This window comes from Staphylococcus simulans (assembly GCF_002994445.1).
GTDB lineage: Bacteria > Bacillota > Bacilli > Staphylococcales > Staphylococcaceae > Staphylococcus > Staphylococcus simulans_B.
In genome coordinates, this window is record NZ_MRZJ01000002.1 from 57,672 (window position 1) to 173,014 (window position 115,343).

The 115,343-nt window shown below is 37.9% G+C and carries 111 protein-coding genes and 1 pseudogene (2 of these 112 cut by a window edge); 77 read left to right on the plus strand and 35 right to left on the minus strand.

Features of this window, described 5'->3' with window-relative positions:
• The 4 genes from gntK to C7N65_RS03615 all read left to right on the plus strand — a co-directional run.
• Positions 1-713: the final stretch of a gluconokinase gene (gene gntK / locus C7N65_RS03600; RefSeq protein ID WP_105993110.1), read on the plus strand. The gene continues 823 nt to the left of window position 1, outside the view; only the last 713 of its 1,536 coding nucleotides appear in the window; its start codon lies beyond the left edge, outside the window; the stop codon is at positions 711-713.
• A gap of 108 nt (positions 714-821) precedes the next feature.
• Positions 822-2,183: a gluconate:H+ symporter gene (locus C7N65_RS03605; protein ID WP_105993111.1), complete on the plus strand. Its 1,362-nt coding sequence runs from the start codon at positions 822-824 to the stop codon at positions 2,181-2,183.
• Between the two features lie 61 nt (positions 2,184-2,244).
• Positions 2,245-3,030, plus strand: a complete 786-nt coding sequence (locus C7N65_RS03610; protein ID WP_158698099.1) for a hypothetical protein — start codon at positions 2,245-2,247, stop codon at positions 3,028-3,030.
• A 41-nt stretch (positions 3,031-3,071) separates the two neighbouring features.
• Positions 3,072-4,307 carry an acetylornithine deacetylase gene (locus tag C7N65_RS03615; protein WP_105993113.1) on the plus strand — a complete coding sequence of 412 codons (1,236 nt, stop codon included), beginning with the start codon at positions 3,072-3,074 and terminating at the stop codon, positions 4,305-4,307.
• A 78-nt stretch (positions 4,308-4,385) separates the two neighbouring features.
• Here the strand turns inward: C7N65_RS03615 and C7N65_RS03620 are convergent, their stop codons facing one another.
• Both C7N65_RS03620 and ppx read right to left on the minus strand, forming a co-directional pair.
• Positions 4,386-6,557: an RNA degradosome polyphosphate kinase gene (locus C7N65_RS03620; RefSeq protein WP_105993114.1), complete on the minus strand. Its 2,172-nt coding sequence runs from the start codon at positions 6,555-6,557 to the stop codon at positions 4,386-4,388.
• Between the two features lie 193 nt (positions 6,558-6,750).
• Complete coding sequence (ppx, locus tag C7N65_RS03625) at positions 6,751-8,283, minus strand: exopolyphosphatase (RefSeq protein ID WP_199790654.1); 1,533 nt, start codon at positions 8,281-8,283, stop codon at positions 6,751-6,753.
• Positions 8,284-8,615: 332 nt separating this feature from the next.
• Here ppx and C7N65_RS03630 point away from each other — a divergent pair, with 332 nt between their 5' ends.
• From C7N65_RS03630 to C7N65_RS03650, 5 genes are all read left to right on the plus strand, one after another.
• Positions 8,616-9,080, plus strand: coding sequence for a DUF1307 domain-containing protein (locus tag C7N65_RS03630; protein WP_105993116.1), 465 nt, complete (start codon positions 8,616-8,618; stop codon positions 9,078-9,080).
• A gap of 151 nt (positions 9,081-9,231) precedes the next feature.
• Entirely contained in the window at positions 9,232-10,020 is a 789-nt protein-coding gene (locus C7N65_RS03635; RefSeq protein ID WP_105993117.1) for a CPBP family intramembrane glutamic endopeptidase, read from the plus strand.
• A 221-nt stretch (positions 10,021-10,241) separates the two neighbouring features.
• Positions 10,242-10,910, plus strand: coding sequence for an ATP-binding cassette domain-containing protein (locus C7N65_RS03640; protein WP_105993118.1), 669 nt, complete (start codon positions 10,242-10,244; stop codon positions 10,908-10,910).
• Positions 10,907-11,677 carry an ABC transporter permease gene (locus C7N65_RS03645; protein WP_105993119.1) on the plus strand — a complete coding sequence of 257 codons (771 nt, stop codon included), beginning with the start codon at positions 10,907-10,909 and terminating at the stop codon, positions 11,675-11,677. The genes C7N65_RS03640 and C7N65_RS03645 overlap by 4 nt, the downstream gene beginning before the upstream one ends.
• A gap of 168 nt (positions 11,678-11,845) precedes the next feature.
• Positions 11,846-13,021 (plus strand): MFS transporter, encoded by a 1,176-nt coding sequence (locus C7N65_RS03650; RefSeq protein ID WP_105993120.1) that lies wholly within the window; start codon positions 11,846-11,848, stop codon positions 13,019-13,021.
• Between the two features lie 29 nt (positions 13,022-13,050).
• Here C7N65_RS03650 and C7N65_RS03655 read toward each other — a convergent pair whose 3' ends face one another.
• Positions 13,051-14,430 carry a carboxylesterase family protein gene (locus C7N65_RS03655; RefSeq protein WP_105993121.1) on the minus strand — a complete coding sequence of 460 codons (1,380 nt, stop codon included), beginning with the start codon at positions 14,428-14,430 and terminating at the stop codon, positions 13,051-13,053.
• Between the two features lie 76 nt (positions 14,431-14,506).
• The gene (locus C7N65_RS03660) at positions 14,507-16,141 is read right to left on the minus strand and encodes an APC family permease (RefSeq protein ID WP_105993122.1); all 1,635 of its coding nucleotides are present in this window, start codon (positions 16,139-16,141) and stop codon (positions 14,507-14,509) included.
• Between the two features lie 489 nt (positions 16,142-16,630).
• Between C7N65_RS03660 and C7N65_RS03665 the strand changes: the two genes are divergently transcribed.
• From C7N65_RS03665 to C7N65_RS03690, 6 genes are all read left to right on the plus strand, one after another.
• Positions 16,631-17,227, plus strand: coding sequence for a YdeI/OmpD-associated family protein (locus C7N65_RS03665; RefSeq protein ID WP_105993123.1), 597 nt, complete (start codon positions 16,631-16,633; stop codon positions 17,225-17,227).
• A 447-nt stretch (positions 17,228-17,674) separates the two neighbouring features.
• Positions 17,675-18,910 carry a betaine/proline/choline family ABC transporter ATP-binding protein gene (locus C7N65_RS03670; RefSeq protein WP_105993124.1) on the plus strand — a complete coding sequence of 412 codons (1,236 nt, stop codon included), beginning with the start codon at positions 17,675-17,677 and terminating at the stop codon, positions 18,908-18,910.
• A complete protein-coding gene (locus C7N65_RS03675) occupies positions 18,910-19,539 on the plus strand; it encodes an ABC transporter permease (protein ID WP_105993125.1) in 630 nt (209 codons plus the stop codon). The genes C7N65_RS03670 and C7N65_RS03675 overlap by 1 nt, the downstream gene beginning before the upstream one ends.
• Before the next feature lie 33 nt (positions 19,540-19,572).
• Positions 19,573-20,517: an osmoprotectant ABC transporter substrate-binding protein gene (locus C7N65_RS03680; protein ID WP_105993126.1), complete on the plus strand. Its 945-nt coding sequence runs from the start codon at positions 19,573-19,575 to the stop codon at positions 20,515-20,517.
• Positions 20,517-21,206: an ABC transporter permease gene (locus C7N65_RS03685; protein ID WP_105993127.1), complete on the plus strand. Its 690-nt coding sequence runs from the start codon at positions 20,517-20,519 to the stop codon at positions 21,204-21,206. The genes C7N65_RS03680 and C7N65_RS03685 overlap by 1 nt, the downstream gene beginning before the upstream one ends.
• Before the next feature lie 75 nt (positions 21,207-21,281).
• Positions 21,282-22,049: an alpha/beta hydrolase gene (locus C7N65_RS03690; RefSeq protein ID WP_105993128.1), complete on the plus strand. Its 768-nt coding sequence runs from the start codon at positions 21,282-21,284 to the stop codon at positions 22,047-22,049.
• A gap of 94 nt (positions 22,050-22,143) precedes the next feature.
• Here C7N65_RS03690 and C7N65_RS03695 read toward each other — a convergent pair whose 3' ends face one another.
• From C7N65_RS03695 to C7N65_RS03725, 7 genes are all read right to left on the minus strand, one after another.
• Positions 22,144-22,692, minus strand: coding sequence for a TetR/AcrR family transcriptional regulator (locus C7N65_RS03695; protein ID WP_105993129.1), 549 nt, complete (start codon positions 22,690-22,692; stop codon positions 22,144-22,146).
• A 1-nt stretch (position 22,693) separates the two neighbouring features.
• A complete protein-coding gene (locus C7N65_RS03700; RefSeq protein WP_105993130.1) occupies positions 22,694-23,056 on the minus strand; it encodes a DUF3147 family protein in 363 nt (120 codons plus the stop codon).
• Positions 23,057-23,074: 18 nt separating this feature from the next.
• On the minus strand, positions 23,075-23,434 hold the full coding sequence (locus C7N65_RS03705; RefSeq protein ID WP_105993131.1) for a DUF3147 family protein: 360 nt from the start codon (positions 23,432-23,434) through the stop codon (positions 23,075-23,077).
• A gap of 326 nt (positions 23,435-23,760) precedes the next feature.
• Positions 23,761-24,462, minus strand: a complete 702-nt coding sequence (lrgB, locus tag C7N65_RS03710) for an antiholin-like protein LrgB (RefSeq protein ID WP_105993132.1) — start codon at positions 24,460-24,462, stop codon at positions 23,761-23,763.
• The gene (lrgA, locus tag C7N65_RS03715) at positions 24,459-24,920 is read right to left on the minus strand and encodes an antiholin-like murein hydrolase modulator LrgA (protein WP_105993133.1); all 462 of its coding nucleotides are present in this window, start codon (positions 24,918-24,920) and stop codon (positions 24,459-24,461) included. The genes lrgB and lrgA overlap by 4 nt, the downstream gene beginning before the upstream one ends.
• Positions 24,921-25,166: 246 nt before the next feature.
• Positions 25,167-25,934, minus strand: a complete 768-nt coding sequence (locus C7N65_RS03720) for a response regulator transcription factor LytR (protein ID WP_105993134.1) — start codon at positions 25,932-25,934, stop codon at positions 25,167-25,169.
• Positions 25,931-27,700: a LytS/YhcK type 5TM receptor domain-containing protein gene (locus C7N65_RS03725; RefSeq protein WP_105993135.1), complete on the minus strand. Its 1,770-nt coding sequence runs from the start codon at positions 27,698-27,700 to the stop codon at positions 25,931-25,933. Before C7N65_RS03725 ends, C7N65_RS03720 begins: the two co-directional genes overlap by 4 nt.
• Before the next feature lie 242 nt (positions 27,701-27,942).
• Here C7N65_RS03725 and C7N65_RS03730 point away from each other — a divergent pair, with 242 nt between their 5' ends.
• Entirely contained in the window at positions 27,943-29,337 is a 1,395-nt protein-coding gene (locus tag C7N65_RS03730; protein ID WP_105993136.1) for an MFS transporter, read from the plus strand.
• A 105-nt stretch (positions 29,338-29,442) separates the two neighbouring features.
• Here C7N65_RS03730 and C7N65_RS03735 read toward each other — a convergent pair whose 3' ends face one another.
• Entirely contained in the window at positions 29,443-30,951 is a 1,509-nt protein-coding gene (locus tag C7N65_RS03735; protein ID WP_105993137.1) for a serine hydrolase domain-containing protein, read from the minus strand.
• Between the two features lie 197 nt (positions 30,952-31,148).
• Here C7N65_RS03735 and C7N65_RS03740 point away from each other — a divergent pair.
• Positions 31,149-32,979 (plus strand): annotated as a pseudogene (locus C7N65_RS03740) (APC family permease).
• A gap of 48 nt (positions 32,980-33,027) precedes the next feature.
• Here C7N65_RS03740 and C7N65_RS03745 read toward each other — a convergent pair.
• The 3 genes from C7N65_RS03745 to C7N65_RS03755 all read right to left on the minus strand — a co-directional run bounded on the left by C7N65_RS03745 (position 33,028) and on the right by C7N65_RS03755 (position 36,584).
• Positions 33,028-34,428 carry an amino acid permease gene (locus C7N65_RS03745; RefSeq protein ID WP_105993138.1) on the minus strand — a complete coding sequence of 467 codons (1,401 nt, stop codon included), beginning with the start codon at positions 34,426-34,428 and terminating at the stop codon, positions 33,028-33,030.
• A 224-nt stretch (positions 34,429-34,652) separates the two neighbouring features.
• Positions 34,653-35,267 carry a C39 family peptidase gene (locus C7N65_RS03750; RefSeq protein ID WP_105993139.1) on the minus strand — a complete coding sequence of 205 codons (615 nt, stop codon included), beginning with the start codon at positions 35,265-35,267 and terminating at the stop codon, positions 34,653-34,655.
• Between the two features lie 123 nt (positions 35,268-35,390).
• Positions 35,391-36,584, minus strand: coding sequence for a multidrug effflux MFS transporter (locus tag C7N65_RS03755; RefSeq protein WP_105993140.1), 1,194 nt, complete (start codon positions 36,582-36,584; stop codon positions 35,391-35,393).
• 173 nt (positions 36,585-36,757) lie between these two features.
• Here C7N65_RS03755 and C7N65_RS03760 point away from each other — a divergent pair, with 173 nt between their 5' ends.
• Both C7N65_RS03760 and C7N65_RS03765 read left to right on the plus strand, forming a co-directional pair.
• A complete protein-coding gene (locus tag C7N65_RS03760) occupies positions 36,758-37,138 on the plus strand; it encodes a GtrA family protein (RefSeq protein ID WP_105993141.1) in 381 nt (126 codons plus the stop codon).
• Positions 37,139-37,334: 196 nt separating this feature from the next.
• Positions 37,335-38,249 carry a cation diffusion facilitator family transporter gene (locus tag C7N65_RS03765; protein WP_105993142.1) on the plus strand — a complete coding sequence of 305 codons (915 nt, stop codon included), beginning with the start codon at positions 37,335-37,337 and terminating at the stop codon, positions 38,247-38,249.
• 69 nt (positions 38,250-38,318) lie between these two features.
• Here the strand turns inward: C7N65_RS03765 and C7N65_RS03770 are convergent, their stop codons facing one another.
• Positions 38,319-38,681 carry a hypothetical protein gene (locus C7N65_RS03770; protein WP_105993143.1) on the minus strand — a complete coding sequence of 121 codons (363 nt, stop codon included), beginning with the start codon at positions 38,679-38,681 and terminating at the stop codon, positions 38,319-38,321.
• A 283-nt stretch (positions 38,682-38,964) separates the two neighbouring features.
• Between C7N65_RS03770 and C7N65_RS03775 the strand changes: the two genes are divergently transcribed.
• The gene (locus C7N65_RS03775; protein WP_105993144.1) at positions 38,965-39,651 is read left to right on the plus strand and encodes a 2,3-diphosphoglycerate-dependent phosphoglycerate mutase; all 687 of its coding nucleotides are present in this window, start codon (positions 38,965-38,967) and stop codon (positions 39,649-39,651) included.
• Between the two features lie 294 nt (positions 39,652-39,945).
• Here C7N65_RS03775 and C7N65_RS03780 read toward each other — a convergent pair whose 3' ends face one another.
• Positions 39,946-40,053 (minus strand): putative metal homeostasis protein, encoded by a 108-nt coding sequence (locus tag C7N65_RS03780; protein WP_105993145.1) that lies wholly within the window; start codon positions 40,051-40,053, stop codon positions 39,946-39,948.
• Positions 40,054-40,280: 227 nt separating this feature from the next.
• On the opposite strand from C7N65_RS03780, the gene C7N65_RS03785 reads away from it, so the two are divergent.
• The 16 genes from C7N65_RS03785 (at position 40,281) to cobA (ending at position 54,548) form a co-directional block, all read left to right on the plus strand.
• Positions 40,281-41,060: an amino acid ABC transporter substrate-binding protein gene (locus tag C7N65_RS03785; RefSeq protein WP_105993146.1), complete on the plus strand. Its 780-nt coding sequence runs from the start codon at positions 40,281-40,283 to the stop codon at positions 41,058-41,060.
• Positions 41,044-41,778, plus strand: a complete 735-nt coding sequence (locus tag C7N65_RS03790; RefSeq protein WP_105993147.1) for an amino acid ABC transporter permease — start codon at positions 41,044-41,046, stop codon at positions 41,776-41,778. Before C7N65_RS03785 ends, C7N65_RS03790 begins: the two co-directional genes overlap by 17 nt.
• Positions 41,775-42,506, plus strand: coding sequence for an amino acid ABC transporter ATP-binding protein (locus tag C7N65_RS03795; RefSeq protein ID WP_105993148.1), 732 nt, complete (start codon positions 41,775-41,777; stop codon positions 42,504-42,506). Before C7N65_RS03790 ends, C7N65_RS03795 begins: the two co-directional genes overlap by 4 nt.
• 188 nt (positions 42,507-42,694) lie before the next feature.
• Positions 42,695-43,297, plus strand: coding sequence for a DsbA family protein (locus tag C7N65_RS03800; protein ID WP_105993149.1), 603 nt, complete (start codon positions 42,695-42,697; stop codon positions 43,295-43,297).
• Between the two features lie 177 nt (positions 43,298-43,474).
• Positions 43,475-44,593, plus strand: a complete 1,119-nt coding sequence (locus C7N65_RS03805; protein WP_105993150.1) for an NAD(P)/FAD-dependent oxidoreductase — start codon at positions 43,475-43,477, stop codon at positions 44,591-44,593.
• Positions 44,587-45,918, plus strand: a complete 1,332-nt coding sequence (locus C7N65_RS03810; RefSeq protein ID WP_105993151.1) for a nucleoside recognition domain-containing protein — start codon at positions 44,587-44,589, stop codon at positions 45,916-45,918. Before C7N65_RS03805 ends, C7N65_RS03810 begins: the two co-directional genes overlap by 7 nt.
• Before the next feature lie 39 nt (positions 45,919-45,957).
• Entirely contained in the window at positions 45,958-46,866 is a 909-nt protein-coding gene (locus C7N65_RS03815; RefSeq protein WP_105993152.1) for a CobW family GTP-binding protein, read from the plus strand.
• Positions 46,867-47,036: 170 nt separating this feature from the next.
• Positions 47,037-47,522, plus strand: a complete 486-nt coding sequence (locus C7N65_RS03820) for a YceI family protein (protein ID WP_105993153.1) — start codon at positions 47,037-47,039, stop codon at positions 47,520-47,522.
• Positions 47,523-47,624: 102 nt separating this feature from the next.
• The gene (locus C7N65_RS03825; protein WP_105993375.1) at positions 47,625-48,167 is read left to right on the plus strand and encodes an SRPBCC family protein; all 543 of its coding nucleotides are present in this window, start codon (positions 47,625-47,627) and stop codon (positions 48,165-48,167) included.
• 89 nt (positions 48,168-48,256) lie between these two features.
• Positions 48,257-48,445, plus strand: a complete 189-nt coding sequence (locus C7N65_RS03830; protein WP_105993154.1) for a hypothetical protein — start codon at positions 48,257-48,259, stop codon at positions 48,443-48,445.
• 241 nt (positions 48,446-48,686) lie between these two features.
• Positions 48,687-49,517 (plus strand): formate/nitrite transporter family protein, encoded by an 831-nt coding sequence (locus tag C7N65_RS03835; RefSeq protein ID WP_105993155.1) that lies wholly within the window; start codon positions 48,687-48,689, stop codon positions 49,515-49,517.
• A 186-nt stretch (positions 49,518-49,703) separates the two neighbouring features.
• Positions 49,704-50,420 carry a sirohydrochlorin chelatase gene (locus C7N65_RS03840; RefSeq protein WP_105993156.1) on the plus strand — a complete coding sequence of 239 codons (717 nt, stop codon included), beginning with the start codon at positions 49,704-49,706 and terminating at the stop codon, positions 50,418-50,420.
• On the plus strand, positions 50,421-50,879 hold the full coding sequence (locus C7N65_RS03845) for a bifunctional precorrin-2 dehydrogenase/sirohydrochlorin ferrochelatase (protein WP_105993157.1): 459 nt from the start codon (positions 50,421-50,423) through the stop codon (positions 50,877-50,879).
• A 2-nt stretch (positions 50,880-50,881) separates the two neighbouring features.
• The gene (nirB, locus tag C7N65_RS03850; RefSeq protein ID WP_105993158.1) at positions 50,882-53,287 is read left to right on the plus strand and encodes a nitrite reductase large subunit NirB; all 2,406 of its coding nucleotides are present in this window, start codon (positions 50,882-50,884) and stop codon (positions 53,285-53,287) included.
• Between the two features lie 2 nt (positions 53,288-53,289).
• Complete coding sequence (gene nirD, locus C7N65_RS03855) at positions 53,290-53,604, plus strand: nitrite reductase small subunit NirD (protein WP_105993159.1); 315 nt, start codon at positions 53,290-53,292, stop codon at positions 53,602-53,604.
• Positions 53,595-54,548: a uroporphyrinogen-III C-methyltransferase gene (gene cobA, locus C7N65_RS03860; protein WP_105993160.1), complete on the plus strand. Its 954-nt coding sequence runs from the start codon at positions 53,595-53,597 to the stop codon at positions 54,546-54,548. Before nirD ends, cobA begins: the two co-directional genes overlap by 10 nt.
• Before the next feature lie 133 nt (positions 54,549-54,681).
• Here cobA and C7N65_RS03865 read toward each other — a convergent pair whose 3' ends face one another.
• Positions 54,682-55,047, minus strand: a complete 366-nt coding sequence (locus C7N65_RS03865; RefSeq protein WP_105993161.1) for a winged helix-turn-helix transcriptional regulator — start codon at positions 55,045-55,047, stop codon at positions 54,682-54,684.
• A gap of 269 nt (positions 55,048-55,316) precedes the next feature.
• On the opposite strand from C7N65_RS03865, the gene C7N65_RS03870 reads away from it, so the two are divergent.
• From C7N65_RS03870 to C7N65_RS03915, 10 genes are all read left to right on the plus strand, one after another.
• Positions 55,317-56,492 (plus strand): MFS transporter, encoded by a 1,176-nt coding sequence (locus tag C7N65_RS03870; RefSeq protein WP_105993162.1) that lies wholly within the window; start codon positions 55,317-55,319, stop codon positions 56,490-56,492.
• Between the two features lie 37 nt (positions 56,493-56,529).
• Positions 56,530-57,363, plus strand: a complete 834-nt coding sequence (locus C7N65_RS03875) for an aldo/keto reductase (RefSeq protein ID WP_105993163.1) — start codon at positions 56,530-56,532, stop codon at positions 57,361-57,363.
• A gap of 210 nt (positions 57,364-57,573) precedes the next feature.
• On the plus strand, positions 57,574-61,248 hold the full coding sequence (locus C7N65_RS03880) for a nitrate reductase subunit alpha (protein ID WP_105993164.1): 3,675 nt from the start codon (positions 57,574-57,576) through the stop codon (positions 61,246-61,248).
• Complete coding sequence (gene narH / locus C7N65_RS03885) at positions 61,238-62,809, plus strand: nitrate reductase subunit beta (RefSeq protein WP_105993165.1); 1,572 nt, start codon at positions 61,238-61,240, stop codon at positions 62,807-62,809. The genes C7N65_RS03880 and narH overlap by 11 nt, the downstream gene beginning before the upstream one ends.
• Positions 62,802-63,377 (plus strand): nitrate reductase molybdenum cofactor assembly chaperone, encoded by a 576-nt coding sequence (narJ, locus tag C7N65_RS03890; RefSeq protein WP_105993166.1) that lies wholly within the window; start codon positions 62,802-62,804, stop codon positions 63,375-63,377. The genes narH and narJ overlap by 8 nt, the downstream gene beginning before the upstream one ends.
• The gene (gene narI / locus C7N65_RS03895; RefSeq protein WP_105993167.1) at positions 63,370-64,053 is read left to right on the plus strand and encodes a respiratory nitrate reductase subunit gamma; all 684 of its coding nucleotides are present in this window, start codon (positions 63,370-63,372) and stop codon (positions 64,051-64,053) included. Before narJ ends, narI begins: the two co-directional genes overlap by 8 nt.
• Before the next feature lie 15 nt (positions 64,054-64,068).
• On the plus strand, positions 64,069-64,527 hold the full coding sequence (nreA, locus tag C7N65_RS03900) for a nitrate respiration regulation accessory nitrate sensor NreA (protein WP_105993168.1): 459 nt from the start codon (positions 64,069-64,071) through the stop codon (positions 64,525-64,527).
• A complete protein-coding gene (gene nreB / locus C7N65_RS03905; RefSeq protein ID WP_105993169.1) occupies positions 64,511-65,560 on the plus strand; it encodes a nitrate respiration regulation sensor histidine kinase NreB in 1,050 nt (349 codons plus the stop codon). Before nreA ends, nreB begins: the two co-directional genes overlap by 17 nt.
• 11 nt (positions 65,561-65,571) lie before the next feature.
• Positions 65,572-66,225 carry a nitrate respiration regulation response regulator NreC gene (gene nreC / locus C7N65_RS03910; RefSeq protein ID WP_105993376.1) on the plus strand — a complete coding sequence of 218 codons (654 nt, stop codon included), beginning with the start codon at positions 65,572-65,574 and terminating at the stop codon, positions 66,223-66,225.
• A gap of 304 nt (positions 66,226-66,529) precedes the next feature.
• Positions 66,530-67,690, plus strand: coding sequence for a nitrate/nitrite transporter (locus tag C7N65_RS03915; RefSeq protein WP_105993170.1), 1,161 nt, complete (start codon positions 66,530-66,532; stop codon positions 67,688-67,690).
• A gap of 133 nt (positions 67,691-67,823) precedes the next feature.
• Here C7N65_RS03915 and C7N65_RS03920 read toward each other — a convergent pair whose 3' ends face one another.
• Together C7N65_RS03920 and C7N65_RS03925 are read right to left on the minus strand one after the other, a co-directional pair.
• Complete coding sequence (locus C7N65_RS03920; protein ID WP_105993171.1) at positions 67,824-69,029, minus strand: FtsW/RodA/SpoVE family cell cycle protein; 1,206 nt, start codon at positions 69,027-69,029, stop codon at positions 67,824-67,826.
• 206 nt (positions 69,030-69,235) lie between these two features.
• A complete protein-coding gene (locus tag C7N65_RS03925) occupies positions 69,236-70,405 on the minus strand; it encodes a hydroxymethylglutaryl-CoA synthase (protein WP_105993172.1) in 1,170 nt (389 codons plus the stop codon).
• A 111-nt stretch (positions 70,406-70,516) separates the two neighbouring features.
• Between C7N65_RS03925 and C7N65_RS03930 the strand changes: the two genes are divergently transcribed.
• The gene (locus C7N65_RS03930; protein ID WP_105993173.1) at positions 70,517-71,668 is read left to right on the plus strand and encodes a thiolase family protein; all 1,152 of its coding nucleotides are present in this window, start codon (positions 70,517-70,519) and stop codon (positions 71,666-71,668) included.
• A 5-nt stretch (positions 71,669-71,673) separates the two neighbouring features.
• Positions 71,674-72,948, plus strand: a complete 1,275-nt coding sequence (locus C7N65_RS03935; protein WP_105993174.1) for a hydroxymethylglutaryl-CoA reductase, degradative — start codon at positions 71,674-71,676, stop codon at positions 72,946-72,948.
• 97 nt (positions 72,949-73,045) lie between these two features.
• On the opposite strand, the gene C7N65_RS03940 is transcribed toward C7N65_RS03935, so the two are convergent.
• Positions 73,046-73,450, minus strand: coding sequence for an Hsp20/alpha crystallin family protein (locus C7N65_RS03940; protein WP_105993175.1), 405 nt, complete (start codon positions 73,448-73,450; stop codon positions 73,046-73,048).
• A 149-nt stretch (positions 73,451-73,599) separates the two neighbouring features.
• On the minus strand, positions 73,600-74,037 hold the full coding sequence (locus tag C7N65_RS03945; protein ID WP_105993176.1) for a MarR family winged helix-turn-helix transcriptional regulator: 438 nt from the start codon (positions 74,035-74,037) through the stop codon (positions 73,600-73,602).
• A gap of 160 nt (positions 74,038-74,197) precedes the next feature.
• Here C7N65_RS03945 and C7N65_RS03950 point away from each other — a divergent pair, with 160 nt between their 5' ends.
• The 4 genes from C7N65_RS03950 (at position 74,198) to C7N65_RS03965 (ending at position 77,875) form a co-directional block, all read left to right on the plus strand.
• Positions 74,198-74,824 carry a nitroreductase family protein gene (locus C7N65_RS03950; RefSeq protein ID WP_105993177.1) on the plus strand — a complete coding sequence of 209 codons (627 nt, stop codon included), beginning with the start codon at positions 74,198-74,200 and terminating at the stop codon, positions 74,822-74,824.
• A 124-nt stretch (positions 74,825-74,948) separates the two neighbouring features.
• Positions 74,949-75,305 (plus strand): DUF3139 domain-containing protein, encoded by a 357-nt coding sequence (locus C7N65_RS03955; RefSeq protein ID WP_105993178.1) that lies wholly within the window; start codon positions 74,949-74,951, stop codon positions 75,303-75,305.
• Positions 75,306-75,521: 216 nt separating this feature from the next.
• Complete coding sequence (locus C7N65_RS03960) at positions 75,522-76,424, plus strand: EamA family transporter (RefSeq protein WP_105993179.1); 903 nt, start codon at positions 75,522-75,524, stop codon at positions 76,422-76,424.
• Positions 76,425-76,597: 173 nt separating this feature from the next.
• Positions 76,598-77,875, plus strand: coding sequence for a cation:dicarboxylate symporter family transporter (locus tag C7N65_RS03965; RefSeq protein WP_105993180.1), 1,278 nt, complete (start codon positions 76,598-76,600; stop codon positions 77,873-77,875).
• A 135-nt stretch (positions 77,876-78,010) separates the two neighbouring features.
• On the opposite strand, the gene C7N65_RS03970 is transcribed toward C7N65_RS03965, so the two are convergent.
• Positions 78,011-78,349, minus strand: a complete 339-nt coding sequence (locus tag C7N65_RS03970) for a DUF4889 domain-containing protein (RefSeq protein ID WP_105993181.1) — start codon at positions 78,347-78,349, stop codon at positions 78,011-78,013.
• Positions 78,350-78,472: 123 nt separating this feature from the next.
• Here C7N65_RS03970 and C7N65_RS03975 point away from each other — a divergent pair, with 123 nt between their 5' ends.
• Positions 78,473-79,036, plus strand: coding sequence for a TIGR00730 family Rossman fold protein (locus C7N65_RS03975; RefSeq protein WP_105993182.1), 564 nt, complete (start codon positions 78,473-78,475; stop codon positions 79,034-79,036).
• 72 nt (positions 79,037-79,108) lie between these two features.
• Here C7N65_RS03975 and C7N65_RS03980 read toward each other — a convergent pair whose 3' ends face one another.
• Complete coding sequence (locus tag C7N65_RS03980; RefSeq protein ID WP_105993183.1) at positions 79,109-80,044, minus strand: magnesium transporter CorA family protein; 936 nt, start codon at positions 80,042-80,044, stop codon at positions 79,109-79,111.
• Positions 80,045-80,206: 162 nt separating this feature from the next.
• Between C7N65_RS03980 and C7N65_RS03985 the strand changes: the two genes are divergently transcribed.
• From C7N65_RS03985 to C7N65_RS03995, 3 genes are all read left to right on the plus strand, one after another.
• Positions 80,207-80,653, plus strand: coding sequence for a MarR family winged helix-turn-helix transcriptional regulator (locus tag C7N65_RS03985; RefSeq protein WP_105993184.1), 447 nt, complete (start codon positions 80,207-80,209; stop codon positions 80,651-80,653).
• A 102-nt stretch (positions 80,654-80,755) separates the two neighbouring features.
• On the plus strand, positions 80,756-81,190 hold the full coding sequence (locus C7N65_RS03990; protein ID WP_105993185.1) for a DUF2871 domain-containing protein: 435 nt from the start codon (positions 80,756-80,758) through the stop codon (positions 81,188-81,190).
• Between the two features lie 162 nt (positions 81,191-81,352).
• Positions 81,353-82,390: an NAD(P)/FAD-dependent oxidoreductase gene (locus C7N65_RS03995; RefSeq protein WP_105993186.1), complete on the plus strand. Its 1,038-nt coding sequence runs from the start codon at positions 81,353-81,355 to the stop codon at positions 82,388-82,390.
• A 91-nt stretch (positions 82,391-82,481) separates the two neighbouring features.
• On the opposite strand, the gene C7N65_RS04000 is transcribed toward C7N65_RS03995, so the two are convergent.
• Both C7N65_RS04000 and C7N65_RS04005 read right to left on the minus strand, forming a co-directional pair.
• A complete protein-coding gene (locus C7N65_RS04000; RefSeq protein ID WP_105993187.1) occupies positions 82,482-83,843 on the minus strand; it encodes a sugar porter family MFS transporter in 1,362 nt (453 codons plus the stop codon).
• Between the two features lie 176 nt (positions 83,844-84,019).
• On the minus strand, positions 84,020-85,018 hold the full coding sequence (locus C7N65_RS04005) for an acryloyl-CoA reductase (RefSeq protein ID WP_105993188.1): 999 nt from the start codon (positions 85,016-85,018) through the stop codon (positions 84,020-84,022).
• Positions 85,019-85,234: 216 nt separating this feature from the next.
• Between C7N65_RS04005 and C7N65_RS04010 the strand changes: the two genes are divergently transcribed.
• Entirely contained in the window at positions 85,235-86,008 is a 774-nt protein-coding gene (locus C7N65_RS04010) for a hypothetical protein (RefSeq protein WP_105993189.1), read from the plus strand.
• 100 nt (positions 86,009-86,108) lie between these two features.
• Here C7N65_RS04010 and C7N65_RS04015 read toward each other — a convergent pair whose 3' ends face one another.
• Positions 86,109-87,836, minus strand: a complete 1,728-nt coding sequence (locus C7N65_RS04015) for a CDP-glycerol glycerophosphotransferase family protein (RefSeq protein WP_105993190.1) — start codon at positions 87,834-87,836, stop codon at positions 86,109-86,111.
• A gap of 345 nt (positions 87,837-88,181) precedes the next feature.
• Here C7N65_RS04015 and C7N65_RS04020 point away from each other — a divergent pair, with 345 nt between their 5' ends.
• A complete protein-coding gene (locus tag C7N65_RS04020; RefSeq protein ID WP_105993191.1) occupies positions 88,182-89,783 on the plus strand; it encodes an L-lactate permease in 1,602 nt (533 codons plus the stop codon).
• Positions 89,784-89,848: 65 nt separating this feature from the next.
• On the opposite strand, the gene C7N65_RS04025 is transcribed toward C7N65_RS04020, so the two are convergent.
• Entirely contained in the window at positions 89,849-91,027 is a 1,179-nt protein-coding gene (locus C7N65_RS04025; RefSeq protein WP_105993192.1) for a glycosyltransferase family 4 protein, read from the minus strand.
• Between the two features lie 326 nt (positions 91,028-91,353).
• Here C7N65_RS04025 and mqo point away from each other — a divergent pair, with 326 nt between their 5' ends.
• Complete coding sequence (gene mqo / locus C7N65_RS04030) at positions 91,354-92,832, plus strand: malate dehydrogenase (quinone) (protein WP_105993193.1); 1,479 nt, start codon at positions 91,354-91,356, stop codon at positions 92,830-92,832.
• A 124-nt stretch (positions 92,833-92,956) separates the two neighbouring features.
• Here the strand turns inward: mqo and C7N65_RS04035 are convergent, their stop codons facing one another.
• Together C7N65_RS04035 and C7N65_RS04040 are read right to left on the minus strand one after the other, a co-directional pair.
• Positions 92,957-94,354 (minus strand): ATP-binding protein, encoded by a 1,398-nt coding sequence (locus tag C7N65_RS04035; protein WP_105993194.1) that lies wholly within the window; start codon positions 94,352-94,354, stop codon positions 92,957-92,959.
• On the minus strand, positions 94,347-95,021 hold the full coding sequence (locus tag C7N65_RS04040) for a response regulator transcription factor (protein WP_105993195.1): 675 nt from the start codon (positions 95,019-95,021) through the stop codon (positions 94,347-94,349). The genes C7N65_RS04035 and C7N65_RS04040 overlap by 8 nt, the downstream gene beginning before the upstream one ends.
• A 156-nt stretch (positions 95,022-95,177) precedes the next feature.
• Here C7N65_RS04040 and C7N65_RS04045 point away from each other — a divergent pair, with 156 nt between their 5' ends.
• Both C7N65_RS04045 and C7N65_RS04050 read left to right on the plus strand, forming a co-directional pair.
• Positions 95,178-96,236 (plus strand): ABC transporter permease, encoded by a 1,059-nt coding sequence (locus C7N65_RS04045; RefSeq protein WP_105993196.1) that lies wholly within the window; start codon positions 95,178-95,180, stop codon positions 96,234-96,236.
• The gene (locus tag C7N65_RS04050; protein ID WP_105993197.1) at positions 96,236-96,925 is read left to right on the plus strand and encodes an ABC transporter ATP-binding protein; all 690 of its coding nucleotides are present in this window, start codon (positions 96,236-96,238) and stop codon (positions 96,923-96,925) included. Before C7N65_RS04045 ends, C7N65_RS04050 begins: the two co-directional genes overlap by 1 nt.
• A 97-nt stretch (positions 96,926-97,022) precedes the next feature.
• Here the strand turns inward: C7N65_RS04050 and C7N65_RS04055 are convergent, their stop codons facing one another.
• A complete protein-coding gene (locus tag C7N65_RS04055; RefSeq protein WP_234019048.1) occupies positions 97,023-97,931 on the minus strand; it encodes a YdcF family protein in 909 nt (302 codons plus the stop codon).
• A 243-nt stretch (positions 97,932-98,174) separates the two neighbouring features.
• Between C7N65_RS04055 and C7N65_RS04060 the strand changes: the two genes are divergently transcribed.
• The 3 genes from C7N65_RS04060 (at position 98,175) to C7N65_RS04070 (ending at position 101,635) form a co-directional block, all read left to right on the plus strand.
• Positions 98,175-98,633 (plus strand): MarR family winged helix-turn-helix transcriptional regulator, encoded by a 459-nt coding sequence (locus C7N65_RS04060; RefSeq protein ID WP_105993199.1) that lies wholly within the window; start codon positions 98,175-98,177, stop codon positions 98,631-98,633.
• A gap of 280 nt (positions 98,634-98,913) precedes the next feature.
• Positions 98,914-100,254 carry a TcaA second domain-containing protein gene (locus tag C7N65_RS04065; RefSeq protein WP_105993200.1) on the plus strand — a complete coding sequence of 447 codons (1,341 nt, stop codon included), beginning with the start codon at positions 98,914-98,916 and terminating at the stop codon, positions 100,252-100,254.
• Between the two features lie 166 nt (positions 100,255-100,420).
• Entirely contained in the window at positions 100,421-101,635 is a 1,215-nt protein-coding gene (locus C7N65_RS04070; protein ID WP_105993201.1) for a multidrug effflux MFS transporter, read from the plus strand.
• A 116-nt stretch (positions 101,636-101,751) separates the two neighbouring features.
• Here C7N65_RS04070 and C7N65_RS04075 read toward each other — a convergent pair whose 3' ends face one another.
• From C7N65_RS04075 to C7N65_RS04085, 3 genes are read right to left on the minus strand one after another with little or no spacing between them, the layout of a single operon-like run.
• Complete coding sequence (locus C7N65_RS04075) at positions 101,752-102,399, minus strand: hypothetical protein (RefSeq protein WP_105993202.1); 648 nt, start codon at positions 102,397-102,399, stop codon at positions 101,752-101,754.
• Between the two features lie 50 nt (positions 102,400-102,449).
• Positions 102,450-102,866: a hypothetical protein gene (locus C7N65_RS04080; protein ID WP_105993203.1), complete on the minus strand. Its 417-nt coding sequence runs from the start codon at positions 102,864-102,866 to the stop codon at positions 102,450-102,452.
• 2 nt (positions 102,867-102,868) lie between these two features.
• Positions 102,869-103,345, minus strand: coding sequence for a thioesterase family protein (locus tag C7N65_RS04085; protein ID WP_105993204.1), 477 nt, complete (start codon positions 103,343-103,345; stop codon positions 102,869-102,871).
• Positions 103,346-103,457: 112 nt separating this feature from the next.
• Between C7N65_RS04085 and corA the strand changes: the two genes are divergently transcribed.
• The 5 genes from corA (at position 103,458) to nrdG (ending at position 109,102) form a co-directional block, all read left to right on the plus strand.
• Positions 103,458-104,405, plus strand: coding sequence for a magnesium/cobalt transporter CorA (gene corA, locus C7N65_RS04090; protein WP_105993205.1), 948 nt, complete (start codon positions 103,458-103,460; stop codon positions 104,403-104,405).
• A gap of 93 nt (positions 104,406-104,498) precedes the next feature.
• Entirely contained in the window at positions 104,499-105,539 is a 1,041-nt protein-coding gene (gene fni / locus C7N65_RS04095; RefSeq protein ID WP_105993206.1) for a type 2 isopentenyl-diphosphate Delta-isomerase, read from the plus strand.
• A 358-nt stretch (positions 105,540-105,897) separates the two neighbouring features.
• The gene (locus C7N65_RS04100) at positions 105,898-106,395 is read left to right on the plus strand and encodes a hypothetical protein (protein ID WP_105993207.1); all 498 of its coding nucleotides are present in this window, start codon (positions 105,898-105,900) and stop codon (positions 106,393-106,395) included.
• A gap of 323 nt (positions 106,396-106,718) precedes the next feature.
• Positions 106,719-108,566 (plus strand): anaerobic ribonucleoside-triphosphate reductase, encoded by a 1,848-nt coding sequence (nrdD, locus tag C7N65_RS04110; protein WP_105993209.1) that lies wholly within the window; start codon positions 106,719-106,721, stop codon positions 108,564-108,566.
• A 2-nt stretch (positions 108,567-108,568) separates the two neighbouring features.
• Positions 108,569-109,102 carry an anaerobic ribonucleoside-triphosphate reductase activating protein gene (gene nrdG, locus C7N65_RS04115; protein ID WP_105993210.1) on the plus strand — a complete coding sequence of 178 codons (534 nt, stop codon included), beginning with the start codon at positions 108,569-108,571 and terminating at the stop codon, positions 109,100-109,102.
• 110 nt (positions 109,103-109,212) lie between these two features.
• On the opposite strand, the gene C7N65_RS04120 is transcribed toward nrdG, so the two are convergent.
• Positions 109,213-109,827 carry a DNA-3-methyladenine glycosylase gene (locus C7N65_RS04120; RefSeq protein ID WP_105993211.1) on the minus strand — a complete coding sequence of 205 codons (615 nt, stop codon included), beginning with the start codon at positions 109,825-109,827 and terminating at the stop codon, positions 109,213-109,215.
• 254 nt (positions 109,828-110,081) lie between these two features.
• Between C7N65_RS04120 and C7N65_RS04125 the strand changes: the two genes are divergently transcribed.
• The 8 genes from C7N65_RS04125 to C7N65_RS04160 form a co-directional block, all read left to right on the plus strand.
• Entirely contained in the window at positions 110,082-110,684 is a 603-nt protein-coding gene (locus C7N65_RS04125) for a DUF805 domain-containing protein (protein WP_105993212.1), read from the plus strand.
• 178 nt (positions 110,685-110,862) lie between these two features.
• Positions 110,863-111,372: a DUF805 domain-containing protein gene (locus C7N65_RS04130; RefSeq protein WP_105993213.1), complete on the plus strand. Its 510-nt coding sequence runs from the start codon at positions 110,863-110,865 to the stop codon at positions 111,370-111,372.
• Between the two features lie 150 nt (positions 111,373-111,522).
• Positions 111,523-111,729 carry a helix-turn-helix transcriptional regulator gene (locus tag C7N65_RS04135; RefSeq protein ID WP_105993214.1) on the plus strand — a complete coding sequence of 69 codons (207 nt, stop codon included), beginning with the start codon at positions 111,523-111,525 and terminating at the stop codon, positions 111,727-111,729.
• A complete protein-coding gene (locus tag C7N65_RS04140; RefSeq protein ID WP_158698100.1) occupies positions 111,722-112,444 on the plus strand; it encodes a DUF3169 family protein in 723 nt (240 codons plus the stop codon). The genes C7N65_RS04135 and C7N65_RS04140 overlap by 8 nt, the downstream gene beginning before the upstream one ends.
• 97 nt (positions 112,445-112,541) lie before the next feature.
• Positions 112,542-113,441 carry an ABC transporter ATP-binding protein gene (locus C7N65_RS04145; protein ID WP_105993216.1) on the plus strand — a complete coding sequence of 300 codons (900 nt, stop codon included), beginning with the start codon at positions 112,542-112,544 and terminating at the stop codon, positions 113,439-113,441.
• The gene (locus tag C7N65_RS04150) at positions 113,434-114,666 is read left to right on the plus strand and encodes an ABC transporter permease (protein ID WP_105993217.1); all 1,233 of its coding nucleotides are present in this window, start codon (positions 113,434-113,436) and stop codon (positions 114,664-114,666) included. The genes C7N65_RS04145 and C7N65_RS04150 overlap by 8 nt, the downstream gene beginning before the upstream one ends.
• 129 nt (positions 114,667-114,795) lie before the next feature.
• Positions 114,796-115,122: a YnfA family protein gene (locus C7N65_RS04155; protein WP_105993218.1), complete on the plus strand. Its 327-nt coding sequence runs from the start codon at positions 114,796-114,798 to the stop codon at positions 115,120-115,122.
• A gap of 38 nt (positions 115,123-115,160) precedes the next feature.
• Positions 115,161-115,343 carry the beginning of an aldose epimerase family protein gene (locus C7N65_RS04160; protein WP_105993377.1) on the plus strand. Its footprint extends 834 nt past the window's final position, so only the first 183 of its 1,017 coding nucleotides appear in the window; it begins with the start codon at positions 115,161-115,163; its stop codon lies beyond the right edge, outside the window.

The following is a 115,343-nucleotide window of genomic DNA, read 5'->3' on the forward strand; positions in this document are numbered from 1 at the left end:
CAGATGAAAAAGAACGTATCTTTTGTTATGTACTGGATGAAGGACAATATGTTATCGGCGGACCGGTAAATAACGGCGGAATTATTTTACGCTGGCTGCGCGATGAATTACTCGCAAGCGAAGTAGAAACAGCGAAACGTTTAGGTGTCGACCCTTATGATGTCCTCACTAAAATCGCAAGCCGTGTCGAACCTGGTGCGAAAGGATTAATCTTCCACCCTTATCTAGCAGGGGAACGTGCACCTTTATGGAATGCGGATGCACGCGGTTCGTATTTCGGATTGACACTTTCACATAAGAAAGAACATATGATTCGCGCTGCACTAGAAGGTGTGCTGTACAACCTTTATACCGTTTATCTCGCATTAATAGAGATGATGGGCGAAACACCGACCGCAATCAAAGCGACAGGCGGATTTGCGAAGAGTGAAATGTGGCGTCAGATGATGGCAGATATCTTTGATACAGATTTAGTTGTGCCGGAAAGTTATGAAAGCTCATCATTAGGCGCATGTGTTTTAGGACTAAAAGCACTGGGTGAAATTGATGACTTCTCTATTATTGAAGACATGGTCGGTACGACACATGCACATCAGCCTGAGCCAGAAGCGGTCGCAATCTATCAACAGTTAATCAGTATCTTTATAGATTTGAGCCGCAGTTTATCAACACAATACAGCAAGATTGCAGATTTTCAACGCAAGCATTTATAAAATTTAAAAGGAAACGTATGAGTCGCAAGAAAAAGCTTGATTACAGGCTTTTTCTTTCAAGGGAAATGAAAACGTTATCAAGACTCATAACGAAAGTGAGGGACAATTATGTTTGGAGAAATTTGGCCATTAATTACAGTTGTAATCGGGATTTTAATTTTATTAGCACTGATCATTGTATTAAAACTCAATACGTTTATCGCATTGATTATTACTTCAATGATTACAGCAGTCCTGTTAGGTATGCCGTTAGACAAAGTTGTAGAAACAGTTGAAAAAGGAATGGGCAGTACGCTTGGCCACATCGCCATTATCTTTGGTTTAGGTGCAATATTAGGTAAATTGCTTTCTGATGGGGGCGGTGCGACACGTATTGCGGATACTTTAATTGAAAAGTTCGGGGAGAAACATGTGCAATGGGCGATGGTAGTCGCATCCTTCGTCATCGGTATTGCATTGTTCTTTGAAGTGGGATTAGTATTATTAATTCCGCTCGTATTCACACTCGCAAAACGTACAAAAGTATCACCGCTTAAAATCGGCTTGCCGATGATTACGGCATTATCCGTTACACACGGCTTCTTGCCTCCGCATCCAGGTCCGGTTGTCATTGCGAAAGAACTTCATGCATCATTAGGGGAAGTTTTAATATATGGTTTCATTATTGCGATTCCTGTAACGATTATCGCAGGGCCTGTGTTCGGTAAATTTGCACAAAAATTAACACCGTCTGCTTATACAAGAGAAGGCGATATTTCTTCATTAGGTGCACAAAAAGAATTCAAACCTTCTGAACTGCCAGGCTTCGGTATCAGTGTATTAACAGCGACTTTGCCAGTCATTTTGATGCTTATCGCAACGATTGTACAGCTTGCGACTGGCAACGTCGACCACTCTAAAAACGTGTTTGCAGGTATTATCAACTTCATTGGTACTGCAGATACAGCAATGTTGATTGCGGTATTATTTGCGATGTTGACAATGGGTATTTTGCAAGGTCGTAAAAATAAAGCAATCATGACTTCTGTCACTGATGCGATTTATCCAATCGGCATGATGATTCTGATTATCGGCGGCGGCGGTACTTTCAAACAAGTATTAATTGACGGCGGTGTCGGTGATACAATCGCTAAAATGTTCGAAGGTTCTACGTTGTCTCCGATTTTACTTGCTTGGCTCGTCGCAGCGGTATTGCGTATTGCATTAGGATCTGCGACAGTGGCGGCGATTTCAACTACTGGTATTATCTTGCCGCTATTACAAGCAAGCGACGTCAATGTTGCTTTAGTTGTGTTAGCGATTGGTGCCGGAAGTGTGATTTTATCTCATGTGAATGACGCTGGTTTCTGGATGTTCAAAGAATACTTTGGATTGACGATTAAAGAAACGTTCTTAACATGGTCATTGCTTGAAACAATTATTTCAGTTTCAGGTCTCATCTTTATCTTATTCTTAAGTCTGTTTGTCTGATAGACAACAAGCACGGTGCCGCGGGGTGTCGTGCTTTTTTGTTATAGTAAAGAGGAGAGAGGTGGCAGTCATGACAAAAGTGGTAATGGTAGAAGGCGTTTCGTTATTTGCGCAATATTTGATTCAGCAATTAAGGCAAAGATCATGCGAAGTAATTGTGCTGTATGATCGCACGTCAACAATTCAGCGCGAACCTGAAGTAAAGTATCAAGCCATCGATTATATGGATTTGACGCACTGGAAACAAGTGATAGATGATGAAACAGTTGTAATTTTGAATGTCTTGCCTGAAATGTTCGGAGATGGGTTATGGCATGGGGATATCAAAGCCTTGAAAGCAGTGATTGCACATTTTGTACATCAAGTACAACCTGCACAAATCATAGAGGCAGAGGCATTAATACCGGATAGTTACAGTTATAGAAAGCGTGCTGCCTCATTACAAGCGATGCCTTTGTCGCAAGAATTATCGCCTTCAGTGTTACTGACAAGTTATGCCAGCTATTTAAAACAGCTTACGTTCAAAATGATTTATGTGCATGAGCAGTCAAAGGATTATGCGATTCATCTGCGCGGATTCAAAAAGCCTTTAATCGCAATGCATAAAGTTGAGATGGAAGGCATCGAAGGGATTAAACTGCGTTTATTGCCAGAGAGTATATTAGCTAAAACTGTTCAAGATGATGGTGCTTTTTACTTTTTGAAAGATAAGGATAAGCTGTATACCTTTTTACTGCACTTTACACCGACACTGCCTTGGCCTTTGTATCGTATCAGCCAAGCAGTTGTGCATGAGTGGGTAATGAAAGGGTTCAAACGCTATTTACATAAACGTTATAAAGGGTAACGCTTAGTGACAAAATAAATTACGGAAAGGGTGCAAGATGTATGGAAGAACGGCACTTTGAATTATTGAAATGGCTGGTTGAACATAATACAGAAAGTCCGCCGGCACGTAATACTGATCCTCTGCAAGATGAAATTCAAACTTATTTAGAAAATCTTGGTTTTGAAGTTGCGCGCAAACAAATGTATGACAATGACAGTATTGTCGTAGGTGTATTAAAAGGAACAGACCCAGATGCGCCGAAGTTGATTTTAAACGGTCATGTGGATGTGGCGAATGTAGAAGATCCTAAGCATTGGACATATCCTCCGTTTGAATTAACAAAGTCAGGTGACTTTGTATATGGTCGCGGTGTCAGTGATATGAAAGGCGGGGTGGCTTCATTATTTTATGTGCTGGAACAATTAAAAGCAAAAGGCCTCTCGCCTAAAGGTGATATTATCGTACAGTCAGTGGTTGGCGAAGAAGTCGGAGAAGCGGGTACGAAGTATGCATGCGAAATGAGTCCGAAAGCAGATTTAGCCATAGTACTGGATACCAGCGACAGCCAAGCATTAGGGCAAGGCGGTGTGGTCACAGGCTGGATTACCGTTCAAAGCAAAGAAACCATTCATGATGGCGCACGCAGTCAAATGGTGCATGCCGGCGGCGGTTTATACGGCGCAAGTGCGATTGAAAAGATGGCTAAAATCATTACGGCTTTAAAAGAATTAGAACAGCACTGGGCAGTGATGAAAAGTTATCCTGATATGCCTGTTGGTGCGAATACGATTAATCCGGCTGTGATTGAAGGCGGACGAAACCCAGCTTTTATCGCTGATGAATGCCGCTTATGGGTGACTGTCCATTTCTTGCCGGATGAAGATTATCATGAAGTGATTAAAGAAATCGAAACGTACTTAAATCGTGTTGCACAAGCAGATGTATGGCTTTGTCAAAATCCGCTGCAATTTGAATGGGGCGGTACGTCGATGATTGAAGATCGAGGTGAAATCTTCCCAAGCTTCACATTGCCTCAATCACACGAAGGCTTTAAACTGTTGGCTCAAGCACATGAAACAGTACATCACAGTCCTTTAAAAGCAGGGATGTCGACGACTGTAACCGATGGAGGATGGTTAGATGACTTCGGTATTCCTACGATTTTGTATGGACCGGGCGAACTGACAGAAGCGCATAGTGTCGATGAGAAAATCAGACAATCAGATTTAACCCAATATAGTGAAGTATTGTTCGAGTTTTTAAAAGCATGGTACCAAGATCCTAAGCAAGCATAAATTCATATAAGCATAATAAAAAGCCATGATGCCGGTATTTCTGACATCATGGCTGATTTAATATGAATTAAGACTGAATTATTTAAAAGAATTTTTTAAACGTGAAATCCAGTTGCGGCGCGGTTTAGATGTTCTTTGAGGACGATTCTCTGTTAATGGTGATTTATGTTTGATTGCTTTAGCAAGCTCAATTGCTTGATGCATCAAGTAAAGTTGAGAGTTCAAAGGTAATTGATTATTGTTAACGTAATGATATACGCCGTTTTGATCTTGATAACGTCCTTTTTGATTATCAGCAAGCTGCAAGTTTAAGAAGTTAAGCAAACGTTCTCTGATTTTTGCATCATGAACCGGGAAGAGAATTTCTACACGTTTAATCATGTTTCGTGTCATTGCATCTGCAGATGATAAATAGATTTTCTCATCGCCGTTATTATGGAAGTAATAAATACGAGAATGTTCTAAGAAACGTCCTACAATACTTACGACTTGGATATTTTCGCTGACACCTGGTACACCTGGTTTCAAGCAGCAGATACCGCGGATAATCAACTGAATTTTCACACCTGCTTGAGATGCTTCAAATAACTTTTTAATGATTGTTTTATCTGTTAATGAGTTCATTTTCATAATGATGTGGCCATTGCCGTGTTCTTTATGGTTTTTGATTTCAGTATCAATGCGTTCCACAAAGACATCGCGAATATCAAAAGGTGCCACAATCAATTCATTATAATTCGGTTTGATTGAATAACCGCTTAAGTAGTTGAAGAAGTTAATCGCATCTTCTGCAATACCTTTATCAGTTGTGATAATACCCATATCTGTATAGATTTCAGCGGTTTTATCGTTATAGTTGCCTGTACCTAAGTGTACGAATGGAACTAATTGGCCTTTTAAGCGTTTTACAACTAGAGTGATTTTACTGTGTGTTTTTAAATGTGTCATGCCGTAAATAACGTGGCAGCCGGCATCCTCTAACATACGTGCCCAATGTACGTTGTTTTCTTCATCAAAACGTGCTTTTAATTCAACCAGCACAGTGACTTGTTTTCCTTGTTCAGCCGCATGTTTCAAACTTTTGATGATTGGAGAGTCTTTACTTACACGATATAATGTTTGTTTAATCGCAATAGTATCCGGATCTTCAGCAGCTTCGCGAATAAAATCCACAATCGGTTCAAATGATTCGTAAGGGTGGTGGAAGAAAATATCGCGTTTTAATGCTAAATCATAAATGTTATTGTATCCTAGCGACTCAGGGATTTGCGGTGTATAACGGTCATAACGCAAGTTATTGAGTTGAGAAGACAGACGTCCGACTAAACCGAATACCATAGTTAAATCTAATGGTCCATCTACATAGTAAACATCGTTTTCTTGGATTTCTAATTGTTCTCTCAAACCTTCAATATCAAGTTCATTTGCATTACGTGCATCTACTTCTAAACGTACGGCAGAACCGCTTTTACGCATTTTCAAGAAACGCTCGATTTCGATAAGCAAGTCTTCAGCACCGTCTTCATGAATTGTTAAATCGGCATTACGTGTAATACGGAAAGTAAACGTTTTGCGGATGTCATAACCTTGGAAGAGGTATTCGATGAAATAATCGATGACATCTTCTACCATGACTACATATTGTTTTTCGCTGTCATCTTCTTTAAGAATGATAAAGCGGTCGATTAATGATGGAATCTGAACAATTGCAGTGTTTGTCGATTCATCTGTATCCAATTCCACAAAGATGTTTAAGCTTTTATTTACAAGTTTAGGGAATGGATGGTATGCGTCGATACCAAGCGGTGTCAGTGTCGGTAAGATATTGTATTTGAATTCTTGCTCTAACTTATCTTGTAAAGCTTCGCTTAAATGTTGCGGCTTTGTTGTAAATACATTGTATTCTTGCAGGTTTTTCGTTAATTCGTTGTAACGTTCATACTGTTTGTCGACAAGCGGTGTGTTTTTCTCTTTAATGGCATCTAATTGCTCTTTAGGTGTCATTTGAGATTTGTTTTCCGGCTTGTTGAAATTCATTTTAACTTGGTCTTGCAAACCGGCAACACGAACCATAAAGAACTCATCTAAGTTTGACGCAAAGATTGCAACGAAATTGAGTTGTTCTAATAAAGGATTAGTTTTGTCGCTTGCTTCTTGCAAAACACGATAGTTAAAATCGAGCCAGCTTAATTCTCGGTTATTATAATACTTTGGTTTGTTAAGATCTTTTTCAATGACTTGATTTTCCATAATGACCACCCCATGGTAAATAAATAGACTTTTTATGAATAAAAATTTAAATTACAAACTACATTGATTGCAACAAGTTTAATTCGATTAAAAGTGATGAATGTTTAAGCTCAATGAATTGAAAATTATAAACAATTGTATGCAAATACTTAAAATTCCATAAACATCCATATAATAACGTAACATATAAATGTTAAGCTTTTGTAAAGTTAATAGATACTTTGCCTTTTAATACTTTTTCAAGATGTTTCTTTTGACGATTGGCTTGATATTCTTCCGCAATCGGATTATCCGTATGATAAGCATACAAGGTATATTCATCTTTGCCGTCTTTCACAAGCTCGATACGTTTGACAGGATTCGTATGCGAAACATTTAAAGCGTCGATAAATTTCAAGATGCCGCCAAGCGACTGCAGATGGCTGAGTGCATCGTTGTCGAGCCATCCTGTTTCATCATTATAGAATTTTAATAAACTTTTGTTTTTGAAGCTGGCCATCAATGCAAGTTGTACACGGTCGTGGTGGTTGAAGCCATCTATCATTGAATTGGAAATGATATAGTACGTATGCTGCGAACCTGAGTCTGAATCGATAAAGCGGCCTAAGTAATAGATATAAGCAGCTTGTTTAAAGAGCTTTTGTTCTTTTTCTGATAACGTAATAATATCTTTGTCTATTAATTGTTCTAATAAAGCTTCAGCGAGTACTACACGTTGTTTCGCACCGACACCTTCGTGCTTATAAGTGTTCGATAACTGATACAGTGCACGGTTTCTCACGTTGAAGCGGTCGAACGCATCAGGAAACTTTTGGTTGAGCTGATGCATAACATAGCCTTCACGCAAACCTTTTCGAGAGAAAGTGAATTGTGTAGCTTCGACTTGTTTGAACAGAGATTTGAACACAGCAACCGCTGGTAAAATTATGTCGACACGGTCGCGGCTTAAACCATCAAGGTTCGTTAAATCATCTCTTGAACTGTCTTTAATCAATTCGAAGACTTGTTCTAAATCTTTGCCGGTCATTGTATAGCAGTGTACACCGCCGATAGGGTAAGAGACTTCAGATTGGTGGATACGAGCAACGTTACGTGCTGAACCGCCGACACCGACTAATGCCACTTCTTTATTATTGATCCAATCTAATGAGCTGAATTCTTTTTCTAAAAACTTCTGCATCTTTTTAATCGCATCTTTATCATTATGCGGTTTGTCCGCAAAGAACTTGCGTGATAAAGTTACGACACCGAATGGGAAGCTGTGCGAATGAATCAGTTCTTTATCTTTGAACAGCGTGACTTCAGTAGAGCCCCCGCCGATATCCACAGATAAACCATTGACGATATCTGTAGAATTGATAATGGCATAAAAGCCGTAGTAGGCCTCATCTAATTCTGGAACGACAGATAATTTCATTCCTATTTTTTTCTTTACGCGTTTTAAAATTTCGCTTTGGTTTTTCGATTGGCGGATCGCAGCTGTTGCGATAGGATGCAATTCATCTACGTGATAAGCATCTGCCACCTTTTTAAAACTTTCTAAGGAACTGATCAGTACTTCAATTCCTTCGTCATTCATTGTTAAGTCATCTTCCAAGTACTGACTTAAACGTGCTGGTGTTTTGATATTTTGAATTTCTGAAAGGCCTGTTTTGTTATCGTATTCAAACACGACAAGTCTGATTGTGTTGGAACCGATATCTATTAATCCGATGCGTTTCATAATAACCCCCTCTGATTGCTTGGAAGAAGCTAGGATACGACTTATTAATTTGCGTGCGGGCAGAATCATAGAACTAACTCCTTCTTTTAGAAAATGAGAACGCTTAATGCCTTGTCGGACATGAAGTGTTACACTTTATTCTTCACTTTAATTTTATCACAAAGCATCGCTTTCCACATTAACTGTATAGACGAAATCGCAATTAAAATTCATTGTATTTAAAAAGAAATAGGGGACACTTTAATAGATAAAGAATAATGGCAGTATACTATACATGATTTAATCAGAAGGGTGCTATAATAAGGTTATTAAATAGCACAGAGAGAAGGAATAATATGAAACGCGGGTTATTGTTATTAGGGGCATTATTCATGAGTATTTTCGTCTTAGCTGCTTGTGATAAAGCACAATCCAAAACGTATGAAGGCCATTTATCAGGTGCAGATGTGATTGACACACTTACCTATAAAGGCGATAAAATGGTCAAACAATCCATGATTATGACGATTCGTTATGATACCAATGGTCTTACTAAGAAAGATGCGAAAGCTATCTTAGATAAGCAAGAACAAGTCTATAAAGGTCAAAAAGGTATTCAATACAGCAAATCAATTAAAGATGACAAAGCTGTTCAAAAAGTCGACATTGATTATAAAAAAGCAGACTTAGATAAGTTGGCACATACGATGGGGGTTACAGGACCGAAATCCGGCAAAGATTATGTGGATGTCAAAGCAGTAGAACGTTCACTGAAGAAAGCCGGCTTTAAAGTGAAAAAGCCTTTGAATGATCAGGAATAATACAATATGTATTAAAATTTACAACATCTGATACAGCCATCAGGTGTTGTTTTCTATTTTGCTTTACATGATTATTACATTTGTTTGTGGCTGAATATGCTATAATTTTGATTTGAAACAGTCATTTCAAGAGAGAGGAAGAGGTGAAACTATGCATGACCAAACAAAAAATATACAAAAAGAACCGATGAATAATCCTTATCAATCTAAGCGTATTATGAAACGAGACTTTTGGCTCATTCCTTTATTCTTTATCGGAATGCCTATTATCATCGCATTAGTGATGATACCGCTGCGCATGATTTATGAATCCCAATTCGGGACCATCTCTAAATCGACGTTAGTATTCTTTAATGTCATCGGCAGTGTAATCGGACAAATCGTGACACTGGTGATTTTTTATTTCATGCATCGTACCTATATTAAGCCCCTTGCAATTAAAAGAATTAAAGAAGTTAAAAAGTATATTTGGGTACTGATTCTTACATATATAGCAATGACAGTGGTGCAAGGTATATATGGTGCTTTAATGTTATTGCTTCCAAAACACTTGCAGTTTGATAACACACAAAATCAATTAATTTTAATACAACTGTTTGATTTCCCGATTGCTTGGCCGGTGTTATTGATTGATATCGTTATTTTAACGCCGATTATCGAAGAACTAATATTTCGTCATTTAATCATTCATGAACTCGGCAAAAAGCTCGGTTATATTACCGGTGCTGTATTATCTGTTTTAGTCTTTGCCGGTGTTCATGTAACACAAGCAACATCACCGTTTGAATTCGGTGTGTATGCGATTATGGCTGGAGCATTGGTATTTGTCTATATGTATGCTAAACGCAATGTGGCAGTTTCTATTGCCTTTCATATGATGATCAATGGTATAGGATTCATTGGGATTGTCGGACAATATATGATGAATCACATGGGTTAAGCTGATACAAAAGTATCGGCTTTTTTTATATGTTATTTCCCAGGTAATAGCGTACATCTTGAAGTAAATGAATCAGCTGATGTCTTAGTTATAAGGTAATTGCCGTTGTTGAATTGTCATACATTTTAAAATACGGATATGTTAAATTAGAAGTTAAAGGGAATAGTAAAGTTATTAGCCCTATCAAAGTAGGGAGGATATTGAAGAAAAGGAGCAGTACTATGGCAATTTTAGAACTAAAAGATGTGTGCTATAAAGCAGATAAACGTCTGATTATCGACCATTTGAATTTAACGGTGCAAAAAGGCGAAAAAATAGCTGTTGTCGGTCCATCAGGCAGCGGTAAAAGTACGCTGTTTCATTTGTTGTGTGATTTAATCAGTCCGACAAGTGGGACAATGCTTTATAACAACAAAGCGTATTCTGAGTATGAACCAGAAACTTTGCGTGAACAAATCAGTTATCTGCCGCAACAAACAGATTTATTTGATCATACTATCGGTGAGAACTTAGAATTTCCATCTATAGCGAGAAATGACAAATTTGATAAAAAACGTGCATTGAAGCTGCTTTCTGAGTTTGGATTAGAGCGCTATGACTTAGATACGAATGTTGAGTTCTTATCAGGCGGTGAACGCCAGCGTATTTGTCTTGCACGCCAATTGATGTACATACCTGACGTTTTATTGTTAGATGAAGCAACGAGTGCTTTAGATGCAGATAATACTGAAAAAGCAGAAAACGTCATTTTTGGTTTGGCTGAAGAAGAAGGCGTCTCTATTTTATGGATTACGCATAGTTATGACCAAAGTATGAAACACTTTGATCGACGTGTCGATATTGTCGACGGCAAAGTGAACAAAGAGAAGAAGGGGGTTGTTGATGTATGAGTACAACAGCGTTGTGTTTGACCGCATTATTATTAATCATCCCCATTGCAATTTCTATTAAAGAAAAATTGAACATTGCCAAAGATTTAATTATCGCTTCGATTCGTGCAGTGATTCAATTAGTGATTTTAGGTTACATCCTTCATTTTATCTTCGATTTGGATGAACCATGGATTTTAATCTTATTCGTTTTAATTATTATAATTAACGCATCATGGAATACCATTAGCCGTGCCTCTAAAGTGATGCATCATGTCTTTTGGATTTCATTTGTTTCTATCTTTATCGGAACTGCACTGCCTTTAACGGTTATCGTACTGGTCGGTGCGATTGATTTTACAGGCAACGAATTGATTCCAATCGCAGGGATGCTTGCTAATAACGGACTGATTGCAATCAACCTTGCATATCAGAATTTAGACCGTGCATTTGTGAAAGAATACGGTACGATTGAATGCAAGCTGGCATTAGCCGCAACACCGAAACTTGCATCTAAATCAGCGGTAAGAGAAAGTATCAAGTTAGCGATTGTACCAACCATTGATTCAGTGAAAACCTATGGTCTGGTTTCGATTCCAGGTATGATGACTGGTATGATTATCAGCGGGGTAGATCCGCTTCAAGCCATCAAATTCCAGCTTTTAGTTGTCTTCATACATACAACGGCAACTATCATGACCGCACTCATCGCAACTTATTTAAGTTACAAACAATTCTTTAACAGTCGTCATCAGCTTATCGGCAGTATGCTGGATAATGAAGACTAATACATTCAAGACAGTTTTTTAGATGAAACCATCCGAAAGACTGTCTTCTTTTTTTCTGAAAAGAACAAATTAATTTTGTACACTTACAATATCTTTTCAATTCTACTATAATGGTAAGGTTGAAATAATTAGTAAAAAGAATGAAAGAGAGAGAAAGGAGGCATACATATGTCAGTCATGAGAATTTTTACTTTTATTATCAGTGTGTTTATCGTAGGTATGGTCGAAATGATGGTCGCAGGTATCATGAACTTAATGAGCAATGACTTGCATGTATCAGAAGCTTGGATTGGGCAGTTAGTCACATTATATGCGGTAACCTTTGCGGTATGCGGCCCTATTTTAGTAAAAGCTACGAACCGTTTTGACGCAAAAGCGGTACTGCTATGGACGATTGCGGTGTTTGTGGTCGGCAATGCATTGATTGCGGTGTCGCCGAATTTCACATTATTGATTATAGGCAGAATTATCTCTTCAGCAGCTGCTGCTTTGATTATCGTTAAAATTCTAGCACTGACTGCGATGCTGACGGCACCTGAAAACCGCGGGAAAATGATCGGTATTGTTTATTCTGGGTTCAGCGGTGCCAATGTTTTCGGTGTTCCAATCGGCACAATGCTCGGCGGGTGGCTTGGCTGGCGTGCAACATTTGTCTTTATCATTGCGGTAAGTATCATAGCCGCAGTGCTGATGATGAAATATTTACCGACACAAGATGAATTATTGCCAAAGCAAGCCCAACCTTCAGGACGCTCAGGAAATTATCACATATTAAATCGTGCGGAAGTCATTAAATATTTAGGCGTCACTTTTATTTTATTAACTGCGAACTCGATTACCTTTGTTTATATCAACCCGTTAATGCTGACAAATGGGTATGATATCGGATTTGTTTCTATGATTCTGCTTGTGAATGGTGTTGCTGGTACACTAGGAACATCGATGGGCGGTTTCTTGGCAGATAAATTAACCAGCAAGACGTGGCTCTTGATTGCGGCTATCTGTTTTACAGTCTCATTAGCAGCGGTCAATTGGTTTATTTCGCATTCTATTATTTTAGTGGCTATTATCTTTATCTGGAACATTATGGAATGGAGTACCAACCCGGCTGTACAAAGCGGTTTGATCGATCATGTCGAAGGCGATGCAAGCCAAGTACTAAGCTGGAATATGTCGAGCTTGAACGCAGGTATTGCAGCTGGCGGTATGATCGGCGGCTTAATTGTTTCTAATATCGGTGTGCATGCGGTTGCCTACAGTTCTAGTATTTTAGGTATTGCGATTATCTTAATCGTATTAAGTATCAAACAAACACAAAAGCCGAATACAAAAATCAACGCTTAACTAAAAATGGTTAAGCGTTTTTTTTGCGCTTATTTAAATAGGTAGGGCGTAGTACTTTGAGTATAAGGTTCAAACGCAGGATTATCCTCTCTGACAAATCTTCCTAAAGCAGTCATCATCGTATGCATAGTTTGTTTCACATCATCGGTGAGCGGTACATGATGTGCTTTTAAGATAGGTGTTTGTCCTAACCAAAAGATGACGTCTAATATATGATAAGGCGATTTGAATTGATTCTGGGATGCATCCAGCCAGTCAAACCGATACAGCCATTGATTAGGATTGTCGTAATGTTTGAGCCACTTTAATAAAGGCTGCTTGAAAATGTAGTGGGTGATAGCTTGTGCTTGTCCTTTGCCGGTTTCAATCGCAAATCGATTCGTATCCACAATGACATGATTGGTGCGCATTGCTTTTAGGAATTGTTCTGGTTTAAGTTTGCGTGCTTCGTTTCTGATATAGCAATCACCTTCGCACTTAGTATAACCAGCAAGTACCGGCCATTGATTTGGAATATGCTGTGTCATTGTAGCCGCATCAAAGAAAGGCTGATAGACCAGTTCTAAACCTTTAGAAGGTCCGCGTGCTGTTAAATCCTCTTCCATACAAGCCATGATTTGTGTTGTTGAAAGTGCAGACGGATGATTTGTTTGATAACGCTTGTGCATAATTTGGGCAAAATGTTGTGCTTTTATACGGCTGTCCTCAACACTGTCTAAACTTAATGTGCCGCTCATCATAACTGCTTTATGGAAGAGCGGTTGTGCTTTTGTTACATGCATTAAAGCTTGGATACTCATAGCTCCTGCAGATTGTCCGCATAAAGTAATGTTGTTCGGATCTCCGCCGAAAGCTTCAATAAAGCGATGTACCCATTGTAAAACAGCATATTGATCAGATAAGCCGCAATTACCGTCTAATTCAGGGTCTAATGTTTCCCAATTCAAATAACCGAGCGGACCTAAACGGTAATTGAAAGTAATGACAATCACGTTTTCTTGCTGAGCAAAGGTTTGAGGGTCATATAATTCAGCTGAACCATGCCCGTTGATATAACCGCCGCCATACAGCCAAATCATGACCGGCAGTTTAGATGACTGATGAGCGTGATGAGGCCGCCATAGATTCAAATACAGACAATCTTCGCTTTGGGATGACAAGCTCGGGACATTGGCTTGTTTTGGCTGTGTTGAGAAAAAGGCTTCGAGCTTATTGTATGGCTGAGGAGGAATACTTTTGAAATCTAAAGCGTACAGAACATCGTGCCATTGGGTCAGTAATTCTGCATGTTTGAAGCGGCGCTGCTGTATTGGCGGATAAGCATAAGGGATGCCGCGAAAGATTTCACATTGATTTTCTAAAAGTCCGACGATGGTGCCTGCTTGGGTCTGTCTTGTAATATGTATCATGAATTAGCCTCCTTTTGAATTAACATACCATAAAAAGAAACAGCCGACCTGAATTGAATCAGATCGGCTGTACATTTTATGCTTTTGTTTTCGTTTTTTCTTGGTTTGAAATGCCTTCTTCAAGTGTCTTATTAAGTTCAACAGCGTTTTTAAAGTACTTGCTTTCAAAGTAGCTGCCGATACCTATTTTATAGAAGACCAGTGCTGCTACAATTACTACAACAAAGTCGAAAGGATAATGGATTAAGTTGATGCCGTTAAAGTCTTCGCTTCCGATAAAGGAGAGTCCTGAAAGGACAAGCAAGTAAATAATCAGCCAGAGACTGCCGCGTAATTGATTGCGTGTATTTTCCCAATTGAGTTTATATTCATAATAGAAATACATTGGGAGACCTAGGATGATGATAAAAATAACTTTGGCAGTCGTCGGCCACATTGCCCAATAAATTGCGAGCGATGTCATCACAAAGGATAACGGCGCAGCAATTTTTAAGAAACGTGCTTTGAACGGACGATGCAATTTAGGTCCCATCTTTCTGAATGCGACAGCAGTCGTCGGTCCAGTCAGATAGGCAACCAATGTTGAAGTTGCGATAACAGTCGCAAGCGTACCCCAAGATCTGAAGAGGGTCACCATAATCATGGCTAAGACAGCGTTGACCGCAATGGCTACACGCGGAATATTATATTGCTTGTTGATACGTCCGAGTATTTTCGGAATATGACCGTTCTTTTCCATAGCGCTGAGTACACGACCTGTTGAAGCGACGAAAGAAACGCCTGTACCAAATGGTGATACGAATGCTTCAATGTATAACAAGATTGCTAACCAATTCAGATTTAACAAGATGGCTAAGTCAGCGAAAGGAGAATCGAATTGAATACCTTTCCAACCTTTATCAGCCAGCATACTTTCAGGCATAGATGTAATGAATACACTTTGCAGTACGACATAAAGCAATGCTGTTAAAGATAAGCAGATAACGATACCGCGTAAGATATTTTTCTCTGGCTTTTCAATTTCAGATCCCATATTAATGATGGTTTGGAAAGCATTAAATGAGAAGATAATACCTGAAACTGTAACTGCCGCAAATATAGGTGCAGTTCCGTACGGTAAGAATCCGCTTAATGATTGTCCGTAGTTTTCAGGATGAAAGCCTGAAAACAGTAATAAGATAACTGTTAATAAAGGTACACCAAGTTTGAAGAATGAAATCAAACTTGTAAAAGAAGTTAATAGTTTAACTGACCAGTAATTTAACAGTGAGAAGATAACAATTATCACGTAAACAGCGATTAAGCCGATATTACTGATTGTACCTTCTTTCATTAATACACTTGTGAACTTGGCCCACTCCCAAGGCCATGAACTCATGTATTGAACAGCAGATACTGCCTCAATCGGAATAATTGTGACTAATGCGACCCAGTTGGCCCATGAAGCAATAAAGCCGAGCAATGAACCATGAGTATATTGCGCATAGTTGCTCATCCCGCCGGATTGGGGCAGCATTGCTGAAACTTCAATATAGTTATAGGCCACTAAACTGATGATAATAAAACCAATGACCCAAGAAATCACTGCCGCTGGTCCTGCGACTGAAGATGCTTCCCAAGCACCAAAGAGCCATCCGGATCCGATTAATGAACCCAGCCCAAGCAAGACCAACTGCGAAAGACTTATTTTACCGCTTTGATTATGTTCCATAACAAAACTCCTATAGTTTAGAGAAGCTTGATGCATGCTTTGTTCTCTTTTTTTATCTTGCATTAAAGAAGATGCTCTGATTTAAATCAAGGCAAACTTCACTCATGGTAGAACATTATACTGATATTAGAAGTCACGTCAACATTTTTTTATTAAGTTGGAAATTATAAATAAATATGTATGAAAATACGTTATGTAATCATATTTTGTATATGGCGTTTGGGAAGATGTTGTAATAACGGTTTTTATAGAATTGTTAGTATGCATTTTTTGAAAACGATTAAGTAATGGTGAATACTTATTAGTGTTCTTAATATCTTAAATAATTCAGTCATATCAAGGGTTTGAGAAACCTTGATAAAAAAAGTGAAAAATTATTTCTGAGTCAGTTAAATGAAACGCAATGTGTAATTTTTATAAAGGATTAGATTTGTGCAGAAACGGTTATGGTATATTACACCTGTGATGGTATAAAAAAGGAGAACAGCTATGGAAAAAAATACAATAAACGAAAAAGCCGAAGCATTTTTTCAACGTGCGACAGATTGGAAGGATGAGTATAAAGCTTTAAGAAAAATTATTTTAAAGAATGAAGCGTTAACTGAGGACTATAAATGGATGCATCCTTGTTATACGTTAAATGGAAAGAATGTCGTATTGATTCATGGATTCAAAGATTATTGTGCATTGCTCTTTCATAAAGGAGCGCTATTAAAGGATAAAGACCAGAAGTTGATACAGCAGACGAAGAATGTTCAAGCAGCAAGACAATTGCGTTTTACATCTTTAGAAGCAATAAAACAAGAAGCAGATATGATTGAAGCGTATGTGAATGAAGCGGTCGAGATTGAACAAAGCGTTAAAAAAGTAACAATGAAGAAGACGGAAGAATATGATATGCCTGATGCTTTGCAAGCGGCTTTAGATGAAGATCCAAAACTTAAAGCAGCGTTCTCCGAGTTGACACCAGGAAGACAACGACAATATATGTATTTTATCGGTCAAGCCAAACGTGAAGCGACAAGACAAGCGCGTGTTGAAAAATACAAAGCACAAATCCTTGCAGGCAAGGGCATGAATGATTAGTGGAGTGAAATAGGGTAACCCTGCTATTTAATGATAAATAGAGAAGTTGTGTCATTATTTATCAAAAATGAAAATAATGTAAACATTTTTCAAAAAAAATCGCTTTAAATCCGTCCAAAAGGTATAGTTTATGATATACTTAAAAAGTACGCTATTAATCAAGTAAAACAAAAGTACAAATTATAATTATTTGTATGCACATAAAGAACTGACGCTTCTAAACAGCGCTGTATTATAACGTAGTCAAGGTGAAATACGACACCTGCTGCTTTCAACAAGTCATTTGCGACTTTGTTCCGGAACTTATCCGTAAGTTATTGAAACATTGGGCAAGTGATTTTTTTATTGGTAATTATTATTGATACACGCTGTTTGCTGTATGTTCTTTGATACAACTTAGAACTTACTTAGGGTTAAACAAATTCGATAAAGAAAGGAATTACTTTAATGCTTAGTATTAAAAATTTATCTAAGGTATATCCTGGGGGCAAGAAAGCAGTGAATGATATTTCGCTGGATGTCCAATCAGGTGAATTTGTAGCATTTATCGGTACCAGCGGTAGCGGTAAAACGACTGCATTACGTATGATCAATCGTATGATTGAAGCAACGAAAGGACAAATCACGATTGATGGAAAAGATGTCAGAAAGATGAACGCGGTAGAATTACGCCGCAGTATCGGCTATGTTATCCAACAAATCGGTTTAATGCCGCATATGACAATCAAAGAAAATATTGTCTTGGTTCCGAAGTTGTTGAAATGGCCGGAAGATAAAAAAGATAAGAAGGCGCGCGAACTGATTAAGCTCGTAGACTTGCCGGAAGAATACTTAGATCGTTATCCATCTGAATTATCAGGCGGTCAGCAACAGCGTATCGGTGTTGTTCGTGCATTAGCTGCAGAACAAGACATCATCTTAATGGACGAACCATTTGGTGCACTTGACCCGATTACACGTGATACATTACAAGATTTAGTTAAAGAACTTCAACAGAAATTAGGCAAAACATTTATCTTCGTTACACATGATATGGATGAGGCGATTAAATTGGCTGATAGAATTTGTATTATGTCTGAAGGTAAAATTGTTCAATATGATACACCGGATAATATTTTACGTCATCCAGCAAATGACTTCGTCAGAGATTTCATCGGTCAAAACCGCTTAATCCAAGATCGTCCGAATATGCGTACGGTTGAAGATGCGATGATTAAACCAATCACAGTAAAAGCGGACGATACGTTAGACCACACAGTAGATGTGATGCGTCGTCATCGTATCGATACGATTTTCGTGGTGACGAACCAAAACAAATTCTTGGGTTATTTAGATATCGAAGATATCAACCAAGGATTGCGTAAACGTCAAGAATTAATCGATACAATGCAGCGCGATATTTATCGTGTTCATGTCAACAGCAAGCTGCAAGATACAGTGCGTACAATCTTAAAACGTAACGTACGTAATGTACCTGTAGTAGATGATAATGACAGACTTGTCGGCTTAATCACACGTGCGAACTTAGTTGATATTGTGTATGACAGTATTTGGGGCGAAGGTGCTGAAAATGCGCAACAAGAAGCAGAAAGCAAAGAAAAAGACCCTGAAAGTGTAGGGATTAAAGATGCACCCGTTGAATTAGACCATAAGGATAAGTCGGATGCAGGAGTTGAGCGATAATGAAAGAATTCCTTCAAGAATACGGCGGTGAACTGCTTCAAAAAACCGGCGAACATTTCTATATTTCGATTGTTGCGCTTTTAATCGCCATTATTGTAGCAGTGCCGATTGGTATTTTATTAGCTAAAACTAAGAAGTTAGCAAGCATTATTTTAACAGTTGCCGGAGTCTTGCAAACGATTCCGACACTAGCAGTACTTGCAATCATGATTCCGATTTTCGGTGTAGGTAAAACACCAGCAATTATTGCATTATTTATTTATGTATTACTGCCTATTCTGAATAACACAGTTTTAGGTGTTCAAAACATCAACCCAGATGTACGCCAAGCAGGTATCAGTATGGGCATGACAAAATTACAATTGATGAAAGACGTTGAATTGCCTTTAGCACTGCCGTTGATTTTAAGCGGTATCCGCTTATCTAGTGTTTACGTTATCAGCTGGGCAACACTGGCAAGTTACGTAGGCGCAGGCGGTCTTGGCGACTTTGTCTTCAACGGTTTGAACTTATTCAACCCAGTCATGATTATTAGTGCAGCTGTATTAGTAACAGCATTAGCATTAATTGTCGACTACTTATTACGCGGAGTAGAAAAATGGGCAGTACCAAAAGGCTTGAAAGCTTAAAAATATCCAGATAGGGAGGACATTAGGAACTTTATGAAAAAGATTAAATATTACTTGATTCTGATGGTGACTTGTCTTGTTGTATTATCTGGATGCAGTCTGCCTGGTTTAGGCGGTGGTCGTGCAGATGATGATTCAGTACAAATCACTTCTCTCGCAACAAGTGAGTCGCAAATTATGTCGCATATGGTTCGATTAATGATTGAACATGATACGAAAGGCAAAATGAAACCTACGTTGATCAACAACATGGGTTCAAGTACGATTCAGCATAATGCGTTGATGAACGGCGATGCGAATGTATCAGGTACACGTTACACTGGTACAGACTTAGTAGGGGCATTAGGCGAAGATCCGATTAAAGACCCGAAAAAAGCATTGAAAGTCACGCAAGAAGGTTTCGATAAAAAGTTAAATCAAAAATTCTATGATTCTTACGGTTTCGATAATACGTATGCCTTTATGGTAACGAAAGAAACTGCAAAGAAATATGACTTAGATACAGTTTCTGATTTGAAGAAACATGAAAAAGAATTACGACTTGGTGTGGATAGTTCTTGGTTAAACCGTAAAGGTGACGGCTATCCAGGCTTTAAGCAAGAATACGGTATCGATTTTGATACTGTACGCCCGATGCAAATCGGTTTAGTATATGACGCATTGAAAAGCAAAAAATTAGATGTTGCATTAGGTTATTCAACAGACGGACGTATCGCAGCATATGACTTGAAAGTATTAAAAGATGACAGACGTTTCTTCCCGCCATATGATGCCAGTCCAGTCGCAACACATGAATTATTGAAGAAACATCCAGAAATCGACAAATCATTAGAAAAATTAGAAAACCGTATTACGACAAAAGAAATGCAGAAATTAAACTATCAAGCAGACGGTGAAGGTAAAGAACCTGCAGTCGTAGCTGAAGAGTTTTTAGAAAAACATCATTACTTTGATGATGAGAAAGGCGGGCAAAAATAATGAAAGGTAATTTATTCCAACAGCTGATTGAATATTATTCATTGAACGCCGGCTATTTATGGGGACTCTTCTTCCAGCACTTATTAATGTCCGTGTATGGTGTAATTTTTGCGGCGATTGTCGGTATTCCAATCGGTATACTGATTTCACGTTTCGGTAAATTATCCAAAACCGTGATTACTATCGCAAACATTATTCAAACTGTACCGGTTATCGCTATGTTAGCGATTCTGATGTTAGTGATGGGCTTAGGTCCGAACACAGTCGTGTTCACAGTATTCTTATATGCGTTATTGCCGATTATCCAAAATACGTATTCAGGTATTTTAGGTGTAGACGACAATATTAAAGACGCAGGCAAGGGTATGGGCATGACAGGTAATCAAGTTTTGCGTATGATTGAATTACCATTAGCGTTATCTGTGATCATCGGCGGATTGCGTATCGCACTTGTTGTTGCGATTGGTGTTGTAGCGGTCGGTTCATTTATCGGTGCGCCGACATTAGGTGATATTATCATCCGCGGTACAAACGCTACAGAGGGCACAACATTTATCTTAGCGGGTGCGATTCCGATTGCATTAATCGCAGTCTTGATTGATGTGATTTTAAGATTCTTAGAGAAACGCTTAGATCCAGTGAAGAAAAGAAAACCTAAAGGTCCGCAACCGCAAGGTGTAGACGCATAAGTTTGACAAAGAGGTGCCGCACTTGAAATAAAAGCTGCGGTGCCTTTTATATTTTAATTTAAAGGAGGATGCCTTATGGCATGGCTGCAAGTCAATTATGATTCAAAAACATTAGGAAAAGAACAACGCTTCAACGCATTTTTACCAGAAGAACCGACACAGTTTGAAACACAAACACCCGCAAAACAATTACCAGTTTTATTGCTGCTGCATGGTTTATCAAGTGACGAAACATCTTATTTAAGATTTACAAGTTTAGAACGTTATGCAAAAGAACATCAAATTGCTGTGATTATGCCGGCTGGCGATCACAGCGGTTATGCAAATATGGCATACGGCCATAGTTATTATGATTATGTATTAGAAGTCTTTGATTATGCACTTCAAATCTTGCCTTTATCCAAACGCCGCGAAGATCATTTTATCGCAGGCCATTCTATGGGCGGTTTCGGTACAATCAAATATGCTTTGACACAAACAGACCGTTTCTCAAAAGCTGCACCGTTATCTGCAGTGTTCACACCAGACTGGTTAATGAATATTGATTGGTACGATTTCTCTAAAAAAGCATTGCTTGGAGAAAAAACAGAAGCCAGAGGTACAGAGTTAGATCCATATTATTTAGTAGACCAAGCATTAAAAGAAGGGTTTGATATTCCAAAATTATTAATCATGTGCGGTACAGAAGATGACTTATATCAAGATAACTTAGACTTTATTCATTATCTTGATGATAAACAAGTCCCTTATCAATTCGTAGACGGTGAAGGTAAACATGACTATGCTTATTGGGATAAAGCCATTAAGTATGCATTAGATTGGTTTATGGAAGATAGAAAATAAACGAAGATATGTTAATGAGACAGGCATGCCTTTAAAAGGTGTGCCTGTTTTTTATGGCATAAAAGAAAAGCACTCGCAGTGTGATGCGAATGCTTTAGGATTCATCTTTCATCCAAGCTTTAATGACTGTTGATAACATTTTATGAATGTAGTCATCTGTTAAAGCTTCAGGTTTGATTAAGATATTAAAATAAATTGGAGAGAAGATTAAATCAATAAACATATCATGGTCTTCAGCCGGGATGTGAGGCTGAATAATCTTTTTAAGCTTTTGTCGGTATTGATTGAAATAATCTTCCATAAAATGATTACGTAATTCATTTTCTTCGTTTGTCAATAAAATCTGAATGACTGCTCTGCCTAAAGGCGTTTTATAGATATGTGTAATGTTTAAAAGCATTTTATATAAGTCATCGAAAAATTCGCCGTATATCGCGACGTTCGCATGCACTTTGTTTAAAAACATATCGATAATCATCGAGTCTTTATCTTTCCAGCGCCGATAGATAGTGGCTTTAGAAATCTGTGTATTTTCCGCTAACTCATCTATCGTAATCGATGAATAGGATTCGTGTGCAAGCATACGCCCCAACTCATCAAAAATCCTTATATTTATCTTAGGATCTTTTGGTCTGCCCGCCATATTAATGACCTCGTTTCATATGTGATAATTTCTCTACTATTTCAAAGATAATAATCGCACTTAAAAACCAAACGATTATTCCCACTAGGATACTAAGTGTCCAGTTATTTGTCCAGACCAGCATTAACCAAGTAGCTAAAATATTGAACAGTACACCGGTCATACCGAACACGGCACCGCTGCTGACGTGTGCAGCTACTTTATCTCCGTATTGAATACCTGATGCAACCAAAGCAATCAAGAAGACTGCAGGGAAGACCGCAAAGATACCGCCGAATTCTTTCCAAGGAATAATAACAGAGACGATATAACTTAATGAAACGGATATACCGCCTGCTAAAAATTTAATCAATAGCATTTTCATTCTTTGTTCAACCTCCGATTAAATATGTTTAAGCGCTAAAATGATACAAGATAAAACGAACCAGCATCCAATTGAAAAGGCAGCCCCTTTCAAATAGCCGATGCGTTTTACAGCGACAGCTGTCAAAGCAACACTGATGATACAGCCGACAATACCGATGACTGCACCTGCACTAAGGTGTATTGATTCATAGACTAAATCTTTACCGTGGAAGTCGACTGACAAAGTAACCAGCGCTGCTAAGTAAACTGCTGGGAATGTAGAGAAGATACCTCCAAGTTTGCCTCCAAGTTTAGAAGCAATAACGGTAGCAGCAGCAACAGCTAAGCCGCCGAAGATGAAACGTATCATTAAACTGACTAAAGAAATGCCGAACATAATTTTGACTCATCCCAATCTGATTTTATTCTGAAACGAAACGTTTCGTTTAGTAATAGTGTAATACGATGATCAGTGATTGTAAACAGGAAAAACTAATACAAAATGAATATTTCGGTAAAATTTTAAATTAAAGCGCTTACATAAATAATAGATATTATTAAGTAAAAATATCAGTGAATTTATGAATACTTTATAAGCAAGATACAGTCATTTTAAGCAAAAAAACAGGAAGCTGTTCATGTCATCCATGAAAACTTCCTGTTTTGTCCTAAGACCATTTGATGCCTCAGGACTTTGAATCATAGTAGTAGGAATAAAGGTCGTTACACTAGGATTCCGGCTAAGAAAGGTACGACTGCGACTACAATCACACCTACCAACACAACCGCGATGCTCGCCATTGATGTTTCGGTTTCTCCTAGTTCTTGTGCTGCAGAAACACCGAGTGTGTGTCCGCTTGTGCCTAATGCTAATCCTCTGGCAATCGGATTATCGATATGGAAGAAGCGCAGCAGTTTATTGCCTAGTGCATAAATAATAACTGCGTTGAGTATTACAGCGAGTGAAGTCAATTCTTTCACGCCGCCGATACCGTCTGAAACTGGTAAGGCAATTGCAGTTGTTGCGGCTTGCGGCAGCATAGATGCGACGATATCTCCGCCGAACATGAAGAGTTTAGCAACCGCATAGATACCAAATAATGCGACAACTGTACCTAACGCAATACCGCCGAAAATTTTAGCCCAGAATTTCTTGAGGACATCACGTTTTTTATATAACGGAATTGCGAAACAAATTGTTGCGGGTTCTAAGAAGAAGTTGATGATGTCGCCGCCGATTTTATAACTTTCATAACTGATGCCTGTGGCTTTTAAGAAGACAATCCCGAACACCATACTGACAAACAACGGTGCGAGTAAGAAAAAGCCGTTAGTTTTCTTAAAGAAATATGTTGCGACTAAGAATGGGATCACAGATAACAAGATACCGAAATAGGGTGTATTAATACCTAAATGTTCCATCATGCATGTTCCTCCGCTACTCTATTGTGACGTTTAACTGAATGTTTTTCAGATTTGCGCGCAAATGGTGCGCCTTTAACTAATATTTGAGATACAAAGCCTGTACATAACAGTAATAGAATCGTTGAAATAATAATCAATAAGATGATTAGAATCGGGCTTTGGCTTAAAATACCCAATGAGTTGATTACTGAGATACCTGCGGGTACGAATAAGAAACTGATATTGTTTGTAAGTGCTGTACCGACACTTTCAACTTCACCGAGTTTAATGATGCCTGTGGATAATGCGATAAACATCAGTACTAAACCGATTACTGATGCCGGCATTGGAATCGGAATAAAGCTCTCAATGATTTTTGAGATTAATAAAATTACACTGATGACGAGGACTTGATGTAAAAAGGAATATGTCTTTTGGGCTTTGCTTGTTTGTTTTGCGCCAGTTTTTGATTTTTCCATAGCATTTCTGCCTCCGTTCATTTCTATATCTTATCTATAGTTTAGGACACAAACTTTAGTTTGTGTGCCTTTTCACGATGAGATGCGAGAAACGGAATGCGAGATGCATTAATCTCGAGTTGAGATTCAATCGTTTTGGATGATCTGCACACATCAAAGTGTGAAATGCAGAAAATAAAAGGCGAATAACAAAAAAATCTGTTCACTTCCACAAAAGCGTGAAGTGAACAGATAGTCACAAATCTATCAGTCTAACCCGATTGCTTGTTTGAAAGCCTTCATATAAGAACGGCTGACTTGTACTTTCAGCTGATGGGTTAAAGTTACTTGATACGTATAGTTAAACCAATGTTCAATGGTTTGAATATGTGCTTTGTTAATAATGGTAGCGCGGTGGATTCTGATAAATTGATGCGAATCCAAGCGTTTTGCGAAATTATTCATAGGTTCGCTGGTTACAAAGTCTTGTTCAGTAGTGTGCAAGGTTGTCTTGCCTGCCTCAACACTTAATGCAATGATATCCTTTTGATTCAATACATAAATACGTTCATCCACTTCAATCGGCAAGACACTTGGTGCTTTGTTCGACTGTATTTCTGAGGTAGTGTCTTGCTGCTGGAATGCTGGTGTATCTGTTCGTTCTGTTGATTTAGGCTGAATTTGTGCAGCAACACGTGCTACTGCCGCATCGATTCTTGCTTGTTCGAATGGTTTGAGAATATAGTCAGTCGCATTGAGTTCAAAGGCTCTGACCGCAAAATTGTCATGTGCTGTCGCAAAGATGATATGCGGCGGCTGCTGCATCTTTTTGATTTTTTCAGCTAAATCCAGTCCGCTTTCATTCATCAGATTAATATCTAAGAAGATGACATCATAGGTATCATAAAGCATTTTTTCTAGTGTTTCTGATATAGTTTCTGCTTCTTCTATTTTTTCAAACTGCCCATTTTGTGTGAGCAGATAGTTGAGTTCATTACGCGCTAAAGGTTCATCATCGACGATGAGTGTTTTCATTGCAGCGCACCTCCTTGGTCATGATCAAAATGATAAGGAATATAACAGCTGACAGTTGTTCCTTGATTGTTGGATTGAATCTTGAGTAAAGATGCTGGGCCGTAAAGACCTGATAACCGCAAGTTTAAGTTTTCTAACGCACTGCCTGTGCCTCCGGATTCAGAGTGTACGATGCCTTTGCCGATATAAGGCAGTTTATCTTCAGGAATACCTGAACCATTGTCTTTGACTTCTACATAAAGTTGCTGAGCAACAGGTTGTACGGTGACTTGTACTATGTTATCTGCACGCCGGTTTTTGAATGCATGGCGGATCGCATTTTCAACTAATACTTGAATGATGAAAGGCGGTAATAAAGCATTATGTGCAGATGGATTGATGTCGAAATCAATAGTGAAGCGGTCAGGGAAGCGTGCTTGTTCTAAGGAAAGATAGGCTTCAACTTGTTGGAGTTCTTTGTCTAGAGTAATGGTATTATTGCGTGCGCCTTGCAAATTAGAACGGAAGAATTGGCTGAGCTGCAATAATAATTTACGTGCCTTTTCACTATCGATACGCACTAAAGCAGAAATAGTATTGATCGCATTAAAGAAGAAATGCGGATTGACTTGTGCTTGCAACGATTTGATTTCTGCGTCTTTCAATAGCTTGCTTTGTGTTTCAGCTTGTCCTAATTCAAGCTGGCTTGAAAAGATATTCGCAAGTCCGGTCGCAAGCTGCTTTTCCACGAAGGTCAGTCTGTGTGCATCGGTAAAATAGAGTTTTAAAGTACCGACAACTTTATTTTGAATATGCAGCGGAATAACGATTGCTGCTTCTAACGGACAATTCGGATGGTGACAGCCGATTTCTGCTTTGGAATGAGCTTCTTTAATTTGCCCGCTTTGAATAACTGCTTTAGATAAATCCGTCAGAATCTCTTTTTGCGGTACATGATGATCACTTGCGGCACCGACATGCGCTAAAATATCTTGTCGGTTAGTAATCGCTACGGCAGACACTTGCATCAAGTCTTTAATGATCTGTGCTGCTTTGAAAGCCGAAGACTCAGTCAGTCCCTCCCTGAAATAAGGTAAAGTCTCATTGGCAATTTGTAAAACCTCATGCGTTTGTACACCGCGCATTTGTTCTTCTTGTTTGATAGTCGTAATGATAATTGATAAGAAGATGGCAGTTCCGATACTGTTGATTAAAATCATCGGAATCGCAATAAAGCTGACAAGCGACCAAGCATGTGCTGTTTGTTCTGAGAAGATTAAGATACATGCCATTTGAATGACTTCTAAAGTCGCACCGATTGCTATACCTATTAAGATAGGAGGATATCGGCGTACTTTTAAATAATAGCGGCCGACGTAGCCTGAGACCAATGCGATTAATAAGGAAGAAATAAAATAAGTAAATGCATTGGCACCGCCGATATAAAAACGGTAAATACCTGAAATAGTACCTACAATCAGTGCGACAAAAGGTCCGCCGACTAATCCGGAAACACCGATGGTCAACACACGTGTATTAGCAAGAGAAGTATCAGGAGCTAAATGTGTGTACAGCTGTCCGGATAATATTTGAGAGTCTCTGATAACGACACCGGTCACATTGGATAACAGTGCAAAGATGACGAACATCAGTGTTAATTGCCACTTGGCACGCCAAGTTTCCCGCTGATGCATCAGTTGTTTGAAGTAATTGAAGTTCATCAAGATATATGCAAGGACAATAATCAATCCGACGCGTTCCAGCAGAAGCATAAATAAGTTTAACAATAGAATCACCTGTATTGATTGAATTTTGTGATAACAACTAAAAAATAATAATCATTTATACTATCGATGTAAAATAACACATATAAATATCTTGAACGATATGTAATTATAGAATTTGAGTCAAATTTGGTGTAAGATATTTCATATATTGAAAATGATAGATTTGGTTTATATTGCTATTGTAGCATAAGCCAAGTCTCTATTTTTTTCATTTTTTTGCAGGGGTATAGGAGGAATTTAATATGACAGCAACAAGAGCTTTCAAGGGCGACAACAGATTGTTGTTAGGTATTATTCTTGGTGTTATCACATTCTGGCTGTTTGCACAGTCAGTATTGAACATTGTGCCGACACTTCAAGAATCCTTTAATACGAATGCAGGAATCATTAATACTGCGGTCAGCTTGACTGCATTATTCTCCGGTTTATTTGTTGTGGGTGCCGGAAGTATTGCAGATAAAGTAGGGCGCGTAAAGATGACATATATCGGATTAACACTCAGTGTTGTGGGTTCACTGTTAATCATTGTATCCGATTTTTCAGCTTTACTGATTCTCGGCCGTATTATTCAAGGCTTTTCTGCAGCATGTATTATGCCTGCTACTTTAGCCATTGTTAATGAATATTATCAAGGCAAAGACAGACAAAGAGCATTAAGTTACTGGTCAATCGGATCATGGGGTGGTTCAGGTATCTGTTCTTACTTTGGCGGATTGATGTCAACATTCGTAGGTTGGCGCTGGATTTTCATTATTTCAATTATTGCCGCATTGCTGGCAATGATTTTAATACGCCACACACCTGAAACAAAAGCTTCAGCGGATAGTGATGTGCAAAAACATAAACTAGACGTTGTCGGTTTAATTGTATTAGCGATTATGATGTTAAGTTTAAACGTGATTATTACACAAACATCTAACTTCGGGTTCTTATCACCGATTATTTTAAGCTTAGCAGTTGTGTTTATTATTGCAGTGATATTCTTTGTAATTTATGAACAAAAACTACATAACCCATTAATCGACTTTAGATTATTTAAACACAAAGCTTATTCTGGTGCGGTGATTTCAAACTTCGCACTTAATGCGGTGGCAGGAACATTGATTGTCGCAAATACGTATTTCCAACAAGGCTTAGGCTTTACTTCTAACCAATCAGGAATGATGAGTATTACGTACTTAGTTACCGTATTGCTGATGATTCGTGTTGGGGAGAAAATCATGCAGAAACTCGGTGCGAAACGACCGATGATGTTTGGGGCCTTATTAAACGCATTAGGTATGCTGCTGATTGCTTTAACATTCTTGCCGACGGGCATTTATGTTGTATCAAGTGTTATCGGCTATCTATTATTCGGTCTTGGTTTAGGTATGTATGCGACACCATCTACAGACACAGCAGTGTCTACAGCACCTGACAATAAAGTAGGTGCAGCATCAGGTATATACAAAATGGCATCATCATTAGGTAATGCCTTTGGTATCGCCATCTCAGGTACGATTTACACAGTAGTTTCTCATAGTGTGAACTTGCAAGTAGGTGCTATGGCAGGAATCGGGTTTAATATCTTGCTCGGCATTATTGCTTGTATCACAGTGTGGATTTTAGTTCCGAAATCAACGGGAGATACTTACTAACAAGAAGATTAAACGTTCCACGCAAAAAGCAATAACGAAAATTAAAAAAGCGCAGTACCGTTAGATAGGTTTATGAGGGAAACTTATCCATTCGGTACTGCGTTTTTATTTTGCTTTTGGTTTGAAATACAACAATTGAATCAGACAGATTAAGCCTGTAGTCAAAGCAAGATTGCCAAACATCATGACCGCAATTAATACAGCAGGGAAGCTGTCGAGTGCTTCTTGCCATTGGGTGTGCGGTGCAATCATTGATGGTAACTGCCATATTTCATAGACCACAGCAGCTGCGATTATCAGAATTATTATCAGCATCCATTTTTTCAACCATGGACCAAATGGTCTTTTGACAAGCTGTTGATGCATACGTTGGATAAAGATAACGCTGGATACTGCAAATAATACCAATATTAATAATAATCCAGCACTCAGCCACTCAGCATGATGATACAAAGTATGGTTGAAAGCAGAGATGTTTTTATAATGTTCAATCTGATAGATTAAGTTTTCTGCTAACTCAGGCAGATGCGGTGCATTCAAATTCGCCAGCAGAATCACCGCATTCTTATCTTTTGTATCCAGGACAATCATGGATGAATAGTTAGGCAGTGTACCAGGATGCAGTACTTGATGCTGCGTATTATCTATAAACCAGCCTGCACCATAACCTTGTTTTGGTGATTGATCAGGTACATCCGTGAAAGCTTTATGTGATTGTGCAATAATATCAGCATTTGCTTTTGAAGGCTGCAGATTCATTTGGACAAACGGTAATAAATCATTCGTACTGCTGATTAGATACGCAGCTGGTGTATCGCCTTTAAAGTAGGGCGGATTATCTGCTTTGTTTTGGTGGTCTTCATAAACATAGCCTTGTGCAACAGTCCCTTTATCTTTATCTGTTTTAAAGAAGGAGTGCTGCATATGAAGCGGTGTTAAAAAGTGCTGATGCATGTAGTCTTCGTAAGATTGACCGGTTGCTTTTTCTATAACTAAGCCTAAAATATTATAATTGTTGTTTGCGTAGTTGAACGTTTCACCCGGGGCACTTTGCAATTCAGCATGATTCAAACTTTTGACACGTCCGGTTAAATTATCACGTGACTTTGGCACTTCGCCTTCTTGGTCATCTGACAACTGGTCATCAATCCCGCTTGTTTGTGCCAGCAGCATCTTTAAAGTAACAGCTTTCTTTTGTCCTTGATATGTAAAGTGCAGCCAAGGAATATAGTCAGATACAGGCGCATCCAATTTGAGTTTGCCTTGTTTCGCCAACTCTAAAACAGCTAAGCCAGTAAAGGCTTTTGTATTTGAAGCAATTTCATAACGAGTATCGGCATCTGCTTTGATTTTCTTAGAAATATCTGCCTCACCGTAACCTTTGTTTAATATAACGTGCTGATGATGTACCAATGCGGCACTCATGCCTGGGATATGATCGGCTTTCATCACTTTTTCAATCCGCTGATCGACAGATTGATGCAGCGAATGGTGCAATGCTTGTTTTGTTGAATCGTGTGTGTAGTGCAGCACAACACGATAGCTGGCAAATAAGAACATCAAGGTCAGAACAATAAGCAGCAGAGAATATAAGGATGCAGGTTTAATTTTCACATGACAGGACTCCAGTCGATTTTTTTATTATTATAGCACGTCTTTTCTGCTTTATTATGGAACAAATTTCACATCAGGTGTTGCGAAATATGATAATTCTATGATTTTTGAGTGTTGAGACTATACTTTTCATTAAAAGAGGAGTATATTCTGTTCATTCGAGTAATAAATTTTAGTGAGTTTAGAGGTCTTGGCACATGAGAATCAAACAATTAAAACAATTGTTAATCGGAGAACCTAAACGTAACAGAGAGTTATCCAGCGAAAAAATCAGCAAGGTTAAAGCATTAGCGATTTTATCTTCTGATGCTTTATCATCTGTTGCTTATGGTCCGGAACAAATCTTATTGACATTGACTGCATTGAGTTTAGCCGCGTCATGGTACACATTGCCGATTACGCTAGGTATACTCGTCTTGTTGATAGCTTTGGTCTTGTCATACAGACAAATCATTTATGCATATCCGCGCGGGAGGCGGGGCTTATACTGTAACGAAACATAATCTGGGTGAAAAGCTGTCTTTATTAGCAGGCGGTGCATTGCTTGTAGATTACACTTTAACCGTAGCGGTTAGTATTTCTTCAGGGGCTGATGCTTTTATCGCAGCCTTTCCTGTTTTATATCATCATAAAGTACTCATTGCTTGTCTGCTTGTAGCAGTAATATTAATTTTGAATTTGCGAGGACTTACAGATTCAGCGGCAGTATTGGCTTACCCGGTCTACTTATTTATCTTCGGTATGATAATAGTCATCGGTATCGGTACTTTTAAAGTAGCAACCGGTCAAGCAGCACCGCATATCCATGCACAAGCAGGCACTATGGTTTCAGGTGTCACAGTCTTTTTATTGCTACGTGCATTTTCATCAGGGGCTTCATCATTAACAGGTATCGAAGCGATTTCTAATGCGGTAATGAGTTTCAAATCACCTGCACCGAAAAATGCGGTGAAAACATTGATTGCGATGGGCACTATTTTAGCCTTGATGTTGGTCGGCATCGTCGGCTTATCTTATTGGTATGGTATTGTACCGAAAGTGCAAACCACTGTATTATCGCAACTTGCAATGCATGTACTTGGACAAAATGCGGCCTTTTACTTTATCCAAGCAACAACTGTGTTGATTTTAATCTTAGCTGCCAATACCGGCTTTACCGCATTTCCAATGCTTGCGGCGAATATGGCACAAGATAAATACATGCCGCATATGTTCACTGTACGCGGTGACCGTCTAGGTTATTCTAATTCGATGATTATTTTAGGCAGTATTGCGATTATTTTAATCATCGTCTTTAAAGGACAGACTGAAAGTTTAATCCCATTATATGCGACGGGGGTATTTATTCCGTTTACACTTGCACAATACGGTATGGTAGTTAAATGGGTGAAAACACGTCCGAAAGGCTGGTTGTTCAAATTATCCGCAAACGCCATCGGAGGTACGATTACGTTATTAGTCTTTATGATTTTCTTAATCACGAAATTTGCGCAAGTATGGCCGATATTGATCTTCTTGCCTTTAGTAGTGGTCGGATTATTGCGCATTCGTATGCACTATCGCGATATTGCTGATCAATTAAGTACGGTGCACTTCTTTAATGAATTAGAACATGTGGATAAAAACTTAGCTTTGATTCCAGTCAGTTCTGTATCTTCAATCGTAGATAAATCGATTGCTTATGCACAAATGACATCTGATCATATTATTGCGGTGCATGTTTCATTTAACCAAGAGCAAGATAAAGCCATGCAGGCCAAATGGGAACAACGTTATCCGGATATTCGTTTAGTCATGCTGCATTCAGAGTACCGCAGTGTAGTTAAACCGTTAGCGCGCTTTATTGATAAAATCCGCAGTAAAGCAGAGAATGACCACTTTGTTATCACTGTTATCGTGCCGCAATTTATCACTAACAAAACTTGGCAGAACTTGCTTCATAACCAAACCGGTGTATTATTGCGTTGGACATTGTTCTATCAAAAGAACTGTATCTTAGCGATGATTCCATTGAAATTAACTAAATAGATTTAACAAAAAACCAGAGACGCTTTTGTCTCTGGCTTTTTCATACACTTATTCATCCGCGCTCGATTGTTTTTCGCCGCGTATTTTAGCAACATTGGCATGTGCATTGTTTTTATATTTTTGATAGAAAATAATGACGATAATAAACCAAATCGGTGAGACGAACAACGCGTTTCTTGTCTCTTCTGTAAATAATAATAAGATATATGCGAAGATAAAGAATGCGAGTACGACCATACCTGCATAAGGTCCGCCTGGCAATTTAAAGTCATTGTTTTTATGTTCCTTCTTATTCTTAAAGGCATAAATGATATATGAAATGATGATCAGCGTCCAAACAAATAAATACAGCACGGTTGAAAGTGTTGTGACATAGATGAACAGCTGTACTGCGTTCGGGAAAATATAGTTTAATAAAGCCGCAAACAATAATAAGAATGATGATATTAACATTGAGATATGCGGTACACCATGACTATTGACTTTGCCTAAGGCTTTTGGTCCTAATCCCTGTTCCGCTAAACCGAATAGAATGCGGCTGTTAGAGTAAATACCGCTGTTCGTTGCGGATGCCGCTGCAGTAATAACCACAAAGTTGACTAAGCTGGCCGCAAATGGAATCCCGATTAATCCGAATACTTTTACGAATGGACTTGAGTTTTCGCTTAATGTATTCCAAGGTACTACAGACGTAATGATAATCAATGAACCGACATAGAATAATAAAATACGTACAGGTACATTATTAATCGCTTTCGGAATAGTTTTTTCACGGTCTTTTGTTTCACCAGCAGTAACGCCGATCAGCTCAATACCGATAAATGAATAAATCGCCATTTGGAAAGCCATTAGGAATCCGAACGCACCATGAGGGAAGAGTCCGCCATGTGCGACTAGGTTTGAGAATCCTGCGTGTCCATGTTCTGTTTTCGCTGACATAAAGATTAAGACAAGTCCCACCACAATCAGTGCGATAATTGTGATAATTTTAATCAACGCAAACCAGAATTCCAGCTCTCCGAATAATTTCGCACCCAACATATTAAATGAAATCAATACCAATACTACAAAGAGTACAGATATCCAGTTCGGCAGCTGCGGCAGCCAAAAGGCTATGTATTGGCCAATTGCTGTCAAATCAGACATGCTTGAAGCTATCCAACAGAACCAGTAAGTCCAGCCGATCACAAAGCCGCCGAACGGACCTAGGTATTCATTGGCAATATCTACAAATGAGTTGAATCGTGTATTGCTGAGTAAAAGTTCTCCAAGTCCGCGCATAAACGCAAATAAAAACATACCAATGATGATATAAGCGATAAAGATACTCGGACCTGTTAATTTAATTGTTTGGCCAGATCCTAAAAAGAGACCTGTGCCAATTGCCCCGCCAATAGCTATTAATTGTATATGTCTATTGCTGAGGTCTTTTTGTAATTTCTGTCCCAAAGTTTTGACACCCTTTCAGATTTATATGTGACAAAGGGGTTGACGTTAAATGATGTTACTTATGATAAAGAAAATTTTAGGACATTGCAATTGTTAATGTATAACTATAAGAAACTTTAATAAAGAATATAATTTAAATGAATCAAACAATTTTGTTAATGCTCATATAAATAGGGTAATAGGTAATTTGAGTGATTATTACATTATACAAATTAAATGTAGTATTAAAATTTACCGTGATAAATACATAATCTGCCGGCTGAATCATAACTTTGACGCATTTTATCTTTAGGTATTTTGATGATTTGATGTTTGGATGGAATCAGTGCCGGTACATAGAGTTTGCGTCCGAATTGTGCCCATAGCGGATCAATATAATAATAATGTGCAGAATCATAACCGATGAGCAGTGTAATATGAATGTTCGATACCCATTCTTTACGTCCGCCATCTACTTTAAAGGTGCGGCGCTGCGGTTTTTGTCCTAGTACAGTGTGATAAATCAACACAGGCTGCCCTTGATCGATAATCGCTTCAAGTTCTGTCAGTGATTTGCCAGTACCATCTTGAATTCGTGTATCGTATAATTTTAAATAAGGGACAAACGCATTAGGAAAAATGGTTTGATGCGCACCTGGTTTAATCATCAAGAAATGACCGACATAGCCTTTATTCGGATTGCTTGGATGCGTCGGCCAGCGTTTCATTAATGAAATCGGATGGACAAAGATATGGTTATAATCTAAAAGCATGGAAGCGGCTGTGCCTTCACATCCCATAACCATCGGGATAGGGGATAATTGACTCTTTGGTTTGACGTTTAATAATTTTTTCTGCATTATGATTTCTCCAAACATTATGACTTATTACTATTATTATAGAAGTTGCAGCGGTTCAGGTATATTACTTTGACTTAATGCGTATAAAAAAAGAGCGAGACAGAATTCTCGCTCTCATCATGCTTATGATTTGATCAACTGGCGTAACCAGATATTTAAAATAATTACTAATATACTTGTGATGATGATAATCCATATAAACGGTCCAACACTTTGTCCGCCTTGGATACCGACAAGCGGTGCAACAATTCCGCCTAAGATAAATTGGAATAAACCAAGCAGGCTGGATGCATTTCCGCTGCCGCCTGAGCGTTCTTCTATTGCTAATGAGAAGCCGAGCGGTCCGATACCTGTAACCGGCCATACCATAATAAAGAAGGATGCGATTAATATAGGTAACGGCAAGTGGAAACCTGTCGCAAAAACAACTAAAAGCACACCGAAGATTTGAATACCTGTTAAAATATGCAGCAATTTTTCACGCTCAATAAATTTGACTAAGAAAGCAGTCACCTGACTCATTACAATCAATCCGATACCGATAAAGGCATACATCCAGCCGAAAGCTTGCGGCGACATGTTATAGATTTTTTGTGTGATGAACGGTGATGCAGCTGCGAAACTAAACAGCATAACATATGTGAAACCTTGCATTAACATAGGAATCACAAATTTCGGTTTGCTTAATAAATGTCCGAAGTCTTTGAATATTTCTGAGAAATTCAAGCGCGCATGGGCAACTGAATGGGTTTCTTCCATTTTAACCAGTGCGACTGCGAATATTACCAAGGAAATAATTGTTAATGCCATGAAAATCATTTTCCAAGAAGTAAAAGCAAGTGTATAACCGCCGATAAGCGGCGCAATAATCGTAATGATACCGTTAACAACTAATAAAGTGGCTAGAATCTGCGTTAAACTGGCACCTTCGTATCGGTCGCTGACAGTAGCTCTGGCGATTACAATCGCACCGCCGCCCAGCAGACCTTGGAAGAAACGCAGTACTAAAAATACATTGATGGATGATACAAAGACACATGCGACAGAAACAACTGCGATACCGATCAGTATCGAAAGCACAGTCTTTTTGCGTCCGTATACATCTGATAATGGCCCAAAGACAAATTGTCCAAGTGCCATACCAATCATGACAAATGACAATGTAAGCTGCGAAGTTGATGTGGATACATCAAAATCATCTCTCACTTGCGGCAAAGCAGGGTTGTACATATCTACTAACATTGGACCAAATGCGGTCATAGCCCCTAAGACGATAATCATAATCAAGGGCAGTCGTGATTGTTCAGTTTTAATCATATTTCTTCTCCTATTCTTCAATCTCATTTCATTATAGTAGTTATCGACAAAAATGTAACGCAAATTTTTTGATTGTCTGAGACGTTTTCGAAATAAGTGAAAATTTAATTTTGTAAGTGTTATAATAACGAAGCAATAGAGATATTATTAAGAAAAGCGACGGTGCACGAGAGATGAAATTAACGCAAACGCATTTTGAAATTATCAAGTTTATTATTGTAGGCGGCATTAATACATTGAACTATTACATCGTCTATTTATTACTGCTTAAATTAATAGGTATCAATTACCTTGTCAGTCATATTACAGGGTTTATTGTCAGTTTTGTGATTTCGTATTACTTGAACTGTTACTTTGTTTATAAAGTCAAACCGACATGGAAGAAGTTTATTCAGTTTCCGCTTACACAAGTGGTAAATATGGGGATGCAGACGGTGCTGTTGTATATCTTTGTACAATGGTTTCACATCTCATCAGTCATTGCGCCATTTGCCGGTCTGATCATTACAATACCTGTTACGTTTGTACTCTCTAAATATATTTTAAGAGACTAAAGATCCAGTGAGATGTGTATAAAACAGCGCATCTCGCTTTTTTATTTTTCAAAGGGAAGGATGTGCTCTTAAATTAGGGGAGGCTAACTATTAATTTAGCCCAAGAAATAAAAAAATAATTAAAAATGAAAAAATTGAAACCCGCTATGAAATGCCGCATACTTAAAATGAATTATACAAAAAGGTGGGACATCCAATGTCGCAAAGTCTGAATTTGAAGCGTGCACAAAAGGGCGCTTATTTAAGTTTAGTAACTTACATTGTTTTATCGGTTGCTAAATATATTGTAGGTACAATCTATCATTCTGCTGCTGTACGTGCAGATGCGTTGAACAATATGACAGATATTCTCGTATCCATTGCGGTGATTGTCGGTTTGAAAATATCTATCAAACCGCCGGATAAAAATCATCCGTATGGTCATTTAAAGTCTGAGAATATTGCTTCATTGCTTGTTTCATTCATTATTATGTTTGTCGGGGTACAAGTCATTATTCAAGATTTCCCAAGACTCTTTTTAAATGATTATCATACACCGAATCCAGTCACAATTATTATCAGTTTAATCAGTGGTGCGATTATGTCGGCAGTCGCATTGTACAACTTCAGACTCGCGAAACAAACAAAAAGCCGTTCGCTCCATTCTTCAGCAGTCGATAATATGTCAGACAGTATTGTCAGTTTAGGTACGGGTGTCGGTTTGATTTTTACACAATTCGGCATGCCGATAGTCGATATTATTTTAGCGATTATTCTCGGCTTCTTAATTGTTTATACAGGTTTTTCAATCTTCAGAGAAGCTATCTTTACATTGAGCGACGGCTTTAATGAAAGGGATTTAGAAACATATCGCCAAGATGTTTTAGAAGTGTCTGATGTTTTAGCTGTTAAAAGCATCAAAGGCCGTTATCACGGCAGCAGTATCTTTGTGGATGTCACAATTGTGGTTGAACCAGATTTGACGCTTCAAGAAGCACATGAAATCTGCGATCGTGTGGAAACATATATGCATGAACAAGGTGTCTCTTCTGTTTATGTCCATCCAGAACCGTATCATCCAGAAGCAGAGGGACATCATGAAGTGCATAATAAAGATTACAACCATTCTTAATTGAACACATAATTAAAACCCTTAAGTATCGGACTTAAGGGTTTTGTTTATGTGGTATAAGGGTAAATTTTACCACCAATTATTTGCCATTCTGAATTGAATTGCGTTGTCGATAGAACCGTAACGCTCTTCTGCATATTGGATCATGCCTTTAGTTTGTTCTTCCACTGTGCCTGTACCCCAGTATTCTTTAGTTTGACCTAGACCTCTGTAGCCTAACTCATTGACAGCGTCTGGGTTACCGCTCGATTCAGGCATAACAATGTTTTCCCACATTGCTTCTGTGCCGCCTGCAGCGATGAAGCGGTCATGTACAGATTGTGTACTTGTTTGTTCGGCTGCTTGTGCTGTATTTGTATCAGCTTGCACACCGGCAGTTGCTGCTGTAGCGATTGAAAAAGCAGCAAATGATGATAATAATAATTTCTTCATAAAAATATCCTCCTAGACTACTTGTTCACGAATGCATTAAAAATTTACAAGACCTACTGTATCATTGATTGAAATTAAGCAGGTTACACTGAGTTCACAACTTTTTTACTAATGAAATGAAATATAACAACTTGATGACACTGTATTTCAAAATGTGTCAATTTTGTATTTTTGAAATTTGAGTGAAAAAAAGTGAGTATCACAATGGAAAAGTGATAGAATATTATATGAAAAGTGATGTATTCAAATTGAGCGCTTTTCTTAGAAGAAAGGAAGGATAACTATGCCTCAATTAATATTATGCCGACATGGTCAAAGTGTATGGAACGCAGAAAATTTATTTACCGGATGGACAGATGTTGATTTATCTGACCAAGGTAGAGAAGAAGCAACGACTTCAGGTGATCGCTTGAAAGAAGAAGGAATTCAAATCGATGTGGCTTTTACATCTGTATTGGAACGTGCGATTAAAACAACTTACTTCTTATTAGAACGTTCAAACCAATTATTTATCCCTGTTCACAAAACTTGGAGATTAAATGAACGCCATTACGGCGGCTTGCAAGGTTTAAACAAAGACGCTGCACGTCAAGAATTCGGTGAAGAACAAGTGCATATTTGGCGTCGTTCTTATGACATTGCACCTCCAGAAGCAACTCCAGAACAACGTAAAGCTGATTTAGCAGACCGCAAATACAGCGACTTGGATTCACGTGTTGTACCGACTTCAGAAAGTTTAAAAGATACTTTAGCACGTGTAATTCCTTATTGGGACGATGCAATCGCACCAGAATTATTAAAAGGCAAAACTGTGTTAGTTTCAGCTCACGGCAACTCATTACGTGCTTTAATCAAACACATTGAAGGCGTATCTGATGAAGATATCGTAGGCTATGAAATTAAAACAGGTTCACCGCTTATCTATGAATTAGATGATAACTTGAACTTTGTATCTAAAAAATATTTATAATAGAAACAGAACAATCAAAAGGCAATGATGCTTGATTTAGTATCATTGTCTTTTTTATAAAAAAAGGCCTGAGTCATCTCTATCTAGAGCGGACTCAGGCAATTTAATTTTGCAAATGACCAATAGCGTTTTAAAAGATTCAGACTCATGAAAGTCTAGGATTAAAAGTTTTAGGGAATGTTTTGAAATACTGTTTATATCTAGCTGCAGAGATGCTGACTAGAGCACACATAGGACATAAAGGATTGTGAAAATTAATGTTTAAGGATCATTTGCAAAGTATATGTGAATCTATTATTTGTTATTGCGTTTGTTTGCCTTGATAATCTTTAACGCACGTTTGCGTGTTTTGATATTAGGGCTACTTAAATTACGTCTTGCTGTTGCTAAATCTTGTTTCATTGATTTCGCCTCCAATCGTAAATACTATTATGCATGATTAAGGATGATTTGTAAATAGGAATGATTACGATTTAGAAAATAAATAAGGGTAATTAGTGACATAATTGTGAAGATTTTGGATATATAGAGTAGTGAAGAGGTGAGCAAATAGTATTGACGGAAAGGGCTGGGTAGCTTAAAATATAGATTAATCCGATTAGAACAATAAGGATAAAAGGAGAAACGATATGAAGAGAATATTATTGGCGTTATTAACAATTGTAGTTGCTGTTGCTTTGGCTGCTTGCGGCAATGGCAGTGATAAAAAATCATCAAGCAAAGATGATAAAACTCTAGTAGTTGGAACAGAAGGTACATATGCTCCATTCACTTTCCATGATAAACAAGGCAAATTGACGGGTTATGATATCGATGTAACTAAAGCAGTTGCGAAAGAAATGGGTTACAAAGTCAAATTCAAAGAAACACAATGGGATTCAATGTTTGCTGGATTAGATTCAGGACGTTTTGATGTCATTGCGAACCAAGTAGGTATTAACAAAGACAGAGAGAAAAAATATAAATTCTCTAAACCTTATACTTACTCTAAAGGTGTGTTGGTAGTCGGCGAAAAGAATACTGACATTAAAAGTTTCGACGATGTTAAAGGCAAAAAAATGGCACAAACATTCACATCTAACTTTGGCGAATTAGCTAAGAAAAAAGGTGCTGAACTTGTTAAAGTAGACGGCTTCAACCAAGCAATGGACTTGATTCAGTCTAACCGTGCCGACGGTACATTCAATGATAACTTGTCATACTTAGACTATAAAAAACAAAAACCTAATGCGAAAATCAAAGTGATTGAAGGCAATGCAGAGAAAAGTCAATCTGCGTTCACTTTCTCTAAGAAAACAGATGATAAAACAATCAAAGATGTAAACAAAGCATTAGAAAAATTAGAGAAAAACGGCGAATTAGAAAAAATCGGTAAGAAATGGTTTGGTCAAGATGTTTCTAAACCTTAATGCGATTCTATTAAACGATCAGCAGCAGCACGCATTTGATGCTGCGAAACAAGCATTCTTGCCGATGTTAGAAGGTTTGGTCAAGTATTCCATTCCTATTACACTCGTCACTTTTGTATTAGGTTTGCTGATAGCACTATTTACAGCTTTAATGCGCATATCAACCAGCAAAGTATTGCGCGGTATTGCACGTGTATATGTTTCAATTATCCGAGGTACACCGATGATCGTACAATTATTCATTATCTTCTATGGTTTGCCCGAACTCGGCAGATTGGTAACGAATAATCCCGATACCCAGTGGACATTACCGTCCGCAATTGCCGCAATCATAGGACTTTCATTAAATGTCGGTGCCTATGCTTCTGAAATTATCCGAGGCGGTATTTTATCTATTCCAAAAGGACAGACTGAAGCAGCTTATTCCATTGGAATGAATTACAGCCAAACAATCAAACGTATTATTTTGCCTCAAGCTATCAGAGTGTCAGTACCTGCTTTAGGAAACACATTCTTAAGCTTGCTGAAAGATACATCGTTGCTTGGCTTTATCCTTGTTGCTGAGATGTTCAGAAAAGCCCAAGAAGTAGCATCGACAACATATGAATATTTAACAATTTATATTCTTGTTGCCTTAATGTACTGGGTTGTATGCTTTATCATTTCAGTGATTCAGTCATACTATGAAGCTTACTTAGAAAGAGGGTATCGTTCATGATTGAATTAAAGAATGTGAAAAAGTCATTCGGTGACAAAGAAGTCATCAAAGGTGTCGACCTTAATGTAGCGGAAGGCGAAGTCGTTACATTAATCGGACGTTCTGGTTCAGGCAAGACGACATTGCTTCGTATGATGAATGCTTTAGAGCTGCCGACAGAAGGTCAAGTCTATGTCAACGGCGAAACGTATACGAATAATGATAAGAAGTCGCAAATTCGTGTGCGCAAACAATCAGGAATGGTATTCCAAAACTATAATTTATTCCCGCATAAGACAGCAATCGAAAATGTGATGGAAGGTCTTATAGTTGTAAAGAAATTATCAAAAGGCGAAGCAAGAAAACGAGCGGAACATCTGCTTGAAAAAGTAGGATTAACACACGTTAAGGATCAGCACCCTGGTGCTTTATCCGGCGGTCAGCAACAGCGTGTTGCAATTGCGAGAGCTTTAGCTATGAATCCTAAAGTGATGCTTTTTGATGAGCCGACTTCTGCACTTGATCCAGAACTAGTCGTTGAAGTATTGCGTGTAATTAAAGAACTCGCAAAAGAGGGAATGACGATGGTCATCGTGACGCATGAAATGCGTTTTGCGAAAGAAGTATCAGATAAGACAGTCTTTATTAATGAAGGTGTGATTGGTGAAGCTGGTAAGCCTTCAGAGCTTTTCAACCATCCTAAAACACCTGAGTTGCAGAGATTTTTAAATGTGATTCAAGAACAATAATTAATATAAAGTCTTCGGTTAGCAGATAATCGAAGGCTTTTTTATGCTTTTGTTCATCAACTATTGGCAACACAGTATGTTAGCGTGTATGATGTAGCTTGAGAGTACAAAATGAAGTGATTATAAAAGAAAGTAAGGATTCGATTCACATCATCAACTATTAAACTCATGAATCGAGGCGTATATCAATGAAAAAATGGTTCATACTTGCCAGTATCATCTTATTAGCTGTAATTGTACAAGGATGTTCTCAAAAAGATCCTGAATTAGAAGGCAAAGGCAGCAAAATTAAAATCATAGAATTTGCGGATTATAAGTGCCCTTATTGCAAGAAGGTAGATGATCAAATCATGCCCGAGCTGCAAAAAGAATATATTGATAAAGGTAAAGCAGAGTATCAAATGGTCAATCTTGCATTTTTAGGCAAAGACTCTATTATCGGTTCTCGTGCAGGACATGCGGTACAAATCTATGCACCGAAACAATATCTTGCGTTCCAGCATAAAATCTTTAATCAGCAGCCAGATACAAAAGATCATAAAAAGCCATGGATCAATGAAAAGCTGCTAGACGGTTTGATTGATGAATTAGATGTATCAGATGAAACAAAAGCAAAGATTAAAAAAGATTATAAAACGAAAGACAGCAAGTCATATAAAGCCGCAATACAAGACCAGAAATTTGCAAAAGAGAAAAAGATAGATACGGTACCTGTCGTTTATATCGACGGCAAAGTGGTAAAAGATCCGTACCATATAAAAGACTATAAAACATTGTTAGATGAAAAATAACAAGCAACAGACTGTGCACTGCGTGATAAACGTAGCAGCACAGTCTTTTTTCATGTTTCAACGTTGCATGCTTCTTGTGTTTGATGTAGGTAAGTGATAAAATACCTTGGTACAAAACGTAACAATTACGATTTACAAATATAGATTGAGAGAAATAAAGAAAGGAAGTAATAAGCTATGCAACATTATCGTGTGGCAATTATAGGAGCGGGAGCAGCAGGGATTGGAATGGCCATTGCGTTCCAACAAATCGGCTTAGATGATAATGATATGACAATCATTGATAAAGGCAAGGTTGGACAATCCTTCTTAAATTGGCCGAAATCTACAAGAACGATTACACCTTCATTTACGACGAATGGATTCGGAATGCCGGATATCAATGCGGTCTCTACTGAAACATCTCCAGCTTATACCTTTAATGAAGAACATGTTTCAGGCGCAACATATGCGGATTATTTACAAACAGTCGCACAGCACTACGAATTGCCTGTACAAGAAGATACAGCAGTAGAGAAAATCGACTTTGTGGATGGACATTATGAAATCAATACAGACCAAGGATTGATTACGAGCGAGTATGTCTTTATCGCAACAGGGGACTTCTCATTTGCGCGCAAGCCTTTCAAATATGGTCAGCACTACAGCGACGTAGAAGACTTTACTCAAATGCCGGGTGACGAATATGTCATTATCGGCGGTAATGAAAGTGCGTTTGATGCTGCAATTTGTATGGCAGAACAAGGTAAACAAGTTAAAATCTACACGCACTCAACAGGCTTAGATGATAAACATGCAGATCCAAGTATCCGATTATCTCCTTATACGCAGCAGCGTCTGCGCAAAGTCGTTGAAAACGGCGCAGAAATCGAATTGAATGTTGGCTACACAGCATCTAAAGTCACTTATTCTGATATGGACAAAAAGTATGTCGTGCATTTCAACAATGGCAAACAAGCCACATCTAAAAACGAACCGATTCTTGCGACTGGATTTGATGCGACAACGAATCCTCTAGTCCAACAGCTCTTCAGTACACATGATGGTGAAATCGAACTTACAGAAGATGATGAATCTACACGTTACCCGAATGTGTTCATGATTGGACCGACAGTACGTCATGCGGATGCAATTTTATGCTATATCTATAAATTCCGTGCACGCTTTGCAGTATTAGCCGCAACAGTTTTAGAACGCGAAGCATTAGAAATCAATGAAGAAGCGGTAGAAGTGTACAAGGATAACAAAATGTACCTTGATGATTACAGCTGTTGCGAAGTGGACTGCTCATGCTAGAAGTTAAATTCAATTTAGCAACAGGTCAGTATACTTCGATTCATGACACACAGCATGCATTGAAATTAACAGGTTTCAACAAATTAACAACTGCGCAGCAATTTTTGCTGCGCCAGTTTATTCTAAAGCAGCAAGTCAACGCTTCACCGTATCACGCTGTGACATCTGATTCAAAAACGACACAATCAGATATAAGAAAATTAAAAGCTTACGTAGAAGAAAGCCGTCAGCACCAGCCTAAGTTTCACGATACACTTTTAGGCTGGCTGATTATTTTCTTAATGTTTGCGCTGCCGATCTTTTTGGCCTATCACTTCTCAGATTGGCTTCAAAGCAATTATGTATCATTTTGGATTGAAATGATGATGCATCGTGCCCATACTTCTATTCATTGGATTGACCAAGTCCTTTATGGAGATTACGGTGTATTATCGCTTGGTATTTATTCGCTCGTTTGGGCCTTGCCGGTTGTAGTGATGATAGGGATTTCAACGGCAGTCATTGATCAAACACAGCTCAAACAATTTGTTGTATGGTCGATTGAACCGACGATGCGCAAGGTAGGCTTAGACGGTCAAGATATTATTCCGGTACTTGAAGGCTTCGGTTGTAACGCGGCTGCGATTACACAAGCCAACAGTCAATGCAGTGCATGTACAAAAGAAAATTGTATGAGTATTATTAGTTTCGGCTCATCATGCAGTTATCAAATCGGTGCAACGTTATCGATTTTCAGTGCAGCACAACATTCATGGTTGTTTGTACCGTATCTGCTGTTAGTATTTATCGGAGGCATTATCCATAATAAATTATGGTATCGCAACAAGACTCAATTTCATGTTACGCCTCCAATTTACCGCAATAAACTGCAATGGCCGAAACTAAAACCCTTGTTACAACAAATCTGGGGTACGATTGAAATGTTCTTACTCCAAGCTTTACCTATCTTTATCGGTATTTGTATTGTTGTCAGCTTGTTATCACTGACACCGATTCTGAAAATCATTGCTTTGGTCTTTACACCATTGCTTTATCTGCTTCATATTCCAGATAGTATGGCACCAGGTATTTTATTCTCAATGATTCGTAAAGACGGCATGCTGCTGTTTAATTTCGGCAATGGGGCTGTCTTGCAGTCATTAACACCTGCAAGTTTGCTTGTATTAGTCTTCTTCAGTTCAACATTCTCATCATGTATGGTCACAGTATCTATGATGGCAAAACATTTAGGACTGAAAAAGAGCGGTGCCCTTATCGGCAGACAAATGGCCACATCAATCGGTTTGACTTTAGTAATTGCGTTGCTCGCAGGTGTCTTAATATAAAACTAGTACTATAATCTTTGATAAGAAAGAGGCGTAGTGATGGATATTATTATTATTGGAGGCTTTTTAGGCGGCGGTAAAACAACGACGTTGAATCACTTGATCAAAAAGGCTTTAAATCAATCTATGCAGCCGGCAGTCATCATGAATGATTTTGGGCAAGCAAGTGTCGACAGCTATTTAGTTGATCGATCTGTGCCGATGGATGAGATGATAGATGGATGTATCTGCTGTGCGATGAAGGCAGACGTTTCTAAACAGCTGCATCAGCTTTATTTGCAATATCAGCCAGATGTTGTGTTCGTAGAATGCAGCGGTGTTGCAGAAACACAATCTGTGATTGACGCATGTTTAACACCTGTATTGGCACCGATTTCTAACATAGCAAGTGTTATCGGTGTGGTGGATGCATCGCTGTATCATCGCATTAACAACTATCCAGGAGACATGCAGAAACTGTATTATGATCAATTGACGTATTGTTCGCATTTATGGGTGAATAAAATCGACTTATGCGAACCGGATCAAATTGCAGAGATATTGTCTGATTTGAATATCTTGAATGACAGTGCTGAAATTTCAGTAGGTACTTATGGACAATTAGATTCTCAAACATTATTTTCACATCAAGCCGCTTCTATTGTACCGACACAAAAGGATGCGGATGCTTGTAAACATACACCGCATCATCAAGGTATCGGCCATCGTTATTTTGAATGTGTTCATACGGTGGAATTAGAAGATTTAGTAAGATGGTTTGAAACGTTGCCGCAATCGACGTATCGTGTAAAAGGATTTGTACAGTTGGCTGAACATCCTGATGTGCACTTAGTTCAATATGCGGCAGGACAATTAGAAATAGAACCGATACAGTTAGAAAATCTGGTAGACCGTTATTTAGTGGTCATCGGCAGTGATTTAAATCAAATAGAAACACCCAGCTTTTAACGCTGTGCACGCTATCTAATCCGATAGCGTGTTTTTTCATACTTTTGTCACGTATAAATAGAAATGAAACGGGTATTTTAAAAATGGACCAAAGAAATGAACCTAAACACTTGATATATAAAATATATGTGGTATACTAAGTATACAAATAAAAATTGGAGGTTTGTTTTATGACTAAATTTACTTTTGATGCAGCACATTCTTCTATCGGATTCCAAGTGAAACACTTAATGGTTTCTAAAGTGAAAGGCGGATTCGATTCATTCAACGTTGAATTATCAGGTGACTTAAATGACTTCAGTTCACTTAAAGGTGAAGCTGTAATTGATGTAAAATCAATCAATACTAACCAAGAAGACAGAGATAACCACTTACGTACAAACGATTTCTTCAGTGCAGATGAACATCCGGAAATCAAATTCGTAATCAAAGAAGCTTCTGAAAGCAAAGTAACTGGTGATTTAACAATCAAAGGTGAAACACACGAAGAAACTTTCGATGTTGAATACGACGGCGTAAGCAAAAACCCATTAAACGATACAAACGTAGCTGGTTTCACAGTATCAGGCAAAATTGACCGTGAAAAATACGGCATGAGCTTTAACCAAAAATTAGAAACAGGCGGCGTATTAATCGGTAAAGATGTTAAATTCTAAGCAGACGTAGAATTTATCGTTGAAGACTAATTAATTATAGATACACTGGAATGCAGCAAGGGCTGTATTCCAGTTTTTTAATGTTTTACTTTTATTTTGGGAATGATTGGCAAATCGACTGGGAATAGATACATAATAGAAGTATCCACTTTAACAGACAAAGGAGTCATAAATCATGACAGTAACGAGACAGGTAATCAAATCATCGGTACACGTACATTTGAAGCAAGTATTCAAAATGTATTCAATGCCTATACGATGAAAGAAAAATTTGAACAATGGTTCTTTCCTAAAGGCGGATCATTAAAAGTATATGAATTTAATCCGAAACCAGGCGGAAAGAATTTCTTTAAAATTCAAATGCCTGACGCAGAAAGCTACACCGTTCAGCAATATGATGAAATTGAAGCACCGCATAAAATCATCTATCATGACTATTTTGCGGATGAAAAAGGCAATATCAACACTGATATGAATGGAATGCGCGTGGAACTGTATCTTACATCTAAAGGCAGTTCGACGACAGAAGTGAAGTCTGTTTCTGTAATGCCTTCAGAAGAAGCGGCCAAACAATTAATGGAAATGGGTGTTGAACAAGGCATGGAAAGTACGCTGGATCAGTTAGAGGAATTGCTGAAAAGGTAGTGGGGGATTCCCTGATTTACGGCTTTTGACATATTTATCAGGGCTTAAAAGTGCTACACTGACTATGTAATCTAAAAGAGGTGAAAAGCATGAACGAACGTTATGTCAAAGTCGTAATTCTTTACGTATTAAGTACATTGATTCCATCTGCAGTCTTTCCATCAAAATGTATCTCTAATAGTGCATTGAGATGGTTCTTGCGTACCGTAGCAGGTTGCGGTATCTTCTCAGCTGGATTGAAATGGATGGTTAAACGTAAAGCACAAAAAAATGCTTAATAGGTCAATGAATACTGCCGGGACAGTGCACATGCTGTTCCGGTGCTTTTTTTGTTTAATGTTTTGTACGCTCTTTAATTCTAACTAAATTTATCATTAAGATAACTTTAATTCGATTAACATATATCAACACATTATTAATAAATTGTATAGGGAAAAATTCAAAATAAGGGTAGGCATAGACTTATTTTAATAATATACTAGATGTATCTCAATGAGTGAATTGGAGGAAAGTAAGTCTATGGGCATGAAAAATCTTAAAACACTAGAAGATACATACGCTTCACGCCAAACGATGGACGCAGTAGTCGGCTCGTCTCAAATGAAAGCCGTCATGTTAGAGAAAACGCCAGTGCGTTATTTCTTTAAATCTATGATGTCAGGTTTCTTATTATCTATTGTGGCAGTCTTTATGCTTGCGATGAAAACACAACATACAGGTTTGAATGAAGGGACAATCAACTTTATCGGTGCGGTTTCATTCAGTTTAGCCTTAGTGTTAATCGTACTTACACAATCAGAACTATTAACAAGTAATTTTATGTACATGACAGCGGGTGCTTATTATAAATCAGTGCCTATCGGTAAAATCATTTGGTTATTTATCTTTTGTTTTATCGGTAATATTGCAGGCGGATTTGTATTGTTCGGTCTAATGAAATTTACGCATGTAATGACACCGGAAATGATTAAAGCTTTGACAGGTATTGTTGAAAAGAAAACAACATTAGGGACTTGGGAAGGTATTTTAGTAAAAGGGCTCTTCGCAAACTTCTTTATCAACATCGGTATTTATGTTTCAATGCAATTCAAAGACGGTTTATCTAAAACATTCTTTGTGGCATGCGGTGTTGTAGTCTTCGTGTTTATGGGATATGAGCACGTTGTATACAATGCGAACTTATTCTCTGGTATGATGTTTTACAATATCGGCGCATTAGCTTGGTTAGATGTATTGAAAAATATTGTCTTTGCCTTTATCGGAAACTATATCGGTGGCGGTATTTTCATAGGTTTGCTTTTTGCGTTCTTTAACGGTAAACGTAATCGTTATATTGAAGAACAAAAATAAACGGATTTCAGTTTTTTACCGAGAAATTATTATTTTGAACAATCAAAACACATAAATAGTTGCATTATGTTAGGGAATCCCCTCAAGATTAAACTAAGGGGATTCCCTATTTTTATTATAATTTTGTGAATGCATTCACATTAATGTAAAAATTAAGGTACAATGCATATAAAGGGGGGAATGCATATGACACAAACAATTGTCGTTATGCATGGAATGAGACGCGGTAAACAAAACCAATTATTGATGGAGGAGTTAGATAGAGTCGCAAGTCAAATTGACGGTACGTTTGATGTGGCATTTATCGAAAGCGATGAGCTTTCATTGCCTCAAATTATCCGCAAACATTTGTGGGAAGGCGAAACATCATTTGTGATTGTTCCATTATTGCTGTTTTCGGGTAGACATTATTTACAAGACTTGCCGAAAGTGATGCATGAAATGCAGTTGATGTTTCCAAGTATTACGTATGAAATTCGTCAGCCCCTTTGCGATCATCCGAGTCTGACAAAATGGGTCAATCAGCGTATTGAAGCATGGCCAGATGCCCATACACCAGGCTCCGCTATTATACTTATTGGTCACGGCAGTCCGATTGTGACTGAACCAGACGATGAAATCGATACGTTAGCAGCACAAATTACGACAGAACTGCCGGTTTACACTATGATGTTTTACGGTAATAAACAATATGAAGATTTATTACCGCAAATGAAAGACAATTACGATCAGCTCTATGTGATACCTGTTTTCTTCTATAACGGCTTCTTAGTAAACAAAATTAAGAAGAAAATCAATGCTATTAAAGGGGAGTCTGATATCACAATTGCCGATGCGTTGAATTTTGAACCTGAGTTAGACGAGATGTTAATTGATAGATTGAATCAGAAAGAGGCGGTTTAAATGTATTATCCTATACAACTAGACTTATCTAAAAAGCATGCAGTACTTGTAGGCGGCGGCAGAATAGGATATCGCAAGTTTAAACAACTTGCTAAAGCGAATTGCGGAGATGTAACAGTCATTTCTAAATCTTTTTTGCCAGAATTTTTTGAAGAGTCTTACCCTAATATGAAACTCATTACTAAAGACTACGATAAAGAAGACATTGCCGATGCGGATGTTGTCATTATTGCGACAGATTCACCGGAAATCAATGATCAAATCAAAAAAGACACGACACCTAATCAACTCGTGAATCATACCGGGGATAAAGAACGCTCTGACTTTTTCAACATGAAAGAATTTGATTTTGAAGACTTGTCTATCAGTGTCCGCTCTAATGGCGGAGATTATAAAAAGGCGAAGAAAGTAGCTCAAGCCATTCAGGAATTTTTAGATAAAGAATACGGGAGGGAATAGGGATGCCAAAACAAAAATTAGTCATGATCGGTAACGGCATGGCCGGTGTCAGAACTATTGAAGAGATATTAGAAAGAAATTCAGATAAATTTGAAATTACGATTATTGGTAAAGAACCATATCCTAACTATAACCGCATTATGTTATCCAACATTCTGCAAAAGAAAATGTCGGTAGATGAAACAATCATGAACCCTTATTCATGGTATGAAGAAAACGGCATTACATTAATTACAGGAGAGCGTGCAACAGGCGTCAACCGTGAGCAGCAATTAGTCATGACTGAAAAAGGAAAAGAAATTCCTTATGATGTATGTATTTTTGCGACTGGTTCGAATGCTTTTGTATTACCGCTTCCAGGCCACGACTTACCAAGTGTCATCGGCTGGCGTACAATTGAAGATACAGAACGTATGATTGAAATTGCGCAAACGAAAAAAGAAGCTATCGTAATCGGCGGCGGCTTGCTTGGTTTAGAATGTGCCAGAGGTTTGCTGGACCAAGGCATGAACGTTACAGTGGTACACTTAGCTGATTGGCTGATGGAAATGCAGCTGGACCGTCAAGCAGGCGAAATGCTGCGTGAAGACTTAGAAAGACAAGGTATGCGCTTTGAATTAGGTGCGAATACTAAAGAAATTCTAGGTGAAAATGACGTAGAAGGTATCCGTTTAGCAGACGGCAAAGAATTACCAGCTGATTTAGTAGTTATGGCTGTTGGGATTCGTCCATTCGTACAAGAAGCGAAAGACTCTGGTTTAGAGGTTGAACGCGGTATTGTTGTAGATGACTTTATGCGTACTAGCGATGAAAACATCTATGCAGTGGGTGAATGTGCGCAGCATAACGGCAAAGTTTATGGCTTAGTTGCGCCGTTATATGAACAAGGCAAAGTGTTAGCGGACTACTTAACAGACCGCGAAACAGAAGGCTATAAAGGTTCAACAACATTTACTTCATTGAAAGTATCTGGCTGTGACTTATACAGTGCTGGTCAAATTCAAGAAGATGAAGAAGTTGAAGGTGTTGAAATTTACAACAGTCAAGATCATGTCTATAAAAAGATCTTCTTAAAAGGCGAACGTGTTGTAGGTGCAGTATTATATGGCGATACAGATGATGGTACACGTTTCTTCAATATGATGAAAAAACGCGAATCAATCGAAGACTACACACTAGTATCTTTATTAAGCAAAGCAGGCGAAGAAGACGGCTTGTCTGTTGCGGATATGGATAACGAAGAAACTATTTGTGGATGTAATGGTGTGACAAAAGGTACAATCGTCAACGCGATTGTAGAAGATGGTTTAACATCTGTAGCCGAAGTCACAAAAGCAACTAAAGCAGGCAACTCTTGCGGTAAGTGTAAACCGCAAATCGGTGAATTATTAGAACATACATTAGGCGGTGCGTTTGTCGCATCTAAACCAGCAGGTATTTGTGAATGTACTGACTTGACACGTGACCAAATCGTAACGCAAATCCGTGCTAAAGGCCTTAAAACATCTAAAGAAGTACGTAATGTACTTGGATGGAAAACAGAAGGCGGTTGTCCTAAGTGCCGTCCTGCTATCAACTACTACTTGAACATGATTTATCCAAATGAACACGAAGATGAAAAAGCATCTCGTTTCGCAAACGAACGTTACCATGCGAATATTCAAAATGACGGTACATTCTCAGTCATCCCACAAATGCGCGGCGGTGTAACGAACCCTGATCAGTTGATACGTTTAGGTGAAGTTGCGAAGAAATATGATGTACCATTAGTGAAAGTAACAGGTTCGCAGCGTATCGGTTTATACGGTATTAAGAAAGAAGACTTGCCGAAAGTATGGAAAGATTTAGGCATGCGTTCAGCATCTGCTTATGCGAAGAAAACGCGTTCTGTTAAGAGCTGTGTGGGTAAAGAATTCTGCCGTTTCGGTACACAATATACAACACGTCTCGGTATTCGTTTAGAGAAAACATTCGAATATATCGATACACCGCATAAATTCAAAATGGGTGTTTCTGGTTGTCCAAGAAGTTGTGTAGAATCAGGCGTTAAAGACTTCGGTGTAATCGGTGTAGAAAACGGATTCCAAATCTATGTCGGCGGTAACGGCGGTACTGAAGTTGTGAAAGGTCAATTCTTAACAACAGTTGAAACAGAAGATGATGTTATCAAACTTTGCGGTGCCTACATGCAGTATTACCGCGAAACAGGTATTTACACTGAACGTACAGCACCTTGGTTAGAAAGAATGGGCTTTGATGTAGTTAAAGACTACGTACTGAACAAAGAAAATCAAGACGCATTATACGAACGTATCATGGAAGCAAAACGTGCAGTTGAACAAGAGCCATGGTCTGAAATTGTAAATGATCGCGAAGATCAAAAAATCTTTGAAGTAGAGAAGGTGTAAGGATGCATACGTTAGAAAAAATTAAAGTAGCGGCGTTAGATGACTTAACACCCTTAATCGGTAAAAAAGTCATTGTTAAAGATAAACAAATCGGATTGTTCCTCACAGAAGACGGTACAATTCATGCCATCAATAATGTGTGTCCGCATAAACAAGGGCCATTATCTGAAGGTACAGTGGCAGGACATTCTGTGTTCTGTCCGCTTCACGACTCTCAAATCGACTTGAAAACAGGTCTTGTCCAAGATCCTGACGAAGGTTGTGTTGAAGTCTATACAGTAGAAGTTGAAGATGGAGATGTGTATTTATGGCTGTAAGCACGACCGGTCATGTGTATTTGGTCGGTTCAGGGCCAGGCAATCCTAATCTATTAACACGAAAAGCAGAACATCTGATTCGTACTGCAGATATTGTGTTGTATGATCGTTTAGTCAATCCATTCATTTTACAACTAGCAGCACCTGGAATTGAAATTGTGGATGTCGGCAAGAAGCCGTACAGCCGCCATATTCAACAAGGTGAAATCAATGACATTATTGTAGAAGCAGCATATAAACATCAAAAGGTCGTACGTTTAAAAGGCGGCGACCCTGCGATATTTGCGCGTGTGCAAGAAGAAGTAGAAGTATTGAAATCACATCAGATTCCATGTGAAATTGTGCCGGGAATTACGACTGCCAGTGCAGCAGCTGCAGCATTAGGAATCGGGTTAACCAGCCGCAATATTTCTAAAAGTGTCACGTTTACAACAGGAAGCTTCAAAGATTCTCAAGAACAAGAAATCGATATTGCATCACTAATCGATGGCGGCACGCTTGCGATTTATATGGGCATTAAACGTCTGCATACGATTATCAGCCAAATTTATAAACAAGTCGGCAAAGATTATCCGATTTGCGCAATCTTCAATGTTTCTTATTCGAATCAAGTAGTAATTCAAGGGAAACTTTCAACGATTGAAGATGATGTCAGAGAAGCAGCACCTGACGATGCGCCGGGTATTTTACTCGTCGGAGATGCGATGGCACTTACAGACGGCCCGACGTTTATTGAAACGGATCATCTGCCGGAATACTTCGGCAAACAATGTATTGTGACAGGCGACAGAGAAGCCGCAATCAATAAAGCATTTGAAATTTATGATGCTGGCGGCTATGCGATGATTGATCCGAATACAGGTGATGAATATCATCAAAGTCAGTTGGATTTAATTTATCGCTTCATGCAGATGGATGATATTACTGAAATTATTAAAGCTTAGTTGACTGAACCGCTAAGCACACAAGACTAAAATTGAATTCAATATGTATAAAAAGGACCGTGTACCTAGGTGAAACCCTAAGTATACGGTCCTTTCGTTTTATCCATAGTGATTTATTATTAAAGCTTGTCAGTTACTCCGCGTTTTCTTTTGTTAATGCAGCTTCTGCGTTTGCTTCTCTTTCTTGCATTTTATGAATATGGCCTTCGCCCCAGCTGCAAAGTGAAGTTAAGATATTATTTAAACTTGTACCGTAGTCAGAGAGTTCGTATTCCACTTTCGGCGGAATCTGTTGATACACAATGCGGTTGATAATTTGATCGTGTTCTAGTTCTCTTAATTGCTGCGTTAACATTTTCTGTGTGATTTGAGGAATGGCACGTTTTAATTCTGAGGTACGCATTGTTCCTTCATCTTTTAAATGACATAAAATAACAGGTTTCCATTTGCCTCCGATAACATCAATTGTTGCTTCTACACCGATATTATAATCTTTCATAGTTTCACGTCCTTTTTTATAGGTACTTTTTGGTGCCTATCGTACTTTTAGGTAGCTATAGCACAATAAAGTACGTACTTCCTAATAGAAATCTTTGGCTATATAATAACACATATCACAAAAAAGGAAAGGGTTTTGATGAGGGGGTAGGGTACTTAAAAGTACTTATAGTACTTAAAGGTACTTATAGCACAATAAAGTACGTACTTCCCAAAAAGAAACTCTGGTTTTATAATCAGATTAACTCAAAAAAGGAAAGGATTTTGAAGATGAATAAAAATCGATTTGCCATACTTGCTTTAGCGGTTTCAGCCTTTGCCATCGGGATGACAGAATTTATCAGTGTTGGTTTATTACCACTGATCCAACAAGAATATAATATTACTATTGCATTAGCAGGGTTGACGGTTTCTATGTATGCTATCGGTGTAACAATCGGTGCACCGCTGCTTACACCATTAACGAATAAAATGAAAAGAAAACATTTGCTTTTGGGAATAATGATGGTATTTATTGTCGCAAATGGTTTAGCAGCTTTTTCAGTAACATTTGGTATGCTTTTGGCGATGCGTATTTTATCAGCGCTGATGCATGGGGTGTTTATGAGTGTAGCTACAACAATCGCGAGCGACTTGGTAACACCGGATAAACGTTCTAGTGCGATTGCGATGATGTTTACCGGACTTACAGTTGCGACGATTACAGGCGTTCCGTTCGGAACATGGATTGGTCAGCAATTCGGTTGGCAAATGTCATTCATTGCGATAGCATTCATCGGATTATTAAGTCTAATCGCAAACTTGATCTTTGTGCCGAGCGACTTAACAGAATATGATCAAGCACCTATGTCGGAACAATTGAAAGTTTTCAAGAATAAATCTTTATTAATGGTCTATTTAATTACAGCATTGGGTTACGGCGGTACGTTTGTAGTTTATACGTATTTAACAACGTTATTAACTCAATCTATGGGGTATAGTGATTCTGCAGTTGTGGTTATCTTAATCTTTTACGGCGTGATGGTTGCGATAGGCAACACATTAGGCGGTAAATTGACAAACACACAACCTGTACGTGCATTGATCGGTATCTTTGTGATGCAGGCACTGATTTTATTAATTGTAGGCTTTACAGCGCACTTGCATATTTTAGGATTGTTATCTGTAATGTTGATGGGCTTGTTCGCATTTATGAATGTGCCTGGTTTGCAGTTGATTGTCGTGTTGTTAGCTGAAAAAGATAATCCAGCTACGGTTAACTTTGCTTCTAGTATCAATATTTCCGCCTTTAATATCGGTATTACATTAGGTTCAGTCATCGGCGGATATGTATTAGAACAATTTTCTATTGTCGCAACACCATACTTCGGTTTTGCGATGGTAATTATCGCAAGTATCTTCATGTATTGGCTTTACAAACAACCTAAAGTAGAAACAGCAGTTTAATAATAAAATGAAAACATATTAAGGAGTGTATTGAAAGATGGAAATCAAAACTTTAAACAATAAAAATGAAATGCCTGGATTAGGCTTAGGTGTCTTCCGAGTAGAAAATGACGACACAGCGAAAAATGCGGTGAAACATGCGATTGTCAGCGGTTATAGAAGTATCGATGCCGCATTGATATACGGTAATGAAGAAATGGTCGGTCTTGGTATCAAAGAAGGTATCAAAGCAGCGGGAATTTCACGCGAAGATTTATTTATTACTTCTAAATTATGGTTAGATGATTTCGGCCGCGAGAACGTTGCTGCTGGTTATCAAAAATCATTGGATAATCTTGGCTTAGATTATTTAGACCTTTACTTGATTCACTGGCCAGGTACAGATGAAACATTAATGGTAGATACTTGGAAAGGCATGGAAGATTTATACAATGCGGGTAAAGTGAAAAATATTGGTGTTTCTAACTTTAATATTGAACACTTAGAAACTTTAAAAGCACAAACTGATATCAAGCCTGTGATTAACCAAGTAGAATTCCACCCGTACTTAACTCAAGAAGCATTGAGAGATTATTTAAGTGATGAAAATATTCAAATGGAATCTTGGTCTCCATTAATGAACGGCGATATTTTAAAAGATGAAACAGTGAATCGTATTGCGGATGAATTAGGCAAATCACCTGCACAAGTTGTGATTCGCTGGAACATTGAAAACAATGTCATCACAATTCCTAAATCTATTACACCTTCACGTATTGAAGAAAACTTTGATGTCTTCAACTTTGAGTTAACATCAGAACAAGTCAAAGCCATTTCATCATTAAATGAAAACAAACGTATCGGACCAGATCCAGCAAGTTTCAATGGTTAAGAATATAAATATTTATAGAGCAGTATCTCAGAAAATGGGATACTGCTTTTTTTCATTTTCATAAAATGTAGGGAATACCCTTAGGCTTATAGGTGAATCCCTAATATCTCTTTGACGTTATGAAACGTACAATAAAAGTAAGATGAAAACAGTAACTTTAGAAGTTAACAGCCTAGTACGCAGAGTAATTGAGATGAGAGGATGTTAGACATGGCAAAATTTGGAATGAACTTTTTTAAGCCTACAGAAAAATTTAATGGTAATTGGTCTGTATTAGAAAACAAAAGCAGAGAATGGGAAAAAATGTATCGTGAACGTTGGAGCCACGATAAAGTAGTCAGAACAACACACGGGGTGAACTGTACAGGTTCTTGTTCATGGAAAGTATTCGTTAAGAACGGCGTGATTACTTGGGAAAACCAACAAATCGACTATCCAAGCTGCGGCCCTGATATGCCAGAGTTTGAACCGCGCGGATGCCCTCGCGGTGCCTCATTCTCATGGTATGAATACAGCCCGCTGCGTGTCCGCTACCCATATATCAGAGGTAAATTATGGGAACTTTGGACAACGGCTTTAGAAGAAAATAACGGAAACATGATTGCGGCATGGGCTTCAATCGTTGAAGATGAAGAAAAAGCAAAGATTTATAAAAATGCCCGCGGTAAAGGCGGACATATGCGTGTAGCTTGGAAAGATGTATTACAGCTGATTGCGGCACAATTGCTTTACACAATTAAGAAAGACGGTCCTGACCGTATTGCTGGTTTCACACCAATCCCGGCAATGTCAATGCTGAGCTATGCATCAGGTGCACGCTTTATCAACTTATTAGGCGGAGAAATGTTAAGTTTCTATGATTGGTATGCCGATTTACCGCCAGCATCACCGCAAATTTGGGGTGAACAAACAGACGTACCTGAATCAAGTGACTGGTATAACGCAAACTACATTATTATGTGGGGTTCTAACGTACCGTTAACTCGTACACCAGATGCTCACTTTATGACAGAAGTACGTTATAAAGGTACAAAAGTTGTATCTGTTGCGCCTGACTATGCAGAAAACGTTAAATTCGCAGATAACTGGTTAGCACCGAACCCTGGTACTGACGCAGCAATCGCACAAGCGATGACACACGTTATTTTACAAAAATATTATGTAGATGAACCTTCTGAAATGTTTATCAACTATGCGAAACAATATACGGATATGCCATTCTTGATTATGTTTGATGAACATGAAGGCGGCTATAAAGCAGGCCGTTTCTTACGTGCAAGCGATTTAGGCATGGAATCTGAAAATAACGAATGGAAACCAGTAATTTTAGATAATGAAACAAATGAGATTATCGTTCCGAACGGTACAATGGGTCAACGCTGGGAAGAAGGCAAACAATGGAACTTGAAACTCGAAAATGAAGACGGTTCTAAAATTGATCCAGCATTAACAGTTGCGGATAGTGATTATGATTTAGAACTTATGAAATTCCCTTACTTCGATAATGAGGGTAACGGTATTTTCGAACGTCCGATTGCATCACATACAGTGACATTGGCTAACGGTAAAACAGTAAAAGTTGCGACTGTATATGACTTAATGACAAGCCAATACGGTATCCGCCGTTTCGGTCATGAATTAGAAGCAAAAGGTTTCGACGATGCATCTACACACTACACACCAGCATGGCAAGAAGCAGTCGCAGGTATTAAGCCGAAAGTAGTTACACAAGTTGCGACTGAATTTGCGCAAAATGCGATTGATACAGGCGGCCGTTCAATGATTATCATGGGTGCCGGTATCAACCACTGGTTCAACTCAGATACGATTTACCGTTCTATTTTGAACTTAGTAATGCTGTGTGGTTGTCAAGGTGTCAACGGCGGAGGCTGGGCACACTATGTAGGACAAGAAAAATGCCGTCCGATTGAAGGTTGGAGCACAATTGCCTTTGCGAAAGACTGGCAAGGTCCGCCGCGTCTTCAAAACGGTACAAGCTGGTTCTACTTCACAACTGACCAATGGAAATATGAAGAATCAGGCGTGGATAAATTAGCATCGCCGTTAGCTGAAAATCTGAAACATCAGCACCCGGCTGATTACAACGTAACTGCTGCACGCTTAGGTTGGCTGCCTTCGTATCCGCAATTCGATACAAACAGTTTGAAATTCGGCGAAGAAGCGAAAGAAGCGGGAGAGTTTACGAACGAAGCCATTTTAAAACGTGCTGTAGATTCAGTGAAAAACCGCGAAACTAAATTTGCGATTGAAGATCCGGATTTACGCAAAAACCATCCGAAATCATTATTCATCTGGCGTTCGAACTTATTATCAAGTTCAGCAAAAGGTCAAGAATACTTCATGAAACATATGCTTGGTACAAGCTCAGGATTGCTTGCAGAAGCAAATGAAACAGACAAACCAGAAGAAATGATTTGGCGTGATGAAGTACAAGGTAAATTAGATTTGATTGTGGCTTTAGATTTCCGTATGACATCTACACCATTAAAAGCAGATATCGTTTTACCAGCAGCAACTTGGTATGAAAAACATGACTTATCTTCAACAGATATGCATCCTTTCGTACACCCATTCAATCCGGCCATCGATCCATTATGGGAATCACGTTCTGACTGGGATATCTTTAAATCACTCAGCAAATCGATTTCAGAATTAGCGAAAGTGCATATGCCGGGTACATTCAAAGATGTAGTGACATCACCATTAGCACATGACTCTAAACAAGAAATTGCGACACCTTACGGTAAAGTCAAAGACTGGACTAAAGGTGAAGTAGAAGCGATTCCTGGCAAAACAATGCCTGGCTTCTCAGTAGTAGATCGTGATTACACATTAATCTTTGATAAATATGTGTCTGTCGGACCTTTACTTGAAAACAGCAAGCTTGGCGCACACGGTGTCAGCTTCTCAGTGAAGAAACAATACGAAGAAACAAAAGATATCGTAGGTACATGGAATGACGATACAGTGAAAAACGGCTTGCCGCGTATTGATACAGCAAGACGTGCTGCAGATGTTGTGTTAAACATCTCTTCAGCAACAAATGGTGAATTATCACAAGCGTCTTATAAAGATTTAGAAGAGAAAACAGGTATGCCTTTAACAGATATTTCAAGCGACCGCAGTGCAGAAAAGATTACATTCTTAAATATCACATCACAACCGCGTGAAGTGATTCCGACTGCAGTGTTCTCAGGTTCTAACAAAGGCAATAAGCGTTATTCTCCATTTACAACAAATATTGAAAGATTAGTACCGTTCAGAACATTAACTGGACGTCAAAGTTACTATTTAGATCATGAAATCTTCCAGCAATTCGGTGAAAGCTTGCCGGTATACAAACCGACATTGCCGCCGATGGTATTCGGTACGAAAGACAAACAAATTATCGGGGGTCAAGATAACTTAGTCTTACGTTATTTAACACCGCATGGTAAATGGAATATCCACTCAACTTACCAAGATAACCAGCACATGCTGACACTATTCAGAGGCGGTCCGGTTGTTTGGATTTCTAAAGAAGATGCAGAAGCACATGATATCAACGATAACGATTGGTTAGAAGTATATAACCGAAACGGTGTTGTAACTGCAAGAGCAGTGACATCGCACAGAATGCCGAAAGGAACAATGTTTATGTATCACGCACAAGATAAACATATCCAAACACCGGGTTCTGAAATTACAGGTCTGCGCGGCGGTTCACACAACGCTCCGACTCGTATTCACTTGAAACCGACACAACTGGTCGGGGGTTATGCCCAAATCAGTTACAGCTTCAACTATTATGGTCCGATTGGAAACCAAAGAGATGTTTATGTAGCAGTGAGAAAGATGAAGGAGGTAGATTGGCTTGAAGATTAAAGCACAAGTAGCCATGGTATTGAACTTAGACAAATGTATCGGGTGTCACACTTGTAGTGTCACTTGTAAGAATACTTGGACAAACCGTCCAGGTGCAGAATACATTTGGTTTAATAACGTAGAAACAAAACCCGGTGTCGGTTATCCGAAACGCTGGGAAGACCAAGAACATTATAAAGGTGGATGGACACTGAACAAGAAAGGCAAATTAGACCTTAAAGCGGGCAGCCGCTGGTCTAAGATTGCTTTCGGTAAAATCTTCTACAACCCAGATATGCCTGTCATCAAAGACTACTACGAACCTTGGACTTACAACTACGAACATCTGACAACTGCAAAAGCAGGCAAACATGCTCCTGTTGCGACTGCACACTCAGTGATTTCTGGAGACAAAATGGATTTACACTGGGGACCGAACTGGGAAGATGATTTAGCCGGCGGACATGTTACAGGACCAGAAGATCCGAACATCCAACGTATCGAAGAGAAAATCCAATTCGACTTCGACCAAACATTCATGATGTATTTACCGCGTTTATGCGAACACTGCTTGAACCCAAGCTGTGTAGCATCATGTCCATCAGGTGCAATGTACAAACGTGATGAAGACGGTATCGTATTAGTAGACCAAGAAGCATGCCGCGGATGGCGTTACTGTATGACAGGCTGTCCTTACAAAAAAGTTTACTTCAACTGGAAAACAAACAAAGCTGAAAAATGTACATTCTGTTTCCCTCGTGTTGAAGCAGGCTTGCCGACAGTATGTTCTGAAACTTGTACAGGCCGTATGCGTTATTTAGGTGTTATGTTATATGATGCTGACCGTGTACATGAAGTGGCATCGACTGAAAATGAACAAGATTTATATGAAAAACAATGTGAATTGTTCTTGAATCCATATGATGAAGAAGTGATTGAACAAGCGTTGAAAGACGGCGTTTCTATGGAGTGGATCGAAGCGGCACAAAACTCACCGGTGTACAAATTAGCAATTGAATATAAATTAGCTTTCCCATTACACCCTGAATACCGTACATTACCAATGGTTTGGTACTGCCCGCCATTAAGCCCGATTATGAACTACTTCGAAGGTAAAGATTCAATCAAGAACCCAGATGCAATCTTCCCGGCTATCGAAGAAATGCGTTTGCCGATTGAATACCTTGCAAGTCTATTGACTGCAGGAGATACAAAATCTGTGAAAGAAGCCTTGCAGCGTATGGCAATGATGAGAAGTTATATGCGTGCACAAGTCACAGGTAAAGACTTTGATTTAGATCGTTTAGACCGTCTTGGTTTAACAGAGCGTCAAACGAAAGATATGTATCGTTTGCTTGCGATTGCAAAATACGAAGATCGTTTCGTGATTCCGACATCGCATAAAGAACAATATATGGACACTTATGCAGCACAAGGCAGCCAAGGCTATGAATTCAGTGATAATCTTTACGGCGGCGGAAGCGGTTGTGAAGGCTGCGGTTCACCAGTCGCAATGAAACCGGGACAAACTGGACAAGAAGCATATAATGAAAGCTTCTATGGAGGGATTTTCCGTGATTAACCTGAAAAACTTTTATCAATTTCAAGAGTCAATTGGTTATTTTGCGCAGCAATTAAACTTTCCAGAAAAGTTGACATTCCATCCTAAGACATTTGATGAGGTTTTCGACAGCCGCCATCCAGCTTATGCTGAGATGGTGGAATATCGAGAACGCATCCAAAGTTACCCGTTGACTGAGATCAAACAACTCTACACAGATACATTTGATTTTAATAAAAAAGCACCGCTGTATATGACTTATAACAAATTCGATACGCAAAAAGAACGCGGACAGATGCTCGCAAAGCTCAAAGTCTTATACGAAATGTTCGGACTTCAAATGGTAGACAATGAACTCTCTGACTTCTTGCCTTTAATGCTGGAATTTTTATACGCGGCACAATGGCAGAATGATGAACGTGCAGAAGGCAATATCGAGTTTATTATCATGGTCATTGAAGATGGTACGTATGCGATGCTTAACCAATTAAGAGAAATGGATAGTCCTTATGCACCTTTAATTCAAGCATTAAGAAAGACATTAAAACTATGTTTACAACCCAGCGAAGAGGTGACTGCGCATGCTTAATCAATTTTTATGGGTCATTTACCCTTATTTATGTATTGCGATTTTTGTGATCGGCCATATTGCACGTTTTCGTTATGACCAGTTTTCTTGGACCGCAAAATCGAGTGAATTTATTGAAAAGAAACGTTTGAAATGGGGCAGTTTATTGTTCCATTTAGGTATTATTCCTGTTGCTGCAGGTCACTTTGTAGGGTTGGTTATTCCGCCTTCATGGCTTGAAGCATTAGGTGTGACACATGAAACTTATCATTTCGGAGCTGTTTATATCGGCAGTATCTTTGGTATAATGACTTTAATTGGAATGATTTTGCTAACGTCACGCCGTGTATCGGTTAAAAACATCAGACATCTTAGTACGGCTTCAGATATGGTCGTCAACTTCTTCTTGCTAGTGCTTGTGTTTATGGGATGTTATGCGACATTAGTCACAAATGCAACAACACCGGATTTTGATTACCGTGCAACGATTTCAGTATGGTTCAGACATTTATTTATGTTTAATCCGGACGCAAATTTAATGACAACCGTTCCATTTTCATTTAAGCTTCATGTATTCTTAGGTTTTGGTATTTTCGCATTATGGCCGTTTACAAGATTGGTTCATGTGTGGAGTGTACCGCTAAGCTATGCGAACCGAAGCTATATTATTTATCGTAAGCATAAAGCAAAGTCTTAGATTGGAGGAGACAACTTGAATAGTGTAATTGCGACAGAATATTTTAATTATCAAGCTGCTTTGAATGATATCAGAGAAGAAGGCCAGTTTGATTTTGCAGCGATTGCCTTGCCTGAAGACAGTTCTCATAGTGCTGTCATTAAGTGGAAGTATGCCTCAGGCAATATCAATAACCGCTATCAACTGATCGTATTACGCCCTGGTAAAGGATTAGCAGGTCTTGTTATCCGTACAGGTTCCAGAATGGTTATTTATGATGTAGATACTGCATTGAGTCCTAATGACAAGTTAGGCTATCCCATTGTACTCAGCGAAGCATTGACTTCGATGGTTGCGATTCCGTTATGGAATAATAATCGTGTCTATGGTGCATTATTGCTCGGTCAAAGAAATGGCCGTCCATTGCCAGAAGGCAGTGAAGATTTCCGTATCAATGACAAACTAGGGAGTTTTAGAGATGAGTTCAACGCATAATCAAGAGAAGTTGAAAGAATTATTAACGCAGTATTATTTGAACACTAATGAAAAGATGGTATTTTTAAATAAGAAGGGTCATGTCATTGCTTTAAATGAAGCTGCTGAAGAAGTCTTTTCTGAAGACAATGATTACAGTCAAATGACGCATGCAATCTGCCGAAGATGCGAAGGTTATTCAAATGAGTTTGACTTAATGTCATGTGAAAACTGCTTCTTAGAAGCGTTGGAAGTCGGCAATGGCAGCTTCCAAGTCTTTATGCGCACCAAAGATGATAAGATTGAACCTTTCACAGCATCTTATGAAGTCATTGATAAAACCAAAGAGATTTATGCATTTACACTGCACAATGTCTCGCCGCAAATCGAACGACAAGATAGACGCTATCAGCGTCTGATGATGCAAAAAACAATCTCAGCTCAAGAGAATGAGCGCAAGCGTATTTCTCGCGAGCTGCATGATGGTATTGTACAAGAATTGATTAACGTAGATGTGGAATTGCGTTTATTGAAGTACCAGCAAGACAAGGATGAATTGATTGATAACTCTAAACGTATTGAAGGTTTGATGTCGCGTTTAATCGATGATGTACGCAACCTATCTGTAGAACTGCGTCCTTCATCACTCGATGATCTGGGATTGGATGCTGCGTTTCGCTCTTACTTCAAACAATTCGAAAAGAATTATGGAATGCATATTGTATATCATACTGATTTTTCTTCGCAGCGTTTTGACAGCGAAATCGAAACCGTCATCTACCGCGTTGTTCAAGAAGCTATGTTTAATGCATTAAAATATGCGCAAGTAGACACAGTTTATATCTCACTTTATCAAGGCGAAGCATCGATAATAGCTGAAGTCAGTGATCAGGGAATTGGATTTAAACTAGGAGATAAGGCGAAGGGTACAGGACTCGGTCTGTTCGGTATGAATGAACGTGCTGAACTGGTCAATGGTTCTGTCAATATTGATTCGCAAGTAGGACGCGGAACAATTGTAACGTTAGAAGTTCCAATAACTGATAAACGATAGGAGACTTGATGTTGAAAATTGTTATTGCAGATGATCATGCCGTGGTAAGAACCGGCTTCTCTATGATTTTGAACTTTCAAGAGGATATGGAAGTCGTTGCTACCGCAGCTGAGGGTGTTGAAGCATACCAAAAAGTGATGCAGCACCGCCCTGACGTATTAATAATGGATTTAAGTATGCCGCCAGGAGAATCAGGGTTAATTGCAACGAGTAAAATCGTTGAGAGTTTTCCGGAAACCAAGATACTCATCTTAACAATGTATGATGATGATGAGTATCTCTTCCATGTTTTAAGAAATGGAGCAAAAGGCTATATTTTAAAAAATGCTCCGGATGAGCAATTGATTTCAGCAGTACGCACCGTTTATCGCGGTGATACTTATATAGACCCTAAGATGACAACATCTTTGGTCAATGAATTTGTAAATAATTCTGATCAAGATGCCAAACGTTCGAATGATCCGTATAGAATTCTTTCTAAACGCGAACTTGAAATCTTGCCGCTGATTGCGAAGGGATACGGAAATAAGGATATCGCTGAAAAATTATTTGTATCTGTTAAAACAGTTGAGGCGCATAAAACGCATATTATGCAAAAGCTGGAATTAAAGTCGAAACCGGAATTAGTAGAATATGCGCTGAAGAAAAAATTACTTGATTTCTAAATCAAGACTTAAAGAACTCATCAAGATGATGGGTTCTTTTTTATGCACAAATTGTGGCTGTATTGTGAAAAATATAGGTAAAATTGTATAAAAAAGCAGTGTTGTTTAAGCGTAAACAAGGGATTAGGGAAATGCCGAGGGATTTAAGGGAATGCCCTTATGTTCAATAATTCACCTAAAGACTAAAATATAAAGTGTAAGCAGTATTCCCAGCTGATAAATAAAATAACTTCGACTCAAAAAATATATCAGTGGGGTACTGCTCTTCTTATTAATTGATATGAAAAATGTTAGGGTGAAAAAAATGAACAAATCAAAAGGTGGTTTACAATTAACTGTCCAAACCTTGAGTTTGGTTGCTGGTTTCATGGTTTGGAGTATTATCGCTCCATTAATGCCGTTAATTTCACAAGATATTAAAATTACCAGCGGACAAATTTCTATTGTACTTGCGATTCCAGTTATTTTAGGATCTGTACTGCGTATTCCATTCGGCTATTTGACGAATATCATCGGTGCCAAATGGGTCTTCTTCTCCAGTTTTATTATTTTGCTCGTTCCAATCTTTTTATTAAGCCAAGCGCAATCTGTAAATATGTTAATGATTGCTGGATTCTTCTTAGGTGTCGGGGGCGCTATTTTCTCAGTAGGTGTTACATCTATTCCTAAATATTTTCCTAAAGAAAAAGTAGGATTAGCTAATGGTATTTATGGTATGGGTAACCTTGGTACTGCGGTATCTTCTTTCTTAGCACCGCCGATTGCAGGTATGATCGGTTGGCAATCTACAGTAAGACTTTACTTGATTGTAATGGCAGTGTTTGCGATTTTAATGTTCTTCTTAGGTGATGCGAAAGAACCTAAAGTTAAAATTCCTCTAATCGCACAAACAAAAGATTTAATGAAAGACTTGCGTTTATACTACTTAAGCTTATGGTATTTCATCACATTCGGTTCATTCGTCGCATTCGGTATCTTCTTACCGAAATATTTAGTGGACCACTTCGAATTAACATCTGTTGATGCGGGTATCAGAGCAGGGGTCTTCATCGCGATTGCGACGACGCTTAGACCTTTAGGCGGTATTATCGGAGACAAAATCGATGCTGTCGAAGCATTGAAAATCGACTTTATTATTATGATTATCGGCGCTGCGATTTTAGGCTTTGCGAATGATATATTTTTCTTCACAGTCGGTTGTTTGACGATCAGTGCATGTGCGGGTATCGGTAACGGATTAGTCTTTAAACTAGTACCGCATTATTTCCAAAAAGAAGCAGGTGTCGCAAACGGTATTGTTTCTATGATGGGCGGACTTGGAGGTTTCTTCCCGCCATTAGTCATTACTTATGTGACAAGCTTAACAGGTACGAGCCACTTAGCATTTATCTTCCTAGCATTGTTTGGAGTCATTGCATTAATTACAATGTGGCATTTAAGCAAAAGAAATCGTACCTTAGTTTAACCCCATAATGGATGAATAAAAATGTAAATATTGAAGACAGCAGCACAATGGATGCAAGATGAGGCATCTGTTGTGCTTTTTTCATACAGTAAATGCAATGAAAAAAGGACTAGTCTATGCGCTAGTCCTCATCTTATTTAATAATGTATGGTTTTGTTTTAGCCGGGATATTACGGTCACGGTTGATTTTACGTGTGGTCATGATTAATGCTGCAAATGCGATACTGATACTTAACATGGAAGAACCGCCGTAGCTTAATAGCGGTAATGTTACACCTGTTAATGGAATGACTCCAGAAACACCGCCGATATTGACGAAAGCTTGAATAAAGATATAGCTGCCGATACCGATACAAATAGATTTGTAGAAGTGATTCTTAGTGCGGTTCGCATAGATTAAACACTTGGCCACAATAAAGCCGTAGAGTGCTAAAACAAAGAACACACCGATCAGTCCCAATTCTTCGGATAAGACTGTAAAGATAAAGTCGGTATGAGGTTCCGGCAAATAACCGAGTTTTGAAATACCATTGCCGAGACCTTTGCCCAAGAATTTACCGTTGCCGATAGATATCAAGGCATTGGTTAATTGATAGCCTTCACTGTTTTCATACTTGAATGGATTCAAGAAGACGTTAATTCGATTCAAGCGGTAAATGTTTTTCGCATCAAACAATAATGTGTAAATCAAATACATAACAATAGGTATCATCGCAATACCGAGAATTTGAAGCTTTACTTTATTCTTGATATCAGAGTAAAGCAGAATGCAAGCGATAATTGCGACAGTCAGCATCGTACCGCCTAAATCGCCTTGCAGCAAGACGAGTACTAAACCAAAGCCTAGCAGCAGCAAGGGAGGAATCAAATGCTTAACTTTATAATCCCATCGTGAATTTAAGCGTCTGTCAATAATGTATGAGAAATAAAAGATTGAAGCGAGTTTTAAAAACTCTGAGGATTGAAGGCTGAAGAATCCTAAGCTGAGCCAGTTTTTCGAACCGTTGATTTCTTTACCGATTAATAAAGTTAAAGCGAGTAAGAAAAAGGTACCGAATAATAATACGATTTGAACATTAGATGATTTAAAAAAATCAATTCTGACAAACTGTGCAAAAAAGATGATAATCAAACCGATGAAAAAGTAGATGGCTTGGCGCTTCATAAAATGGTCGCTTGAAACAGGGAGACCGCCGGTCAAAGAGCCCTTAGAAGCAGGCACCATACTTGCACTGTAAACCATGACAATCCCTATTAAGCCAAGCAGGAAAAAGGTTGCAATCAGACTTAGGTCTACGCCTTTCATAGCAATCCGTGTGGATCTGAGAAATTTCTTCACGTTAAGTCACCTCTATGTATATCTGTTTTCTACAAACGTGCAAAATATAAGCATTAAATATCTATTATATAGATTTTGTTAACAAGTATCCACTTTAAACAGGTGGAAATTAAAAAAATATAGAAAACATCAACTATAAAAAAAGAAGCCTTGAGCATAGTCAAGACTTCAGATTTCAAAACTTGTCTTCTAACAAGCTTTATTTATTATTTTACGGTATCATAATAACGAATATTGTCTGAAATTTCCTTAAGGTAGAAATTACCTTTAGGTTCAACTTCTAATTCGCTGTCATGATCAAATTCTAAATTGTCGAAGCGTTTGAAGAAAGTTTCATATTCTTCAACAGAAAGTGCTTTGCGGTTTTTCAGCATAGCTTGATGTGCTTCTACATCTAAAGCATCTTTGAATCCGTTTGAAATTGTAGCAGTATAGAATTCTCCGACTGAACCTGAACCGTAGCTGAACAATCCGATGTGATCGCCTGCGTTAAGGTCATGGTTCTCAAGAAGTGAAATCAAGCTGAGATATAATGAGCCTGTATAAATGTTGCCGACATAACGATTGTAATCGGTTGCAGATTTATAGCTGTCATTTAGTCTTGCTTGTGTATCTTCTGACGCTGTATCTGTTAGAATAGAATCAAGTGCTTTTTGACCCATCTTTGTGAAGGGAACATGGAAGCATAACGCAGCAAAGTCAGACAATGATTTATGATAACGTTTCGCGTATTCGTTCCAGCTTTCTTGGAAAGAATGGATATAAGCATCTTTAGATAATTTACCGTCAACAAGCGGGTAAATTTCACCAGATGGTCGCCAGAAATCGTAAACGTCTTCTGTAAATGCAACTGAATCATCATGCAATTCAACGATGCGCGGGTTGTGGCTGATAACCATAGCGACTGCACCAGCACCTTGTGTCGGTTCACCGCCGCTGTTTAGTCCGTAACGCGCTGTATCACTTGCGATGACTAATACTTTTTCATTAGGACGTGGTACTAAATAATCTTTTGCCATTTGAATCGCTGGTGTCGCAGCATAACATGCTTCTTTCATCTCGAGACAACGTGCAAAAGGTTGAATTCCTAACAGATGATGAATTTGTACAGCAGAGGCTTTTGCGGAATCAATCGCAGATTCTGTCGCAACGATCACCATCGTAATATCTTTCTTGTCTTGTTCTGTTATGATAGGTTGAGCAGCGTTAGCACCCATAGACACAATGTCTTGACTGACTGGGCTTACAGCCATTTCAGTCTGGCCGATTCCAATCAGAAACTTGTTTGGGTCTACGTCGCGTGCTTTTGCTAATTCAGCCATATCTACGTAGAAGTTCGGAATATAAAAATTAAGTTGGTCGATACCAATTGTCATAAATAACCAACATCCTTTCTTGATATGTTAAATCACTTTAAATCATATCAAAAGAGAGTACAAAAATACAATTTTAAATTAGTAGCTAGTGATAAAAAAGGAGACTAAATTATGAGCAAAATCGCAATTGTAAGTGCAAAACGTACACCAGTAGGTAAATTCAGAGGGAAATTAAGAGATTATTCTGCAGTACAACTTGGCACCATCGCTCTAGAGGCAGCCATCGATGCTATCCAACTGCCGAAAGATCAAATTGAAAATGTTATTTTCGGTAATGTCTTGCAAGCAGGCAATGGCCAAAACCCTGCACGTCAGATTTTAGTGAATGCAGGTCTGCCTACAACCACTCCTGGAATGACTATTAATGAAGTATGCGGATCTGGTTTGAAAGCTGTAATTCTAGGTAAACAACTGATTCAATTAGGGGAAGCAAAAGTTGTTGCTGTCGGCGGTGTTGAAAGTATGACCAATGCACCGAAACTTGTTTTGCCGGGCCAAGAAAAACCTGTGCCGAGTTTCATGCGTGACGGTTTAACAGACGCATTTGAAAATGTACCGATGGGTATTACAGCTGAACGTATTGCTGATCAATATAAAGTAACACGCGAACAACAAGATGAATTTGCAGTCAAATCACATAAAAAAGCATTTGAAGCATCAGAAGCAGGCAAATATGACCAAGAAATGATTCCGTTAAAAGATGCTGATGGGGAAGAAATGACAACGGATGAAGGTATCCGCGGCAACAGTAATGTGGAAAAACTTGCGACATTAGATACAATCTTCAAAGAAGACGGTACTGTAACAGCAGGCAACGCTTCAAGTATTAATGACGGTGCTTCAGCACTGATTTTAATGGATGCAGACTATGCACGTGAAAACGGCTATGAAATCATGGGTATTTTAGGCGACTATGCAGAAGTAGGCTGTGATCCTGAAATCATGGGTATTGCGCCATTTTACGCAGTATCTAAATTGCTTGAGAAAACAGGTCAAACAATTAATGATATCGACTTAGTAGAAATGACTGAAGCTTTTGCGGTACAAAGTATTGCAGTTCAAGATAATTTGCATATTCCGGATGAGAAATTGAATATTTACGGCGGTGCAGTCGCAATCGGACATCCGATCGGTGCTTCAGGTGCGCGTCTGGTAACTTCTCTTGTGCATGAATTGCATCAAGAAAACAAAAAGAACGGTATCGCAACAGCGTGTATCGGCGGCGGTTTAGGTTTAGCATTAGAAGTTGAAAAAGGAGAGTAGTCAGAATGAAAGCATTGGGAAAAGATTTTCGACATTTATCACGTCAAGATAAATTACAACGCTTAGAAGACAACGGCTGGATTTCATCAGAAAGTCATCAAGAGTTATTAGACTTGCCGCTGCTTTCAGAAGAAGTTGCGGACAGCTTAATTGAAAATGTAATCACACAAGGCGCATTGCCTGTAGGGTTATTGCCTGAAATCATTGTAGAAGGCAAACACTATGCGGTACCGATGATGGTAGAAGAACCTTCTGTTGTCGCAGCCGCTAGTTACGGTTCTAAACTTGTGAATAAAACAGGCGGATTCAAAGTAGAATCCAGCGAACGCTTAATGATAGGGCAAATCGTATTTATGGATGTTAAAGACCCGAAAGCATTAGCTGAGCAATTATTAGATAAAGAAGATCAAATCCATCAAATCGCTGATACAGCGTATCCATCTATTCTTAAACGCGGCGGCGGTTATCGTAAAATCGATGTCGACACATTTGAGAATGAAGAGCTTGTTTCATTGAAGGTTTACGTAGATACGAAAGATGCGATGGGTGCGAACATGATGAATACCATCTTAGAAGGCATTTCAGGCTTCTTGAAGGGCGAATGGCCTGAGATTAATGTATTAATGAGCATTTTGTCTAATCACGCTACAGCGTCGGTTGTGCGCGTCTCAGGGGAAATCGATATTGAGGATTTAGCACGCGGAGAAATGAGCGGTGCTGAAATTGCAAGACGCTTAGAAGCGGCTTCTGTATTAGCATATGTGGATCCATATCGTGCAGTTACACACAATAAAGGTGTAATGAATGGTATTCATGCTGTTGTGCTTGCGACAGGTAATGATACACGTAGTGCAGAAGCGAGTGCACATGCTTATGCATGCAAAGAAGGGCAATACCGCAGTATGACTAAATGGGAATATCTTGAAGACAAAGGCCGTTTGAAAGGCACAATTGAGATTCCGATGACTTTGGCAACGGTCGGCGGCGGTACGAAAGTCGTTCCGATTGCACGTCTTTCTCAAGAAATCTTACATGTAGATTCAGCACAAGAATTAGGCGAAGTCGCAGCGGCTGTTGGCCTTGCACAAAACTTCTCTGCATGTCGTGCATTAGTATCTGAAGGTATTCAAGAAGGCCATATGAGTCTGCAGTATAAATCACTAGCGATTGTCGCAGGTGCCAAAGGTGCAGAAATCGAACAAGTTGCGGATGCTTTAAAACAAGCAGAAACAGCAAATATGGCTAAAGCAGAAGAGTTATTAAAAGAGTTAAGAGGATAATCATAAATTCAGAAATAGAATATAAAGCTGTAAGCATAATAAAAGCAGCGCATCTTGTTAAACAGGATGCGCTGCTTTTACTTGCAACGTAAATCTATTAGTCGATTGAAATGTTTGAACCTGCGATGTCTTGTTCATCTTTTTTCGGCAATGTCACAGTAAGGACACCGTCTTTGTAAGATGCTGTGATACCGTCGCTTTCAATGTTGCTGAAAGAGAATTCACGGCTGACACTGTTTTCGCTGCGTTCTCTTTGGATTACGCGGCCTTCTTCATTTTCAGTGCGGCTTTCAATTGAGCGTTTTGCACTGATTTTAAGTGTGCCTTCGTTATAAGATAAGTTAATGTCCTTTTTATCAAATCCAGGTAAATCTGCTTTTAAAATATATTGGTTATCTTTTTCTCTAATATCTGTTTTAACAGGGTTGACCGTTGGAATTTGATCTATAAATTGGCGTCCGAATTCTTTGAAAATGTCAGTTGGTTTGCTTTCGAAAGGCATCTAAAATCTCTCCTTTTTCATTTAATAAAATCCCGCTTTATTGTTCATTACCCTTGATTTTCAACGGTAATCCCAGTGAATTTTATGCGAGTTTCTAAGATTCATTATACCAAATAGGAGAGGTGATAGATAATTAGAGGCTTTTCGTGTTATTCTTCAGTAAAATTGTTAACGATAAATTTCGTAAGGACAGATTTAATTGTTTTAGCATCTTCCCATGAGATGTCTAAATCATTGAAAACTTCCATTGAAATCTTAGCAATTTCGTGTCTTGTTTTAACCCCTTGCTCTGTTAAAGAGACTAAAAGATTTCGTTCATCTGTAGGCTTTCTTAGTCTTTTAACAAGGCCTTTAGCTTCAAGCTTTTTAATCATCGGTGTCAAAGTACCTGAATCTAAATATACACGCTGACCTAATGATTTTATATTAATAGATTCATCATCTTCTAACGCTAAAATGACAATATAAGCAGTATAGGTCAAACCGTACTTCTTTAGATGAGGTGTATAGCGTTTGATAATCTCTTTAGATGACACATAGAATAAAAAACATAATTGTTTATCCAGAAAGTTGTTAGACTCATGCAATTAAATCACTCCTTATTTAAAACAACGATATTATGAACGCTTTCACTTGTCAAGAAGTAATTTCATCCATATAATTTACTGTGTTTAAGATTGGTGATTCAAATGAATGATATGGTATATCTTTTTTTGACAAACATATATAAAGGAGATCGTTCAAAAGATGGAAAAACAATTATTTGATGATGTACTCAAAGCACGCAAATCGGTGAAAGTATATGACAAGGATGTCAAAATTTCACATGAAGAAATGGATGAAATGCTGGAGAAAGCAGCATTAGCACCTTCATCTATCAATATGCAGCCGTGGAGAGTAGTGGTTGTTGACAGTGAAGCAGGTAAAGAAAAGCTGCGTCCTATTGTACAATTCAATACAAGACAAAATGATACTTCTGCCGCTATGGTTGTGATCTTCGGCGACCTTAAAAACTATGAGTACGGCGAACAGATTTATCAAGGCAATGTAGATAAAGGCTATATGCCGAAAGAAACAAAAGAAGATTTATTATCGAAGTTCATTCCGTTTTATAAAGGATTATCATTACCGCAAATGACATCAATCGTTAATATCGACTGCAGTTTATTTGCGATGCAGTTTATGTTAGTAGCAAAAGCGCATGGGTATGATACGAACCCTATCGGCGGCTTTGATAAAGAAAATATTGCGGAAGTATTAGGGCTTGATTCTAACCGCTATTTACCGATTATGATTGTGGCAGTAGGTAAAGCAGACCAAGAAGCCCACCATACGTATCGTTTAGCTCCTGATGCATTCAGACGTTATTTCTAAGCGTATTATCGACAATTTTGTTACAATAATGGGAAATGTGTAACATTGTTGAGCAATTTCATTCATACTTATACAGATAGAGATGTTTAAAAGGTATGATTTTTAGGGCTAAAGGAGTCTAAAGATGAAGAAAAAAGTGTTTCATATTATCTTAATAATTATTGGTTCATTAATTGTCGCAACGGTTTTTTTCTTTGGTTTGAAAATGTATCAAGGAAAACAAAACTTGAAATTGGTTGATCAGTATATTGCGGAACATCATCTGCAAGACAAAATCAAATCTGAAGAAAAGAAATTTAATGCGAAAGACGGCGTTTACTATAAAGAAGTAGTGTTCAAAGATGAACCTGAATTGACGTATGTAATTCAGCCGATGGCTACTTCAAAAGGTTTATTTGCACAAGCATTTGATACGCAAACAAGAAAACACATCAAAAAAGCCAAACATAATTTCTTTGATGACAATTATAAGCTTAAATAACCGAGCAAGTATGTTAGAATAAAAATGATTAAGACATTAAACACCATGTATTGTGTTTAGTGTCTTATTTGCGTTAAATTAAGATTGAATTCAAAAATTCGTGATAGCAGTATGAAAAATGTATCACGACTTATTAATGTTTGATTAAGATTATCGAAATGGGATATAACACCTTTAGTATCAGCAGAGAGAAAAAACATGATAGGAGGGACGCCTGTGACACACAGAAATCAAAAACGTTGGCCAGGGTTTGTATTAGTGATTATCGGTTCAATCTTTTGGGGTGCTGGCGGGACAGTATCGCAATGGTTATTTGAACATATACACTTGCCGGTCACGTGGTTCGTGGGTGTACGTTTATTAGTATCCGGATTACTATTAGTTATTATTTCATTCTTCTTAGAAGGTAAGAAGACCCTTACAATTTGGGCAGATAAAAAAGATACGCTCAAATTATTTATATATTCACTCATTGGAATGTTAGGTGTGCAGTACTGTTTTATGGCGACCATTCATTATGGTAACGCAGCAGTCGCAACGTTGCTCCAATATTTAGGTCCCGTAATAATTATTTTATATTTAGTAACGACTAAAGTGATTAATTTCAGATGGAAAGAAGGCATTGCCGTTACATTAGCACTCAGCGGTACATTCTTACTATTGACGAATGGATCGCTTGCGACTTTATCTGTACCGATGCCGGCCATCATTTGGGGTGTTATGTCTGCCTTCGCGATGGCATTCTATACGATCTTCCCAGTACAGCTGCTTGCTAAGTGGGGCACAGTCAATGTCGTCGGCTGGGCAATGTTTATCGCAGGGGTATTCTTGAACTTCCTGCATCCGTTTTGGAAAGTAGATATTTCAAACTGGGATTTTAAAGTTTTAGTTTATTTATTTATCGCAGTCATCATTGGTACGATGTTTGCGTTCTGGCTGTTTATTTCCAGTCTGAAGTTCTTATATCCGCAAGAAGCCAGTGTCCTAGGTACAATCGAACCGTTAACAGCGATTTTATTATCTGTTGTGTGGTTAGGTGTATCCTTCGGGTTATGGCAAGTTGTCGGTGTTTCATTCATAGTATTAATGGTTATCTTCTTAGCAGTAGTCAAAGATTAACTTAAATAATTAGGATAGAAAGTAATCAGAGTCTATAGGTGTTTAATTCCACTTATATAGTATATAATTCTATACTATTAGTGTAAAATCATCTTAAACTTTTAAACTTTTCTATCCTAATTATTTTTTTTCTGATATAATTAAACAATGTCAGAAAAAGGGGAGATGCATCAATGGCTTTATTTAAGAGAAAAATAAGTTTACCAGTGCAGGTTATGATTGCGCTTGTTCTAGGTGTTATTGTAGGACTATTACTATATGGACAAAAAGACATAGCGAATTACATTCAACCGCTTGGTGATATATTTTTAAACTTAATTAAAATGATTGTTATTCCGGTTGTATTCTGTTCTTTGGCCTTATCTATCTCAGGTGTAGGCGAATCTAAAACAGTCGGACGTTATGGACTTAAAACAATCATTTACTTTGAAGTGATTACAACTATCGCAATTGCATTAGGTGTTTTGTTCGCGAACATATTTAAACCGGGGACGGGATTAGATCCGAACAAATTACCGAAAGGTGATATTTCGAAATATGAGTCATCAGCGCATGCAGCTGAACATTCTACATATGGCAATCATTTTATTGATACCATTGTAAATATCATTCCGACGAACTTTTTCGAAGCATTAGCTAAAGGAGAATTGCTTCCAATCATCTTCTTCGCGGTATTCTTTGGTTTAGGTATCGCAGCAATCGGAGAAAAAGGTGAACCTGTGAAAGCATTCTTAGGCGGAGTGTTAGAAGCGACTTTCTGGATGATCAATAAAATCTTAAAATTAGCGCCGCTTGGCGTGTTCGCATTTATCTGTGTAACTATTATGACATTCGGTGCTTCCGCATTAATTCCACTTGTGAAACTTGTACTTGTGGTAGTCGGCGCAATGGTCTTTTTCGTTGTCGTTGTCTTAGGCATTGTAGCTAAATTATGCGGCATCAGTGTATTTGATATTATAAAAGTATTGAAAAGTGAAATTTTATTGGCATTCTCAACTTCAAGTTCTGAAGCAGTATTGCCGGTAATGATGAAAAAAATGGAAAACTTCGGTTCGCCAAAAGATATTACGTCATTTGTTATTCCAATCGGATACACGTTCAACTTGGACGGTTCAGCGTTGTATCAATCGATTGCGGCTTTATTCGTAGCGCAAATGTACGGAATTCATTTAAGCTTAGGCGAACAATTAGTCTTAATCTTTACACTTATGATTACATCAAAAGGTATGGCAGCTGTACCAGGTACCTCTATCGTTGTTCTCTTGACAACATTAGGTTCTATGGGCTTACCGGCAGCCGGCTTAGCATTAATCATCGGTGTCGACCGTATCTTAGATATGGTACGTACATGTGTTAACGTCGTAGGTAACGCATTATCTACAGTTGTTATTGCTAGATGGGAAAATGTATTCGATAAGAAAAAATCAGAAGAGTACTTAAAATCGATTTAAGCAGTAATGCAAGTCAATAGGCATACAGCCTAAATCTAAATTTAATTTTCTGACATACTAATTTGTAAAAGAAGAACCACCAGTGCGAAAAAGCATCGGTGGTTTTGTTATCGCTTCATACTATCAGTGTTTAAATTAATGTTTCATGTCATGTATTTTCATCATCAAACCGTGCGGAATATCATCATGCTGCACGACTTTTTTCTTTGAAAATTCATCAGAATCTTTCTTTTTAACTAGTAGGACAAAGTCGCCTTTTTTCGGTTGGAATTGATCGTCTGTTTGAATTTTGACGTTTTCTTCAATATGGTTATCTTTTTCACGTACCATTTTCTCAACTGTTTTAGAATCTTTCATGATACCGTAATACGTTTCTTTTTCGCCTGATGTCATCATCATAATGACTAAAACGACACATGCGATTGCAAGGACTGCAATTAATACGATACCGAGCGTTTTACCATTCTTTTTCATGTATGTAAAACTCCTTTCTTTTTCTTCTTTTATATATACCGAAAATCATGGAAAATTGCAACGAATCATAAATAGGACGTCTTTGTTATAATGAAATAAGCATAAGTTAAAGGAGACCAGCAAATGAATTTTATTGTTTACTGCGGTGCCAGCGAAGGCAAAAATGAAATATATCGCCAAGCTGCAAAACAACTAGGAGAATGGATGGCGCAAAAAGGCTATGGTTTAGTTTATGGCGGCGGCAATGTCGGCTTGATGGGCAAACTTGCAGATACTATTAAACAGCATCACGGTCATGTCATTGGTGTGATGCCGAGATTTTTAGAAGAAAAGGAAATTGCACATCAAGGTTTAGATGAATTGATTATTGTAGATACGATGGCTGAACGTAAAGCAGTTATGCTTGAAAAAGGCGATGTATGTATTGCATTGCCTGGAGGACCCGGCACATTAGAAGAAATAACTGAAATGGTGTCATGGGCAAGAATAGGCCAAAATGATAATCCTTGTATCTTTTTTAATGTATCAGGGTATTATGACAAAATGGCAGCCTTTTATGATCAAATGGTAGAAGAAGGGTTTGTCAGTCAAGCAGATCGCGATTTAATCTTGTTTACAGATGACTTTGATGCTTTGGAAGATTTCATTCATCATTATGAAGCGCCGCATGCACGTAAATATAAGTAAATATAAATAGACATCATGCATTAAAGCCTGTGCAGACTTTGATGCATGATGTCTATCGTTTGAAGCGATAATTTATATTTTGCCTTTTCGCCATAAGAATAAGAATACAATCGCGACAATGATCATGGAAATACCTAAGGTCGCAACCCAAGAGGTCGGACTATGGTCATTGAGCGGTAAAGGTACGTTCATACCGAAGAAACTGAAGACCAATGTCGGTAAAGTTAAGAATACTGTAAATAATGTTAAAGTTTTCATGATGTTGTTCATATCATTAGATAGCAGTGATTCATATGAAGTTGTGATACTTTCTAAGATACGTGTATGCAATTCAGTTGTTTCGATGGCTTGGTTGGTTTCGACAAACAAGTCTTCGATTAAATCTTCATCTTCTTCAAAGCGTTTAATCGGCGGTAATTTAAAGAGTTTTTTGAAGACGTCTTCATTACCTTTCAACGCAGCTAAGAAGTATACCAGACTTTTCTCGACTTCCATGAGATTATACAGTTGTTTATTTGTGACTGTTTTTTTCAATTCACGTTCAATACGTAATCTTGATTTATTAAGCAAACGCAAGTTGCGGTTATAGTGATTAGAAATCGTGACTAAGATATTCAACGCAAATTGGCTGCGGTAATGCAAGTTCTGGCTGGATTTTGTGAAGGTGTCTAAAAACTCTACTTCATGATCGCAAACAGTAATCAGACGGCCGTGACCAATAATAATTCCCAGCGGAATAGTCATAAAGGATAGAATCTTATGATTATTTTTATTAACGATTGGAATGTCGATGATGATTAGAGAATAACCAGTTTCGTCATCAAATTCGACACGGGCACTCTCATCGGCATCCAAAGGGTCCTTTAAGAAGTCTTCTGGAATAGTGAAACGCTCAATCAATGATTCGACTTCTTCTCTTGAGGGCTCAGTGATATTAATCCACAAAGCGTCTTCTAAAGAAGTAGTATGAATATCGTGATGAACATTGTGTTTGTAAGCTGTAATCATTCTGAAGCTTCCTTTCTATAATAAATCAAACAAGGTAGTTTAAACGCAGTACTTTAAGTTAAAAATAAAGAGAACGTATTGTCCGATTTATTTATTATGTGCTACATAATAGTACCATAATTTACTGATTTGTGTAGTCTATTTATTAAAGGATGTGACGAAATGGCAACAACAATTCAATACTTGTTACGTATGATAACGAATGAAATGAAAGTGAAAGCTGACCATTTGTTAGAACCTTACGGGATTACTCAAGAACAAGCGCAGACACTGCGCTATATTTATGAAAGCGACACAGGAAAAGTGGCACAAACTGATTTGATTCAAATTTTTAATCGCAAGGGTCCGACAGTAAGCAGTGCGTTAAGAAGCCTTGAAAATAAAAAGCTGATTGAACGTATCAGTGTGCCTGAAGATACACGTAAGAAAGAAGTCGTATTAACAGCGTTAGCAAAAAAAGATGTACGTGAAATCATTGCGATTTTGGATGAGGTAGAAGCGGTTTTATTTTATGAAATACCAAAAGCCGATCAAAATGCATTAAAAGAAATTCTCTATAAAATGCAAGATAATTTGCGTACGCTAGATTCTGAAGCAGGTCCTTTTTAATAAGGTGCTTCTTGTGTCCATTTCATGACGATTTGTACATGACTTTCTGAAAGCATTGGCATCCTTTATAATAGAGGGGAATACTATTAGGAGGAAACAAAAATGCGCAGAATTTTGTATACATTTTTAACTTATACAATTATCGGCTTAATCAGCGGTGTATATTATCGCGAGTTGACTAAAGCTTTTGAGTTCACAGGCAAAACGCAATTGTCGATTGTGCATACACATCTTTTAATGCTGGGTATGTTCATGTTCTTGATTTTAATTGTATTTGAAAAATTATTCCAATTAAGCAAGTACTACTTATTTAATTGGTTTTATTATGTTTATAATATTGGGGTTATCGTTACAGTGGCACTACAAGCGATTAAAGGGACAATGCAAGTTACAGGAGCTAGTATTTCACCTGGAATTGCAGGTATCGCAGGATTAGGCCATATGACTTTATCAGCCGGGTTTATTATTTTGTTCTTCTTATTGAAGAAAGCAATTTTAACCCATCCGATAGAAGGACAGCAAAAACATAAAAATTAAATGCATATGCAAAAGACACAACATGGAGCGATGTTGTGTCTTTTCTTTATAATTTGATAAAAGATAATATCTTCTCGAGACAATATCATGTAGAATATAGATGAGAACAATTTTCAATAAGAATTATGCAGCACAAGAAAGAAATTAGGGGGCAAGCATAATATGAAAGATATAACAATTATCGGCGGGGGACCTGCGGGGCTCTATGCGAGCTTTTATGCAGGACTTCGCGGCATGAGTGTGCGTTTAATAGATGTACAAGAACAGCTCGGAGGCAAGATGTGTCTGTATCCTGAAAAGATTATTTGGGATATCGGCGGTGTTGCGCCTAAACCGTGCTATCAAATTACGAAAGACTTAATTGAACAAGGACTTCATTTTAATCCGGAAGTACGTTTAAAAGAACGTGTCACAGACATTCATAAAGTCAAAGAACGCCACTTCAAAGTGACAACAGACCAAGGACAAGTTTATGAATCCAAAGCAGTAATCATTGCGATCGGCGGCGGTATTATTCAACCTAAGCCTTTAAAAATCAAAGATGCTGAGCGTTACCAAATTACAAACTTGCATTACGTCGTACAAAAGCTGTCTCGTTTTGCGGATAAAGATGTCGTGATTTCAGGAGCAGGCAATTCTGCGTTAGATTGGGCATGTGAAATTGCGCCTTATGCGAACAGTGTACGTTTAGTTTATCGTAAAGATAAATTAACCGGATTTGAAGCGATGCAGGATAAATTATCTGCACACGGTGTGATACAGCACCCGAACAGTCAAATCACAGCATTAATCGGTGATGAAAAGCAGGAAAATATTCAATCGGTTGTTGTGGAGAACAGTACAACAGGAGAAGCAGAAACCTTATCCGTAGATGATGTCATTATCAGTCATGGTTTTGATATTGAAAATCCTCTCCTAGAAGAAACTGCAACGAAACTTGAAATGATGAATGCCTATCAAATTAAAGGACAAGGCAATACGAAAACAAGTGAGACAGGTATTTTCGCATGCGGCGATATTATTCATCACGATGCGAAAGTGCATTTGATCGCAAGTGCCTTCAGCGATGCAGGCAATGCGGCGAACTTAGCCAAACAATATATTGAACCTGAAGCGCCGGCAGAAGGTTATGTTTCAAGCCACAATGAGCACTTTAAAGAAGCAAACAAAGCCATCATCCAACAATATAATGAACAATAATGAAACAAAGGAAAAGCATTCACTACAAGCGCCTGTGAATGCTTTTTGCATGCAAAAAATGCCGCACTCATAAGTACGGCATTTCAATGTGTTATTTATTGTCGAAGTTTGCAGTAGTTGCGGAAGTACGTTCGCGCAATTCTGCCTCGATTTCTTCTAAACTGCGTCCGCGTGTTTCTGGCAAGTATTTAGTCACAAAGATTGCGGCAAATACGCCAATCACTGCGAAGATTAAGAAGACGCCTTGTGTCGGCAATACTTCGTTTAACATAGGGAAGAATTGTGCAACTGCTAAACTTCCTAATGATAAAACAAGTGCTGCGATACCTGTTGCGGCACCACGTGCACGCATAGGGAAGAGTTCTGGCAGCATAACCCATAGGACAGGACCCCATGAGAAACCGAAGAAAATAATAAAGATTGTTAAGCATGCAATGATAATCCAAGCAGATGATTGGATACCCATTGACCAGATTAAGATGGCCATGATGACTAATGAAGCCACCATACCGATATTTCCGATTAACAATAATTTCTTACGGTCGATTTTATCAATAATCATAATAGCGACAATCGTTACAAGTACGTTGACCGTACCGATACCGACTGAACCTAAAATAGATGCTGAGTCACCTAAACCAGCTTTAACGAAGATGGAAGGTGCATAGTAAATAATTGCGTTGATTCCGATGATTTGCTGGAAGAGTGCGAACACACAACCGATAATAATCGTTGGGCGCAGCCAAGGTGATTTTAAAACATTCCATGTACTTTCTGAAATTGCATTGATTTCTTTCATTTCAGCAATTTCATGATCGATTTGGTTTTTAGGGAATGTTAAGCCCATTACTTTACGTGCTGCATTTTCACCGCGGTGTTCCAGGAGCCATCTTGGACTTTCCGGCATAAAGATAACGCCGACTAAAAGAATGACAGATGGTACAACTGCAAGTCCTAACATCCATCTCCAACCTTCAATGCCCGCAAAAGCGTAACCTGTTAAATATGAAGCCAAGATACCGATAGTAATCATCAGTTGGTTTAATGAACTTAAAGAACCGCGTGATTCTGTTGGTGCCATTTCTGATAAATACACAGGAACGATAGCTGTAGAACCACCTACCGCAATACCGATAATAAAGCGGCCGAGAACTAATGTTGTTAAATTAGGTGCCAGTGCTAGTACCAATGCGCCTACTATGTAGATAATCGCAATGATAAAGACAACGCGTCTGCGTCCTAATTTATCTGATGACGGTCCGCTGAAACCAGAACCTAATATCGCACCGATTAACATGGCTGATACAACAAAGCCTTCTGTTGCGCCGGTTAACGGTATATCATCAGGAATATAAAGCAGGGCACCAGAAATAATACCCATATCATAACCATAGAGCAATCCGCCGAGTGCACCTATGAAGAAAATGAGGTTTTTGTTAAACTTCTTTCCCATTATGATAACCTCCTATTTAGAATTTAATGTAAATTAAGTATACGCTTTCATTAAATTAAAGTAAATAACAATATAATACGACTTGTCCAATAATATTAATTAAAATATATTGTAATTATGAAATTCAAATAAAAAAGCAGCAACTTCATTTGAAATTGCTGCGAAAAGGGATCATATTATTGCTGGTCAGGGTTGATTTTAACGACAAAACGGCCGCTGGATTGATTGTTCAACATCTGTTCCATTGCATCTGGTACTTCATCTAATGAAATAACTTGTTTGATAGAATGCAGAGGCTCTGGTTTTAAATCTGTCGCCAGTCTGCGCCAAATTTGTTTGCGTATTTTCATAGGTGTCTCTGCAGAATCTACACCTAAAATACTATTGCCGCGCAAAATAAACGGTAAGACTGTTGTTTCGAAATCAATACCTGCTGTGTTGCCGATTAAAGCAATGCTGCCTCTGTTTTTTAAACGTTTGATAATGTCTCCGACATGTTTGCCGCCTACAGGATCAATAACTGCTTGCCATTCTCTTTTACATAGCGGCTTTTCTGATTCTCTTTCGACACGAGGGATCACTTCATCTGCACCGATAGATTTTAAATAGTCCTCATTTTGCTGATTGCCTGTACTTGCGACTACTTTATAGCCGATGGCACTTAACATCATGACAGCTAGGCTTCCGACGCCGCCGCTTGCACCGCGTACAAGGACAGGCGAACCTTCGACAGTTAATCCGTTGTCCTCAAGTTTTTGGATTGCTAAACCTGCGGTATAGCCTGCAGTACCATAAATCATTGCTTCTTCAAGTGTCAGGTTTTTAGGCAGCGGGAGTACCCATTCTTCTTTGACACGAGCAAGCTCGCTTAAGCCGCCATGGTGTGATACACCTAAATCATAACTTGTCGCAATCACTTCATCTCCAGGTTGGAAGGCGGAAGTTTCAGATTCTACTACTGTACCTGCTAAATCAATTCCTGGAATAATCGGATAATTTTTAACTACACCAGCACCTTTTTTTGCTGCGAGTGCATCTTTATAGTTAATACTAGAATAGGCTACGCGTATTAATACGTCGCCTGATTCAATCGTTTCTATAGGTAATGTTTTTAATTGTGATTTGACTTGATGGTCATTCTTTTCTGCATAATATGCGCGGAATGTCTCTGTCATATCTTTCATTCCTTTCATTTTCATAATTAAAGAAATGTTAACACGAACATAGAACCTGCAACAAATAGAGTGGCTCAGTTTAATACATGACTTGTGTCATAATAATTTTTTGTTAAAAGAATTTTTACATTTTCAATGTTTATACAATATAATGGAAGTGTATAAGTTAAGAGATGATACCATCAAAACATTGAAAGTACATAAGGAGGAGAACGTATGAAAAAGTTATTTGCCGGAGCATTAACGTTATCATTAATTCTTGCAGCTTGTGGTAATGATGACAGCAAGAAAGAGGATGAAAACAAAGATAAAGACCAAACAACACAAGAAAGCAAGAGCAATGATAAAGAAAGCAGCAAGGATAAAGAAGCAAACAAAGATAAAGACAAAGCAAGCGAAGACAGCAATGCTTCTGACAGCGATCAATCAAGCGAAGACAAAAATGCCTCATCTAGTACAAGCGGTGAAGGTGCAAATTCATCTTCAAACAGCGAGGGAGCTTCTGATTCAAGTTCAAACAGCAGTGCTGACAACAATGCAGCATCTTCAGGTGCAGCCGCAGGAGCTAACGGCGGACAAAGCGGAGATGCAAACAGTCAAGCAACTCAAGGTCAAAATACACAGCAAACTGCAAGTCAAAACAGCACTCAAGGCAGCCAAGCACAACAAACTGGCTATGTAGCACCTTACCAAGGTCAAAATGCAGTACCAGCAGCAAGTACAATCGGACAAGCAGCTGTGAATGAATCTACATTACGCGTATTGCCGAACTTCCCGCAATCATTGCAAACAGCTCAAAATGCTGCAGACTCAATTAATGGACAATCTAATCCGTACAATGATTTTGGTGTACAAGATAACGGAGACGGCAGCTATTCATATGTATTCAGCTTCCGCAACCAATCACAACCAGGCACATATTCATTAGTCACTGTTAATCAGCAAGGTCAAGCGGCAGTCATTGATCCGGCATACGCTGCAGGTCAATAAACCGATAGTTATCGTTACAAAAGTAGTGAAACAAATATATTGCAGATGAGAACAAATAAATGCTCAGCACATCTTCGTGCTGAGCATTTTTATCTTCTATTCAGGTTAATGATTTGTGACGTTTCGTACGCTTCGGCAATTGCTGCACAATCAAACTGGATATCGTTTCGAAAGAATGATTGTGATGATTAACAATTGGGTGATTAATCAATGGAATCGCTTGGTTGATTAAGTCGTTTGTCAATTTTTCTGCGCTGCTGTAAGAAACAGGTTCAAAAGGTTTCATAACTTCATCATAAAGCCCGCGTTCTTGCTGGTAGCTGTCTAAATGCGGTGTATAAAGTGCTACAGGTTTCTCTATAGTTAATGCATCAAAGACAACAGAAGAGTAGTCGCTGATTAAAATATCGCAAGCGAGTATTAAATCTTGTGTTTCAATATTGCTTACTGGCTGAATCACTTGTTTTGAAAGTGATGTGTCTTGTGTTTCATCGCTTTCAATATGTCCGCGAAATATCACATTATAATGCTGAAGCAGTTCTTTCGAAATAGATAAGTTATCGTCTGGTTTTGGATTTGTTTTCCATGTCGGCAGATAAAGCAGTGTCGGTTTATTTGGATCAAGTTTAAGTGCTTGTTTGATAAATTGCACGTAAGGCTGATCGTTTTGTTTGTCCAACAAGTAGCGTACTCTTGGATAACCGCAAGCTGCTATTTCTGTATATTGCATCGGAAAGGCAGTCTTGAAAAGTTCTGCCGCTTCTGAACTGTCGCAAATCAAATAGTTCTGTTGGAGCCATTTATTATATTTGCGTGCACGGTAATTATAGATTTCATGATTTTGATAGGGTTCTCGGCTGTCTAAGAAAAGTTGTTTTAATGGTGTACCGTGCCATAGCTGAATAATTGTTCCATTCGGCTGCAATGTATCAGGAATATAACTTTCGCTGATAACGACATTGGCATTTTCAATCAAATCTTTTGTGTCTTCATGTTCTGGAGAGACAAAATGCGGGCCTGTCGCATCATCTGTAATATAGAACGCAGGATATTTTGAGTAATGTTTTGCAAAGTAATTGAATAAATAACGTGAATTACCTCTAAAGCCGTAATCAAATCCTAAAAAGACGACGGTGCCGTTTAACTCTGTCTCTTGTTTTTCATATATATTACTCATGCTTTGATGATTTTCATAACTGCGATCTAATATCATGCTGGTAATAAAGTGGGGTAGTTTAAAGTGCGTCTTCCATAGCCAGTTATCGACAAAGCGTACAGGTTCAGGCAATGTGGTATTTCTGAATTTGAAAGGCGGCTTTTGATGATGCAAGTATGCCAGTTTATTTAAATTAAATTGTGTAACTGACGCATATTCATGATGTTTAATACTTTGATAAAACGATTGTGATGTTCTTAGATGTGTTTTAAAGTCGAAGACCACATGTCCATTTGTTTCGATTTGTTCTGACAAAAGCAATGCGGCTGCTAAATCGAACGCTGTTTCGCATTGGAAGGTATTCAGTGCTGTGATAGATTGCTTAATACTAAAAATTATATTCGGAAAATGATTAATGTTGTTCATCCATGCATCAAAGTCGACAGCAGTATTTGCAAAATAGCGGCAATCATTTTGATAGTAAGCATCTACTGTGTAATCTACAACAATAGATTGTGATGTATTGCGTGATTTCAGCGCTGACAATTGGTCGGGATAGATATCTATATTTAAGTCAGAGGGGATAAAATGCGTATATCCTTCTTCAAGGGCTGTTTTAAGTGTAAACAACATTTTATCGCCTGATTGATATTCTGTTGTTAGTATTTCCATAGTATGACCTCAGTTTTATAATATTAAACTATATTTTAACATTTTGTTCATTAACTGTGAAAGAGAACCTTTTAACATTTATGCGATATCTTGCAAGTAAAGCTGGAACTGTACTACTATTTAGAAATATTGTATTATAACAGTTTGTTTTCTGAAAATAATTTGTAAGCGTATACTTTGGTACATATGAGATTGATGTAAGAAAACAGTTTGAAAAAAATTCAGAAAAAGAATTGAACAGATTGTGAAAACATGTTATATTATATGTGAAATAAATCACAAACAAAATTCGTGGTTAAATTTAAAATACTACTAAATCAATATAGAGAGAGAAGAGGAAAGTATATGTTAGTATCTTCGTTTGATCCGTTCCACAATTTAGTCTTATCGAGTATTGTGGCTGCAGTACCGATTATTTTGTTCTTATTATGTTTAACTATTTTTAAAATGAAGGGGATTTACGCAGCGTTAACTACATTAATTGTGACTTTGATTGTAGCCGTAGTCATATTTAAATTACCGGCTGTTATGGCAGCGGGTGCAGTAGTAGAAGGAATATTCCAAGGATGGTTGCCGATTGGTTACATCGTTATCATGGCTGTTTGGCTGTACAAACTTTCTACAAAAACTGGACAATTTGCGATGATTCAAGACAGTATCGCAAATATTTCTCAAGACCAGCGTGTGCAGTTATTATTAATCGGTTTTTGTTTTAACGCATTCTTAGAAGGTGTGGCAGGATTCGGGGTTCCTATCGCAATCTGTTCTATCTTATTAATCTATTTAGGATTCAGACCACTGCAAGCAGCAATGTTATGTTTGGTTGCTAACTCAGCAGCAGGGGCATTCGGAGCAATTGGTTTGCCAGTAGCCGTTATTGATACATTGAACTTGCAAGGCGGTATCACGGCACAACAAGTATCTAGTTATTCAACATTTACATTAGCGTTTATCAACTTCTTTGTACCATTCTTATTAATTTTCATTATTGATGGCTTCAGAGGTATTAAAGAAACATTACCATTTATTTTATTAGTATCAGTAATCTTTACAGTGTTCCAAGGTGCATTGACTTTATTCCAAGGTCCAGAGCTTGCGGATATTTTACCTCCGCTCGCAAGCATGGGTGCACTTGCGCTTTTAAGCCGCAAAGTTCAACCGAAACATATTTTCCGTTTGGAGAAAGATTCAAAACCGCCAGTCACTCAGAAATTAACATTGAAACAAATTCTATATGCATGGAGCCCATTCTATATCTTAACAATCTTAGTTATGTTATGGAGTATGCCTTTCTTTAAAGCACTCTTCTTGCCTGGCAAACCATTGCATTTCTTAGCGGTACAATTACCATTACCTGGTACATTTAGTGAAGTGACTAAGAAAGCTATTTCGCTCAATTTGAATATCATAGGACAAACAGGTACAGCAATTTTAATTACAATTATTATTACAGTATTATTATCTCAAACAATTAGCTTTAAAGATGCAGGTCAATTATTAGGTGAAACATTCAAAGAGTTATGGATTTCTGTTATTACAATTTGTTTCATCTTAGCTGTTTCAAAACTTACAACATACGGCGGTCTAAGTGCTGCAATGGGACAAGGTATCTCTAAAGCAGGCGGTATCTTCCCATTATTCTCACCAGTATTAGGATGGATCGGTGTGTTCATGACAGGTTCTGTTGTTAATAACAACTCACTCTTTGCGCCGATTCAAGCATCAGTTGCAGGTCAAATCGGTGTCAAAGGCGGTATGTTAGTTGCTGCGAATACAGCAGGCGGGGTAGCTGCGAAAATTATTTCACCGCAATCTATCGCCATTGCGACTGCAGCTGTTAAACAAGTCGGTAAAGAATCAGAACTCTTGAAAATGGCATTGCGTTACAGTGTAGGTATGGTCATCTTTATCTGTATCTGGACATATATCTTATCTTTATTCTTATAATTAAAGAAGTTGTGAATATAAAAAACGGAGCCGAAATTTCGGTTCCGTTTTTTTAATGCAACTACTTATTCTGTTTCTTCGGTTTCAGGTTGAGGTGCATGAATTGCTTTAATAAAGTCTTCATATACTTTGTCTGGCGAATATTTTGCGACCGTTTCAAATGCACTTTCAATTATTTTGCCTTGTTCAGAAGGCGGTGCAGTCATCACATTTAAAATATGTTCTGACAGTGAAACGATGCTTTGATACTCTGCAAGGAAACCATTGCGATTGGATTGAATTAAGGTTTCCGGGCCGGTATTGCCTTTATAACTGATGACAATACTGCCTTGATTCATGGCTTCTAATATCACCAAACCAAATCCTTCGTTGCGTGAAGGGACAACTGTGATGGTACTTTCAGCTAAACGCAGCGGCAGATGCATCGTCGCTGGATAAAGCTGAACAATATCATTGAGTTGATGCTGCTGGATGAATTCTTCAAGATCATGTTTTTGCTGGCCGTCGCCGTAGATATGCACTGTATAGTTCATATCTCGCAAACTGTCTTGTATATGTTCGACACTGCGCAGCAGCAAGTCGAAGCCTTTTTCATATTCTAAGCGTCCCGCAGCAATGATTTGCGGTTTTTTAGGGATTTCGATTCTCGGTTCATTCATCATATTTGGTACGATATAAACCGGTGTTTGGATCACTGTTTGAAATGCTTTGCGGTCTGCGTCTGTTAACACAGTGATACGATCTAAATCTTGATATGCGGCTTGGATTTCTTGACGATAGCTTTTTGAATAAGCATCCCAATTCATATGTTCCATACCGACAGTTAAGACATCTTTTGGAGCATAATCTGCGACCAGAAGGTTAAAGCTTGCACGTGTGCCGACTAAGACATCTGTGTCGGTTTCACTGACAGCAGTTACAATTTTCTTTTCGACATAGCTTGAAAACTGCGCTAAACCAGGTTCGTTTTCAGTAATAATCTGAGGTTTGATAAAAGGTGTCCATTTGCGGATACGGTTCATGAAAATATCCATCAGATTTTGCGGGCTGAGATTATAGTCGACCAGCGGCTGTACTTCGATATCTTGATGAAGTTTAAAATAAGGTGCTTTACTGCCTTTGAATACAGAGATAATTTTTACCTTATGTCCTTTGGCTGCCAATACGTTAGCAAGTTGTGTGACGGCTTTGACAGTGCCACCCATGGAATAAATATTATGCATTAAAAAAGTGATAGATTGCACGTGGTGTCACTCCTCCCATTGAATTCCTTTAATTATATCATAGTCCAGGGATGACTATGCAAAGGTAGATGCTTTGATATATGTTTTGTACATCAATTTAAACACGAAAAAATAATAATCTATTGAATAACTATCCTTACCCCTTTTGTCTGAGCATAAATACGTATATAATAAGAGAATAGAACGAAATACTTAGCAACACTATTTTGACATAACTTAGGTATGTTATTTTTTTAAGACTATGGTAAAGCGCTTTCTCAAGAAAGGGTTGAGGTCATGCTTAAGCAGATGTCATCTTCATTATTAAAAAGGGGGCTGTATTTGTTATGAGTTCAGAACATAGCAAAACAGATGTCATCTTAATCGGTGGCGGAATTATGAGTGCGACATTGGGTACATTATTGAAGAAAGTTGCACCAGAAAAAGAGATAAAAGTATTTGAAAAGTTAAGCGAATCAGCACAAGAGAGTTCTAATGCATGGAACAATGCGGGCACAGGGCATTCAGCATTATGCGAAATGAACTATACAAAAGAAATGCCGGATGGTTCTTTAGATATTTCAAAAGCTTTGAAAATCAACGAGCAATTCCAAATTTCTAAAGAATTCTGGTCTTATTTAGTGAAACACGGCAACTTGGATCATCCTGAAGAATTCATTCACACTGTACCACACATGAGCTTTTGTATCGGTGTACGCAATGTAGACTTCTTAAGACGCCGTGTCAAAGCTTTAAAAGAAAATGCATTATTCAACGAAATGACAATGACAGAAGATAAAGACCAAATCGCACAATGGCTTCCTTTAATGATGGAAGGGCGTAATAACCATATTCCAATCGCAGTAAGCCGTGACGAAACGGGTACTGATGTCAACTTCGGAGCATTAACACAAAAATTATTCGACTTCTTACAACAAAACCAAGTGGATGTTGAATATGAGCACCAAGTGACTGATTTGAAACAACAAAAAGACGGCACTTGGAAAGTGAAAGTCAAAGATTTAACTACAGAGGAAACAACAACATATATTTCTGACTTTGTATTTATCGGAGCTGGCGGTGCGAGCTTGCAGTTATTGCAAAAAACGCATTTGCCAGAATCTAAACATATCGGCGGTTTCCCAGTCAGCGGTTTATTCTTAGTATGTCAAGATCCTGAAGTGGTAAATCAGCACGATGCTAAAGTGTACGGCAAAGCAAAAGTCGGTGCACCGCCGATGTCAGTTCCGCACTTGGATACGCGTTATATCGACGGCAAAAAATCATTGTTATTCGGACCATTCGCCGGCTTCTCACCTAAATTCTTGAAGACAGGTTCGAACATGGATTTATTCAAATCTGTGAAACCAAATAACTTGTTGACGATGTTATCTGCAGGTGCAAAAGAAATGAAATTGACGCAGTACTTGATTTCTCAATTAATGCTTTCTGATGATGAACGTATTGAACAATTACGTGAATTCATCCCGAATGCAAAGAAAGAAGATTGGGATATTGTCGTTGCCGGACAACGTGTACAAGTGATTAAAGACACAGACAAAGGCAAAGGTACATTGCAATTCGGTACAGAAGTCATCTGTTCTGAAGACGGCAGTCTTGCGGCATTGTTAGGTGCGTCACCAGGTGCATCAACTGCAGTAGATGTGATGTTAGATATTTTACAACGCAGTTATAAAGATGAATTCCCAGAATGGGAAGCACGCATCAAAGAAATTATCCCGTCATTCGGTAAGAAATTAGCAGATGAACCTGAATTATACAAAGACATTAAAACAGATGTTGAAAAGTATTTGAAATTAAATTAAGACATTAAAACAGATGTTGAAAAGTATTTGAAATTAAATTAAGGCATTCAAACTAGCAAAAAAAGCTTCGGCAGGAGAAATTTTCCTTACCGAAGCTTTTTTGTTTTGTGTTAATAATTGTGAATTACAGTTTTGAATGGTGTGTGTCGTCTGTTTCAGCTGATGGCAGTGTGAGAATAAAGGTACTGCCTTCGCCAATAGTACTTTCTACTTTGATGTCGCCGCCATGGAGCTGAACAATCATTTGTGCGATAGCCAAACCTAAGCCGTTGCTTGTGGCAGATGTATTGCCTTTATAAAATCGTTCGAATAGATGGGCTTGAACCGCATCTGACATTCCCGGACCGTCATCAGCAATACGGCACTCGACTGTATGATTTGATTGCGTAAGCTCTATATCGATACTGCCGCCTGTTTCTGTATACTTAATGGCATTCGTTAAAATGTTGCTAAAGGCTTGGTATAACAGACGGTAATTTCCTTTGATTGTGATCTCTTGCAAGTCGGTCATTATCAGCAAGTCTTTATCATCAATTGCATATTGTTCATGACGTACCATCACTCTCAGCATTTGTGCGATATCAATCTCATCGTCATAATCCAAATGGTCGTGATTATCAAGTTCAGCTAATAATAAGAGGGCACGTGTCAAATTGCTTAAACGGCTGGTTGTTGTATGAATCTCGTCTATATAATACAGACGGCTTTCTTTATCTTGTGCTTGGCTGAGACGATCTAGCAATTGATGAATATGAGTCAGCGGTGTTTTGATTTCATGCGAAACATTCTGTACGAAGTGCTGGCGCATGTCATCGAGCTGTTTTAAGGAAATACGCATTTGGTCGAAGCGGTATTGGAGCGTACCTAATTCATCATGGCGTGTCACAGCAATCGGTGTTTTAAAGTCGCCGTCCATTAATCTGTTCGTCGCATGTTTCAACTGTGTAATCGGCTTAATCAATGTGTATGTTGAGCTGATAATCAGCAGCATTGAAATGATTAACAGTAATGCGATGAGGACAGCTAAGAAAACACGAAATTCACTGAAGGATTTACCGATATCCGGTCTGATAAAGACTGCAATAGGACCTTCTGAAGTGTTAAAACGCGTGCCGACTGTATTCTTTGATTCATTATCAAAGAAACCTGTCACAAAGAGCTGATAGGGATGATTTTTAATACCATGATAGTCTTTGCCTTTAAAGACCTTATCAATATTCTCTTTAGTCAGATTTTCTCTTCTGAATGCTTCGCCGTAAAATGTTTTCTTATAAGATGTATCAATAGTTACGACTTGGAAATTAAGGTCGCTTAAATGTTTAAAGTAAGCTTTCATATCTGTTGTATGGGATGCTTTTTGATATGCCTTAGCTTCTTGCAAGGTTCTCATAATCTTTTGGTCATTAGAAGGTTTTAATGCGACATGATAATACATATTCGTCAAAATAAAACTGAGTACAGCACTGAACAGCATAATGACAATCGTATAAATCGCAATTCTCGAATACAGTGACTTAAACATGGACTTCTACCTTATAGCCTAAACCGCGTACTGTTTCAATACTGACATTACTGCCGATCTTTTTTAAACGGTTGCGCAGTCTTCTGATGTGTACATCGACGGTACGATCATCACCTTCATAATCAAAGCCCCATACACGTTCAATACATTCTTCTCTTGAGAACACTTGCTTTTCATGGCTGGCTAACAAAAAGAGTAAATGAAATTCTTTATTCGGCAAGGTCATAGTCTTCGTATCGCAAGTCATTTCCAAATAAGACTGGTTTAATTTTAAATTACCTATTTCAAGTTCATTTTCTGCGTTGATTTGATAACGGCGCAAAACAGCTTTAATACGAAAGATTAATTCCTGTACTTCAAACGGCTTCGTTACATAATCATCTGTTCCTGTTAAATAGGCTTCTTCTTTATCGCTTAAAGCATCCCGAGCTGTCAGCATAATCACAGGCATTTCATAATCTGCTTTGATAGCGTTGCATAATTCAAATCCATCCATACCATCCATCATAATATCCACAATTGCAATATCTGCCTGATTGGTTTCTAAATAGTTTAATGCGTCTTTGCCATTAGAATGGGTTGCAGTTTTAAATCCATCACGCTCTAAATAGGAAGAGACGTAATGAAGGATTTGATAATCATCATCTACTATTAAACAAGTTGTCATCCTCACCACTCCTAACATTCACTTAGATTAATTATACATTTTGCGAATCGGCTAAGACAAATTTGTTAGTTCCAAAGAAAAGTGAACGTTGTTCATATTCAGTTCACAATGTGTGCATACAATATAAGTATCATAAAAGAAAAAGGAGTCATGGAAATGAAATTAGCATGGAAAGAAATGGTATTTTACAAGTTCAAATACATTTTAATAATGCTGATTATCTTGCTGCTTGCAAGCATGGTGTTATTCATCAGCGGTCTTGCTCAAGGACTCGGACGTGAAAACATTTCAATGCTTGATAACATGAATGCAGAAAAATTCGTGGTGCAAGATATGAAGGAACCTGTCATTGAGAAATCAGTCATCAATGACGAAAAACAAAAAAAGATTGAGGATGTCACAAATGCTGAACCTTTCAAATTAGCACCGCAGACATTAAAAACAGATAATTCAAATGACCAAGATATACTGCTTATCAATCCTGGTAAAGATTTCAAACCTTCATTAGCAGAAGGGCATTATCCATCCCAAGATAATGAAATTGCAGTTAATAAAAAATTAACAGCAGAAGGTCTTAAAGTAGGCAGTAATGTAGAATTCAAGGATAGTGATAAAACGTATAAAATTGTTGGTTTAATGGACGATGCAATGTATTCGCATAGTTCAACAGTGATGACGAATCAGCATACATTCGATCAACTCGGTAAAAAAGCCGCAACGTTTTATCCATTAAAAGATGTATCTAAAGCAGATGAGAAAAAAATCAATGATATTTCAGGTGTGCAAGTGGTAACACAAACAGACTTAACGGATAATATTCCAAGTTATAACGCTGAACAAGCACCCTTGAATATGATGATTGTCAGCCTATACTTGATTTCAGCAATTGTCTTAAGTGCATTCTTCTATGTTATGACAATTCAAAAAATCTCTGAAATCGGTATCTTGAAAGCAATCGGTATTAAAACAAAACACTTATTGTCTTCATTAGTTTTCCAAATCTTATTAGTGACAATGATCAGTGTGGTACTGTCAGTCTTGATTATCAGCGGACTCAGCATTGTGATGCCAGTCAGCATGCCGTTCCACTTAACAGCAAATAATATGCTGCTTGTCGTAGGTGTATTCATTGTTGTTGCCATTATCGGTGCGACATTATCATTCATTAAATTAATTAAAGTCAATCCTATTCAAGCAATCGGAGGTGAAGGTTAATGGCTTTAGAAGTAAAAGATATTAAAAAATCATTTGGTACTGGAGAAGCCAAAACAGATGTATTAAAAGGTGTAGATTTTGAAGTCAAACAAGGTGAGTTTATTATCTTAAGCGGTGCCTCTGGTTCAGGGAAATCAACGCTGCTCACAATTTTAGGCGGCCTTCAAGATCAAGATTCAGGAGAATTGCTGTATAATGGTTCGCCGTTATTTACAAAAGCTAAATCAAAATCTGATATGCGTCTGACAGAAATCGGATTTATTTTCCAAGCTTCGCATTTAGTCCCTTATTTACCAGTAATTGACCAATTGACAATTGTAGGTCAAGAAGCGGGATTATCTAAAAAAGAAGCGAAAACACGTGCAGAGCAATTATTAGATCAAATCGGTTTAACACATCGTCTTAAAGCATTTCCATATATGTTATCAGGCGGTGAGAAACAACGTGTTGCTATCATGCGTGCATTTATGAACAACCCTAAAATCATTTTAGCGGATGAACCGACAGCAAGCTTAGATGCGCATCGTGCAACAGAAGTCACAAAAATGATCAGTGACCGTATTAAAAATGAGAATATGGTCGGTATCTTAATTACACATGACCGTCGCCTTTTTGAATATGCAGACCGTGTTATAGATTTATTTGATGGTAAAATCATCAATAAAGAAGATGAAAGTGAACTAGGATAATATTAATTGAGTCGAAGCAGGAAATAGGGAATGAAAAAAGTTGGGGAGCAGCCCCAACTTTTTTGTTTATATTCAGATATGTTTCTATTGATAGAGATTATTTTAAATGCAGAAGATGCAGCAAAGATGGGTGTTTAATGAGCATGCTGGCGATAAATAAAGCACCGAAATAAATAGTTAACAATAACTTGTAGCAGTACATCAAAGCAAAGAAATCTCGGATTAAAGCAGTATCGAAAAATGGATAAGGTGTACGGCTGCCGACACCGACAGCTTTGATATTTAATATTTGAGCAAAACGTAAAGCACGCAAAATATGAAACTGACTCGTTACGATGGCAATTTTAGAAAATGCATGGTCTTTTAAAATTTCCTTTGTGAAAGATAAGTTTTCATAGGTGCTATGCGATTGATCTTCTAATAATATACGCGAGCTTGGGATGTGTTGTGCGATTAAATAATCGCGCATAGCTTCTGCCTCTGATACACGTTCACCTTCGCCTGTACCGCCGCTGACAATAATATAGGGTGCACCTTTATGATTTTGATAAAGTGCTGCGGCACGATCTAAACGCCATGCCAGCATTTGTGTAACTTGTTCACGAAACAATCCAGCGCCTAAGACGATGATGGCATCAATAGGCTTATCCAGTGTCAGCATACTAAAAGCAGAAGACCAGCTGAGATAATGTACAAAGGCAAACAGTGTAGTAACTGTAATCCATCCTATCCATAAAAACAAAGCATTCATAACAGGTACAGGAATATGGCTTAATAAATTCAAAGCGACGGCTAAAAATGCAATAGCTAATGTCAGTGCACAAATTCTGGCAAAAAACATTCTGGCACTTTTCCATTCTAAAATGACACGATGTTTAAACAGCAGCAACCCTGCACCAATGACTGACACAATAGCCAAATCAAATGGGAGACTTGAAGTGATTAAATGAATTAAAAGTACGATAAATCCGCTAACTAGTGTGATAAAGAATGATGTGATATTCAACCTGCGATACGGATTAAAAAATAAATAAATGTAACTGCATAAAATCAAAAGACTTAAAATTATTGACAGTAGTAGCATTTCAAACCTCTATTTGTAAAAAATTAATTACTTTCATATTACCCTATTTTTCCTTATGTTTCTTTAGATATGATATGATGGTTTCGACACATTGAAAAAGTGTAAAATAAGTCATACTGTCAAAGTAGTGAATTTAAGAATATTTATCATAAGAAGGAGACCATAATGAAGAATATAGAACAGCATATGCAGTTTATGGGGATGTTCATTGAAGATGTTAATACGTTAATGGCGAATCTTTTAGAAGACTTGCGCAACGAATTTAATGTGTCGATTGAGCAATCACAAGCTGTATTGTTACTAGATAATAATAAATCATTAACTTTATCAGAGATTACAGAAAAACAAGGGGTTAATAAAGCTGCAATCAGCCGACGTGTGAAAAAATTGATTAAACTCGAGATGATTCAGTGGGAGAAACAAAATGCGAGTGTAGATCAGCGTTTGAAATATGTGCGTCTGACAGACAAGGGTCGCGAATATGTGGCACGTTCAAAAGCGATTATTAATGATGTAGCGACATATTTGCTGCAAGATTTGACAGAATCGCAAGTTGAAGCGACTGCAGAAAATTTAGAAATTGTGGATCGTCGTATTAAAGAATACATTCAAAAAATTCAATAAGAGAAACGGCTTTAAAAATCGGTGCATTGTGGTGATGCGCCGATTTTTAATATATATGATGATAATGTTAAGCGCTAGGTCTAATTACTGATATAATAAAAAGGTCGAGTCTACTATAATAGAAGTATTCTGAATTTAAATCATCAAATTTGCAGATATAATTTTACATTTATGTAAATTACGTGTAAAATTTGTGCGGGTAAAATATTAAGCACTCAATTTGGACATTTCCTAGGAAATAATAGTATATAGAATAAACGAAAAGCGAGGTGAACGATAAATGGAGCAATCCGATAAAACTGAGACGTCAGAAAGCAGAAGCCGCGAACAACGTATGAAGACCAATCAGAGTCTGCGTAAAATTGTACCATGGGGTATTGGCATTTTTATTGTTATTTTATTAATCATATTGTTTTTCTTATTAAGAAATTTCAATACGCCTGAAGCACAAGCCAAAATTTTAGCGAATGCAATTAAAAATAATGATACGCAGCGCATTGCGACCATTTTAAGTACTCGCGATAATAAAGTAGGCACTGATGAGGCAGAAACATATATCAAATATATTAAAAGCGAAATCGGGATGAAGCAGTTTGATAAGGAGCTGCAAAAGACGGTGGACGAATTAGAACGTAATGAAAAAGACGCTAGCTATATTAAAACACCTGATGGCAATAAAGTGCTGCGGATAACTAAAAACGGCCGTCGTTTTATCTTCTTTGATAATATTAGTTTCCAAACAATTACGAAAAAGCCGATTATCAAACCTAAGACAAAGACAACTTATATCTTCAGAGCAGATGATAAGAAGCGAAAAGTCATTGCTGAAGCGAATGAATCGACAATGCTGGGTAATTTCATTCCAGGAAATTATAAACTCCCGGCAACGAAAGAAAATTCAAACGGGAAATTCAACGGCTATTTAACATTCTCATTCAAAAACAGCAATAGCGAAACAGTGGATGTACATGAAAACTTCCCTGAAGCCAACTTGAATATTAAGTTGGATGGTGCGGATAAATTAGATGATAAACATACAAAAGTGAAGATTAACGACAAGACGTATAATTATGATAATTCACGTTTATACGGACCGTACCCGGTAACGGCTAACATTGAGGTTTCAGCTGAAGGAAAAGCGAAAGGCAAAACATTTAAATCGGATTCGGTGAAATTGTATCCGAATGATTTGAAATCTAATACACCTGTTACGCTGCGCTTTGAGAAAGATAAGATCAACAAATATGTAGAAGAAAAGGAAAAAGAAGAAAACAGCTTGAAAAATAAGCTTTCTCGTTTCTTTAATAAGTATACTTCTGCATTAAACGAGGCATCATTCGGCAATGATTTTGCGAGTGTGTCAAAGTATCTTACACCCGGCACCAAAAACTATGACAACATCAGATATCAAATCCAAACAGGACAAGGCGTACAAAATTGGTACCAAAGTCCGCAAGTCATGGATGTTTCTACTGAAGGCGTGCATGTTTATGCCAAAGTGCTGAATTTGAACAGCCAAGGTGTCTGGGTGACTTCTACGTATAAATTACAAGATGTTAACCATAAATCAGGTCAACTACCTGAAGAAGATGATTTGAAAATCATCAGTTATAAAGAATAATAGAGAAGAATTCGAAATACCCTTGCTAAATGGGATACGGTGAACAGTATCGCTAATGCAAGGGTATTTATTTTGTCTCTGCTAGTGTTTCAAACGTTGTATTATTTTGATACTAAGTATAATATGAGATTATCAGCTTAATCGAAAGAGAGAAAGAGGTGATTGGGTGAAGCAGAATCATACATACCAAAAAAAGCTGCCTATCTTTTTAATTATAATATTAGGTGCACTGACCGCTATCGGCGCACTTTCTATAGATATGTTCTTGCCCGGGCTGCCGCAAATCAGAGCGGATTTTAATACAACCGCATCCGCTTCTCAATTAACCTTAACTTTATTTATGGTGGGATTGGCATTCGGCAACTTGATTATGGGACCTTTATCAGATGCTTACGGCCGCAAACAGCCTTTAGTCATTGTAATGGTAATTTATACCATAGCAAGTATCGGGATTGTCTTTGCGACGAATATCACCATGATGATCAGTTTAAGATTAGTTCAAGGTTTATGCGCAGGTGCAGCAGCAGTGATTTCACGTGCGATTGCGAGTGATATGTATCACGGCAAAGCACTGACAAAGTTCTTAGCAGTATTGATGCTGGTGAACGGTGTCGCGCCGGTTATTGCGCCTGCAATCGGCGGGGTAGTCTTAATGTTTTCAACGTGGCATATGGTCTTTATTTTAATGACGATTTTCGGTGCTTTTATGATATTTTGTACCACAGTGCGTGTTCCGGAATCTTTAAGCAGACAAGCCCGTCAATCGGCAGATATCCGCAGTATCTTAGCACAATTTAAAGTGCTGCTTAAGCAGCCGCGTTTTGTATTGCCGATGCTGCTGCAAGGTATGACGTTCGTTATTTTATTCAGTTATATTTCAGCATCGCCCTTTATCACACAAAGAATCTACGACTTGTCTCCGCAAGCATTCAGTATTATGTTTGCGGTCAATGGTATCGGTTTGATTATTTCATCACAGCTTTCAGGAAAGCTTGTAGATTACTTTTCACCGCTGTCTATCATGCGCGGCTTTACGTGGGTGCAACTTGCCGGAGTTATTATGATTACAATCGTATTAACACTGCATTTGCCGATAGTATTTTTATTTATCGCTTTCTTTGTATTGGTCAGTCCTGTCACTGGGATTGCGACACTTGGCTTCTCAGTCGCTATGGATGAACGTACTGGAGGCGGCGGCAGTGCGTCGAGCTTATTAGGTTTGGTTCAAACATTAATCGGCGGCATCAGTACCCCTTTAGTAGGATTGATGGGGGAGAAGAGCTATATTCCGTATTTGATGATCATTATGACTGCGGCTGTTGTGCTGATTATTCTGCATATCATTACAGCGAAGGTCTTTAGAAATAACGAAGCAAATTGACCAACGTATACAATGTAAAAAGGAAATGTCCTCATGTATTGGACATTTCCTTTTTTAAATTCAAATTTATTTTCTCATTTTATAAAGACATCCCAAGTATTGTAATGTCTGATAGATTATTTAATACGCACACGGCGGTTTCTAAAGAATAAGCTGATAAATAAGAGTGCGAAACAACAAGCGAGTAAGATTGTCGCATTGTTTAATGCATCGCCGGCTATTAAAATTTTATCAGGTTCTACAGTAATGAAATATTGTTTCAATGTTTCTGAAATACGTTGTGCTGTTTCGTTTACAATGTAAGTTAACCCGAATGGAATGACGAACATAATCGCGATTAAAACCATATTTACAATTTTAATTGCGGTACGGTTGAAAATCAGTGTCAAAATCGTAAGCAATATACTGATTAAGCCGACAAAGAAGAAAGCGATGAATGCGAATTTGATTTTGCTGATGTTGTCTTGCAGCTGATGCAGCTGTGTTAAATCAAAGTTCTGGCTCGAGATATTCTGTAATGTTTCTTGGAAGTTTAAGAGCTGTGAAAAGTGAATCGGTTCATTGACCAAAACAATCGTGAATATGGATTCTTTAAACATGCTGTAAAGTGAAATAACAGTAAGAATCAATACGATAATTTGAATAATCAAGCTCACATAGGAGCGTTTTCTTTTTTTAGCGAAATATTTTCCACGCTGCAAAGTACCGCGTTCTAATGGTTCCTTCGCATAAGGTGCTGTTGCAGTGTCATAGTTTTGAGACATGGTGATACAATTCTCCCTTCAAAATAAGCATCATTCATATGTTATGCTTATCATCTATCTTCAGACTGTATTGCTTTTATTTTAGCACCAATACTTTGAATTATATAGGCTTTTCCTTGTGTTTCATAAAAGTCGGCTAAAGCTAAGCTTTCATTATAATAATCTTTTTGTGCTGTATGTTGCGGTTGGAAACTTTGCACAGCAGCTGCGATATCTTCTTGGTGGGTTGCGACAGTTTCAAGCAAAGCTGCATCAGAAGGTGCTGCTTGCATATCGATTTCAAGCGCATGTATCATTTGGCGTTTGCCTTGTATGACAGCAAGTTGAATTCCTCGTTCGAATAATTTATAGTCAGGTCCTTTAGTGACATTTTCTTTTTGCTGATTAAGTTCACTGAGCTCTGCTTTAACTTCATCAGATAAATCTAAAAGGTGTATTAAAAGCGGTGATTGTAAAGATTGAGACATAGTTATTCTCCTTTTTGCGGGATATCGATACGATGTCCTAATTGTTTCGGCCACTCTATATCAGGTTGAATACGATAGTAATGGGCCACATTGTCTTTGAAAGTGTCTGGGAAAGGTGCTGACTTTTCTGTGCTGCGATCTATGCCCATCATCATTTGTTCATTTGTTGCGACCATTTCTCCTTCTGTATTGCGCATAATTAAAAAGAAATGGACGCGTTTATAATCATAGTTGTAAATATAAATATCGACTTGATACGTATCATCCAATTTAAGCTGTTTTATAAATGTTGTATGTTCTTCTAAAGTGAAGATGGTATAATTTAATTCTTTTCGTTCTTCTAATGACAAACCGTTGTGATAGTTGAATTGATTCGTTGCTTGACTGAAAGCTTCGTTGTATTCAGAATCATGCATGTGCTGATTGTGGTCAATCATAGAAGCTTCGACTTTGCCGTGAACTGTAAATAAATGTTCCATAAAACAAAACTCCTTTAAATAGATAAGTCTATCATACTAAAAAAATCTATAAGCGACATGGAATTGAAACATGGTAAAATAAGCGTATGTTTAAAAAAGGGAGGAAAGCCGCATGAGCATGTCGATTTATTATCAAACGAAGTCGCAAGGCCTGACAGCGGCACCAACAAGTCAGGCAGTGCCGAAAGATGCGACAGTTGTTTGGTATGACATTAATGAACCGACAAAAGAAGATAACCAATGTTTATTAAATGATTTTGATTTTAACCCGTTGGAAGTGGATGATACGATTCATGCGAATCCGCGGGCAAAATATAAAAACTACCAAAGTTATCAAAACGTTGTCTTTCATCGTATCAACGCTGATGACTTTAAAATCCAAGTCCTGAACATTTTCATTAAGGACAACTTGTTAATTACGTATCATCATCATAAAATAGAAGAGATTGATACTGTATTGAAACAAGTTAAAGCTCATTATGATCAGGATTTAGATTGTGAAGATATTGTATTGTATATTTTAGATCATATCGTAGATAACTATTTCAAATATGTAGATGACCTTTCTGACAAGGTATTTACATTTGAGGATGAACACGGTACGGATCGTTCTAATAAATATATGATGGACCATTTGTTTGATTTGCGCTCTGATATGATTAAGATGAACCGTGTGATTATGCCGATGAAAGAACTGATTGATACATTAGAATATTCAAGCGGTTTAGTCCAAGATAAGCGGCATAAGATGTATATTCAGCATATCAAAGACCATATTGCTAAAGAAGAAAGCATGTTAAAGACAGCACAAGATATCACAAAGGAAATCAGGGATAATTTCGAATCCTATACGACCTATCGTATGAACCGTGTCATGCAGATATTGACAATTGTATCTATGATTTTTATGCCATTAACTTTATTAGCTGGTATCTATGGTATGAACTTTGAATTTATGCCGGAATTGAAATGGCATTACGGCTACTTTATGTGTCTCGGACTCATGGTCATTATCACGCTTTGGTGCATCTGGTTCTTCAAACGAAAGAATATGTTGTAAAGAAGTGTGAAAATGAACGTAATAACTGGAACGTTTTTAGTGAGATTGGTACACTTACACTAATACACGATAGAAAAGAAAGTAGGAAAGATGATGAGTGATTCTAAAAGAGAACAACGAAAAGATGATCATGTTAAAATTGCGATGGCACAATCAGACGCACAATTAACTGATTTCGATCGCATCAGATTTGTACACCACTCCATCCCGAGTGTGGATGTGGATCAAGTAGACCTTTCTGTTAAATTACCCGATTTCAATTTGAGTTCACCGCTTTATATCAATGCGATGACTGGCGGCAGCGAATGGACAAAACAAATCAATGAAAAATTAGCGATTGTCGCAAAGGAAACAGGACTTGCGATGGCAGTCGGCTCTACACATGCCGCATTGCGCAATCCTAAAATGGAATCTACCTTCACAGTTGCAAGAGAAAAGAATCCGGATGGTATTATTTTCAGCAATGTCGGTGCTGATGTACCTGCAGATCTTGCGAAACAATCTGTAGAGATGCTCAAAGCTGATGCCCTTCAAGTGCATGTGAACGCGCCGCAAGAATTAGTGATGCCTGAAGGCAACCGTACTTTTTCTGACTGGATGAATAATATAAACCGCATTGTAAAGACAGTAGATGTTCCAGTGATTGTAAAAGAAGTCGGCTTTGGTATGAGCAGAGAAACAATGGAAGCGTTGAATGAGATCGGTGTACAGTACGTTGATGTCAGCGGCCGTGGAGGTACTAACTTTGTCAGTATCGAAAATGAACGCCGTGATTTAAAAGATATGTCTTATCTTCAAAATTGGGGCCAATCTACAGTGGAATCTTTGCTTGAAAGCAAAATCGTTCAAAGTCATATGTCTGTATTTGCGAGCGGTGGTGTACGCAACCCGTTTGACGCAATAAAATGTTTAGCATTAGGCGCAGATGCTGTGGGCATGTCTCGTCCGTTCTTAGAACAAGTTGAAAACAACGGTGTAGAACAAACAATAGAGTATGTCGAAGCATTTATAGAACAAATGAAGAAAATTGCAGTAATGGCGAATGTGCCGAATATCGAAGCCATTCATAATTTAGAAGTAATTTATGATCAAAGCCTGCAAAATTGGATACAGCAGCGCAATTTAAATCAATAAGCAAAACTTTTCGTTTAAACATAAGGAGAGCGGTTCAACTGGTAGAGGGTTGAACCGCTTTTTAAGTAACAAATTGGTTTTAGTATGGGCAATCACGAAGAGCAAGACAATGGTTTGCTCTGGTAACGCTTACACTAATTATAAGACATTATTTTGCGTAAAGCAATTAGAACATAAAAAATAAATTGAAAATATGAAATAAAAACACTGTAAAATAACTTAAAGGATAAATGCTTCAAAATAGTACAAAGTGGAAACATTTGGATATATTAAAGGTGAAAACTGACATTCAAATTTTTAAAAATCCATGTTAATTTTATGACATATATGATTTCTATGTCGTAAAGGAGGCGTTGAAGTGGGGCCGAGTTATTCACAATTAAAAGAAACTGTATCAGCGAAACCATTGTCTAAAGAGGAGGCACCTTTCCTGCACTACTATGATTTTAATGTGTCCGATCCAAGACGGGGTATTTGTGCAGAAAAGTTATTAAATAATTGGAACACAGCAGTTGGTGTCAACATCAACACAAATATTATTACGGCTGAACAGTACTTTTCTTTAGAACAGTTAGAAGATAATGTGAAATATCATTTAGTTGTTATAACACCTAAGACGAACACCGCTATGATTATTGACTTGAACAAAGAAATACGTTTTGAACTCGCAAATGCTGAGGAGAAATATATTTATGATGTTTCAGATTATCTTAAATGCGGTGAGAATCATATATATGCCGCATTTTTAAGCCGTCAACTTACGGACATTAAAATTAGAGATAAAGAAACAACAAACATAGATTGTTACATCTTAAAAGAATATTTTGGCCGATACGAAGCAGCACACCCATGTTAACAAGCAATGGCCTATATCATTGAACGTGACCCACTTCATGTCCGTAATTATTAACACATGTGTTTTCATGTAATTTGACAGTATAAAAGATACGGCACTGCCGATTTATCGGGAAATAGGAGGTGATTGCTTATTGAAGCGGTCACCTCCTTTTTGCAAAACAAAATGCTGAAATAAATAGAATGGATGAAAATATAACCTTCATAATTAAGCCATAACATTTTGACATCTCTGTTAACAGTCATGTTAAAACCTCCTAATTCCTACATATTGTGGTAATTTAGTATTTAGAACACAATATATAGTGAAGAAGGGGCGTTAATATGTTGAAGTTAGAAGAAAGCTTAAGTCGTTTAATCGATAAAGATCCGACTGTGGTGAATGAAAATGCGAATAAAGATAGTGCAACCTTTACAACAATGCGGGATTTGACTGCTGGGGTAGTTTCTAAATCTTATGCTTTAGAACATCTATTGCCAAAACATGTTGCAGAGGCGCACTTAAGCGGTGATATTCATTTCCATGATTTAGATTATCATCCATTTCAACCTTTGACGAATTGCTGCTTGATTGATATTAAAGGCATGTTGGATAAAGGCTTTGAAATCGGCAATGCGCAAGTAGATCCGCCGAAGTCTATTCAAACAGCGACTGCACAAATTGTGCAGATTATCGCAAACGTTTCAAGCAGTCAATATGGCGGCTGTACAGTTGACCGTATTGATGAAGTATTGAGCCGATATGCAAAGTGCAATGCAGACAAACATCGCAAAATCGGAGAAGCATTTGTTTATCCGGACAAATTAGAGGCTTATGTCCAAAAACAAACAGAAAAAGATATTAAAGATGCGATGCAAAGTTTAGAATATGAAATTAATACATTATATACCTCAAATGGGCAAACACCTTTTGTCACATTAGGATTTGGTTTAGGCACGGATACATATAGCCGCATGATTCAAAAAGCGATTTTAAAAACGCGTATCCAAGGTTTAGGACATCATCACGTGACTGCTATTTTCCCTAAACTCGTATTCTCAATTAAAAAAGGTGTCAACTTTGCGCCTGAAGATAAGAACTATGATATTAAACAATTAGCTTTAGAATGTTCAACGAAACGTATGTATCCGGACATTTTAAATTATGATAAAACAGTAGAAATTTTAGGCGACTTCAAAGCGCCGATGGGCTGCCGTTCATTCTTACCTGCATGGTGCAATGAAGAGGGCGAATTTGAAAACAGCGGCCGATGCAACTTAGGTGTTGTGACATTGAATGTTCCGCGTATTGCGTTAGAAACAAAAGGCGATATGGCTGCGTTTTGGCGTTTATTAGATGCACGTATGGCACTCGTACACGATGCTTTAGTTTATCGCATTGAACGTATTCGTTCCGTAATTCCTAATAACGCACCGATATTATATAAAAGCGGCGCATTCCACCGACGTTTGACTGAAGATGAGAATGTCATGGATTTATTTACAAAGCAGCGTGCGACAATTTCAATCGGCTATATCGGTTTATATGAAGCCGCAACAGTATTCTATGGACCGAATTGGGAAACAAATCCAGAAGCGAAAACATTCACATTGGATATTTTGCGTCGAATGAAAGATTTCCAATATCAATGGACAGAAGAGAATGACATCTTCTTTAGTTTGTATAGCACACCTAGCGAATCATTGACAGATCGCTTCTGTCGTTTAGATACAGAGCGATTCGGATTAATTCCTGATATTACCGATAAAGGCTATTATCAAAATTCTTTCCATTATGATGTGCGTAAAGCTGTATCGCCGTTTGAAAAACTGGATTTTGAAAAAGACTATCCGTTCCTAGCGAGCGGAGGATATATTCATTATTGCGAGTATCCTAAATTAACACATAATACCAAAGCACTAGAAGCAGTCTGGGACTATGCTTATGAAAAAGTCAGCTATTTAGGTACGAATGCGCCGATAGATAAATGCTATGAATGCGGCTTTGAAGGTGAATTCGATACGACTGCACACGGTTTTGAATGTCCGCACTGCCAAAACCACAATCCAGATACAGTAGATGTAGTTAAAAGAACGTGCGGCTATTTAGGTAATCCGGTTCAAAGACCTACGATTGAAGGCAGACATAAAGAAATTGCGGCACGTGTCAAACACATGAAAGGTACAGAGTAACAATGCTGTATGCACAAGTTGAAACAGGAAAAGGATATATTGCTAAGATTGAAAAAGAGTCTTTTGTCGATGGCGAAGGAGTGCGATGCAGTGTTTATGTTTCCGGATGTCCATTTGCATGCGAAGGTTGTTATAACAAAGCAGCACAAAACTTTACTTATGGCACGCCGTATTCAGAAACAACACTTGAAACTATCCTTGATTACTGTGAACCTGAGTATATTTCTGGTTTAAGTATTTTAGGCGGAGAACCTTTCTGTAATATGGACATTGTTTTGCCGCTGATTGAAGCGTTCAGAGCACGTTTTAAACAAAGTAAGACTATTTGGGTTTGGACAGGGTTTATGTATGAAAATTTAAAAGAAAATACAAAACAGCGAAAGAAAGCTTTAAGTATGATTGATGTTTTAGTAGATGGTCCGTTTGTTCAAGCACTTTACCAGCCAGGTCTTGCTTTTAAAGGGTCTTATAATCAAAGAGTGATTGATGTACCAGCTTCGCTAAAAACGCACTCTATCCGAACACTCGAAGCTTAAACTTTACGTATAGCGAAGGTTTTAAGTAACGTGGGAAATATAAATATGAAAAATACAAAAGAAGCGGTCTTGCTCGATATATGGGCAAGACCGCTTTTATTCGTTGTGTATTAAGATTGCCATGTCGTTTCAGAAGGACGCATCTCTGATTTCTTCATACGAGAGACATAAGGATTGCCTTCCACTGTAAAACGTAAAGGTTTATGTGTCCATTCGCCTTTATTAGGAATACCGATACGCGGACTTTCGACAATATGTTTAGGATATTTGCGTTCTTTTAAATTAATGGACAGAGGACCTTCATTCAATTTGAATCCATCTAAGGCCATGGTCATATTAAAGGCACGTGTCCATTTGCCTGGACCATTAGTTAAATCAATTCCGTCTTTGCCGTTTCTGTTTTCAATCATTTGATCCGTAACAAATTCAGGTTCTACCGCACGAATAAGAACGCCTTGCGGCTCACCTGCAAGCTGTGTTACAAAATTGATAAGCAAATGGGTATGCATGACATGAGCGTAAATCGTGCCCCCTTCTTTATACATGGATTGTACGCGCGGGGTATTGCGGCGGTTATAGCTGTGAGCAGCTTGGTCTATTGCGCCTAAGTAAGCTTCTGTTTCAACGATGTAACCAGAAAATTGATGAGTACCATCATCAAATTCAATTTTAACCCCAAGTAAATCTCGCGCAATTTCTGGTGTTGTACGATGAACAAAATCCATGTTCTGCCTCCTTGATTTGTGAATGTGGTACTTCTTATTGTACGAGAAGTGAACAAGGAAAGACAATGTTTCAGTTCAAAAATAGGTTTTGTAAAATTTGTAAAGTTATCTAAAAGGAATTTTTATTTTTAATCAACTCTGTTATGATAAAAAAGACTAGTTTTAGTTAACTATTAGTTTTTAAAATGCTTAATAGTAAAGTAATGTAATACATAAATCGTAACCGCAATAAAAATAAGAGGGGGGTAAACGTAATGATAAAACGTGTGGGATTCAAAGAAGCTTTTAAACGCTTTTGGAAGAATTATGTTAATTTCAAAGGAAGGGCAACACGTTCTGAGTATTGGTATATGGCGCTCTGGATATTGATTATGTATATTCCAGCCTTTGTTCTAGGATTCTTTGCATTTATTTTTATATTTTCAGGGGCAATTGGAGATTCTGGCGGTATTGCATTGACAGGCTTTATCTTCTTAATCATTGCGCTGATTTTATATATAGGGCTGGCACTCGCCTTATTTATTCCATCCTATGCACTGTTAACCAGACGCTTCCATGATACAGGAAGAACAATGGTAATACCGATTATCTTTTTTGTGATGAGTATCATCATTAATTTTATAAATTATTTTGATGGTTCATCAGCGCAGTCGTCAGGTTTTACGGCAGGTACAATTTTTTATTTGATTTTTACAGTGATTTACTTTGGTATTTCAATCTATGTGTTTGTAATTGCATGTTTACCAAGTAAAGAACAAGATAATAAATATGGCCGCAGTCCTTATATTCGACCAAATCATGTACCTCAAAGTGAATTTGATCAAGCACATACTCGCAGCAATACATCAGATTTATAAGATTTATATGTTTGAGCTGCCAGTTGTTTCAAGCTGTAAAAGAAACAATAAATAGAGCCTTGAACCGATTGGACAGTGATGCACCAGTATGATAAACCTATAACATACAATGACATAAGGCGATGTTTTCGATGAAAACGTCGCCTTTTTGTTCATAAATATATTTAGGAGGCTAATAATGGAAGAACAAGCAAGTAAACGTGTGGGCTTCGTTGAAGCCTTTAAATTATTTTGGCAAAACTACTTTAATTTTCAAGGCAGATCACGCAGATCTGAATATTGGTTTTGGATATTATGGATGGTAATATTCGAGCTGGTACTTGGCGGTATTGATGGGGTACTCATCGCAACTAAAATAGTAGAATCAGGTTCTGGTTTAAGTGTGGTATTAATTTTTGAACTTATTACATTGATTCCGCTATTTGCGCTGACGACAAGACGCTTTCATGATACGGGAAGAAATATTGTTGTACCGGCAATCTATTTCGTTGTATGGCTGATTTCATTATTGATACAGCTCTTTTTCCAAGGTCAAGTGAATGTTGTGATTGATCGTATTATTGATATTATAATGATTATCTTTGGTATCTATATTTTAGTAGTATCATTCCTTCAAAGCGATAAGGGACAAAACAAATATGGTTCTGAGCCGGTAGGACAAGGTTACCGCAAACCTTCACATCAATAATTAAATACAATGATGAACTATAGACGGTGTTCTCTTCAGAGAATAGCGTCTATTTTTAATGGTTTTGATAACTATTGATGTCATTTTGACTAATATAGTTGTCAAAATGACCAATATCATATAGTATTTAATGTGACGGAGGTAAAGTAAATGAAAACAAGAGTAAAAGAGTTGCGGGCGCGAGAGGGGTTGAATCAAACCCAACTGGCAAAAAAAGCAGGTATTTCTCGTCAAACAGTATCTTTGATTGAGCGAAATGAGTTCATGCCTTCCGTACTTACAGCAGCTAAGATTGCACGAATATTCGGTGAAAGTATTGAAGACATATTTATCTTTGAGGAGGAGGATTATGAATAAAAAGAAAAATCATTTCATATATGGGCTTAAGCTATTAATTGGAGCACTGATAGGTTTTTTTGGTGTCTATTTTTTTGAGTATTTAAGCGGACAATCCCAGATTCAACTATTTGATTTTAGACGTACCATGGTTGCGACAATCATCACACTGATAATTGTGTTGTTAATAGGTGGTTGGATGGTCAATCAGCTGCATCAAGCAAAAAAGTATAAATTGTTATCTGAAGAAGATGAAATACATGCGGATGATTACGATAATCGTTTTAACCAATACTTATTTACTGCTAGTATTTTAATTTACATCTGTGTATTTATCGTATTAGCAAATATGATACTAGCAACTGTATTGAAAGATGGAGACAATTTTTGGGAGATGACTGTCATCCCATTTATAGTCTACGTTATTTTCAACTTAATCTATCAAATCTATATTCCAAAACTAGATCAAAAACTGCCTAAGTTTAATGATTCTCGATATGTAGACAAATTGATTGGGGCTATGGATGAAGGTGAGAAGCATGTCACTTATTCTGCTTTATTCAAGTTGTTCCATTTTAATTTATCAGCATTAATCATAATCATTGTAGTTTTAGTATTTTATTCAGCCATAACCGAAAATCCCCAAACATTGGCTTTAGCTATTGTGTTTGTACTTTTTGTGTACAACGTAAGTTATTATTACTCAAAAATTCATAAATATTATAAAAGCAAGTGATTGTAAATTTTAGATACACCTTTTGTAAAAAGTATCAATGTATGAATAATTAATTGTATAATCATTTTAATCATATCAAACGCTAGGAGTGACTGTTATGTCTTTAGAATTAAAAGATGTCACGAAACAGTATGGTGATAAAACTGTTGTGAATGATATCTCTTTGTCTCTAGAAAATGGAAAAATGTTAGGTTTTTTAGGACGAAACGGTGCAGGTAAGACGACGACGTTTCGTATGATATTAGGATTAACACCTTTAACACAAGGAGAAGTGACGTATAATGGCCGTAAAATGGGAGAGCATATGTTTAATAAAGTGGGCTATCTTCCAGAAGAACGCGGACTGCATCCGAAAATGAAAGTAGCGGATGAATTGCGTTATCTTGCGACATTAAAAGGAATGTCGAAAAAAGATTTTAATCAAGCATTGGATTATTGGCTGAATCGTTTTGAGATTATGGAGAATAGAGATAAGAAAATCGAGTCGCTTTCTAAAGGGAATCAGCAAAAGATTCAATTGCTTGCGAGTTTGATACATCAGCCTGAACTATTAATATTGGATGAACCTTTCAGTGGTTTGGATCCAGTTAATGTAGAGTTATTAAAGTCAGCTGTAAAAGATTTGAATCAAAAAGGGACGACGATTATCTTTAGTTCACACCGTATGGAACATGTGGAAGAATTATGCGATGACATTTGTATTTTGAATCAAGGCAATCTTGTATTACAAGGCGATATTCAAACGATTAAAGACAGCTTTGATTTGAAGAAGATTGTGATTGAAACAGAAAAGACTTTAGAAGTATTAGATAACATCGAAGGTGTAACACATATTGAACGTGCAAAACGTATGATTACATTATCAGTTGAAGATGAAGCAGCCGCAGAACGTGTCTTCAACGCAGTGGCGCAAAGCGGATTTGTGAAACGGTTCCAAGTTTTAGAACCTTCTATTCAAGATATCTTTATTCAGCAAGTAGGTGAAATTCATGGATAAATTCTTAGCGACTTTTAAATTAACGTATAAAAATAAAGTGACATCTCGTGCATTTATTATTATGACAGCTATTTTGGCTATTATTATTGTTGCTGCGGTGAATGCGAATAAAATTATCGATTTATTCGACGGCGGACCTGACAAAATCGGAATTGCGGCCAATGAACCTAAAATAGCGCAAATGGTTCAAGCACAAAGTAAGCAAATGGAAGAAAAAGGGACAAAATTTAAAATTTTATCTAAAGATCAAGCAATCAAAGAAGTGAAAAACGAAAAATTAGATAAGGCCTATCTCGTTCACTTAAAAGGGCAGCAGCTTGAAGGTGAAATTGTCAGCAAAGATACACCTTCTGAAGAAGCAAAACAAAAGCTTGAAAGTATGTTAACACCGATTCAAACACAAGCGATTGCTAAGAAGATTAATTTGAATCCTAAAGATTTAGCCGCTATCCAGCAAAAAAGCAAAGTGTCAGGCAAATCAGTAGGAAAAGATACAGCAGAGCAATCAGAGAGTAATAAAGTGTTGCATATGATTATTTTATATGCTGGTATCATGTTAATGTTTATTGTCATCATGAATTATGCGAACCAAGTTGCGATGGAGGTTGCGACTGAAAAGACATCGCGTGTGATTGAAATGGTCATCACTAGTATTTCGCCGGTTAAACATATTTTAGCAAAGATACTGGCGATTATCTGTGCAGCATTTACTCAAGTATTTGTTTTAGCATTGATTACTGCTGTCGCAATCTATTTCTCAGATGCGAAAGATTTAATGAGCAAATTCGACATTACCATTACACCGCTTACAACGCAATTGATTGTAGTTGGTATTATCTGTATCATTATCGGAATTATTACTTACACTGTATTAGGTACTATTCTTGGTGCTTTAGCAACACGAATTGAAGATTTGAACCAAGCATTGATGCCGATGACTATTATCAGTTTTATAGCATTCTACATTGCAATTTTCAGTTTGTCTGCACCGAATACGACATTAACTAAAATTACAAGCTTTATTCCGCTGCTTTCACCATATGTGTTATTCTTGCGTGCTTCGACACCGGAACTTCAAATGTGGGAAATCATAGTCAGCCTATTATTGTCGCTTGTTGTCTTAGTCTTGTTAGTTTGGATAGCAGTCAGAAGCTATCGCGACTCTGTACTTACGTTTGAAAAGGGAATTTTCAAAGCGTTGAAACGTACATTTAGAAAGCAATAATAACAATATTATAAAAATATTTATAAATGGCGCACCTTTACTCCTTTTCTATCTAGTAAAGCGTGCGCCTTATTGTTAAAATATAGAGTAAGGAAAGTAATATAGATATATATAGGTGGCAATAAAGATATGATGTATCCAATCGTAATTTTTATTTTAGCAGGGCTGTGTGAAATCGGCGGCGGTTATTTGATTTGGTTGTGGTTAAGAGATGCGCAATCACCGTTACTGGGGTTGCTTGGAGGTACCCTTTTAATTGCATATGGGATCATCGCAACATTCCAAGCATTTCCAACATTCAGCCGAGTATATGCGGCGTATGGCGGTGTATTTATCGTCATGAGTATAATATGGGGGTACGTTTTTGATAAACAAGTACCGGATAAGTATGATGTCATAGGAGGCATTGTATGTATCATCGGTGTCTTGATTATGTTGCTGCCTGACAGAGGTTGATTCTGGCTGAATCAACGAGGAAAGGGTGTATTGAAATGATGTTTACAGAAGTGGAGCACCAAAGAAATGGTTTAGATTTAATTAAAATTGACAATGATCGCGCAAAAATTGTCTTTTCAAACTATGGAGCACGTATCGTGTCTTGGAAATATGAGGATAATAATATTGTACTCGGCAATGTAGTAGAAGCGGATGAATTTTATTTTGAAAATCCATTTTAC

Bases quoted from the DNA above. Each gene is read 5' to 3' on its own strand.
- C7N65_RS03605 (WP_105993111.1), top strand. From the start codon at position 822: ATGTTTGGAGAAATTTGGCCATTAATTACAGTTGTAATCGGGATTTTA.
- C7N65_RS03615 (WP_105993113.1), top strand. From the start codon at position 3,072: ATGGAAGAACGGCACTTTGAATTATTGAAATGGCTGGTTGAACATAAT.
- C7N65_RS03620 (WP_105993114.1), bottom strand. From the start codon at position 6,557: ATGGAAAATCAAGTCATTGAAAAAGATCTTAACAAACCAAAGTATTAT.
- C7N65_RS03630 (WP_105993116.1), top strand. From the start codon at position 8,616: ATGAAACGCGGGTTATTGTTATTAGGGGCATTATTCATGAGTATTTTC.
- C7N65_RS03635 (WP_105993117.1), top strand. From the start codon at position 9,232: ATGCATGACCAAACAAAAAATATACAAAAAGAACCGATGAATAATCCT.
- C7N65_RS03640 (WP_105993118.1), top strand. From the start codon at position 10,242: ATGGCAATTTTAGAACTAAAAGATGTGTGCTATAAAGCAGATAAACGT.
- C7N65_RS03645 (WP_105993119.1), top strand. From the start codon at position 10,907: ATGAGTACAACAGCGTTGTGTTTGACCGCATTATTATTAATCATCCCC.
- C7N65_RS03650 (WP_105993120.1), top strand. From the start codon at position 11,846: ATGTCAGTCATGAGAATTTTTACTTTTATTATCAGTGTGTTTATCGTA.
- C7N65_RS03655 (WP_105993121.1), bottom strand. From the start codon at position 14,430: ATGATACATATTACAAGACAGACCCAAGCAGGCACCATCGTCGGACTT.
- C7N65_RS03660 (WP_105993122.1), bottom strand. From the start codon at position 16,141: ATGGAACATAATCAAAGCGGTAAAATAAGTCTTTCGCAGTTGGTCTTG.
- C7N65_RS03665 (WP_105993123.1), top strand. From the start codon at position 16,631: ATGGAAAAAAATACAATAAACGAAAAAGCCGAAGCATTTTTTCAACGT.
- C7N65_RS03670 (WP_105993124.1), top strand. From the start codon at position 17,675: ATGCTTAGTATTAAAAATTTATCTAAGGTATATCCTGGGGGCAAGAAA.
- C7N65_RS03675 (WP_105993125.1), top strand. From the start codon at position 18,910: ATGAAAGAATTCCTTCAAGAATACGGCGGTGAACTGCTTCAAAAAACC.
- C7N65_RS03680 (WP_105993126.1), top strand. From the start codon at position 19,573: ATGAAAAAGATTAAATATTACTTGATTCTGATGGTGACTTGTCTTGTT.
- C7N65_RS03685 (WP_105993127.1), top strand. From the start codon at position 20,517: ATGAAAGGTAATTTATTCCAACAGCTGATTGAATATTATTCATTGAAC.
- C7N65_RS03690 (WP_105993128.1), top strand. From the start codon at position 21,282: ATGGCATGGCTGCAAGTCAATTATGATTCAAAAACATTAGGAAAAGAA.
- C7N65_RS03695 (WP_105993129.1), bottom strand. From the start codon at position 22,692: ATGGCGGGCAGACCAAAAGATCCTAAGATAAATATAAGGATTTTTGAT.
- C7N65_RS03700 (WP_105993130.1), bottom strand. From the start codon at position 23,056: ATGAAAATGCTATTGATTAAATTTTTAGCAGGCGGTATATCCGTTTCA.
- C7N65_RS03705 (WP_105993131.1), bottom strand. From the start codon at position 23,434: ATGTTCGGCATTTCTTTAGTCAGTTTAATGATACGTTTCATCTTCGGC.
- lrgB (WP_105993132.1), bottom strand. From the start codon at position 24,462: ATGATGGAACATTTAGGTATTAATACACCCTATTTCGGTATCTTGTTA.
- lrgA (WP_105993133.1), bottom strand. From the start codon at position 24,920: ATGGAAAAATCAAAAACTGGCGCAAAACAAACAAGCAAAGCCCAAAAG.
- C7N65_RS03720 (WP_105993134.1), bottom strand. From the start codon at position 25,934: ATGAAAACACTCATCGTCGATGATGAACCTTTAGCGCGTAATGAACTC.
- C7N65_RS03730 (WP_105993136.1), top strand. From the start codon at position 27,943: ATGACAGCAACAAGAGCTTTCAAGGGCGACAACAGATTGTTGTTAGGT.
- C7N65_RS03750 (WP_105993139.1), bottom strand. From the start codon at position 35,267: ATGCAGAAAAAATTATTAAACGTCAAACCAAAGAGTCAATTATCCCCT.
- C7N65_RS03755 (WP_105993140.1), bottom strand. From the start codon at position 36,584: ATGATTAAAACTGAACAATCACGACTGCCCTTGATTATGATTATCGTC.
- C7N65_RS03760 (WP_105993141.1), top strand. From the start codon at position 36,758: ATGAAATTAACGCAAACGCATTTTGAAATTATCAAGTTTATTATTGTA.
- C7N65_RS03765 (WP_105993142.1), top strand. From the start codon at position 37,335: ATGTCGCAAAGTCTGAATTTGAAGCGTGCACAAAAGGGCGCTTATTTA.
- C7N65_RS03770 (WP_105993143.1), bottom strand. From the start codon at position 38,681: ATGAAGAAATTATTATTATCATCATTTGCTGCTTTTTCAATCGCTACA.
- C7N65_RS03775 (WP_105993144.1), top strand. From the start codon at position 38,965: ATGCCTCAATTAATATTATGCCGACATGGTCAAAGTGTATGGAACGCA.
- C7N65_RS03780 (WP_105993145.1), bottom strand. From the start codon at position 40,053: ATGAAACAAGATTTAGCAACAGCAAGACGTAATTTAAGTAGCCCTAAT.
- C7N65_RS03785 (WP_105993146.1), top strand. From the start codon at position 40,281: ATGAAGAGAATATTATTGGCGTTATTAACAATTGTAGTTGCTGTTGCT.
- C7N65_RS03790 (WP_105993147.1), top strand. From the start codon at position 41,044: ATGTTTCTAAACCTTAATGCGATTCTATTAAACGATCAGCAGCAGCAC.
- C7N65_RS03795 (WP_105993148.1), top strand. From the start codon at position 41,775: ATGATTGAATTAAAGAATGTGAAAAAGTCATTCGGTGACAAAGAAGTC.
- C7N65_RS03800 (WP_105993149.1), top strand. From the start codon at position 42,695: ATGAAAAAATGGTTCATACTTGCCAGTATCATCTTATTAGCTGTAATT.
- C7N65_RS03805 (WP_105993150.1), top strand. From the start codon at position 43,475: ATGCAACATTATCGTGTGGCAATTATAGGAGCGGGAGCAGCAGGGATT.
- C7N65_RS03810 (WP_105993151.1), top strand. From the start codon at position 44,587: ATGCTAGAAGTTAAATTCAATTTAGCAACAGGTCAGTATACTTCGATT.
- C7N65_RS03815 (WP_105993152.1), top strand. From the start codon at position 45,958: ATGGATATTATTATTATTGGAGGCTTTTTAGGCGGCGGTAAAACAACG.
- C7N65_RS03820 (WP_105993153.1), top strand. From the start codon at position 47,037: ATGACTAAATTTACTTTTGATGCAGCACATTCTTCTATCGGATTCCAA.
- C7N65_RS03825 (WP_105993375.1), top strand. From the start codon at position 47,625: ATGATTGGCAAATCGACTGGGAATAGATACATAATAGAAGTATCCACT.
- C7N65_RS03830 (WP_105993154.1), top strand. From the start codon at position 48,257: ATGAACGAACGTTATGTCAAAGTCGTAATTCTTTACGTATTAAGTACA.
- C7N65_RS03835 (WP_105993155.1), top strand. From the start codon at position 48,687: ATGGGCATGAAAAATCTTAAAACACTAGAAGATACATACGCTTCACGC.
- C7N65_RS03840 (WP_105993156.1), top strand. From the start codon at position 49,704: ATGACACAAACAATTGTCGTTATGCATGGAATGAGACGCGGTAAACAA.
- C7N65_RS03845 (WP_105993157.1), top strand. From the start codon at position 50,421: ATGTATTATCCTATACAACTAGACTTATCTAAAAAGCATGCAGTACTT.
- nirB (WP_105993158.1), top strand. From the start codon at position 50,882: ATGCCAAAACAAAAATTAGTCATGATCGGTAACGGCATGGCCGGTGTC.
- nirD (WP_105993159.1), top strand. From the start codon at position 53,290: ATGCATACGTTAGAAAAAATTAAAGTAGCGGCGTTAGATGACTTAACA.
- cobA (WP_105993160.1), top strand. From the start codon at position 53,595: ATGGCTGTAAGCACGACCGGTCATGTGTATTTGGTCGGTTCAGGGCCA.
- C7N65_RS03865 (WP_105993161.1), bottom strand. From the start codon at position 55,047: ATGAAAGATTATAATATCGGTGTAGAAGCAACAATTGATGTTATCGGA.
- C7N65_RS03870 (WP_105993162.1), top strand. From the start codon at position 55,317: ATGAATAAAAATCGATTTGCCATACTTGCTTTAGCGGTTTCAGCCTTT.
- C7N65_RS03875 (WP_105993163.1), top strand. From the start codon at position 56,530: ATGGAAATCAAAACTTTAAACAATAAAAATGAAATGCCTGGATTAGGC.
- C7N65_RS03880 (WP_105993164.1), top strand. From the start codon at position 57,574: ATGGCAAAATTTGGAATGAACTTTTTTAAGCCTACAGAAAAATTTAAT.
- narI (WP_105993167.1), top strand. From the start codon at position 63,370: ATGCTTAATCAATTTTTATGGGTCATTTACCCTTATTTATGTATTGCG.
- nreB (WP_105993169.1), top strand. From the start codon at position 64,511: ATGAGTTCAACGCATAATCAAGAGAAGTTGAAAGAATTATTAACGCAG.
- C7N65_RS03915 (WP_105993170.1), top strand. From the start codon at position 66,530: ATGAACAAATCAAAAGGTGGTTTACAATTAACTGTCCAAACCTTGAGT.
- C7N65_RS03925 (WP_105993172.1), bottom strand. From the start codon at position 70,405: ATGACAATTGGTATCGACCAACTTAATTTTTATATTCCGAACTTCTAC.
- C7N65_RS03930 (WP_105993173.1), top strand. From the start codon at position 70,517: ATGAGCAAAATCGCAATTGTAAGTGCAAAACGTACACCAGTAGGTAAA.
- C7N65_RS03935 (WP_105993174.1), top strand. From the start codon at position 71,674: ATGAAAGCATTGGGAAAAGATTTTCGACATTTATCACGTCAAGATAAA.
- C7N65_RS03940 (WP_105993175.1), bottom strand. From the start codon at position 73,450: ATGCCTTTCGAAAGCAAACCAACTGACATTTTCAAAGAATTCGGACGC.
- C7N65_RS03950 (WP_105993177.1), top strand. From the start codon at position 74,198: ATGGAAAAACAATTATTTGATGATGTACTCAAAGCACGCAAATCGGTG.
- C7N65_RS03955 (WP_105993178.1), top strand. From the start codon at position 74,949: ATGAAGAAAAAAGTGTTTCATATTATCTTAATAATTATTGGTTCATTA.
- C7N65_RS03965 (WP_105993180.1), top strand. From the start codon at position 76,598: ATGGCTTTATTTAAGAGAAAAATAAGTTTACCAGTGCAGGTTATGATT.
- C7N65_RS03970 (WP_105993181.1), bottom strand. From the start codon at position 78,349: ATGAAAAAGAATGGTAAAACGCTCGGTATCGTATTAATTGCAGTCCTT.
- C7N65_RS03975 (WP_105993182.1), top strand. From the start codon at position 78,473: ATGAATTTTATTGTTTACTGCGGTGCCAGCGAAGGCAAAAATGAAATA.
- C7N65_RS03980 (WP_105993183.1), bottom strand. From the start codon at position 80,044: ATGATTACAGCTTACAAACACAATGTTCATCACGATATTCATACTACT.
- C7N65_RS03985 (WP_105993184.1), top strand. From the start codon at position 80,207: ATGGCAACAACAATTCAATACTTGTTACGTATGATAACGAATGAAATG.
- C7N65_RS03990 (WP_105993185.1), top strand. From the start codon at position 80,756: ATGCGCAGAATTTTGTATACATTTTTAACTTATACAATTATCGGCTTA.
- C7N65_RS03995 (WP_105993186.1), top strand. From the start codon at position 81,353: ATGAAAGATATAACAATTATCGGCGGGGGACCTGCGGGGCTCTATGCG.
- C7N65_RS04000 (WP_105993187.1), bottom strand. From the start codon at position 83,843: ATGGGAAAGAAGTTTAACAAAAACCTCATTTTCTTCATAGGTGCACTC.
- C7N65_RS04005 (WP_105993188.1), bottom strand. From the start codon at position 85,018: ATGACAGAGACATTCCGCGCATATTATGCAGAAAAGAATGACCATCAA.
- C7N65_RS04010 (WP_105993189.1), top strand. From the start codon at position 85,235: ATGAAAAAGTTATTTGCCGGAGCATTAACGTTATCATTAATTCTTGCA.
- C7N65_RS04015 (WP_105993190.1), bottom strand. From the start codon at position 87,836: ATGGAAATACTAACAACAGAATATCAATCAGGCGATAAAATGTTGTTT.
- C7N65_RS04020 (WP_105993191.1), top strand. From the start codon at position 88,182: ATGTTAGTATCTTCGTTTGATCCGTTCCACAATTTAGTCTTATCGAGT.
- mqo (WP_105993193.1), top strand. From the start codon at position 91,354: ATGAGTTCAGAACATAGCAAAACAGATGTCATCTTAATCGGTGGCGGA.
- C7N65_RS04035 (WP_105993194.1), bottom strand. From the start codon at position 94,354: ATGTTTAAGTCACTGTATTCGAGAATTGCGATTTATACGATTGTCATT.
- C7N65_RS04040 (WP_105993195.1), bottom strand. From the start codon at position 95,021: ATGACAACTTGTTTAATAGTAGATGATGATTATCAAATCCTTCATTAC.
- C7N65_RS04045 (WP_105993196.1), top strand. From the start codon at position 95,178: ATGAAATTAGCATGGAAAGAAATGGTATTTTACAAGTTCAAATACATT.
- C7N65_RS04050 (WP_105993197.1), top strand. From the start codon at position 96,236: ATGGCTTTAGAAGTAAAAGATATTAAAAAATCATTTGGTACTGGAGAA.
- C7N65_RS04060 (WP_105993199.1), top strand. From the start codon at position 98,175: ATGAAGAATATAGAACAGCATATGCAGTTTATGGGGATGTTCATTGAA.
- C7N65_RS04065 (WP_105993200.1), top strand. From the start codon at position 98,914: ATGGAGCAATCCGATAAAACTGAGACGTCAGAAAGCAGAAGCCGCGAA.
- C7N65_RS04075 (WP_105993202.1), bottom strand. From the start codon at position 102,399: ATGTCTCAAAACTATGACACTGCAACAGCACCTTATGCGAAGGAACCA.
- C7N65_RS04080 (WP_105993203.1), bottom strand. From the start codon at position 102,866: ATGTCTCAATCTTTACAATCACCGCTTTTAATACACCTTTTAGATTTA.
- C7N65_RS04085 (WP_105993204.1), bottom strand. From the start codon at position 103,345: ATGGAACATTTATTTACAGTTCACGGCAAAGTCGAAGCTTCTATGATT.
- corA (WP_105993205.1), top strand. From the start codon at position 103,458: ATGAGCATGTCGATTTATTATCAAACGAAGTCGCAAGGCCTGACAGCG.
- fni (WP_105993206.1), top strand. From the start codon at position 104,499: ATGAGTGATTCTAAAAGAGAACAACGAAAAGATGATCATGTTAAAATT.
- nrdD (WP_105993209.1), top strand. From the start codon at position 106,719: ATGTTGAAGTTAGAAGAAAGCTTAAGTCGTTTAATCGATAAAGATCCG.
- nrdG (WP_105993210.1), top strand. From the start codon at position 108,569: ATGCTGTATGCACAAGTTGAAACAGGAAAAGGATATATTGCTAAGATT.
- C7N65_RS04120 (WP_105993211.1), bottom strand. From the start codon at position 109,827: ATGGATTTTGTTCATCGTACAACACCAGAAATTGCGCGAGATTTACTT.
- C7N65_RS04125 (WP_105993212.1), top strand. From the start codon at position 110,082: ATGATAAAACGTGTGGGATTCAAAGAAGCTTTTAAACGCTTTTGGAAG.
- C7N65_RS04130 (WP_105993213.1), top strand. From the start codon at position 110,863: ATGGAAGAACAAGCAAGTAAACGTGTGGGCTTCGTTGAAGCCTTTAAA.
- C7N65_RS04135 (WP_105993214.1), top strand. From the start codon at position 111,523: ATGAAAACAAGAGTAAAAGAGTTGCGGGCGCGAGAGGGGTTGAATCAA.
- C7N65_RS04140 (WP_158698100.1), top strand. From the start codon at position 111,722: ATGAATAAAAAGAAAAATCATTTCATATATGGGCTTAAGCTATTAATT.
- C7N65_RS04145 (WP_105993216.1), top strand. From the start codon at position 112,542: ATGTCTTTAGAATTAAAAGATGTCACGAAACAGTATGGTGATAAAACT.
- C7N65_RS04150 (WP_105993217.1), top strand. From the start codon at position 113,434: ATGGATAAATTCTTAGCGACTTTTAAATTAACGTATAAAAATAAAGTG.
- C7N65_RS04155 (WP_105993218.1), top strand. From the start codon at position 114,796: ATGATGTATCCAATCGTAATTTTTATTTTAGCAGGGCTGTGTGAAATC.